A 113867-nucleotide genomic window follows, 5' to 3' on the forward strand; every position below is an offset into this window, starting at 1 on the left:
CTCCAAGTTCCCCGGCACACCGTCGAACTCGTTGCGGAACGCCTCGGCCGACAGACCCGCCCAGTCCTGCACCGCACGATCCGACGCCAACCCCCGCACCCGCCCCAGCGCCTCGCCCACGTCGTCCGAGAACGTCCGCAAGGCGTCGGCGAGTTCACGGACCTCGCCCGGATCACCCGGCGTCGGGTCCGACTCCATTCCCACCGGGCTCCAGTCGGAAGGACGTGCCACGGCCACCCCCGGGGTCGCTGTCGGAAAGGCTTGTCCGACAGCGACAACGACGATCCGCCCGGGACGTCACTCCCCCGGCGGGCGGCGTCAGGTCTCGGTGAGGTGTTGTTCCGCCCAGATCGTCTTGCCCGTGGCCGTCTGGCGCGTGCCCCACTGCTGCGTGAGCTGGGCGACGAGCAGCAGCCCGCGCCCGCCCTCGTCGAAGGTGCGCGCCCGGCGCAGGTGCGGAGCCGTGCTGCTGCTGTCGGAGACCTCGCAGATGAGGGACGACTCGCCCCGGATCAGGCGCAGTTGGATGGGCGGCGCGGCGTGCCGGATGGCGTTGGTGACCAGCTCGCTGACGACCAGCTCCGTGATGAACGCCGCCTCGGGCAGCTCCCAGGCGACGAGCTGGTCGGCCGCCATCTTGCGGGCGCGGGCGACGACCGACGGGTCGGCGGCCAGGTCGATGGTCGCGACGTGCTGCGCGTCCAGGGCGCGCGTCCTGGCGACCAGCAGGGCGGCGTCGTCGGTCTGGCGCTCGGGCAGCAGGCTGTGGATGACCGCGTCGCAGACCGTCTCCAGCGAGTCGGCGGGCCGGGCCAGGACCTCCTGGAGCGTCCGCTGCCCGCTGTCGAACTCGCGGTCGCGCGGCGCGATCAGCCCGTTCGTGGTCAGCGCGATCAGGCTGCCCTCCGGCAGCTCCGTCGTGGCGGACTCGAACGGCAGGCCGCCGACGCCGAGCGGCGGTCCCGGGGTGACGTGCAGGGGGACGGTGCTGCCGTCGGGGCCGACGATCACCGGCGGCGGGTGCCCCGCGCTGGCGACCGTGCAGCTGCGCGACACCGGGTCGTAGACGGCGTACAGGCAGGTGGCGCCGATCTCGCTGACCGTGGAGGGCGCCGGGTCGAGGGCACCGGCCTGCTCGGCGAGGTGGGAGACGAGGTCGTCCAGGTGCGTCAGCAGCTCGTCGGGGGGCAGGTCCACGTCGGCGAGGGTGCGCACCGCGGTCCGCAGGCGGCCCATCGTGGCCGACGCGTGCAGGCCGTGGCCGACCACGTCGCCGATGACGAGCGCGACGCGCGTGCCCGACAGCGGCACGACGTCGAACCAGTCGCCGCCGACGCCCGCGCGGCTGCCCGCCGGGAGGTAGCGGGAGGCGACCTGGACCGCCGAGTGGCCCTGGAGCTTCTGCGGCAGCAGGCTGCGCTGGAGGGCGAGGGCCGTGCCGCGCTCACGGGCGAAGCGGCGCGCGTTGTCCACGCTGACGGCCGCCCGCGCGCACAGCTCCTCGGCGAGCAGCAGGTCGTCGCGCGCGAAGCGTTCGGAGCGGCTGCGCAGGAACAGCGCCGTGCCGAGGACGGTGCCCCGCGCGCGCAGCGGGACCGCCATGGCGGAGTGGATGCCGAACGCCTCGTTGACCGCCTGACGGCGCTCGTCCTCGGCGGCCCAGCGCTCGTAGACGGGGTCGCCCTCGCTGGCCATGACGGCGCGGCCCGTGGCGAGGCAGCGGGCGGTGGTGGAGTCGGCGGGGTAACGGTCCGTCGCGCCGACGGGCACGACGGACTCGGGCGCGCCCTCGTGGACGGACTGCTGGGCGACGCGGCGCAGCGTGAGGCCGTCGGGCGAGGGGGCGGGCGGCTCGCCGCCCGTGGTGATCTCGGGCAGCAGGTCCACGGTGGCGAAGTCGGCGAGTTCGGGAACCATGATGTCGGCCAGTTCCTGGGCCGTGCGGGTGACGTCCAGGGTGCTGCCCAGGCGGTCACCGGCCTCCTTGAGGAGCGCGAGCCTGCGGCGGGCCCTGACCTGGTCGCTGATGTTGGACGCGGCGGCGAAGACGCCGCGCACCTCGCCCGCCGGGTCGCGGATCGGGGAGAGGTCAACGGCCCAGGTGGTGCTCAGCCGGGTCTCGGAGGTGGCGGCGACCAGTTCGACGCGCTGGTACTTGCCCTCGCGCGCCACCTCGCGTGCCGTCTCGACGACGCCGCGCATGGAGTCGGCGGCGCGCTCGTCGGGCGGCATGACGGCGGGGCGGGCGGGCGTGGCGCCGGACGCGTCGGGGCGGAACAGTTCGTCGAGCGTGCGGCCGGTCGTCTCCTCGCGGCGGATGCCCATGCGGCGCAGGGACATGGCGTTGGTCCACTGGATGCGGCCGTCGCTGTCGTAGATGCTCAGCGAGTTGCTCGACTGCTCGAAGGCCCATTCGAGGAGCCCGATGTGCTCGGCGGCGCGCTGCCACAGCGAGACGGTGACGGACCAGCTGAGCGCGCCGTCCGCGTCGGCGGCCGGGGCGGCGACGACGCGGACGGGCACGACGTGGCCGTCCCGGTGCCGCAGACCGAGCCAGCCGTGCCAGCCCGCCCGTTCGTCACGGCAGCGCCTGGCGGCGTCGGCGGCGTCATGGGCGAGCAGCTGCGCGGCCGACCGTCCGATGACGTCGCCCGCCGGGTGGCCGAGCAGCCGCTCGGCGCCCCCGCTCCACGCCCGGACGACACCGTCCGTGTCCACGACCGCCGTGGCCGCCTCGGCCTCGGGGACGACGACACCATCGGGTCGGTCCATCGCGTTTCATCCTTCACACCACGCCCCTGCGGCGCGGACCACCGTGCGCGGGGAATACGCGCATATCCACGGAAACCGTATAACCAGGCGGGCCGATCGCGCCACGTCGCCGCGGGGGCGGGGTGGGTGGGGTCACCAGCGGTCGTGGACCTGGCCCCTGATGCGGCGGTCGTACAGCTCGGTGACGGCGTCGAGGGTCGCGGGCGGCAGCGGGGGCAGCGCGGCGGCCCCGGCGTTGGCCCGTGCCTGCTCGGGCGAGCGGGCGCCGGGGATGACGGTGGACACGCCGGGCTGCTGGATGATCCAGCGCAGCGCGGTCTGCGCCGACGTGGCGCCCGACGGGGCCAGACGGGCGAACTCCGCCGCCGCCTCGACGCCGGTCGCGTAGTCCACGCCGGAGAACGTCTCGCCCTGGTCGAACGCCTCGCCGTTGCGGTTGTACGTGCGGTGGTCGTCCGCGCCGAAGACGGTCTCCGGGGTGTAGCGCCCGGACAGCAGGCCCGACGCGAGCGGCACGCGCGCGATGATCCCGACCCCCGCCTCCACGGCTGCGGGCAGGACCTCTTCGAGGGGCTTCAGGCGGAAGGGGTTCAGGATGATCTGCACGCTGGTGGTGCCGGGCCTGGCGATGGCGGCGAGCGCCTGCGCGCAGGTCTCGACGCTGACGCCGTACCGGGCGGTCCTGCCCTCGGCGACGAGGGTGTCGAGGGCGTCGAAGACGGCGTCCGAGTGGTAGACGGCCGTCGGCGGGCAGTGCAGCTGCACGAGGTCGAGCGTGTCCACGCCGAGGTTCTCGCGGGACCGGTCCGTCCAGGCGCGGAAGTGGTCGAGGTGGTAGTTCTCCGGCTCCTGCGGGAGACGGCGGCCCATCTTCGTGGCGACGAGGAGGTCCGCGTCCGGCCGCTGGGCGCGGTAGCGGGCGATGAGCCGCTCGCTGCGCCCGTCGCCGTACACGTCGGCGGTGTCGAGGAACGTCACCCCCGCCTCGACCGCCGCGTCGAGCACGGCGAGCGCGTCGTCCTCGACGACCTCTCCCCAGTCGGCGCCGAGCTGCCAGGTCCCGAGCCCGAGGACGGACACCTGCTGTCCTGATCTGCTGAATGCACGCTGCTCCACGGGGGCATTCTGGCAGGCGCGCGCAAGGGGGCGGGGCGCGGGGCGCTTTGCGGCGATGTGACCCGCTCGTCCGCGCGGGAGGGGGCGCCCTACGATGGACGCGTCCCCTTATCCCCCGCCCACGCGCCGCGGCCCGCACCGCCTGGCGCGTCGAGCAAGCGCTTTCCGAGGAGTGGCATGTCTGCGCCGTCGCCCACGGCCCGCCCCGCCGACGGCACGGAGCGCGGGGGCGGCCCACCCGGGGGCGCGCGGGCGTACGTGGTGTGGTCGGCCGGGGTGCTGGCGTACGCCATGTCGGTCATGCAGCGGACGTCCCTCGGCGCCACGGGCCTGGACGCGGCGGACCACTTCGACGTCTCCCCCACGGCGCTGTCCACGTTCGTCTTCGTCCAGGTCGTCGTCTATCTGACGATGCAGATACCGGCGGGGCTGATCACCGGGCGGTGGGGCGCGCGGCTGACGGTGGCGGCGGGCGGGCTGATCGCGGGCTGCGGGCAGGCGCTGCTGGCGTTCGCGGGGAACGTGCCGACCGCCGTGCTGGCCCGGGTCGTGGTGGGCGGCGGCGACGCGCTGATCTTCGTGGCCGTGCTGACGCTGCTGCCGCGCTGGTTCCCGGCGCGGCGGGTGCCGCTGATCACGCAGGTCACGATGATCCTGGGCCAGGCGGGGCAGATCCTGTCCACGATGCCGTTCCTGGCGGCGCTGCACGCGTTCGGCTGGTCGAGCACGTTCGCCTCGGCCGCCGCGCTGAGCGTGCTGGCGGGTGCGCTGGCGCTGGCCGTGGTGCGGGACGCGCCGCCGGGGGGCGAGCGGCCCGTGCGGGTGGCGGCCTCGGGCCGGGAGATCCTGGGGCAGCTCGGCACGATCTGGCGGCGCCCGGGGACGCGGATGGGTTTCTTCGGCCACATGGTGACGCAGTTCCCGACGACCGTGTTCTCGCTGCTGTGGGGCGTGCCGTACCTGGTGTCGGCGCAGGGCCTGTCGCCGGGGACGGCGAGCGGGCTGCTCACGCTGTTCGTGGTGTGCGCGATGGTGGTCGGGCCGGTGCTCGGGGTGCTGACGGCGCGGCATCCGCACCGCCGTTCGTGGCTGCTGCTGGGGGTGGCGGGCGCCGCCGCGACGCTGTGGACGGTCGTGCTGGCGCTGCCGGGGCCCGCGCCGATGTGGCTGCTGGTGACGCTGGCCGTCGTGCTGTCGGCGGGCGGTCCTGGGTCGGTCGTCGGCTTCGACATCGCGCGGACGTCGAACCCGCCGCAGTCGCTGTCGGTGGCGCAGGCCATGGTGAACCTCGGCGGGTTCTCCGCGTCGCTCGCCGTGCTGTTCCTGATGGGTGTGGTCCTGGACGCGGCGGGCGGCTACACGTTCGACGCGTTCCGGCTGGCGTGGCTGGTGCAGTACCCGTTCTGGGCGATCGCCGTGACGGGCGTGCTGGTGACGCGGCGAGCGGCGCGGCGCGCGTCGGCGGCGGAGCGGGTCGTGGCGTCGGGTGTGCCGGAGCCCACCGTGACGGCCCGCGCCTGAGTGAGGCGGTGCGCGGGCCGTGCGCGTCAGGCGGGGGTGGAGGCGGTTCCTGAGGGACGCGGCTGCGCGGTGCCGGGCTCGGGGCGTACCGCGACGGGCCGTCCCGGGCGGTGCGCCGGGATGAACAGCGCGAGGGCGATGGCGGCGAGCGCGGCGGCTCCCGCGATGGCGAACGCGGTGCGGAAGCCCGCGAGCGAGGGGACCTCGGTGCCCGCGAAGGACGTCGTCATCGAGGCGAGCAGCACGCCCGCGACGGCGCTGGACGAGGAGATGCCGACCGAGCGCATCAGGGCGTTGAGGCCGTTGGCCGCGGCGGTCTCGGTCACGGGGACGGCCGACATGATGAGGGCGGGCATGGCCGCGTAGGCGACGGCGATCCCGGCGCCGATGATGCAGGAGACCAGGACGAGGTGCCAGACCTCGCTCATCAGCGGGATGCCGACGGCGTAGCCGAGCGCGACGCCCCCCACGCCCGTGATCAGGGACGTCTTCGGGCCCCAGCGGGCGGAGAGGCGCGCGGAGACCGGCGAGACGAGCATCATCACGACGCCGCTCGGCGCCATGCACAGCCCGGCCGCGACCATCGACTGCCCGAGCCCGTACCCCGTCTCGGCCGGGAGCTGGAGGATCTGCGGCTGGACGAGCTGCATCGCGTACATCGAGAAGCCGACCAGGACGGACGTCAGGTTGGTGAGGAGGACGCGGGGCTTCGCGGTGGTGCGCAGATCGACCAGCGGGGTGCGGGCCCGCAGCTCGTACGCGCCCCACAGCAGCAGGATGACGGGGGCGGCGGCGAACAGGCCGAGCGTGAGCGGCGCCGACCAACCCCAGTCGCCGCCCTTGGAGATGGCCAGGAGCAGGCAGATGAGCCCGGCGGACAGGCCGATGGCCCCGGGGACGTCGAACCGGCCGCCGCCGCGCACGGGCGACTCGCGGACGAGGACCGTGACGAGCACGAAGGTGATCGCGCCGAGCCCGGCGGAGCCCCAGAAGAGCATGTGCCAGTCGGTGGCCTGGGCGACGGCGGCGGACAGCGGCATGCCCAGGGCGCCGCCGATGCCGAACGACGCGCTCATCAGCGCCATCGCCGATCCCATGCGCTCGGGCGGCAGTTCGTCGCGCATGATGCTGATGCCGAGCGGGATGACGCCCATGGCGCAGCCCTGGAGCGCGCGGCCGACGAGGACGGGGACCAGGGAGTCGCCGAGCGCGCAGATGGCGGAGCCGACGACGAGCAGGGCGAGGCAGGCGAGCAGCACGCGGCGCTTGCCGTACATGTCGCCGAGGCGTCCGGTGACGGGGGTGGCGACGGCGCCCGCGAGCAGCGTCGCGGTGATGACCCAGGAGGCGGCGGACGGCGAGGTGTCGAGCAGCGCGGGCAGGTCGGGTATGAGGGGCACGACCAGGGTCTGCATCACCGCGACGGTGATGCCCGCGGCGGCGAGGGCGCCGATGACGGCGCCCGCCCTGGGCTCCTCCCTCCCCACCGGGTGTGTCGTGGCCGGGGTCGTGTGCGCCATGGGGAGCCTCCGCATCCGTCGGGCCGTGCCGTTCCGTTCCGCGTCCGTACCGGTCACGCCTGTCCGACGGAAATGCATGATACATACACTATGTAAAGCGCATACCAAGGGTAGAATTTCCGCGCAACACCAGGACAACTGTGCGAATCGCGCGCCGTTCCCGCCCCGCGCGCGACCGCCCCGAGACCGGGAGGCAGGTATGCAGGACCTGTCGGAACTCGAACGCGAGCTGATGCTCATCACCCGGACGCAGGCGCTGTGTCCGACGGCGAGCCGCTCGTCGTGGGCGCTGCTCGACCGGTCCGCCTATCTCCTGATGAGCCGCGTCGAGGCGCAGGGCCCGATGTCGATCGGCGAGCTGGCCGAGGCGTTCGGGCTCGACACCTCCACGGTCAACCGGCAGACGGCGGCCATGCTGCGCAGCGGCCTGATCGAGCGCCACCCCGACCCGGCGGGCGGCATGGCCCGCAAGCTCGACCTCACGGCCGAGGGCAGGCGGCGGCTGGTCGCCGACCGGGAGCGGCACCGCGAGGTCCTGGCGGAGTCGCTGGCCGACTGGCCGGAGGAGGACCTTCGGCAGTTCGTCCGGCTGCTGGCCCGGTACAACGCGCGCTGCGAGACGCGGCGCGGCCAGCCGTGGCCGCGCCGGGGACGGCTGCTCGGCGAGCTGGTCCCCGACGCGCGGGAGCGCGCGGAGGACGGCGGCCCGGCCGCGCGGTGACCGCGGCGGGCGTGGGGCCCGCCGGGCCGGTGCGGGGGGCGCGGCCTAGCATGGCCGGAGGGGGCTCCCGTGACGGGTGGGGCCGCCGCGGGAACCGGAGGAAGCACGTGAACGATCGCCCGACGCCCCCCGCCGCACCCGGACGCCGCGCCCCGCACCGAGCGCGCGTCCTGCGCACCGAGCGGCTGACGCCCCACATGATCCGGATCGTGTTCGGCGGCCCGGGACTCGCCGCGTTCGAGGCGGGCGCCTACACCGACCACTACGTCAAGCTGCTCTTCCCGCCGCCGGGCGGCAGCTACCCGGAGCCGTTCGACCTGGGCGTCATCCGCGAGACGCTGCCGCGCGAGGAGTGGCCGCGCAGCCGGACGTACACCGTCCGCGCCTGGGACGCCGACGCGCGCGAGCTGACCGTGGACTTCGTGCACCACGGCGCCAGCGGCCTCGCCGGGCCCTGGGCCGACGCCGCGCGGCCCGGCGACACGCTGTACCTCGTCGGCCCTGGCGGCGCCTACGCGCCCGACCCGGCCGCCGACTGGCACCTGCTCGCCGGGGACGAGAGCGCCCTGCCCGCCATCGCGGCCACGCTCGAACGGCTGCCCGAGGGCGCGACGGCCAAGGTCTTCCTCGAAGTCGCGGGCCCCGACGAGGAGCAGAAGCTGACGACGGCGGCCGACGCCGACGTCGTCTGGGTGCACCGGGACGGGCGCGGCATCGGCGAGGGCCTGGTCGAGGCCGTCACGGCGCTCGCCTTCCCGCCGGGCCGCGCGCAGGTCTTCGTCCACGGCGAGGCGGGCTTCGTGAAGGAGCTGCGGCGGCTGCTGCGCGTCGAACACGGCCTGCCCAAGGACCAGTTGTCGATCTCCGGCTACTGGCGGCGCGGCGCGGACGAGGACGGCTGGCAGTCGTCCAAGGCCGAGTGGAACCGCCAGGTCGAGCGGGAGCAGGAGCAGGGCCGCGGCGACTGACGCTCAGCCGCCCGCGACCGCCATCAGGTAGCCGGGCGGGACGAACCGCACGGTCAGCGGCACGTCGGCGCCGCGCGGGCCCGCGAGCTCCCGCAGCGCCGCGCGGCCGTACATCTTGCGGAAGCTGATCACGCCGTCGTGGACGTGCGCCGCGCCGCCCGTCAGGTAGAGCAGCGGCACGGCCGTGAGGTACGCCGGGTGGCGCCAGCCGTCGATGAGCAGCAGCCGCCGCGCCACCCGCGTGCCCTCGCGCAGCACCCGCACGACGGCGGGCGGCGGCAGGTGGTGCAGGGACAGCGCGAAGACGGCCAGGTCGTACGCGCCGTCGGGCGCATCGACGGCGGTGGCGTCGAGCAGCCGCACGTCGGCGCGCGGGTGGCGGCCGAGGTCGCCCGAGCGCAGCGCGCGGACGACGGCGGGGCTGTTGTCGCTGACCGTGAGCCGTACGGCCGGGTCGGCGGCGAGCAGACGGCGCGCCAGCCCGCCGTGTCCCGCGCCCAGTTCGAGGACGCGCGGCTCCGCGACGCCTCCGGCGTGGGCGAGGGCGAGGGTGCGCCGGGTGAACGTGCGGTGCCCGCCGGTCAGCCGGTGCATGCGGTCCAGGCCGCGCAGCACGCGGGCCTGCCGGTCCGGCCGGTCCTCGCCGTCGATGTACTCGGGGCGGTCCGTCTCGTAGAGCCGGTCGAGGCGTGAGGCGCGCGGGCCGCCGCGCGGCAGGGCGCCGGTCACGGGAGCTGCGGCGGCTGCGTGCCGGTGAGGGAGCCCGCCAGCGCGCACAGCAGGACGATCGCCGGGTAGACGCTGGCGCGGTTGAACAGCACGAGCGACGTCGCGGGCCCCGGGTCGCGCAGCAGCCGTACGGCGGGCCACAGCAGCGCCCACGCCCCCGCGAGCGCGGCGCCGACCGGCGCCACCACGCCGATGGCGGGCGCGCGGGACGCGAGGAGGACGACGCCCGCCGCCGTCGCGACGGCCACGCAGCCCGCGACGACCGCCCCCGCCGCGCGCGGCCCGTGCACGACGGGCACCGTGCGGATGCCGAGCGGCCGGTCGTCCTCGACGTCGGCCCAGTCGTTCGGCACGTTGCGGCCCCCGATCTCCCAGGCCGCCATCCACAGGCAGAACAGGCCGAGCACCGGCCAGTCGGGCGTGGGCGTCGTGACGAACCATCCGGCCGCCGCGCCCGCCGCGACCATCAGGCCGCTGAGCACCGTCTTCCACGGCGAGACGGTCGCCAGCGCGCAGTAGGCGGCCTCCAGGAGCGCGGCGACGGCGAACAGCGCCACGCACACCCAGCTGATCAGCGCCGCCAGGACGAGCGCCGTGCCGCTGAGCAGCGCCACCCAGGCCGCGGCAGCCGCGTACGGCAGCCGGCCCGTGGCAATCGGGTGCCGGTCCCCCGCGCCGTCGATGTCGAACGCCCCGGCCGCGACGAGCCGTTCCGCGCCCCGGCGGTCCACGCGCGCGTCGATCAGGTCGTTCGCCGCGAAGACGGCGAGGTACCCGGCCGTGGCCCCGAGGACGGCGACGCACAGCCGCCCGGGGGCGGGCGGCCCCGCCACCGCGCCCGCGACGACCGCCGCGAGCAGCGGCTGCGCGACGCTCAGGGCGGCCTGGGTCCCGCGGGAGAGCCCGTACAGGGCCCGGACCGACAGGGCGAGGGTGGTCACGCGGTCTCCCCGGGAACGGCGGCGTCCATGATCGCCGCCACGCTAGCGGGCGACCGTGGCGGGCCGGGGCCCAACGGCCGCCGCCGTCCGGGTGATTCGCGCCGCCGCTCGGTGGGCAGGGCGGTTACGGCGGCTCGGTACCGGGCCGCTGACCTGCGGGACGTACGCTCACGCGGGGGGCACGTCCGCCGCTGCCGCCCGCCGTCCGTACGGCCCGCGTGGCCGCCGCGGCCCGGCGGGCGGGAGTCGCCGCCGTGTGCCCGGACGAAAGGAGACACCGAACGTGACGACCCGTTCCGCGCGGCCCCGCGTGGCGATCCTTGGGCTCGGCATGATCGCCGAGGTGCACCGGCGCGCGGCGCTGCTCGCCGGTGCAGACGTGATCGGCCTGCTCGGCCGCGACCACGGGCGCACCCGCGCCACCGCCGACGCCTGGGGCGTGCCCACGGCCTACCGCAGCATCGAGGAGGTCGCCGCGGGCGACGCCGACGTGGTGCACGTCTGCACGCCCAACGCGACGCACGCCCCGTACGCCCTGGCGCTCCTCGCCGCCGGGGGCAAGCACGTCATCTGCGAGAAGCCGCTCGGCGCCGACGTGGCGGAGGCCGAGGCCATGGCGGAGGCGGCGCGCGGCGCCGGGGTGGTGACGGCGGTGCCGTTCGTCTACCGCTACCACCCCGTCGTCCGCGAGATCCGCGCGCGGCGGCTGGCCGGTGAGCTGGGCGCCACCCACGCCGTCCACGGCAGCTACCTCCAGGACTGGCTGCTGTCGCCCGACGCGTCGAGCTGGCGCGTGGACCCGGGGGCGGGCGGGTCGTCCCGCGCGTTCGCCGACATCGGCTCGCACTGGTTCGACCTGGTGGAGTGGGTGAGCGGCGAGCGGGTCACCGAGCTGACCGCGCAGACGCGGATCGCGCTGCCGGAGCGCCCGGCGGGCAGCGTCGCCTCGTTCTCGGGCCCCGCCGGGGCCGACGCGCCGCGCGTGCGCGTGACGACCGAGGACATCGCGATGGTCATGGCCCGCACGGCGGACGGCGTGCCGTTCTCGACGACCATCTCGCAGATCGCGGCCGGGCGGAAGAACCGGCTGTGGTTCGAGCTGGACGGCGCGACGGGCAGCGCCGTGTTCGACCAGGAGAGACCGGAGTCCGCCTGGTTCGGCACCGCGACCGGCGCCGAGATCTTCGTCCGCGACCCGGGCGCGGGCTCGGCGGAGCAGCGGCGGCTGGCGACCCTGCCCGCCGGGCACGCGCAGGGCTACGCGCAGTGCTTCGAGGCGTTCGTCGCCGACGCGTACGCGACGATACGCGGCGAGGAGCGCGAGGGCCTGCCCACCTTCGAGGACGGCCTGCGCGCCGCCCGTCTTACCGAGGCCGTCCTGCGCTCGGCCGCCGCACGGACCTGGACGGAGATCTGACGGCATGAAACTGGGATTCTTCACCGCCTGCCTGCCCGCGTGGCCGCTGGAGCGGATCGCCGCGTTCGCGGCGGAGACGGGCTACCAGGCCCTGGAGGTCGCGGTCTGGCCGCGCACCGGAGGCCGTGACTTCGAGGCGGGGCACCTGCCCGTCGCGTCGTTCACCGGGGCGGACGCCGACGCGACACGGGAGCTGTTCGACCGGCAAGGGCTGGAGCTGAGCGCCCTCGCCTACTACGAGAACAACCTCCACCCCGACCCGGCCCGCCGCGCGGAGATCGCCACGCACCTGCGGCACGCCATCGACACGGCGGCCACCCTCGGCGTGCCCTGGGTCGGCACGTTCATCGGCCGCGACCCGTCGCGGTCGGTGGCCGAGAACCAGCGGGAGGCGGAACGCGTCCTGCCGCCGCTGGTCGAGTACGCGGGCGAGCGCGGCGTCGGCGTCCTCATCGAGAACTGCGTGATGGAGGGCTGGCACCCCGACGGCTACCCGGGCAACATCGCCTACTCCCCCGAGCTGTGGGAGTGGATGTTCTCGCTGGGCCTCTACCTCAACTGGGACCCGTCGCACCTGACATGGATCGGCATCGACCCGCTGGAGACGATCCTCCCCTACGCCGACCGCATCGTGCACGCGCAGGCGAAGGACGTGCAGCTGGACGCGCGCGCCCGTGACCGGTTCGGGTTCTTCGGCACCGTGGACAAGGAGGGCGACCCGTGGCGCACCGGCTGGTGGCGCTACCGCATCCCGGGGCGCGGGCAGGTGGACTGGACGCGGGTCGTGGACACGCTGCACGAGGCCGGGTTCGGCGGCGTCCTGTCGGTCGAGCACGAGGACCCGCTGTGGAGCGGCACGGACGAGCGCGTCACCGAAGGGCTGCGCATCGCGCACGGCACGCTGCGCCCGCACATCGGCCCGGCGGACCTCGTGCCGCGCCGCTGACGCGTCCCCGCGCCGCCGCCACCCCCGCGGGCGGCGGCGCGGGACGGGCGGGGCGGGCTACTTGACGCCCGTGGCCTGGTTGTACGCGGCCAGAAGGGCGTCGCGGTAGCCGTCGTACTTGGCGTTCTCGATGTCCTCGTAGCCCTTCTCACGCGGGTTGTCGCTGTCCGGGCGGCCGAGGCGCACGTCGCTCTCGTGCACCCCCGGGCTCGCCAGGTCGGGCAGGGAGTACTCCCCGGCGCCCCGGTAGTCGGCCTCGATGGCGGCGTTGGCGACGATGGTGCGGATCGGCGTGTGGCCGAACTCCAGCGCGTCCCACTTGGCCCGCGACTCCGCCTCCGTCGGGTCGGGCAGCGAGTGCCGCAGCATCTCGGCGAGGCCGAAGGCACCGGCGGAGACGGGCGCGCCGATCCGGCCGTACTCGCCGAGGGTGTTGACGATGCCCGCGGCGGTGGACACGGAGGTGACCAGCGTCGCCTGGCGGCGGGTGCCCGCGGTGGCGTCGGGGATGTGCGTGTCCGCGAGGTGCTTGGCGTGCTCCACGGCTCCGGCGACGGTGCCGAGGCGGGCGAAGGGGGAGGCGTTGTCGCCGTTGCCGTCCGCGTCCTCGGCGAACGCCGCGTAGGCGGTGGCGCCCTGCCAGGCGGCGACGTCGCGGAAGAACTGGTCGTTGACCATCGGGTCGGCCTTGTCCATCAGCTGGAACAGCCCGTTGCGCACGTCGCGGTCCACGTTGAAGCGGCCGTCCTCGTACCAGGTGTCCTGCGAGCTGACCGAGAGGAGGTCCATGTAGCGGATGGCCATGTCGCCGACGGCGGACTGGAGCGCGCCGTGGTGCGCCGCCAGGTCCTCGCTGGTGGGGCCGTTGCCGAGGACGTAGTCCTTGTGGTCAACGGAGGAGACGACGGTCTCGTAGGCGGCCTCGATGAACGGGTGCGCCGCGTCGCTCTTCGGGTCCACGCCCTCGGGGATCGTGGTGCCGGAGCGCACGAGGTCGGCCGCGCCGTCGCTGTCCTGCCAGGTCTGGACGAGCAGCGAGTTGCGGAAGTCATCGTCGAGCAGGAGCCCGGCGGACGCGTCCGCGTTGAGCGAGGCGGCGCTGAGCAGGTCGCTGCTCCCGGTGTTCGGGACGACGTCCCCGAAGCCGCGGAGCAGGCCGTGCTGCTGCGAGGAGCGTTCCTGGATGCCGACGGCGGCGTGCGCGATGTCGGTGGCGAACTGGTCGCCGGGCGTGATCGTCATATGGCCGAGGACGTCGCCGAAGCCGTTGAACCGGCGCAGCTCGTCGGTCAGTTCGTCCGGATCGGTGGGGCCGGTCCCGTTGCCGAAGAGCGCGCCGTCCTCCCACTCGTAGACGAAGCGCTTGACGACGTCGGGCAGTTGCTCGCGCTGCTGTGCGTCGCCGACGTCGAAGCCGCCGACCGCCGGGTTGGTGAGGAGACCGAGGCCGTTGGCGATGTCCATCTTGCCGCCGTTCCAGCCGTCGATCTTGTTGCCGAGGGCGGCGATGTCGTCGGCGTCGAGGCCCGCGAAGAACTCCTCCAGATAGGCGCGTTCCGCGGCGGTGAGGCGGCGGGACGGGTCGCCCGGGTCGTTCGAGTCGCCGTAGATGGCGTCGGTGATGCCGTCGAGCCCCTGGGTGAAGCGCTGGATCATCTCCGGGTCGGGCTCGTCCTTGGCCAGTTCCTTGGCGAGCTGGTCGGCGGCCCACTCCGCCTGGCCCTCGGTCGTCCACAGGTCGAGCGGCCCCGACAGGTCGTAGCCGAGGAGCTGGAGTTCCTGCCCGTAGCCGGTGAGCTTGCTGCGGTAGTCGTCGATCGTGTCGGTCATCTCGGTGTGGGTGGACTTGGCGCTCTCCGCGACGCTCTCCAGGTAGCGCTTGCGGATCTGGCGGCCGACGTCGGCGGCGAGCCCGTCCACGCCCTCCTGCGTGGGCGAGAAGCTCATCGTCTCGCCGTTGTCGAGCGTCACGGTGGCGGCGACCGTGCCGGGGGCGTCGGCGCGCTGCGCGGCGGCGCGCGAGGCGGCGTTGATCAGCTCGATGCTGCGGGAGAGTTCGGCCTGCGCGGCGTCGAAGTTCTCCTGGTAGACGACGTCGAGGCCCTTGGTGTACGTCATGCCGTGGCCGACGGGCGGGCCGCCCGCGCCGTCGATGAGCGTGTTGACCGAGGAGACGGTGTCCAGCGCGAGGTTCATGGCCCGCACGAGCCAGCCGACGACCTCGTCCATGTCCGCGCCGTTGCCCTGGAGGCCGCGTGCCGTGTCGTCGATGCGGCCCGCGCTGTCCACCAGGGGGGTGCCGTTCAGACTGCCGGACTCGGCGCCGTGCTCGGTGGCGGCCTCGGCCAGCGTGCCCGCGTCGTCCGCCTCACCGGCGGCGCGGGCGTAGACCGCCGCGGTGTCCCCCATGCTCTCGGGGTCGATCTCCGAGGAGAACGTGCGGGCCAGCCCCCAGGGCTCGACCCCGGCCTCCGCCTCGACCTCCGGGCGGGTGAAGCTGACGTCAACCATGCCGACCCCCGTTCCTGGCCCTGTCACATACGCACATTCCCGCAAAGGGGCGACATCATGAACACGGCCCCGCCAAAGGTTAAGCAAACGCTTCACCCGCGTATATGTCTACGACGTAACAATTGTTGAGCGGGCGTGCGACGGGCCCTGCGCCGTTGCGCCGTCAACCTTCCTGCGGGCGGACGGGGTTGCCCTGCCAGCGTGCTCCGTCGGGCAGGTGCTCGGCGGCCATCACCAGTGAGAGCGGGGCGACGTGGGTGTCCTCGCCGACGCGGCTGCCCGGCAGGGCGATCCCGTGCGGTCCGAGGACGGCGCCCGGCGCGAGGTCCACCGTGTCCAGGCGCATGACGCGGTCGTGGAACAGGTGCGTCTGCACAACACAGCCGCGTCCGACGACGGCGCCGTCCCCGATGCGAACGAGGTCCGGCTCGGGCAGCCAGTGCGTCTCGCACCACACGCGGCGGCCGATGCGGGCGCCGAGGCCGCGCAGCCACCAGGTCAGCAGCGGCGTCCCCAGGGCGGGGCGGACCAGCCAGGGCACGGCGAGGACTTCGACGAACGTGTCGTACAGCTCGTTGCGCCAGACGAACGGGCTCCACAGCGGATGCCTGCCGGGCACGAAGCGGCCCATCAGCAGCCACTTGGCGGCCGTCGTCAGCGCGCCAGCCAGCAGCCCCGTCACGCACAGGAGCGGGCCGCTGAGCAGCAGCGCGTACAGGGGTCCAGCGGCGTCCCACACGAGCAGCAGCGTGTAGCTGACGCACAGCCGCAGCGTGGCGTCGAGGAGTACGGGGAGCACGCGGCACAGTTCGACGGCCGCGCGGGCGGCCCGCAGCCGGGGGCCGGGGCTGAACGTGCGGGCGGGGTCGGTGCGTTCGGCCGTGCGGCGCAGTGGGATCGGCGGGTTGCCGAGCCAGGAGGACCCGGCGGGGACTTCCGGCGGGGCGTCGGCGAGCACGGCGACGAGGGCGCCGTCACCGATGACGCGGCCGGGCGCGGCATGTCCTGAGTTGCCGATGAACGCCTTGGCGCCGATGCGGGTGACGCCCAGGTGGACGCGGCCACCGCGCAGTTCGTAGGGCGCGGCGAGCACGTGGTCGGCGAGGAACGCGCCGGGGCCGACGCGCAGCAGGGAGGGGAGGGTGACGACGGTGGACAGTTCGGTGTCGCGGCCCACGCGCGCGCCCAGCAGGCGGAACCAGACGGGCGTGAACAGGGAGGCGTACAGGGGGAACAGCGTCTGGCGGCTGACGGTGAGGATGCTGTGCGTCAGCCAGGAGGCCCAGCCCGCCGCGCTGTCCGCCGGGTGGTCGCCTGGCCGTAGCGCGCGGGCGAGGAGCCGGACGGTGAGGGTGACGAGCAGGGCGTGCCCGAGGCTTCCGAGTGCGACGAGGACGGCGGCGCGGGCGGGGAGTGCGGCGAGGCCGCCGACGGGGAGTGCCAGGGCCAGCAGGACGGCCGGGGCGACGGCGCTCCAGGTGAGGAGGGCGAGGAACGCGGGGCTGAGCAGGCGGATCAGCGCCCAGGCGCGGGCGGCGGCGCGCTGGGGGGTGGGGACGAGGGCGGGCGCGTCGTGCGGGGTGGGGCCGCCGGGGTGGGGGGCGGCCGGGGAGCCGGACCAGCGCGCGCCGTCCGGGACGTGTCCGGTGACGCAGGCGCCGGGCAGTGCCTCGGCGTGGGCGCCGAGGTGGGCGCCCGGTTGGAGGACGGCGCGGGCGCCGACGCGGGCGCCTGGGCCGACGTGGACGGTGCCGACGCGGAGGGTGTCGCCGTCGAGCCACCATCCCGTCAGGTCGGCCTCGGGCTCCACGGCGCAGTCCGCGCCGAGGTGCGCGAGGCCGGTGACGGGGGGCAGCGCGTGCAGGGCGGCGCGGGGGCCGACGCGGCAGCCGAGGAGGCGCGCGTACCAGCGGGCGAGGGGGGTGCCGGTGAGGGCGGTGAGGGCGAGGGCGTCCGCGAGCCGTTCGGCGGCCCAGAGGCGGAGGTGACGGTGGCCGCCGCGCGGGTGGGTGCCGGGGGTGAGGCCGTGGCACAGCAGGCGGGCGGAGGCGGCGGCGAGGACGGCGCGGCCGGGGAGGGTGCCGAGGAGGGGCCAGGTGAGGACGAGGAACCACCAGGGGGCGGTGGGGAGGAGGCCGGGGTGTCCGAGGGCGGCGAGGGCGGTGCCCGCGAGGGTGAGGGTGAGGAGCCAGCGGGCGCCGGTGAGGGCGTGGAGGAGGGGTTGGGCGGCGAACTGGACGGTGGCGGTCGCGCGTTCGGCGCGGGAGTGGCGGTGCCGGGGGCGTGGGGGTGCGGGCGGCGCGGCGGGGGGCGTGGGCGTGTCGCGGTCGCCGCCGTCCGGTTCGCCGCCGCCGTCGCCGTCGCCGTCGAGCAGCGCGCGGAGCCCGGCGGGGGTCGGGTGCCGGTAGAGGTCGGCGACGGAGAGCCTGGGGTGGCGGGTGCGCAGGGCCGTGACCAGGCGGGCGGCGGCGACGCTGGTGCCGCCGAGGTCGAAGAAGTTGTCGCCGGGCGCGGGGGTGGCGCCGAGCAGGTCGGTCCACAGGCCGAGGAGCCAGGCGGTCGTGGCGTCGCCCGCCGTGGCCGGGCCTGGGTCGCCGCCGTCCTCGTCCGGCTGCCCGCCGGGCGGGGGCCAGGGCAGGGCGGCGCGGTCGGCCTTGCCGGAGACGCGGGTCGGCAGCGCAGGCAGGACCACCAGCCGGGGCACGAGCGGGGCGGGCAGGCGCTCGCGCAGCAGGCGGCGGGCCAGCGGCAGGTCGATGCCGTGGCCGTCCGCGCCGTCCGTCCCCTGAGGGGTCTCGGGCGCGCCCGGGACGACGTAGCCGACCAGGATGTCCACGCCGCCCGGGGTCCGGCGGACGGCGCTCAGGGCGGTCGTGACGCCCGGCAGGTCGAGGAGGGCGGCGTCGATCTCGCCCAGTTCGACGCGCCGCCCGCCGATCTTCACCTGGTCGTCGGCGCGGCCGATGAACGTCAGGCCCTCCGGGTCCGCGCGGACGAGGTCGCCGGTGCGGTAGGCGCGGGACCAGCCGAGGGCGGGCAGTTCGGCGAAGCGTTCCGCGTCCTTCAGCGGGTCGAGGTAGCGCGCCAGCCCCACGCCGCCGATGACCAGTTCGCCGATGCCGCCCGGCGCGACCGGCAGGCCGCGCGGATCGAGGACGGCCGTCTCCCAGCCGTCGAGCGGCAGCCCGATCCTGACCGGCCCGCCGGGCGTGAGGCGGGCGGCGCAGGTGACGACGGTGGCCTCCGTGGGGCCGTACGTGTTCCACACCTCGCGGCCGTCGCGGGCGAAGCGACGGGCCACCTCGGGCGGGCAGGGCTCGCCGCCGAGGATCAGCAGCCGCACCCCGGCCAGCGCCTCGGGGGGCCACAGGAGGGCGAGCGTCGGCACGGTGGAGACGACGGTGATCCCCCGCCCGGCGAGCCACGGGCCCAGCTCCGCGCCGGAGCGCACCAGCGCGCGGGGGGCCGGGACGAGGCAGGCGCCGTGCCGCCAGGCGAGCCACATCTCCTCGCAGGAGGCGTCGAACGCGACGGACAGCCCGGCCATGACGCGGTCGCCGGGGCCGAGCGGGGCGCCGGGGACGAACAGCCGCGCCTCGGCGTCGGCGAAGGCGGCGGCCGACCGGTGGGTGACCGCGACGCCCTTGGGCGTGCCGGTGGAGCCCGAGGTGAAGATGATCCACGCGTCGTCGCCTGGCCCCGGCGCGCCGCCGCGCCCGGTGGCGGGGACGCCGGGGCGGCGGGTGAGGCGGTGGCCGTCGCCGACGACGGTGTGGACGGCGGCCTCGCGCCATACCAGCGCGGCGCGCTCCGGAGGGTCGTCCGCGTCCACCGGGACGTACGCGGCACCGGCGCCGAGGATGCCGAGGACGGCGGTGTAGAGGCCGGAGGTGCCCGAGGCGGCGTGGACGCCGACGCGGTCGCCCGGGCCGATGCCCGCGGCGCGCAGGCGGGTGGCGAGGCGGTGGGCCTCGTCGGTGAGGCCGCGGTAGGTGAGGGGCGGCGTCGCGCCGTCGTCCAGGGCGAGCGCGTCGGGCCAGGCCGTGGCGGTGGCGCGCAGGATGTCGAGCAGGGTCCGGGGCGGTGGGGCGGGGGCGGACGGGTGGTGCGGGGCGCTTGGCGGGGCGAGGGACGTTCCGGCGCCCGGGACGTCGTGGGGGATCGGCTGCGCTGACTCGACTGACACGGTCTGCCTTTCGGCCGCCGGGCGGACGCCTGCCCGTACGGCGGGGGTGCCGTACGGGCAGGCGTGAGCGGCGGTTTTCACGGTGCGGGGATGAGCGGGGACACGATAGGGAGCGATTCTTTGAATTCCCTGAGAATGTGTCGGACCGAAAATCCGCTTTCCGTATTCATCCTCTCGGCGGCGGCGCCCGTGGCGGGCACGGGGGCGCCCCGCCGACGGCCCACCGCACCGCCCCGGCCTCGCGTACTTCCCGCCCCGGCGCCTCAACTGTGCGGCAGGACCGGCGCGTTCACCTCGCCGCACGCCCGCGCGGCCGTAGGGGCGCGGAAGCGCGGGACGCGGCGCCCGGCCGAAAATCGCATTCTCTTTCGAGTAAATTCACGGGGATTGTCGTGCGGCGAAAGTATTTTCCCACCCTGTCGGGCCGCACCCGTTCCGGTCCACGCCCCCGCGGCGCTCAGGGGGCCAGGACGTCCAGTTCCCGCAGCGCGCCCTCGGTGATCTCCCGCATCAGCCGCTCCGCGCCCGCCGCGTCACCGGTCCTCACGGCCTCGGCCACCCGGACGTGCAGCGTGACGGCCGCCGGGTCGGGGTCGTCGAACATGACGCCGTGCCGCGTCCTGGCGGTCAGCACCTCGGCCACCACGCCGTCGAGGCGCGCGAACAGCTCGTTGCCCGACGCGCGCAGGACCGCCCGGTGGAACGCGATGTCGTGCGCCAGGTAGGCGTCGAGACGCCCGCCGCGCGAGGTCGCCACCATGTCCATGGCCCGCTCCGTGACCTCGGCGCACTGCCCGGGGTCCGCCGCCCGCGCGGCGAGCCCGGCGGCCACCGGCTCGACGGCCGAGCGCAGCGTCGTGAGCGAGCGCAGCTGGTGCGGCCGGTCCGCGCCCGCCATGCGCCAGCGGATGACCTGCGGGGCGAGGACGTCCCACTCCTCCCGGGGCAGCACCCGCACCCCGAGCCGCCGCCTGGACTCGACGAGGCGCAGGGACTCCAGCACCCGCACGGCCTCGCGGACCACCGTGCGCGACACGCCGAAGCGTTCCGCCAGCGCGTCGGTCCGCAGGACGGACCCCGGCGGGTGCTCGCCGCCGGTGAGGGCGGGGCCGAGCGTCGCGAGGAGCCTGGCGTGCAGTCCTGCTCGCTGCTGGTCCATGACCCTCCTGTCGGGATCGGGCGGTCATGGCCCATTATGTATGACGTATTCGCCGTGCTGACCGAAGACGTCGTACCCGACGGGGTGGCACGGACGGTCCCGCGGACGTGAGAGGAGACAGCGCGGTGAACGATGCGCACGGCGTCACGGTCGTCGTCATGGGGGTGTCGGGTTCCGGCAAGTCCACGGTCGGCGAGCTGCTGGCGCGGCGGCTCGGCGTCCCCTACGCGGACGCGGACGCCTTCCACTCCCCCGCCAACATCGCCAAGATGTCCGCCGGGACACCCCTCACCGACGACGACCGGTGGCCCTGGCTGGACGCCATCGGCGCCTGGGCCGCGGGGCACGCCGGGCGGGGCGGCGGCGTCGTCACCTGCTCGGCGCTCAAGCGCGCCTACCGCGACCGGCTGCGCGCCGCCGATCCTGGGCTGTTCTTCGTCCATCTCGACGGGTCACGCGAGCTGATCGGCTCCCGGATGGCCGCGCGCACGGGCCACTTCATGCCGGGCGCCCTGCTCGACTCGCAGTTCGCCGCGCTCGAACCGCTCCAGGACGACGAGCGGGGCGCGCGCGTGGGCGTCGGCGCGGACGCGGAGCACCTCGCGGACCTGGCCGCCGCGGCCGTCCGCCGCGGCGGGCCTCCCGCCTGACCCGGCGGCCGGTCAACTCCTCCTCGCGGCAGCCCCCTTGATCGACGGGCCGATCGGGCGCACCATCGGCGGGCACCTCCCGATGTCAACGCCAGGCGCCGCGCCGACCCGCGGCCGGCGCGCGCCGTGCCACGCGAGGAGTCCCCCCATGCCGCATCCCGACGACGCGATGGCGGTCACGACGGCCGCCGAGCCGATCACCTCCGCCGGTCACGGCCAACTGGCCGTCGCCGTCCTGGCGGGCATAGCCGTGCTCGTCCTGCTGATCACCCGCTGGAAACTGCACGCGTTCCTCTCCCTCACCCTCGGATCCCTGGTGCTCGGCGCCGCGGCGGGCGCGCCGCTCGACCGGGTCATCGACAGCTTCGGCGCCGGGCTCGGCAGCACGGTGGCGGGCGTCGGCGTCCTCATCGCGCTCGGCGCGATCCTCGGCAAGCTGCTGGCCGACTCGGGCGGCGCCGACCAGATCGTGGACACGGTCCTGGCGCGCGCGACCCCACGCCGCATGCCCTGGGCGATGCTGCTGATCGCGAGCATCATCGGCCTGCCGCTCTTCTTCGAGGTCGGGATCGTGCTGCTGATCCCGGTCGTCCTGCTGGTCGCGAAGCGCGGCGGCCACTCCCTCGTCCGCATCGGGCTCCCGGCGCTGTCGGGCCTGTCGGTGATGCACGGCCTGGTGCCGCCGCACCCGGGGCCGCTCGTCGCGATCGACGCGGTGGACGCGGACCTGGGCCTCACCCTGGCGCTCGGCGTGCTGGTGGCCGTGCCGACGGCCGTCGTCGCCGGTCCGGTGCTCGGCCGCTACGCGGCGCGCTGGGTGGACGTGACGCCGCCCGAGGGCCTGGTGCCCGAACGCCCCTCGGACGCGCTGGACCGGCGGCCCGGCTTCGGCGCCACCGTCGCGACCGTGCTGCTGCCCGTCGTCCTGATGCTGGCCAAGGCGCTGGTGGACATCGTGGTGGACGACCCGGACGACACCGTGCAGCGGGTGGCCGACATCGTCGGCGATCCGATGATCGCCCTGCTGGCGGCCGTGCTGCTCGGCCTGTTCACGCTCGGCGGCGCGGCCGGGCTGAACCGTGACGGGCTGGCCCGCACGGTGGAGCGCGCGCTGGGGCCGATCGCGGGCATCCTGCTGATCGTCGGCGCGGGCGGCGGCTTCAAGCAGGTCCTGATCGACGCCGGGGTCGGCGACATGATCCTGGAGATCTCCGAGGACTGGAACGTCTCGGCGCTGCTGCTCGGCTGGCTGATCGCGGTCGGCATCCGGCTGGCCACCGGGTCGGCGACGGTGGCGACCATCTCGGCCGCCGGACTGGTCGCGCCGCTGGCCGCCGACATGAGCGGCACGCACGTGGCGCTGCTGGTGCTGGCGATCGGGGCGGGCTCGCTGTTCCTGAGCCATGTGAACGACGCCGGGTTCTGGCTGGTCAAGGAGTACTTCGGCATGACGGTCGGCCAGACGCTGCGGACGTGGTCGCTGATGGAGACGGTCATCTCCGTGACGGCCCTGCTGTGGGTGCTGTTGCTGTCGTTGATCATCTGATCGGCAGCCCAACAGTCTTCCGTCATGATTTTGCGCGCTCAACAATGATTCTTGCGCGCACTCCATAGACTTCCCGCGCCAACACTTCTAGCCTCTGAAGCCGGGGCCCACCGGTTCCGGTCGGCGACCTCCCGGGCCGACCGGCCCCGGGGCCGGGCCCCGCCCGCGCCCCTGGCGGGCCGAGGCCACGCCGAGTCCCAGGCCCGCCAGGTCCGCCCGCGCACGCCGCCCCCGCGCGGCCCGTACGCCGCTCGCGCGCCGTCACGCTGTTGCCACCCTGTGTGATCAGTTCTACGGTCGTCTTGTCCGTTGATCGACAGGGCGCACCGGAAGAGGACCGCCGTGAGCCGAACCGTCATCCGGGGCGGGCTGGTCGTCACCGCCGCCGACGAACTGGCCGCCGACGTCCTGATCGAGGACGGACGCGTCGCCGCCCTCGCCGCCCGGGGCGGCGCCGAGGCCGCGAGCTGGACCGCCGGGACGGTCCTGGACGCCACCGGGCGCTACGTGCTCCCCGGCGGCGTGGACGTCCACACGCACATGGAGATGCCGTTCGGCGGCACCCGCGCCTCCGACACCTTCGCCTCCGGCACGGCCGCCGCCGCCTGGGGCGGCACCACGACGATCGTGGACTTCGCCGTCCAGGAGCGCGGCGGCACGCTGCGCGACGGGCTGGACGCCTGGCACGCGAAGGCCGCCGGGCAGTGCGCCGTGGACTACGGCTTCCACATGATCGTCTCCGACGTCCGCGACGACGTGCTGCGTGAGATGGCCGCGCTCACCGCCGAGGGCGTTCCCTCGTTCAAGCTATTCATGGCCTACCCCGGCGTGTTCTACAGCGACGACGGGCAGATCCTCCGCGCTATGCAGACTGCGGAGAGGTGCGGCGCGACGGTCATGGTGCACGCCGAGAACGGCATCGCCATCGACGTGCTCGCCGCGCAGGCCCTCGCCGCCGGGCGGCGCGACCCACGCCACCACGGCGAGGTGCGCCGGGCGCTGCTGGAGGCCGAGGCGACGCACCGGGCCGTCCAGCTGGCACGCGTCGCGGGCGGACCGCCGCTGTACGTCGTGCACGTCTCGGCGCGCGAGGCCGTCGCCGAGATCGCGCGGGCGCGCGACGAGGGCCTGCCGGTCTTCGCCGAGACCTGCCCGCAGTACCTCTTCCTCACCGACGAGCGGATGGCCGCCCCCGGCTTCGAGGGCGCCAAGTACGTGTGCAGCACGCCGCTGCGCTCCCGCGACCACCAGGACGCCCTGTGGCGCGGCCTGCGCACCGACGACCTCCAGGTCGTCTCGACCGACCACTGCCCGTTCTGCTTCGCGGGCCAGAAGGAGCTGGGGCGCGGCGACTTCACCCGCATCCCCAACGGCCTCCCCGGCGTCGAGCACCGCATGGACCTCCTGCACCAGGCCGTCGTGGAGGGCCGCCTCACCCGCCGTCGCTGGATCGAGCTGGCGTGCGCGGCGCCCGCGCGGATGTTCGGCCTCTACGGGCGCAAGGGCACGCTCGCCCCGGGCGCCGACGCCGACGTCGTCCTCTACGACCCGGGCGCCACGCAGACGCTGTCCGCCGCGACGCACCACATGGACGTGGACTACTCGGCGTACGAGGGGACGCGCGTCACCGGCCGGGTCGTCACCGTCCTGTCGCGCGGGGAGCCCGTCGTCCTCGACCGCCGCTTCGTCGGACGCGCCGGGCACGGCCGGTTCGTGCCGCGCGGGACCTGCCAGTCCGTGACCTGAACCGGGCCCCGCCGGGTCCGTGAACATGAGGGAGAAGCGCATGGAGTTCGGACTCGTCCTCCAGACCGACCCACCCGCCGCCGACGTCGTCGCGCTGATGCGGCGCGCCGAGGAGGCGGGCTTCCGACACGGCTGGACCTTCGACTCCGCCGTCCTGTGGCAGGAGCCGTTCGTCATCCACAGCCAGATCCTCGCCAGGACGGAACGGATGCGCGTCGGCCCGATGGTCACCCACCCCGGCACGCGCGCCCTGGAGGTGACGGCCTCCACCTTCGCGACGCTCAACGAGATGTTCGGGCCGCGCACGGTCTGCGGCATCGGGCGCGGCGACTCGGCGGTGCGCGTGACGGGCGGCGCGCCCTGCACGCTGGCCGCGCTCGGCGACGCCATCGACGTCATCCGCGACCTGGCCGAGGGACGCGAGGCGCTGGTGCGCGGCGTGCCGGTGCGGCTGCCGTGGGTGCGGGACGGCGCGCTGCCGGTGTGGATGGCGGCGTACGGGCCGAAGGCGCTCGCCCTCGCCGGGCAGCGGGCGGACGGCTTCATCCTCCAGCTCGCCGACCCGTTCCTCACCGAGTGGATGGTGCGGGCGTTCCGCGACGCGGCGCGCGCGGCGGGCCGCGACCCGGACGCGCTGACGATCTGCGTCGCGGCCCCCGCGTACGTCACGGCCGACGACTCCCCGGCCGCGCTCGCGCACGCGCGGGAGCAGTGCCGGTGGTTCGGCGGCATGGTCGGCAACCACGTCGCCGACCTGGTGCGCCGCTACGGCCCGGACTCCGGCCTCGTCCCCGGCGAGCTGACCGCCTACGTCGAGCGGCGCGCGGGCTACGACTACGCGCACCACGGGCGCTCGGGCCACCCCGACGCGGCCTTCGTGCCCGACGGGATCGTGGACCGCTTCTGCGTGCTCGGCCCGCCGGAGGCCCACGTCGCGCGCATGCGGCGGCTGCGCGACCTGGGCGTGGACCAGTTCGCGGTGTACGCGATGCACGACGCGAAGGAGGCGACGATCGACGCGTACGGCGCGCACGTCATCCCCGCGCTGGACGCCGGGCAGCTCTCGTCACGAGTCGTATGAAAAGCGTATGCTCCCGCGCATGTTCACCACCCGCCCCACCCTGCAAGGCACCTTCGGCATGGCCTCCAGCACGCACTGGCTCGCCTCCCAGTCCGCCATGGCCGAACTGGAGCGCGGCGGCAACGCGTTCGACGCGGCCGTCGCCGCCGCGTTCGTCCTCCATGTCGTCGAGCCGCACCTCAACGGCCCGGCGGGGGACGCGCCGATCATCCTCGCCCCGGCGGGCGGGCCGGTGCGCGTGCTGTGCGGGCAGGGCCCGGCCCCTGCCGGGGCCACGATCGGGCACTACCGGGGCCTCGGCCTCGACCTGGTGCCGGGCACGGGCCCGCTCGCGGCGGTGATCCCCGGCGCGTTCGACGCGTGGATGGTGCTGCTGCGCGACCACGGGACGCGGGAGCTGGCGGACGTCCTCGACTACGCGATCGGCTACGCGGAGCGCGGCCACCCCGTCGTGGAACGCGTCGGGCTGACCGTGGCAGCCGTCCAGGACCTGTTCACCACCGAGTGGACCTCGTCCGCCGAGGTCTACCTCACGGAAGGACGCCCCCCGGCGGGCGGCGAGATGCTGCGCAACCCTGTGCTCGCCGCGACCTGGCGGCGCCTCCTCGCGGAGGCAGGGGCGTCAGGCGGCGGCCGGGAGGCCACCATCGACGCGGCCCGCCGCATATGGCGCGAGGGCTTCATCGGCGAGGCGATCGCGGCCCACGCCGCCCGCCCCGCCATGGACTCCTCGGGCGAACGGCACGCGGGCGTCCTCACCGGCGACGACCTGGCGGGCTGGTCGGCCGCGTACGAGGAGCCGCTGACGTACGAGTGGCGCGGCTGGACGCTGGCCAAGGCCGGGCCATGGAGCCAGGGCCCCACGCTGCCGCAGCAGCTCGCCCTGCTCGACGGCGGCATCGACGCGGACACCTACGGCACCCCCGAGTACGTCCACACGCTCGTCGAGGGCAGCAAGCTCGCGATGGCCGACCGCGAGGCGTGGTACGGCGACACGGGCGACGTGCCCATGGACGACCTGCTCTCGCCCGCGTACAACGCCGCGCGGCGCGCCCTCGTCGGCGAGCGCGCCTCGCACGAGCTGCGGCCGGGCGGCCCGGGCGGGCGCACGCCCAGGCTCGCCGCGTGGGCCAGGGACGCCGGGACGGCCGCCGTGCCCGCGCAGGCGGCGGGCGCGGGCGAGCCGACGGTCGCGCACTCGGGCGAGACGCGCGGCGACACGTGCCACGTGGACGTCGTGGACCGCTGGGGCAACATGGTCAGCGCCACGCCCAGCGGCGGCTGGCTCCAGTCCAGCCCCGTCGTCCCCGGCCTCGGCTTCCCCCTCGGCACGCGCCTCCAGATGACCTGGCTCGAAGAGGGCCTGCCGTCGTCCCTCGTCCCCGGGCGGCGCCCCCGCACGACGCTGAGCCCGTCGCTCGCGCTGCGCGGCGGGGAGGCCGTGCTCGCGTTCGGCACACCGGGCGGCGACCAGCAGGACCAGTGGCAGACCCACTTCTTCCTGGCCGTGGCGCTGCGCCCCGAGGTCAGGGGCGGGCTCGACCTCCAGGGCGCCATCGACGCGCCGAACTGGCACCAGGACGCGTTCCCCAGCTCGTTCTACCCGCGCGGGACGGCGCTCGGCAGCGTCACCGTCGAGTCGCGGATCGGCGAGGAGACCATCGCCGACCTGCGCCGGCGCGGGCACGACGTGACGGTGGCGGGGCCCTGGACGGAGGGACGGCTGTGCGTCGTCGGGCGCGACCCGGAGACGGGCGTGCTGTCGTCGGCGGCGAACCCGCGCGGCATGCAGGGGTACGCCGTCGGCCGCTGACCCCGCCCACCCCGTGTTCGAATCGGATTCGAGCGGCGGGCAAAGCCGGACCAGACCTGTTGGAAAACCCGTTGTAGCCGCGGCGAAACACAATCGGTACCACGGCACCGATTCAGTTGCCGTATGGGCGATCTCCCCTTGGCGCGACGCGAGTACGCGGTACGGCTGGCCGACTTCACGGCAGGACTGCGGGCGGTGACGGACGTTCTCGATCCGTCGGCGGGCTGGTTCGCCGCCTTCGGGCGGCGGGCGGCCGTGGACCTCGGCGACTGGCTGGAGGGCCGCACCCTCCCGCCCTGGGACGCCGTCGCCGATCTCCTCCAGGACCTCGCCGTCCTGCGGGGGCCGCTGGAGTCGGAGCGGGCGGGCCGGGCGCTGCGCGGCCTGTACGAGGCGGCCGTCCGCGTCGAGGACGCGGCCCCGGACGGCCGCGAGGCCCTGGAGGAACGCGCGGCCGAGCTGGACCGCGCGGAGCGGCGCGTCCGTCTGCGGCAGCGGCAGCTGGCCGTCGCGGAGGAGGAGGCGCTGCGCGCCGGACACGCCGGGGACGCGGAGCGGTACGCGGCGCTGCGGCTGTGGTCGCAGGACGACGAGGAACGCGTCGTCGCACGCCGGGCCGAGGTGCGGGCGCGGCTGGCGGCGCTGGGCGGGCCCGCGGGAAGCACCGCGACCGGCACCGGCTTCCGTCCGCCGCTGCCCCTCCCCGCACCGGCGGACGCCCCCGAGCCCGCCCGCAAGGCGCGCCGCGCGCGGGGCGGGGCGCGGTTCGCCGGGGTCCAGCCGGAGCCCGGCGCGGCGGGCGCGGCGCCGACGCCCCCGCCGCCCGCGCGCGGCGCCCGCGCCATACCCGACCCGGCCCCGGCCCCCGCAGCCGCTCCCGTCGCGCCGGTCCAGGCCACGGGCGACGACACCCCCGCCGCGACCCCACTGCCCGGCGGCTCGCGCTTCGCGGGCGCGCTGCGCGAGTCGCGCGCGGAGCGGAAGGCCAGGGCCGAGCGGCTGACGGCGGAGGAACGGCGCGCGGCCCTCGCGGCGGCCGGGCAGCTGCACCGGCTGCGTGAGGACGGTCACAGCGGCGCGGCGCACGTCCTGCTGTCCGAGGCGGCGCAGGGGCCCGCCGGGCGACTGCCCGTCCTCGCGGCCGAGCTGGAACGGCTCGGGATGGCCTCGGACGTCGCGACGCTGCTGTGGGAGGCGGCCTCCCTCCCGCCGGGCCCGCTGGCCGCCGCCGCCGAGGCGCTGGCCGCCGCCGGGCGGGAGGCGGACTGCGGCCGGCTCCTGCGGCAGGGCGCCGCCAGGCCCGCGCCCGAGGCGGGGTCGATCGCGGCCGAGCTGTGGTCGGCGGGACGGGCGGGCGAGGCGGTGACGCTGCTGTCCGCGCTGGTGCGGGCGCGGCCCGCCGAGGAGGCGGCGCGGGCCGCCGAGGGCGCGCCCGACGTCGTCGTGCCGCTGCTGCTCGACGCGGCGCGCAGCGTCTCGCCGCACCACCACTACGCCGTGAACAGCGAGCTGCGGCGCGCGGGCGTCGCGTAGCGGTGGCCGGGTGCCACGGCGTGCGGCCGGTCGTGTTTCGATGGAGGCATGATCGATGAACAGCTGGTGGCGGACGTGGAGGAGGCCGTAAGGGCGGCGGCGGAGGCGGAGATCATGCCGCGCTGGCGGCGGCTCGCGGACGACGAGGTGATGACGAAGAGCGGGCCGCACGACCTGGTGACCGTCGCGGACCGGGCGGCCGAACAGCGGCTGACCCGTGACCTGACGGCCCTGCTGCCGGGGTCGGTGGTGGTCGGCGAGGAGTCCTTCGCGGACGACCCGTCGGTGTACGCCGCGCTGGCGGGGGACGCGCCGGTGTGGATCGTCGATCCGGTGGACGGGACACGGCAGTTCGTGCGCGGCGAGACGGGCTTCGGCACGCTCGTGGCGCTCGCGCTGCGGGGCGAGTTGCTGGCGTCGTGGACGCTGGCGCCCGCGCTGGGGCGGCTGGCGTACGCGCGGCGCGGCGAGGGCGCCTGGCTCGACGGGGAGCGGCTGACGGCGGGCTCACCCGCGGCGGGCAAGGTCCTGGACATCGCGTGTTCGCACCCCGACTTCACGACGCCCGAGCAGAAGCTGGCGCTGAGGGCGCTGTGGACGGACGGCCTCGCGCCCCGGGCGTGCGGGGCGGCGGGGCTTGAGTACCTGGCCGTGGCCTCGGGGGAGGTGGACGGGCTGGCGTTCTCGTGGGAGCTGGCCTGGGACCACGCGGCCGGGCTCCTGCTGGTCGCGGAGGCGGGCGGCGTGCACCGGACGCTGGACGGCGGGCCGTTCCGGCTGGCGGGCGGGAACGCGCTGCCGTTCGCCGTCGCCCGCGACGCGGCGACGCTCGACCGCCTCAGCGCCCTCCTCGGCACGGCCCCCGCCGCCGACCAACCGTCCCCCGCCTGACGGGCGGGGGCACGGCCCCCGCCCCCTACCGGCACCCGATGCGCGCGCGGTCGGCCTCCACGAGGGGGGTGATCAGCTCACGCACCAAGGCGGCGGACTCCTCGTCGTCCTCCGGGAAGAGGGTCTCCAGCGTGATCGCGTGCGTGCCGACATTCTCCTGGTACCCGGTCTCGGCACCCGTGTTGTCACACGTCCCCCTGGCAACCGCGGCATGCGGCCACACCACGGTCTCATATTCTCCGGGAATTTCCTCGCCGTCGCTCATTTCGTACTCGTGGGGGCCCAAGAGATAATTACTCGGGTCACTGTCATCAGCCGCACGGACTCTCACATAGAGGGCCACCTCCCCATCCACCGAGACCGCGCAGGAATACCACCAGACCGAACTGAATTCGTCCCCGGTGATCTCCAGAACCTCCCCCGGGGGAAGCAGATCACTGAACAGTTCCTGGTCAACGGGAAGTGAACACAAAGTCTCCGGGAGAGCATACTCACGCTCGGCCGAATCTGCTCCGGAAGAACAGGAAACACCGGAGAACACCACGAGGACGGCAGCGGAAACACCCGCCCACCTACCTTTTCGGAACGCTTTGACGAGCATACCGCCATCACCCATTCTTCATGGCATGTTCAGGAGAATACGGATATCGGTGGCGCCGACCGAGAAACCGGTCGCCGTCGCCCGTCTCACGGTGTCCGACCATGTGGACACATCGCCTCCAGGAAACTCCTGGGCAGATGCCGCCATCCGGAAAGTGGCGGCGGCGGCGTCTTCCGCCCTGCCGCTTCCGACATTCTGTTGCGAGTAGGCCTCATATGTGGTCGTTCCCGAAGTGTTCTGCTCCTCGGACCGAGAGTATTCAGCTATCAGGTCCTCTGCGACCCAACTCGCAACGGTCCCTCCATAGGGAATCAATCCCGCCGCGTCCCCGATGAGACGATTCGCCCATTCGGTACGCTGCGCCAGCGACGCGTTGAACTCCGCATCCGCCGCCAATCCTTGATCGAGAACAGCGTCAGCCCGCGCGGATCCCAGAATTCCGGCGATCTGCCCGTTCGCATGCGCCGAGTTCTCCACGTCATCGAGGGATCCGCCCGCTCCCAGGAGGGAATCCATCGCGACCGCCCCATAGGTTTCCTGACCGACGACGAGGCTGCCGTAGGCATCCGGGTCTCGTCCCAGCAGAAAGAGAAAGGCCCCCACATCTCTGTCGTCCAGCGTCGCTCGGTATTCGGGCAAGGGCGCGTTCTCCAGGTAAGCCATGGACGCCTGGATGTCCGGCATGTACTCCGCGCCGATGCGGCCCAGGCTGCCGGTGAGGGCCGCGTGGTGGTCCACGCGGGTCGTGCCGTCGGGGTCGAACTCGCCGCCGTAGTACGAGACGACGCGTTCGAACAGGTCGGTCCGCTCCGGGCTGCGTTCCGTCGGGGTCGTCGGGTCGTCCCAGGCATGGCCGAGGGTCGCCGCCTCCATCGCGTGGCCGAGGCTGGCGTACCCGGCGCCCTCCGTCGCCGCGGACGCGTGCGCGGCGGGCCAGTCGCGTTGCTCGACGAAGTACTCCCAGTTCCCGGTGTCGCCCAGGTACGTGAGCGCCGCGTCCGGGTTGTGGCCCAGGGCCTCCATCAGGCCGGTGGCCGGGTCGAGGCCGACGTCGGCCGGGTCCCCGCCGTAGACGAGGCGCACGGGGTACTCGCTGTTCCAGTGGCCCGTGCCGTTCTCCCCCTCCCAGCGGCGCAGTTCGTCCCCGTAGCGGATCAGGAGGTCGTCGTCCCATTCGCCGTGGTGCATGAGGCTGCTGATGACCTGGAAGCCGTGCGGGCTGTCGGGCAGCGCCGGGTCGAGCGGCTGGTCGCGCAGCGCCATCAGCTCCGCCTCCCAGGCGATCATCTCCCGGCTCTCGCTGTGCGTCGCGAGGCCGAGGACGGTGCCGAGGCCCGCCTGGATGGCGGCCATCTGGGCGTACTCGTCGTCGGGGACGCCCCCGGCAGAGGCCGCGCCGGTGAGCCCGGCCCAGAAGTCGGCGATGCCCTCGGCGCCGACGCCAGTGGCGAGGCGTTCGGCGAACGCCGGGTCGTCGCCGTGGCGGCGCAGCAGCTGGGCGATCCGCTCGCGCTCCTCCGCCGTGAGGTCGGCCGGGGGCCCGGAGAGCGCGCCGGTGAGCCATGCGGCGTCCTCGAACGCCTGGGCCGCCTCGTCGAGCGAGTCGTAGGTGACCCCGGCGAACGCGTCCGGGTCCGTGCCGCAGGCGTCGCGCAGGGCCTGGGCGATGACGTCGTCGGCCTCGTTCGCGCGGCGCACGACGGCGTCGATCTGCGCCTGGACCTCCTCAGCCCGCGCCCGTCCGGCCTCCCGCGCCGCCTCCTCCTGGACCGACACCTCGCCGCCGGGGGTCGCCAGCCCGAGCGGATTGACGTGCACCCCCTGCGAGGCCGCCGACTCCACGATGTCGCTGAGTTCGCCGTGCAGCGCCCTGAGCCGTGCGTGGGCGTCGCGCGCCAGTTCCCTGAGCGTCACGGCCTGCCGCTGCGCGGCCAGGAACTCCTCGTAGTACGTCTCGATGATCGGCAGCGTGACCGCCGCGTTCTGCCCCTCCCACACCGCGGAACGCGCCTGGCCGACCATGCTCTCCGCGGTCTCGCGCGACTCGTCCAGCCGCAGGACCCGCTCGTCCCACCCGTCGGTGACCTGCCCGAGCAGGTCGAGCCGCGCGTTGTACAGGCCCCGGAAGGTGATCTCCCCCGCCCCCATGCCGTGCTCCCCCCTCTTCTCCCTACAGCCCGGTGATGCCCGAGTTCAGGCGCAGTCCCTCGGCGATGGCCTCCTCCAGCTGGACGCCGACCCGCGCCGAGACGCCCAGGTGCTCGGCGACGCGCTGCAACCCGTCGCGCAGCGCGCGCTCCTGGGTCGTCCAGCGGTGGACCACGTCGGCGAGCGCCGCGCCCGTCGCGAAGCCGTCCGCCGCCAGGACGCGCCCCGCCGCGGCCGAGGAGTCCTCGGCCGCACCGCCCATGAGCAGCAGTTCCGCGGTCAGGTCGGCCGCCGCCGTGCCGATGCCCTCCAGCTCCGCGCTGTCCATGGCCTGGTCGCCGAAGTTCCTGGCCGGGTCCCGGTAGCCGTCGTCGGTCATGTCCGCCCCCTCCTGTCCGGCGCCGCCGACCCCCCGACGGCGCTCACAGTATGACGCACAGTCAGCAGAAGTGGCCTGATGTTGTCGAACCGTCACACGAACTCCGCCACGTGGCGGTGCGGCGGGGGCGGGGGACGGGGGGTGGGGAGCGCGGGGCAGGCGTATCCTCATGGGTCCTGTTCGCGGTGAGGGGAGCGTGGCGTGCCGACGATGCGTGACGTGGTCGTGGTGGGTGCCGGGCCGAACGGTCTCACCGCGGCGGTGGAGCTGGCACGGCGCGGGATGTCCGTGGAGCTGTTCGAGGCGCACGACACCGTGGGCGGCGGCGCCAGGACCGAGGAGCTGACGCTGCCGGGGTTCCGCCACGACCCCTGTTCCGCCGCGCACCCGATGGGCGCGGGCTCGCCCGCGTTCAACCGCATGCCGCTGGGCCGTTACGGTCTCGAGTGGCTGCACGCGGACCTCGCGATGGCGCACCCGTTCCCCGACGGCACGGCCGCGGTCCTGACGCGATCGGTCGGGGACACGGCGGCCTCGCTCGGGCCGCGTGACGCGGGCGCGTACCGGCGGCTGGTGGCGCCGTTCGCCGGGAAGTGGGACACGCTCGCCGAGGACTTCCTGCGCGTCCCGTGGGACGCCGTGCCGCGCGACCCGGTGACGCTCGCCAGGTTCGGTCTGATCGGCCTCCTGCCCGCCGCCGCGCTGGTCAGGCGCTTCCGTGACGACCGCGCGCGGGCGCTGTTCACCGGCCTCGCGGCGCACGCGATCGCCCCCACGGGCACCCCGCTCACGGGCGGCATGGCGACGGTCTTCGCCCTCGCGGCCCACGCGCACGGCTGGCCGGTGGCGCGCGGCGGCTCGCAGTCCATCTCCGACGCGCTGGCCGCGTACCTCCTGGACCTGGGCGGCACGGTCCACACCGGCGTCGAGGTGCGGCGGCTGGACGAGCTGCCGCCCGCCCGCGCGTACGTCTTCGACACCTCCCCGACCGCGCTGGCGCGCATCGCGGGCCTCGGCCACGCGTACGCGGGCTACCGGTACGGCCCCTCCGTCTTCAAGATCGACTACGCGCTGGACGGCCCCGTGCCGTGGACGGCGCCCGAGGCGCGGCGGGCCGCGACCGTGCACGTGGGCGCGTCGAGCGCGGAGATCGGCGCGGCGCTGCGTGCCGCCGCGACGACGGACCGGGCGCCCGAGCGGCCGTTCCTCATCACGACGCAGCCGTCCCTGGTCGATCCGGGCCGCGCCCCGGCGGGGAAGCACGTGTTCTGGGCGTACGGGCACGTGCCGGGCGGCTGGGAAGGCGACCTCACCGAGGCGATCGAGCGGCAGGTGGAGCGCTTCGCGCCGGGGTTCAGGGACCTGGTGCTGGCGCGCGCGGTGGCAGGCCCGGCCGAGTTGGCGAGGCGGAACGCGAACTACGTCGGCGGCGACATCGCGACCGGCGCGTTCCGGGGGCTCCAGACGATGTTCAGGCCGCGCGTGACGTTCAACCCGTACGCGACGCCGCATCCGGCCGTGTTCCTGTGCTCGTCGGCGTCGTGGCCCGGCCCGGGCGTGCACGGCATGTCGGGCCACAACGCGGCGAAGGCCGTCTGGCGCCGCCTCGGGCTGAGCAACCGGCGGCGCTGAGCGCGGCGGCCCGCCCGTGACCTGCGCACACCTGTCCGGATAAGGTCGGTCGCGCTGCAAACGCTTTCCCCACACGAACCGGACCACAGGGGCGACCATGACGGACACGGAGACCGGCGCCGTACGCGTGCTGATCGCGGCCGACAAGTTCAAGGGCTCGCTGACCGCCGCCGAGGTGGCCGCGCGCGTGACGGCCGGTGTCCTCGCCGCGCGCCCGGCCGCGACCGTGACGGCACTGCCCGTCGCGGACGGCGGCGACGGGACGGTGGCGGCGGCCGTGGCGGGCGGCTTCGAGGCGCGCGAGGCGGAGGTGACCGACCCGCTGGGGCTGCCGGTGCGCGCGACGTTCGCGCTGCGCGGTGACGTCGCGGTGGTCGAGATGGCGCAGGCGTCGGGCCTGGCGCTGCTGCCGCGCTACGCGCTCGCACCGATGACGGCGACGACGTACGGCACCGGCGAGCTGATCGCCGCCGCGCTGGACGCGGGGGCGCGCCGCATCGTCCTCGGTGTCGGCGGCTCGGCGACGACGGACGGCGGCGTCGGCATGCTGACGGCGCTCGGCGCCCGCTTCCTGGACGAGGACGGCGACCCGGTGCCGCACGGCGGCGGCCCGCTGCGCGAGCTGGTGACGGCCGACCTGTCCGGCCTCGACCCGCGCCTCGCGGACACGACGGTCGTGCTGGCCAGCGACGTGGACAACCCCCTGACGGGCCCGCAGGGCGCGGCGGCGGTCTACGGGCCGCAGAAGGGCGCCGATCCGGTGGAGGTGGAGCTGCTGGACTCGGCGCTCGGCACGCTCGTGAAGGTGCTGGAGCGCGCCGAGGGCCCGCGCGCCACCGAGTTGGCACGCTCCCCCGGCGCGGGCGCGGCGGGCGGCGTGGGCTACGGGGCGCTGATCGGTCTCGGCGCGTCGTTCCGGCCAGGCATCGAGGTGCTGCTCGACGTGCTGGGCTTCGAGGCCGCGCTGGCGCAGGCCGACGTCGTGATCACGGGCGAGGGGTCCCTCGACCGGCAGACGCTGCACGGCAAGGCCCCCGCCGGGGTCGCCGCCGCCGCGCGCGCGGCGGGCAGGCGCGTGCTGGCGGTGTGCGGGCGGCTCGCGCTCGACGACGCCGCCCTCGCGGGCGCGGGCATCGAGGCGGCCTACCCACTGACGGCCCTGGAGCCGGACACGGAGCGCTGCATGGTCGAGGCCGGGCCGCTGCTGGAGAAGGCCGCCCAACTGCTGGCCGCGGAACGGCTCTGACGGCGGCGGGACCGGGCCGACCGCCCGGCCTCCCGGTGATCCCCGCCACAATTCCGCCACCCATACCCCGGGCCCCCCGCACGCGCGGGGGGCCCGCCGTCATGTCAACGTGCCGTGCAACATCACTTCCTGACGCTCCCTCACGCGATCGCCCGCCCCGACGCGTCCGCCGCGCCTCCCGGGACGCGGCGGAACCCGCCGTCCGGCACACGTACAGTCTGCCGTTATGAAAATCATTAGCAATAAGGGCCGGGGGCTCGCCGCCCTGCTCGCCCTCGGGGGACTGGCCGGATGCGGCGGCGGTGGCGGCCCCGCCGCGCCGTCCACGGAGGAGGCGGCGGCCTCCGTCTCCAGCTGCGGCCTCGACCTGGAGGTGGGCGCTCCTCCCCGGCGCGCGATAGCGCTGGAGCAGAACGCGACCGAGATCATGCTCAGCCTCGGCCTGGCCGACCACATGATCGGCACCTCCTACCAGACCGACCCCGTCATGCCCTCCCTGGCGGACCAGTACGCGCAGGTCCCCGTGCTGGCGGCGCAGTACGCGAACCACGAGGCGACGCTCGCCGAGGAGCCCGACTTCCTCTACTCCACCCTGTCCTCCGCCTACGCCGACCAGGCGGCGGGCGGGCGCGCCGACTGGGCGGCGCTCGGCGTGCCCGCCTACCTCGGCGCGTTCGACTGCGAGGACCAGGACCTCGTGCCGGGCACGGTGGAGTTCGACACGCTCTTCGACGAGATCGAGGACGTGGCGGACGTCTTCGACGTCGAGGAGCGGGGCGCCCGCCTCGTGGACGGCCTGCGGCAGCGGCTCGACGACGCGGTGGCGGACGCCCCGCAGGACACCGGCGCGCGCCTGATGTGGTACTACTCCGGCACCTCGACGCCCTACATCGCCGGGCAGGGCGGCCTGCCCTCCACCGCGAGCCGACTCCTCGGCGTGGACAACGCGTTCGACGACGTACGGCAGAAGTGGCCGGAGGGCAGCTGGGAGGAGATCGCCGAGCGCGACCCCGACGTCATCGTCCTGGCCGACCTGACGCGCGGCGGCGACGGCGACAGCGCCGAGGCGAAGAAGCGCTTCCTGCGGACGAACCCGGTCACCTCGCAGCTCGGCGCCGTGCGCAACGACCGTTTCCTCGTGGTCCCCGGCTCCGCGATGGACCCCTCGGTCCGCAGCGTCGAGCTGGTGGAGGCCGTGAGCGAGGGGCTGCGGGAGCTGTACGGCTGACCCCCGCACGACCCGCGCCGCTCCCACCTCCCCCTGCCGCACGCCCCGGAGACACCGTGAACGACACCCCATCCCTGCCGCCACGCGACCTGCTCGCCCGCTGGGACGACCAGCAGGCCGCCTACGTCGCCCACCGCGACCTGCGCTTCGACGCCATGTTCGACGTGCTCGACCTGCACCTGCCCCCCGACTTCCACGCACTCGACCTGGCCTGCGGTCCCGGCTCGCTCGCCGACCGCGCCCTGCGCAGGTTCCCGCACGCCTCCTTCACCGCCGTCGATCACGACCCCCTGCTACTGCACGTGGCCCGCGGCGTGCTGGCCGACCATGGGGACCGCGCGAGCGTCCTCGACACCGACCTCGTCCGTGACGACTGGTCGGCGCCGCTGGCGGGCCGGACGTTCGACGCCGTGCTGTCCTCGACCGCGCTGCACTGGCTCTCCCCCACCGACCTGCTGCGCGTCTACACCCGGCTCGCCGAGCTGCTCGCACCGGGCGCCGTCCTCCTCAACGCCGACCACCTCCGCTTCGGCCCCGACCAGGAGACCCTGCGGTCGCTGTCGGCCGAGCACGACACACGGGTCCAGCGGGCCGCCTTCGCCGCCGGCGCCGACACCTGGGACGACTGGTTCGCCCTGGCGGCCGGGCAGCCGGGGATGGGCCCGGTGGCCGCGGAGCGGGAGCGCCGGTTCGCCGGGCGCCCTCCCCAGCCGCCCGCGCCGCTCCACTTCCACCTGTCGGCCCTGCGTACGGCGGGCTTCGGCGAGGTCGGCACGGTGTGGCAGTACCTCGACGACCACGTCGTCCTCGCCCGGCGATGACGCGGCCCGTCCTCGCCGCGCGCGCCCCGCTCGTGCTGACGGCGGGCGGGGCGGCGCTCACGCTGTCCCTGCTGGTTGCGGCCGGGACCGGCAGCGCCGACATACCGCCCCTCGGGGTGGCGCGCACCGTGGGCGCCCACCTCGGCGGCCCGTGGGAGACGCTGCCCCCGCTGCGTGACAGCATCGTCTGGGACCTGCGGCTGCCCCGCGTCCTGCTCGCCGCCTTGACCGGGGCCGGGCTCGCCGTGTGCGGGGCCGTGCTCCAGGCGACGACGCGCAACCCGCTCGCCGACCCGTACCTCCTCGGCGTCTCCTCCGGTGCCTCGACCGGGGCCGTCTGCGTCCTCGTGCTGGGTATCGGCTCCGGCGTCGGCTCCCTCGCCCTGCCGGTGGGGGCCTTCGCCGGGGCGCTGACGGCGTTCGCCTGCGTGCTCCTGCTGCTGGGACGCACCCTCGGCTCGGCGACCCGCGTCGTGCTGGCCGGTGTCATGGTCTCCCAGCTGTTCGGCGCGCTGACGAGCCTCGTCGTCGTGCTGGCGGGCGACGCCGACCGCACCAGGGCGGTGACGTTCTGGCTCCTCGGGTCGCTCGCCTCCGCCGACTGGACGCTGGTGGGCGTCTGCGCGGTCGGCACGGCCGCCGGGCTTGCGCTGCTCCAGCTCCACGCCGGGCAGTTGGACGCGCTGGCCTTCGGGCGGGAGACCGCCGCGGCCGTGGGCTTCGAGGTGCGCCGCTCGGAGCCCGTGCTGTACGTGGTCACCGCCGTCGTCACCGGCTGCCTGGTCGCCGCGGGCGGCGCCATCGGCTTCGTCGGCCTGCTGGTGCCGCACGCGGCCAGGGCGCTGGTGGGCGGGCGCCACACGGTCCTGCTCCCGGCGGCGGCGCTGCTGGGCGCGACGTTCCTCGTCTGGGCCGACACGGCGGCCAGGACCGTCCTCGCCCCCCAGGAGATGCCGGTGGGCGTCCTGACCGCGCTCATCGGCGTGCCCGCGTTCGCCGTGCTGCTGCGCCGCAGAACCGGTGCGCCGTGAGCGCGGGACCGGCACGGCACGAGGCGCGGGAGCTGCACTGGCACGCCGGGCGTCTGCGCGTCCTCGGCGGGATCACGCTCGCCCTGCCGCCCGGCCGGTTCACCGGGCTCGTCGGCCCGAACGGATCGGGGAAGTCCACGTTGCTGCGGCTGCTCGCCGGGCTGCGCGCGCCCTCGGCGGGACACGCGCTGCTGGACGGCGAGGACGTGGCGGCGACGGGACGCCGCGCCGTGGCGCGCAGGCTGGCCTTCGTCGCCCAGGACGTCGCGACCGACGTGGACATGACGGTACGGGAGGTGGTGACGCTCGGCCGTGCCCCCCACCGCGGGCGGACGGCGGCCCCGGCCCCGCGGGACCGGGAGGCGGTGGAGCTGGCGATGGCCCGCACGGGGGTGTCCTGGCTCGCCGACCGGTCGTGGCCCACGCTCTCCGGCGGGGAGCGGCAGCGCGTGAACGTGGCGAGGGCGCTCGCCCAGGAACCGGCCGGGCTCCTGCTGGACGAGCCCACCAACCACCTGGACGTCCGGCACCGGCTCGACCTGCTGGGGATGCTCTCGGCATCGGGCGTCACGGTCGTCGCGGCCCTCCACGAACTGGAGCTGGCCGCGCGCTACTGCGACCACCTGGTGCTGCTCGACGGCGGCCGGGTGGTCGCGTCGGGCAGCCCGGCGCAGGTGCTCACCTCCCGCACCCTGCGCGAGGTGTACCAGGTCCGCGCCACCGTGCGTGAAGGCCCGGACGGACGCCCCGACCTACGGCTCGACCCGCTCGACCCGCCCGGCGGCGGCGCGGCGCGGGAGGGAGGTCAGACGTCGGCCTCGGAGACGACGTAGATCCGCGGCCGTTCCTCGCGCGTCAGGTCCACCACGACCGCCACCTCGGGCTCCTCGGGGGACTGCTGCACGGTGACCCCCGCGTACGTCCGTGACGGGTCGTCGAACGACCAGCCGACCGTGTCGGCCTCCGCGTCGGGGATGGTGATCCGGCCGGGGACGAGATCGGCCGGTTCCGCCCCCAACTCGTGCAGGAAGCCGCTCAGTTGGTCGGGAGAGCAGCGGAACTCGGTGTAGAACGTGCTGCTCTCCCAGGCGTTCGTCTCGTAGTAGCCGACGTACGCGGCGCCGCCGGGGATCGGCACGTCGTAGATGCGCCGCTGCACCTTGCTCGGCCACTCGTAGATCAGCGCGCGCGCCGACGCCGTGCGGGCCTTGTCCTCGCCGCTGTCGCGGCTCTGGTAGGCGGACAGCGCCAGGTAGCCCGCCGGGACGGCGATCAGCAGCGCCACGAGGACCGCCACGAGCCAGCGGTGGCGCGGGCGGTGCGGCGGGCGCTGGGCCGGTGCGGCGGACGGCGGCGGCGTCGTGGTGGTCGTCATCAGCGGTTGGTCCGTCCCCGGGGTGGCAGGCGCAGGTCGAACGTGGTCCTGTGGACGCGCTCGGCGCGGCGTCGGTTGGCGCGGCGGAAGCGGCGGGCGACGAGGCGCGCGAGGTCGGCGGCGCCGACCATCCCGGCGTCGGTGCCCAGCTCTGCGCGGACGATGGTGGCCTCGGGCCGGTAGCCGCGGCCGGTGAGCTGGCGGCGGAACGCCTCCCTGGCCGGGCCGATCAGCAGGTCGTCGGCCTCGCTGACGCCGCCGCCGACGACGAAGCGCGCCGGGTCCAGGGCGGCGGCCAGGTTGGCGATGCCGACGCCGAGCCAGCGGCCGACGTCCTCCAGCAGCTCGACGCACATCGCGTCGCCGCCGCGCGCCAGTTCGCTGATGAGCGGCCCGGTGATGTCGCCGATGTCGCCGCCGACGCGGTCGAGGATGTGGTGGGCGACGGGCGAGTCGGCGGCGGCCAGTTCACGGGCCTCCCTGACGAGCGCGTTGCCCGAGCTGTACTGCTCCCAGCAGCCGCGGTTGCCGCACGGGCAGCGGTGGCCGCCCGGCACGACCTGCATGTGGCCGAACTCGCCCGCGACGCCGTACGCGCCCCGCTTGACCTTGCCGCCCTCCAGTATGGCGCCGCCGATCCCGGTGCCGAGCGTGATCATCACGAGGTGGTCGGCGCCCCGCCCGGCGCCGAAGCGCCACTCGCCCCAGACGGCGGTGTTGGCGTCGTTGTCCACCATGATGGGCACGGCGAGGCGGGCCGCCAGCGCGTCGCGCAGCGGCTCGTTGCGCCAGGCCAGGTGGGGGGCGAACAGGACGGTGGAGCGGTCCGTGTCCACCCATCCGGCCGCGCCGATGCCGACGGCGTGCACGTCGTGCCGGTCGGACAGGTCGAGGACGAGTTCGGCGATGGTGTCCTCGACGACCTTGGGGCTCTTGGACTTGTCGGGCGTCTCGGTGCGTACCCGCTCCAGGACCGTGCCGTCCGGGTCCACGACCCCGGCCATGACCTTCGTGCCGCCGATGTCGATGCCGACGGTCGGCACGCGGGGGGCGGACAGGTGTGAGCGCCGCTCGCGCGTGGCGGCGGCGCTGCGCACCGTCGCCCGGACCGTACGGCGGTTGACTCGCTCACGGTAGGTACTCATCGGCTCGATTCTGCCCTACCCCGGGGCGGGCCGGGCGGCTGCCCACCGGCTGACACGGCGGCGCGGCGGCTTCCGGCCGATGATGACGGCGGATCATGTCAGGGGAGGAAGGAAACGCCGTGCTGGGGGAAGAGGAGTACCGGGCGCTGAGCGCCCGCGCGATCGCGGCGGCCGTGGGGGCGCGTGAGCTGTCGGCCGCCGAGGTGACGGAGGCCGCGCTGCGGGCGATCGACCGGTGGGACGGCGGGCTGCGGGCCTGCGCCGCCGTCTGGCCGGGACGGGCGCGGACGCGGGCCGCGGCGATCGACCGGGTGGTGCGCGGCGGGGCGCGGCTGCCGCTGGCGGGCGTGCCGGTCGTGGTGAAGGCGCCGGAGGGCCGTACGTCGTTCCAGTCGCGGCGTCTGGCGGCGGCGGGCTGCGTGGTGGTGGCGGCCGGGTCGGTCCCGGCGGGGCGCACGTACCGGACGTGGGGGGCGACGGGGCGCGGGCCGACGCGTAACCCGTGGCTGCCCGACCGCTCCCCCGGCGGCTCGTCGGCGGGCTCGGCCGTGGCGGTCGCGGCGGGCATGGTGCCGCTGGCCACCGGCAGCGACGGCGCGGGGTCGCTGCGCATCCCCGCCGCCTGGTGCGGGGTCCACGGCCTGAAGCCGACGAGCGGGCGGCTGCCCGCGCGTGACCGCGCCGGGCTGACCCTGGGCGGGCCGCTGACGCGCGACCCCGCCGACGCCGCCGCCTGGCTGCGTGCCGTGACGGGCCACGACCCGGACGCCGCCGCGCCGCCAGGACGGCCGCCGCGCGTCGTGTGGTCGGCGACGCTCGGCTTCGCACGGACGGAGCCGGAGGTGGCGCGGGTGGCGCGGGAGGCGCTGTCCGCGCTGGTGGCGGACGCGGGGCTCGTGCCCGTGGACCGGCCGGTGCGGCTGGCCGATCCGGAGGCGGCGTGGCGGGCGCTGCGCGTGCCGGGCGGGGAGGGGGACGCGGCGGCGCGGGCGCTGAACGACGCGCGGCTCGCGGACGTGTTCGCGGGCGCCGACCTGCTGGCGACGCCGACGACGCCCCACCCGCCGCACGGCCACGACGGTCCTGGCGCGCGGATGACGACGGCGCTGACCTGGGCGTTCAACCTCAGCGGCCATCCGGCGGCGAGCGTGCCCGCCGGGACGACGGCGGCGGGCGAGCCGGTCGGGTTGCAGCTCGTCGCGCGGCACGGCGCGGAGGCGCTGCTGCTGGCGGTGGCCGCCGCGCGGGGCGCCGTCCGGCCGGTCGGGGGCTGACGCGCGTTCAGCCGGGCGCCGTGCGGCGCGGCGGCCGGGCGGCGGGCTCGCGCGTCCCGTCGTGGCCGACGAGCAGGGAGCGCGGGAACGACGGGCCCCGGGGCGGGCGCGGCGCCGCGGCGAGGTCGTGCAGGAGCGCGGCGCTGTCGTCGTCCGCCGGGTAGTAGGACTCGACGGAGATCTCCTCCAGGGTGATGTCCTGCGGGGTCCCGAACGTCGTCACGGTGGAGAACAGCCGCAGCTCGCGGTCCCCGAGGCGGAAGATCATCGAGGTCGCCACCTCGGGCTCCTGCCGGGGGAAGGGGCCGCCGGGGGCGTCGGGCGCGTCGCCGGGGAAGTACGCGTCGAGGAGGGCGACGGTCTCCTGGTCCCCCGACCTGGCGGCCTGGCGCACCAGCCGGGCGCGCAGGTACGCGCGGACCTCGGGCAGGTTGACCATCAGCGGCGCGAGGCCGCGCGGGTCCAAGCCGAGCCGCACCATGTTGACCGGGGCGCGCAGCAGCGCGGGATCGACACCGGTGACGAGGCGTTCGACCGGCGCGTTGACCAGGACGATGTTCCAGCTCCGGTCCACGACGACCGCCGGGTAGGGCTCGTGCGCGCGCAGGACGCGTGCCACGGCGGCGCGGACGGCCGCCATGTCCGGCTCGTCGAGCGGGCGCTCGCGGTAGCGGGGCGCGAAGCCCGCCGCGACCAGCAGCCGGTTGCGGTGCCGCAGCGGCACGTCCAGGTGGGTCGCGAGCCGCAGCACCATGTCGGCGCTCGGCCGGGACCTGCCCGTCTCGACCAGGCTGACGTGGCGCGGCGACACGTCGGCCGCGAGCGCCAGGTCGAGCTGGCTGAGCCGCCGGCTGTGCCGCCACGCGCGCAGCATGCCGCCCACCGTCGTCTCCACGGCCCCGACCCTAGCCGCGCCGCCCGACCAGGTCCATGAACTGCGGTTTCATCGACACCGCCGGGGCCGCGCGGCCACACTCCCCGGCATGAGCAACGATCCCAAGACCCTCGTCCTCACCTGCCTGGAGCTGTACGGCAAGGGTGACCTGGACGCCGTCGCGCCCCTGATGCGCGAGGACTACACCGACCACGGACTGCCGTTCCAGACCTCGACGCGCGACGCATGGCTCGCGGTGGCGCGGGAGCTGCCGCTCACCTCGCTGCGGATGGACATCCGCCTGTGCGTGGCGGAGGGCGACCACGTGACGCTGTTCTCGCGGCGCTGGCTGCCCGGCGGGGAGCTGGACATCGCGGTGGCCGACGTCTTCAGGGTCAAGGACGGCCTGATCGCCGAGCGCTGGGAGGTGGTGGAACCGGTCCTGGCGGACGGCCCTGAGCCGCTGGCGGCCCTGTGAGCGGGGCCGCCAGGACCGGGGCGTTCACCAGCGCACCGGCAGGGTGGACGGCCCGTGGAACAGCGTGCCGGTGCGCCAGCCGCCCGGCTCGCCGTCGAGCGTGAGACCGGGGGCACGCGCCAGCAGCGTGCGGACGGCCGCCCTGGCCTCCAGGCGGGCGAGCGGGGCGCCGAGGCAGTAGTGGATGCCGTGCCCGAAGGCGAGGTGCCCGCCCGTCTCGCGGCGGACGTCGAAGCGGTCGCCCTCCGGGTAGCGCGCCGGGTCGCGGTCGGCGTCGGCGATCGTGGCGAGGACGGCGTCGCCCGTCTCCACCCGGGTCCCGGCCAGCTCGAACGGCACGGTCGCGAAGCGCATGGTGGCGACGGGCACGGGGGCGTCGTAGCGGAGCATCTCCTCGACGGCGCCCTCCACGAGGGACGGGTCGGCGCGCAGCGCGTCGGCCTGCTCGGGGTGGCGCAGCAGGGCGAGGACGCCGTTGCTGACCAGGTTGACCGTCGTCTCGTGCCCGGCGACGAGCAACAGCCATGCCATGCCGACGAGTTCGGCGGCCGAGAGGCGGTCGCCGTCCTCGTCGGCGGTGTGCAGGAGGGCGCTCATCAGGTCGTCGCCCGGCCGCGCGCGCTTGGCGGCGAGGAGCGTGTCGATGTACGCGGTCATGGCGTCGCGCGTCGCGCGCTTCTCCTCGATCGGCCGGACGCTGAACAGGCGCGCCGTCCAGTCGCGGAACGTCTCGCGGTCCAGGAACGGGACGCCGAGCAGTTCGCAGATGACGGTGATGGGCAGCGGGAACGCCAGGCTGTCCACGAGGTCGGCGCGGCGGTCGGGCGCGGCGAGCATGGCGTCAAGGAGCGTGTCGGTGATCTCCTGCACGCGCGGCGCCATCGCGGCGACCCGGCGGGGGGTGAACTCCCGCACGACCAGGCGCCGCAGCCGGGTGTGGTCCGGCGGGTCGAACAGCAACATGTGCGGGGCGGGCGACAGTTCGAGCGGCGGGTCGCCTGGCTCGCGTGACGGGAAGACCTTGCTCAGCCGCGGGTCGGCGAGGACGGCGCGCGTCTCGTCGTAGCCGACGACGAGCCATGCCTCGTTGCCCTCGGCGGTGCGCACGCGGTGGACGGGGCCGCGCTCGCGCAGTGTGGCGTAGAAGGGGTAGGGGTCGCGGAGGAATCGTTCCCCCAGCAGGCCCAGATCGATGACGGCCTCGGTGGTCATGCTGCACCCTCTGCCTCGGTTCTGATCCCGGCCCATGCTGGTCGGCGGCCCGCCGGGGGGTCAACGGGGGCTTTTCGGCCAAAGAGGGCGGCGCCGGGACCGTGTGGGGGGAGACGGTCCCGGCGCCTGTGGGGGGACGGGGCAGGGGCTCAGCAGGAGTGGTCCACGAGGTCGAACGACGCGTAGTGGTCGGCGGTGTAGTAGTCCTCCTCGTACTCCTCGCCGGTGACGATCCGCCGGGCGCCGCGGGTGCTGCTGCCCGGGGTCTCGACGGTGTACTCCGCGTAGTACCCGGTGGGTTGGGGCGGCAGGAGCCCTTCGCGGTTGTGGAAGGTGCCGCCGTCCTGCGGGTACGGGTAGGGGCCGCCGCGGGCGATGAGGTCGAGGGTGTCGTGGGCCTGGGAGGGCAGGTCCGTCCAGCAGATGTCGCCGACGTCGGCCGCCGTCCACCCGGCGGTCGCGGCCGTCGTGGCGGGGACAGGTGCGGGTGTGGCCGTGGCGCTGGTCTGTCCGGTGAGCAGGAAGGTCGAGAGCAGGGCGCCGAGGGCGCCGATCCGTACGCCTCTGGCGCGAAGGTTCATGCCCATGCCACCAGGATGACGCGCGTAGCGCGGGGCGCGTCAACGGCGCCAGGCCGATGTTCCCGAGGAGTTCACACCCGCGGGCGCGGCCCACACCATCCCCGCACGGTGCCCGCGCGATCCGCCGCCGACCGCCGCGAACGTCAGGTTTGTCCCGGCGCCGCCGGACTCCACGTCAGGTCGGCGTGACGGGCCGCCAGCCGGGCGGCCCCGGCCGGGGTCGGGCTGCCGTGCAGCCGCAGCCGGGCGATCCCGCCGTCCGGGAGGACGTCGAGGCGGGCGTGCGTCGCGGGCGGCGCGGGCGCGGGGAGCGGCAGCCGGTGCGGCGTGTCGGGGAGCAGCGCCGTCGGCGGCAGGACCTGGTGCCAGGTGTCCGGTTCGGGCCCGTCGGCGTCGCGGACGGACAGGGCGGCCCAGCCGGGCGCGTTGCCCTTGTACGTGCCGGTGTCGATCTCGACGGCGCGGACGACGGCCTGCGCCGCGAGGCGGTAGCCGAGCCAGTCGTTGCCCGGCTCGCGGCGGCGGCGCGTCTCCCAGCCCTCGTCCATGGCGCGCGCCCTGCCGGGGTGGGTGGTGTGGACGGGCGGCGAGTAGAAGCGGTCGGACGCGTCCTCGGCGAGGCCGCCGTGTTCGAGCGCGACGAGGTCGAAGGTGCCGAGGGCGGCGAGCCAGGCGGGGTCGGGCACGGGCTCGCCGTACGCGCGCAGCCGGGCGATCCCGCCGTCCGGGTACTGGCTGAGCCGCAGGTGCGTGACGCGGCGCGGGCGCGCGGTGACGGTGAACGCGTTGGCCGCGTGGCCGCCGACCGGTGTGCGCGGCACCAGTTCGGTCCAGCTCGCCGGGTCGTCGGGGGTGTCGGTCGCCTCGACGCGCACCGCCGCCGGGTGGTTGCCGCGGAAGTGGGCGGTGTCCACGACGAGTCCGCGCACCAGCCCCGGCGCGCCGAGGCGGACGAGGGCCCAGTCGTGGTCGTCGTCGGCGGGGAGCTGCGTGGTGGGGCCGGTGCCGCGGCGGCGGCGCGTCTCCCAGCCGTCCATGATCTTGCCCTTGTGGCCGAAGGCGAGGGGGTCGAAGCGGGCGGGGCCTGGGAGGAGCAGGTTCTCGCGTTCGGCGAAGAACTCGTCGCTGGCGGCCACCACCGAGCCGCCGAGCCTGCGGTCGGCGAGGTCGGGCAGCACGGTGAACGGGAGCGCGGCAGGGGCGGGCGCGCGGTAGTCGGCGTACGGGTCGCCGCCGCCGTACGGGGCCGCCTGGCCGGTGAAGCGGACGGGGTCCGCGCCGGGGGTCTCGGTGCTCACGCCGGTGTCCTCTCGATCAGGCCGCCGAGCGGCCCCGTGGTCCTGCCGCGTTCGGCGACGAGCCGTCCGCGCAGCCAGGTGGCGGTGACGACGCCGTCCAGCGTCCGGCCCGCGTAGGCGGTGACGGGGTTGCGGTGGTGGAGCGCCGCCGGATCGACGGTGAAGCGTTCCTCGGGCGCGAGGACGGCGAAGTCCGCGTCGTGGCCGGGGGCGATGGCGCCCTTGCGTCCGGCGAGCCCGGCCAGCGCGGCGGGGGCCGTGGCCATCCAGCGGGCGACGTCGGCGAGGCCGTGGCCACGTGCGCGGGCGGCGGTCCAGACGGCGGGCAGGCCGAGTTGGAGCGAGGAGATGCCGCCCCAGGCGGCGCCGAAGTCGGGCACCTTCAGGTCGGGGGTGCACGGGGAGTGGTCGGAGACGATGCAGTCGAGCGTGCCGTCGGCGAGCGCGGCCCACAGGGCGTCCTGGTTGGCGGCCTCCCTGATGGGCGGGCAGCACTTGAACTCGGTCGCGCCGTCGGGGACCTCCTCGGCCGTCAGCGTCAGGAAGTGCGGGCACGTCTCGGCCGTGACGCGGACGCCGGAGGCGCGGGCGGCGGCGAGCAGCGGCAGGACGCGGGCCGAGGAGAGGTGCAGCACGTGGACGCGCGCGTCCAGGCCAGCCGCCAGGTCCACGAGCCGGGCGACGGCGTCGTACTCCGCGGCGTGCGGGCGGGAGGCGAGGAAGTCGGCGTAGCGGCGGCTGCCGTCGGGCGCGGGCGCGGCGTCGAGCCTGGCGGGGTCCTCGGCGTGGACGATGAGCAGCGCGCCGAGCGCCGCCGTCTCCGTCATCGTCCGCGCGAGGTCGCCGGGCGACAGCTCGGGGAACTCCTCGACGCCCGAGGGCGACAGGAAGCACTTGAAGCCGAAGACCCCCGCGGCGTGCAGCGGCCCGAGATCGGCCGTGTTGTCGGGCAGGGCGCCGCCCCAGAAGCCGACGTCCGTGTGCACCCGGCCGCGCGCGGCGGCGCGCTTCACGGCGAGGTGGGCGGGCGTGGTGGTGGGCGGCACGCTGTTGAGCGGCATGTCGAGGACGGTCGTGACGCCCCCGGCCACCGCCGCGCGGGTCGCGGTCGCGAACCCCTCCCACGCGCTGCGGCCCGGGTCGTTGATGTGGACGTGCGTGTCCACGAGGCCGGGCAGCAGCGCCGCGTCGCCGTGGTCCACGAGGTGGACGCCGGGCGGCGGCGTGCTGTCGTGGGGCAGGACGGCGGTGATCCGCCCGTCCGTCACCGCGACGCAGGCGGCGCGCACCCCCTCGGGCGTGACCACGCGCCGGGCGCGCAGCAGCAGGTCCGGCTGGCCTGCCGGTTCGGCGGGACGGGACAACAGGGGCTCCCTTCACCACACGGCGCGCGGCGGCGTACGGGGGCGGTCAACTGTTTGTTGAAGCGCTCGTCGGAGCGATCCTCCGGGGGCGGGGGCGCCGCGTCAAGGGCGGGTAGGCTGCGCCACGTCCGCTCCTACCGAATGAGGTACGCGACGTGCCGCCCACCGACGTGCGCAGGCCCTCCGCCACCGGCGGGGTGCAATCACTCGAACGCGCCTTCGCCCTGCTGGAGCACATGGCCGACGCGGGGGGCGAGACGGGGCTCAGCGAGCTGGCCACGAGCAGCGGTCTTCCGCTGCCGACGATCCACCGCCTGATGCGCACGCTGGTCGCCTGCGGGTACGTCCGTCAGCAGCACAACCGCCGCTACGCGCTCGGGCCGCGCCTCATCCGCCTGGGCGAGAGCGCCGCGCGCCCCCTCGCCACCTGGGCCAGGCCGCATCTGGCGCGGCTCGTGGACGAGACGGGCGAGACGGCGAACATGGCGCTGCTCGACGGCGACGACGTGGTCTACGTCGCACAGGTGCCGTCGCGGCACTCCATGCGCATGTTCACCGAGGTGGGCCGCCGGGTCAGGCCGCACGCGACGGGGGTCGGCAAGGCGCTGCTCGCCGGGCTGCCCGACGACGAGGTGCGCGCGCTGCTGGCCCGCACCGGCATGCCCGCCGCGACCGAGCGGACGATAACGACGCCCGACGCGTTCGTGGCCGCGCTGGGGGAGGTCCGCGCCGACGGCTTCGCGCTGGACGACAACGAGCAGGAGATAGGGGTGCGCTGCGTCGCCGTGCTCGTCCCCGGCTCGCCGACGCCCGCCGCCATCTCCGTCTCGGGCCCTGCCGGACGCGTGACCGACGAGGCCACCGCCAGGATGGCGCCGCTGCTGCGCGAGGTCGCGCGCGAACTGGCCGCCGCGCTGGCGGGCACACCCCGGCAGGGCTGAGCCCGCGCCGCCCCGCGCCCGGGGCCCCCTGCGCCTACGCTGGCCGCATGACCGGGAACGGGACCGTGATCGCCGGACTGCTGCTCGCCGCGGGCGGCGGGCGACGGCTCGGCGGGCGGCCGAAGGCCCTGCTCTCCCTCGACGGCCACCTGTTCGTGGAACGGGCGGCTGCCGCGCTACGGGCGGCGGGCTGCTCCCCCGTGCACGTGGTGCTGGGCGCGGCGGCGGACGAGGTCGTGCGGCGGGCCGGTCTGACGGGCTGTGCCGTCGTCCGTAATCCCGGCTGGGCCGAGGGGATGGGCTCCTCGCTGCGCGCAGGTCTCGCCTCGCTGCCGCCGGGGACGGACGCCGCGCTGGTGGCGCTCGTGGACCAACCGCGCATCGGCGCCGCGGCGATGGCCAGGGTGCTGGCGGCCCACGGCTCGGCGCGGACCCTGGCCGCCGCCACGTACGGGGGGCGGCGCGGGCATCCGGTGCTCCTCGGGGCCGCGCACTTCGACGGCGTGGCCGCGTCCGCGCGCGGCGACCGGGGCGCCCGCGCCTATCTGGCCGAACGGGACGCCGAAGTCGTCCGCGTGGAGTGCGGCGACATCGCCGCGCCCGACGACGTCGATGAGCCGGAGGACCTCATTGATCTTCCGTCATGAGGAAACTAACATCCATTCACCGTCTGCCCCGAAGGAGTGACCGACCCATGTCAGCCGTCACCGTCGAAGCACCGAGGAAGGCGCCCCGGCAAGGCGACGTCCTCACCGAAGAGGCACTGGACTTCCTCGCCGCGCTGCACCGCAGGTTCACCCCGCGCCGTGACGAGCTGCTTGCGCTGCGGAAGGCGCGGCGCGCGGAGATCGCGCGGACCGGCGCGCTCGACTTCCTGCCGACCGCCCGGGTCCGCGACGACGAGTGGCGCGTCGCCCCCGCGCCGCCCGCCCTCCAGGACCGGCGCGTCGAGATCACCGGGCCGACCGACCGGAAGATGACGGTGAACGCCCTCAACTCGGGCGCCCGCGTCTGGCTCGCCGACTTCGAGGACGCCTCGTCCCCCACCTGGGAGAACGTCATCGGCGGGCAGGCCAACCTGAACGACGCCTTCACCCGGCGCATCGACTTCACCGACGACCGCGGCAAGCGGTACGCGCTGAAGCCGGACGAGGAGCTGGCCACCGTCGTCACGCGCCCGCGCGGCTGGCACCTGGACGAGCGGCACCTCACCGTCGAGGGCCGCCCGATCCCCGGCGCGCTGGTGGACTTCGGCCTCTTCTTCTTCCACAACGCGGCGCGCCTCGCCGCGGCGGGCAGGGGCCCCTACTTCTACCTCCCCAAGCTGGAGTCCCACCTGGAGGCCCGGCTGTGGAACGACGTGTTCGTGTTCGCGCAGGAGGAGGTGGGCATCCCCTTCGGCACGGTGCGCGCCACCGTCCTCATCGAGACGATCACCGCCGCGTTCGAGATGGACGAGATCCTCTACGAACTGCGCGACCACGCCTCGGGGTTGAACGCGGGCCGCTGGGACTACCTGTTCTCGCTCATCAAGAACTTCCGTGACGCCGGCCCCCGGTTCGTCCTCCCGGACCGGGCCGCCATCACGATGACCGCCCCGTTCATGCGCGCCTACACCGAGCTGCTCGTCGCCACCTGCCACCGGCGCGGCGCGCACGCGATCGGCGGCATGGCGGCGTTCATCCCCTCGAAGGACCCGAAGGTGAACGCCGAGGCGTTCGCCAAGGTGCGGGCCGACAAGGACCGCGAGGCGCAGGACGGGTTCGACGGCTCGTGGGTCGCCCACCCCGGCCTGGTGCCGGTGGCGCGCGAGGCGTTCGACGCCGTCCTCGGCGACCGGCCGCACCAGAAGGACCGGCTGCGCGAGGACGTCAGGGTCACGGCCGACCAGCTCCTCGCCGTGGACGCCCTCGACGCCTCCCCCACCTGCGACGGGCTGTGCAACGCCCTCCAGGTCGGCACGCGCTACCTGCGGTCCTGGCTGGACGGCCGGGGCGCGGTCGCCGTCTTCGACCTGATGGAGGACGTCGCCACGGCGGAGATCTCCCGCTCGCAGATCTGGCAGTGGATCGACGCGGGCGTGACCCTCGACAACGGCGAGCGCGTCACGCGCGAGTACGTCCGGCAGGTCGCCGCCGACCAGATGGTGAAGATGCGCGACGAGGTCGGCGAGGACGCGTTCGTGGGCCACGGCTGGGAGGAGGCGTACGAACTGCTGCTGCGCATCGCGCTCGACGAGGAGTACGTGGACTTCCTGACGCTGCCCGCCTACGAACTGCTCGACTGAGCACGCGCCCTCCCGCCCGGTCCGGCACTCCCCCGCGGATGCCGGACCGGACAGGGCCCGGCTGCACGGCCGTTCTCGCCGGGCACGGGAACACCCGCCCGCGGGGCCCGGCCGACAGGGCGCGGAGGGCACGTACGCACGGGGCCCCTCCAAGCACTGCCGTGCACCGCCGGGCGCGACCTGGGCGCGCCCCGCGGTTCCCCCCTTGCACGCCCCACGCTAGGCCCCGGCACCACCGCCCGCCACCGTGCACGGTGCCCAACGCCCCGCCCTCACGGTGCACGGCGCCCAGGCCGTCCCGCGCAGGTCACCCGGCGTCGATCGCCAGGGCGTGCACGAGGTCGTGGACCCCCGAGCCGGTGCCGAGCAGGTCGCGTCCGACGAGCTGTTCCACCGTCCGCAGCCGCGCCCGCACGGTGTTCCGGCTGCTGCCGAGGCGGGACGCGGCCCGCTGCGCGTCGGCGTTCTCCTCGATCCAGGCCCGCGCGGTGGTGAGCAGTTCGGGACGCCCCGGCGGACGCAGGGGCGCCAGCAGGGCGCGGGCCCAGGCGACGGCGGGCGGCGTGGCCAGGAGTTGGGCGAGCGTGGGCGCCGGACGGTCGGGGCCCTGCGCGGCGCCCGACGGCGTGAGCGCGAGCGCGAGGGCCAGCGCGGCGCGCGACCTGACGTCGCGCAGGCCGAGCCCGAGGGCCGCTTCCACCGGGCGCAGCCGCGCCGTGACCGTGTTCCGGCTCAGCCCGGCGAGCCGGGCGGCGCCCACGCGCGAGAAGGACAGGACGAGGCGCAGGAGTTCGACGGTCGCCGCGGGCACGTCCGCCAGCGGCCTGAGCAGTCCCTCGGCCCAGGCGCGCGCCGCCGCCCGCGGCAGCAGCGTCTCCAGCGGCGAGGGACCGGCGAACTCGGCCGTGCGGTCACGGGCGGCGCGGGCCATCGCCAGCGCGTTCCTCGCCTCCTCGTACGCCACGGCGGTCGCGCCCTGCGGGTGCGGCGCGCTGATGCCCAGGGCGTAGCGGGCGTTCTCCGCGACGAGCCCGCGCAACAGGCCGCCCAGGTCGGCCGGGGCGTCGGCCCCGGGGCCGCCCGACCGGCCGGGGCCCGCGGGCACCAGGCAGATCAGATGGTCGTCGTAGACCGGGCAGCGCACCATGAGGCCCCGGCCGTGGTACCCGGCCCGGTCCTCGTGACGGCTCGCCAGGCGCTCCCGGTGGTCAGGGGGGCAGCGCAGCAGGTGGACGCGGACGAGGTCGGACCCCAGGAGGGCGGGCACGTTCCCGGTGGTCATCCGCCTGGCCAGCTCGGGACGGCCCGCCATCAGCGCCATGAAGACCGCGACCCGCAGCTCCCCCGCCTTCCGCCGGTAGGCGTCCGCGGCCTCCTCGGCGCGGGACGCGCCGCGCAGCAGGGCCAGGAGGCTCGCCGTGTGCGAGGCGAGGGCACGGGCCGGGGAGGGGAGCGCGGCGGTGTGCAGCAGCGCGAGCACGGGACGCGGCGGGACGGCGCCGACCGCCTCCAGCGTCAGGCGGCCCTCGCGCGTCTCGTGGACGGCGGCGGCCGTCCCGCCGTCGCGCAGGCGGCGCAGGAGCGGGCGGAGTCCGTCCAGCGCCCCGTGGGGGAACCCGGTGGTGGCGGCCTCCACGCCCCCCGACTCGCCGACGAGGGCCGCCTCCGCGCCGATCCGCCGTGCCAGCCAGGCGACCAGCTCGGCCGGAACGGGCCAGGCGCCACCGGCCGTCCGCCGTCCGAGGGTGCGCAGCAGGTCGTCGAGCTCCGTCTCGGCCGCCAATGCGGCGCCTCCTCCCACCCGGTGTCCGCCGCCTGCGTCCAGGCTAAGCGGAACCGGCGGCCCACGGCCCGGGCGGAACGGCCGGGGCGCGTGCGCCGTCAGGCGGAGCGGCCACGGCCCCTGGGCGGGCGGCGGATCTTGACGGCGCGCATGTCGGTCACGGCGATGCGCCGGGCCGTGTAGCGGTACCCGTACGCGTCGAGCGCCGCGAGGGCCCGCAGCGTCGCCTCGTCGTCCCCGTCCTCCGGCTCCTCGGCCGGTACCTCGCAGCGGAAGCTGAACACCGCGACGCTGCTGTCGAAGGTGAACGCACCGGCCTCGGTGTACGCCGGGCCGACCGGGACGCCCTCCCCCGCGCGCAGCGCCGCGCGCTGCGCGTCCGTCAGGCCGTCGAACGTGCCCCTGATCGTCACTCGGAACACCGCGTGTTCCCTCTCTGCTCGTGTGCGTGGGCCGCCCCCGGGGCCCCTGGCCCGTGCGGGCGGCGGACAGTGGACCACGCGCGCGCCCGCCGATCAATCGATATACGGGGACGAGGAGATGCCGGTTGCGCGGGGCATGCCATGTTTCCGGATAAGAGAAACACCAGCGCTAAAACACCGTCACGAACGGGATTTCTCAAAAAAGCCTCAAGAGGTTGCCGGAGCATACGCGGCGGGGGATAGGGTGTGACCACCGTCGCGCTTCGGTTTCGGCCGGGCGAACGGTGTCCCCCTGAATACGGAACGTATCCTGCCCGGTGAATTCACCGGGCGCGGCGACTCCCCTGCCGTTGCGGTACGTTCCGCCCCGGCCTGCTCCGGCGGTGGATTCCACCGCCGGAGCAGGCGTCAGCAGGCCGGGGAATTCACTGTTCAGGCGGACGTGGCCCAGTCCTTCAACGCCTTCGCACTGGAGAAGTCCGCGACATTTCTGTCCAGCGGATCGCTGGTGTATTGATGAATACGCCACTTGGCCTGGATACGCGGTTCTCCCGCCGTACGGTAATCGGCAATCCACAGGCCGTCGCCGGCCTGGGACGTACGGTCACGGTTCAGCCAGAAGTCGCGATTGCAGTAGAGAAGCACCCGGTGACGGGGGCGCAGTCGCTTGACCTCGGCGAGGAAGGCGTCCTTGTCGGCATTGCTGGCAGAGGTGCCCTCGGGCGTGGTCTCCCAGTCCACGGCGAGGAGGTCGCCGTCCTTCGCGGCGCAGTGCTCGACGAAGTACGCGGCCTGCGACGCGATGTTGCCCGGCCACAGGAAGTGGTAGAAGCCGACGACGCAGCCCGCGTCCCGCGCCTTGTCGGCCTGTTCTCGCTGCTCGGGACTGACGTAGGACCGCCCCTCGGTCGCCTTGACGACGACGAAGGCGAGGCCGTCCGTGCTGAAGGAGCTGTTGTGGGCAGAGACATCGACACCATGGAGCATGGGGGGTTCCTCCACTTACCGTAGCCGCTCGCATACTTATGGTACGCAAATGGGTGAATGGGACACCTCCCCCCGGCCGGAGCCCGTCGAGTTCAGGCCATGGTGGTCGGCCGCCGCCCGTGGCGGCGGTCGGCGCCGCACGGCGCGGGGACCGGCCGGGCGGGGCCGGGCGGCACCCCACGCGCACCTCGCGGCGGACGCCAAACCATCAGGACCGGTGACGCGCCGGGCGTGAGGTCACCGTGATTCAGGCCGATTCCCGGCCGTCCCCGCGGCGCGCATGCCGGCGAGCGCGGACGCGAGGAGCCGGTCCGCCTGGTCACGCGTGCCCTCCCCCACGGCCCACGCCACGGCGCTCACGAGCGTGAACACGTCGCGCTCGGTGACGTCCGCCCGCAGTTCACCGGCCGCCCTGGTGCGCGCCACCAGCTGCCCCGCCGCGCCGAGCAGCGCGTGACAGGCGGCGTACAGCTCGGACGTCTCGTCCTCAAGTGCCCGCAGGCAGGCGGCGGACAGGCCCCGGTAGCGCGTCGCGTGGTCCACCGCCGCGTCGATCCAGCGGCGCAGCCCCTCGAACGGCTCGGTACCCGCGGCGAGTTCGGCGGCGCGCCCGGCGAGCGCGTCCATCCGCTCCCGCAGCAGCGCCTCCAGCAGCGCCTGGCGGGTGGGGAAGTGCCCGTAGAGCGTGCCGTTGGCGACACCGGCGGCGCGGGCGATCTCCTCCAGGGACGCGTCGGTGCCGCGCGCGGCGAACGCGGCGTCGGCCGCGGCGAGGAGACGTTCCTGGTTGCGGCGCGCGTCGGCGCGCATCCGGCGCGGGCGCGGCTGCTCGGCGACCACCATGGGAAACCCACCTTGCGAAGTCGAGACTGTCTCAGTATTTTTCTCGGGACAGTCTCATCTTAACTGCGACGCGAGGTGTCCCATGCCCGAGACAGCACCCCACGACGGACCGGTCCTGGTCACGGGCGCCACCGGACGCCAGGGCGGCGCGACCGCCGCCCACCTCCTGCGCGGCGGCAGGCCGGTGCGCGCCCTCGTCCGCGACCAGGCCGCGCCCGCCGCCCGCGCCCTGGCCGCCGCGGGCGCCGAGCTGCGCACCGGGGACCTGGACGACGCGGCCTCCCTCGCCGCCGCTGCCGAGGGCGCGGGCGGCGTCTTCGCCGTCACCCCGGACGACCCCGACCCGGAGCGCGAGGCCGCCAGGGGCGTGCGGCTCGTGGACGCCGCCGCGGAGGCGGGGGTGGGCCATGTCGTGTTCACCTCGGTCGGCGGCGCGGACCGCGACAGCGGCTTCCCCTACTGGGCGGCCAAGTGGCGCGTCGAGCGGCACCTCGCCGCCTCGGGGCTGCGCGCCACCGTGCTGCGGCCGGTGCGCTTCATGGAGAACCACACGATCCCCGGCCTGCCGATCGGCGGGATCACCGGCGACGCGCTCGTGCACTTCTTCCACCCGCAGGCCCCCGTGCAGCTGATCGCGGCCGACGACATCGGCGCGTTCGCCGCCCTCGCGTTCGCCGACCCGGAGCGCTACGCCGGGCTGGCGCTGGAGCTGGCAGGCGACGAGATGACGTCGCCGCAGGCCGCCGCCCTGATCGGCCGTGCCCTCGGCCGCGACCTCACCTACCGGCAGGTCACCCCGGACGGGACGACCCCGGGCGCCGCGGGCGCCGCGGACGCGATCGCGGCGGTGTCGCGCCGCACGACCGGCATCTGGCGGGCCGACATCCCGGCGCTGCGCGCCCTGCACCCCGGCCTGATGGACCTCCCCACCTGGCTGGAGCGTGGCGGGGCGGCCCGCGTCGCGGCGCTGTTCACGGACTGACGCCCGCCCTGGGGAGGGCACGCGCCGTCACAGCGTCCCGTCGCGCACCACGCCCTCCATGATCAGCCGCACCGTGCGCACGAGCCCCGTCATGGTCCGCCTGGCCTGCGGCGTGTCCGCGTACGCCGTGTTGACGTACAAGCCCGCGTCGTTGCGGTGGAACCACAGGAAGACGCCGTTGCTGCGCTCGGCCCAGACGTGCCCGTGCGCCTTCCGCGCCGCGTGCAGCGCCGCGCCCGGCGTCTTCCTGAAGTCGAGGAACGAGAAGAAGTTGACGGCGAACGGCCAGCTCCTGGACCGGGGACGGTCCGGCGTCAGCAGCTCGGGCAGCCGCACGAACGGCACGTTGACGCTCTTCAGCATGACGGCCAGCGCCGACCCCACCGAGGAGACCGTCGCCGCGAAGTCCGTCGCGCCCGCCACGGAGAACTCGACCGGCAGCGTGTTCACGTACCAGCCCATGCTGTGCGCGTAGACGTGCCGGTTGCGGCGGCTGACCGGCAGCAGGCCCCGGTACGTGCCGGGCCCGCCCTCCCGGTGCAGGCCGACCGCCAGCGCCGTGAGCACCCCGGCGGGCAGGCTGCCCTCGGCGGCGCGGCAGCGGGCCTCGAAGACGTCGGGTTTCTCGCCGGTCAGCAGCGCGTGCGTCTCGTTGACGACCGGGTACAGCGCGCCGGGCTCGACGCCGAGGTCCAGCGGGAACCGGGGGAATATGCCGCCGTTCCGCTCCATGAACCCCTTCCAGTAGTCGAGACGGGCGTCGTCCTGGCCGAGCGACCGCCCGCGCCTGCGGTCCTGTTCGGCGAAGTCGAGGTAGCTGCCCGTCTCCGGCAGGGCGACCTCGCGTCCCCTGGACAGCGCCTCGTACGCCGTCGCGATGTCCTCGATGACGAGGGCCGTCGAGACGCCGTCGGTCACCAGGTGGTCGCACGCGAAGTACACCGTCGTGGACCGCGCGCGCTCCACCGCGCCCATCACGAACCAGGGGCCGCGCAGCGTGTCCGTGCCCTGGAGGAAGCGGTGGACGTACGCCCCGACCGCGGCGTGCGAGGTGAACGGGCCGACGTCCACCAGGTCGAGCTTGATCTCCTCCGGGTCGAGGACCTCGACGCCGAGCGCGTCCCCCTCCGCGCGGAACACGCAGCGCAGCACGTCGTGACGGCGCACGAAGTGGAGCAGCGCGGCCCCGAGCGCCTCGCGGTCCAGCGACCCCTGGATCTCGAACGACCCGCCGACCGACGAGGGACAGGGCACGTTCTCGCGGTCCATGACGCGCGCGACGGCGAAGTGGTCCTCCTGGATGTACGAGGCGGCCGGGCGCGGGCGGGCGGGCCCGGCGGACCCGCGCGTCGCGGTGATCACCTTCCACTCCATGGCGTGCCCGGGTGCGATCTCCAGGTCTTCGACGGGAATCTGAAGCACTTCGGCCTTTCGTGCCGTCTGCCGTGGGCCGCCGCCCGATGCGGGCTGCGGCCGGACGCGGGCGGCTGTCGGTTGCGGGTTGCCAAGTGGGCCAGTGGGCCGGCGGGCCGGTGGCCGGGACGCCGCGGCCGGGCCGGAGACCGCGGCCTCGCGCACCGGCCGCCGCCTCCGTCACCGCGCCCACTCATCCGGGCTAACGAGCGGCCCCGTGCGCGGTGACGGGCCGGGCCGGGCCGCGCCGCGCGGCACCGGCCGCGTGCGCCCGCCCGGTTCGCCCCATCGGGTGATCTTCTCGGCCGGGCGCCGTCCGGTCGGCGGTGGCGCGCCACCCTGGTCGCACGTGCCAGGCCCGTCCGGCGCGTCCCCGCCGCCCCGAAAGGCCACAGGTCCCCCATGCCTCCCTCCGCACCGCCGCCCAGGAGCGGCGCCTGCCCCTTCCCCGTCAGCCAGGGCCCCACGCTCAACCCCGCGTTCGCCACGCTGCGGCAGGGCCCGTTGCCGCGCGTGCGGCTGCCGCACGGCGGCGACGCCTGGCTCGTCACCGGGTACGACGACGTGCGGACCGTCCTGTCCGACGCGCGGTTCAGCATCTCGGCGCCGCAGGACGGCGAGCAGCCGCGGATGCGCAGCGGCGCCAGGGCCGTCAGCGGGCTGTTCGCCCTCGACCCGCCGGAGCACTCACGGCTGCGCTCGGTGGTCGGGCGGAACTTCACGCCGCGCCGCGTCGAGCTGCTCCGGCCGAGGATCGCGGAGCTGACGGCGGCCTGCCTGGAGCGGATGGAGGCGGCGGGGCCACCGGCCGACCTCGTCGCCTCGCTCGCCACGCCGGTGCCGACCGGGGTCGTCTGCACGATGATGGGCGTGCCCGAGGAGGACCACGGTCTGTTCGAGGGCTGGGCGCGGCTCATCCTGTCCCACGACGCGCGGCCGGAGGAACTGGCCCGCAGGTTCGAGGACTTCAGCGCCTATCTGCGCGAGATGGTCGCCCGGCGGCGCAAGGAGCCGACCGACGACATCATCGGCACCATGGTCCTGGCCTGCGACGAGGAGCGGCGCATCTCGGAGCCCGAGCTGTACGCCGTCGCCGCCGACCTGCTCAGCGCCGGTTTCGTGAGCACGTCCGACGCGCTCACGGCCCTCGTCCACGGGCTGCTGTCCGGTCCACGGCGGTACACGCGGCTGGTGGAGCGGCCCGAGCTGATCCCGGGCGCGGTCGAGGAGATCGTCCGGCACATGCCGCTGCTGTCGTCCTTCACCTTCCCCCGGTACGCCACCGAGGACGTCGATCTCGGCGGCGTGCGCGTGCGCGCGGGCGAGCCCGTCGTGCCGGTGGTCACGGCGGCCAACCACGACCCGGCGGTCTTCGAGAACCCGGACGTGATCGACCTGGAGCGCGTCGGGCCGCCGCACCTGTCCTTCGGGCACGGCCCGCACTACTGCATCGGCGCGCAGCTCGCCAGGTTCGAACTGCGTCTGATGCTGGAGGCGTTGGTGCGCCGCTTCCCGCGCCTGGCGCTCGCGGTGCCGCAGGACCGGCTCGTCTGGCGCTCCGGGCATCTGCTGAACGGCCTTGAGGAGCTGCCGGTCACCTGGTGACGCCCCGGGGCGGGGCCGGGCGCGTGCGTCCGGCCCCGGCCCGTCAGTGCTCCCAGGGCCAGGCGGCGGAGCGCCCGGCCTCCAGCAGCGGGACGGCGCGGAACGCGTGGTCCGTGAGGCCGCCGAAGGTGTGGCGGTTCCGGCCGCCGGAGGGCGCGTGGCCCGCGTAGTAGCCGACGAGGTTCCACGTGTACAGCGGCACGCGCTCCGGCACGACGTCGCCCGGGTCGCTCCGGCGCCCGTACCCCGTCTGCTCGTCCGTGACGATCAGCACGCGGTCGTGCCCCCGGTAGTGGAGGCGCACGGCCTCGGCCGTCTCGGTGCCGCCCAGCGCGCCGAAGCGCTCCAGCACCGGCAGGGCGGACTCGCCCCGCGTCAGGTCGATGCGGTGGCTCGTCGTGCCGAAGGCGACGAGGTCGGCGTCGGCCGCGCGCTGCGCCACGGTCGTGCCGAAGACGGCGGCGGCGTCCGCGTAGGTCAGCCCGGTCTTCTCCGACATCGCGTGGAACATCGAGCCCGACCGGTCCACGAGCACCAGCGTGCGGCCCGGCAGCGCCGGGACACGTGCCGTCGCGTGCCCGAGGGCGCGCTCCAGCGGCCATGCCCAGCGCAGCGAGCGTGCCTCGCGGTGCGCCGCGAGGAAGCGGAACGGGAACTGCCGCGAGGCGGCGACCTCCTCGGGGTCGGCGAGCCGGGCGGCGACCGCCTCGGCGGCCTTGTCGCCGACGCCCGTCGCGTCGAAGTTCCGGAGGTTGCGCAGCAGCGCCATGTAGCCCATCGACGGGATGACGGCCTCCCAGGCCGCCGCGTCCATCGGGCCCTGGAGCCAGCCCGCGAGCGCCTCCCACGTCATACCGGCGCGCCGCAGCGTCTCCGCGGCGCCCTCGCTGTGGACCAGCAGGCGCCGCTGACGCACCGGGTGGGCCATCAGTTCGGCGCGGGCCCGCAGCATGGTGAGGCGCGCCGGGATCTCCTGGTCGCGGCCGTGCCTGCGGTCGATGGCGTGCCGGAACAGGTCGCCCTGCCACGGGCGTTCGGGGTCGGGGGCCGGGTGCGTCAGCTCCAGGACGTCGCCGAAGCGGAAGCCCCTGAGGGCCGTGTCGTACTTCAGCAGCGAGCGCTCGGTCCACAGCGCGCGCACGGCGTCGGCGATGCCGCGCTTGACCGGCTTGGGGACGGCGCGCCCGTACCGCGCGGTCCACAGGGCCAGCAGCTCGCCGGGCTCGTCGGCGCGCCGGAGCACCGAGGCGACGGCCTGCCGCGTGTGGCCGTGGGCGCCCGCCTGGAGGCGTGCGTGGGCGAACTCGGCGGCGCCGACGAGCGCGGCCGTCCGCATGTTCGCGTCGCCGCGCAGCCAGCCGAGCAGCCCGGCGGTCCACGCGGGGTCATCGACGGCGGCCTGCCGCAGGAGCGTGGTGTAGCGGTCGTCGCGGGTCGCCCGGTCCTCGTAGAACGTCTCCTGGCCGACCAGGTTCGCGACCGCCAGCAGGAACAGCTCCGACCTCGCGTCCCGCCGGTGTCCGCTGCCGCCCTCGTACGTGGAGGTACGGGCGCCGGTGGAGGTGACGGGCGAGGTGGGTGCCGTGCGGGCGGTGCGGACATTGAAGCGGGCCATGAGGATTCCCTGCGGTTGACGGGAGGGGAGGGAGGGACGCCAGGGGTCGTCACGGACCGCCCGCACCGGCGGGAACCGGTGGGGCGGCGTCCTCCTCCATGCCTCCCGAGATCAGGTCGGCGGCGGGGAGAAAAGGAAGTATCCGCCACCCGCGCACCGGGAGGGGCGCGTGGAGTACTGGTGCGGTGCCCGGAGTTCACAAGGGCGACGGCACAAGGTGCTCTGTCCCTTGAGCTACGCCGGGGCGAAACCCGGCGGTGGGACTCGAACCCACACCACCCGATCCGATGTCGAAGTATCCGTCGCGTTCGCACCCGGACACCGCAGGCTTATCGTACCGGTCTACGGAGGAGCCTCATGTGATTAAAAGGCTGCGCGGACAGCCGGGGCGGGTGGACAAGTGACCCGGAAGCAGGCGGACATGGATCCGCGCTGCACGGAGTCGTCGGCCGGGGGGATCCGGCTCAACCGCGTGGTACAGGGCTCGACGCGGAGATCAGGACCACACCCCGCGTGCCGATGACGTGGACGCGCGATTCGACCTTCGTCCATCCGCAGGAGGCCGCCCACGCGCTCGCCTCCTCGGCCGACTCGGGCAACAGCACGTCGGGAGCCACATGCCGTGAGAAGAGCGCCGAAGGACGGAAGTGCGTGGCCAGGGGCAGGGTGAAACCCACCCTGCCCCCGGGACGCAGGGCGCGTCGCCAATCGGCCGTCGCCCGACGCCCGAGGAAGTGCAGCGAGGACGCACAGAGCACCACGTCGAGGGAGTGGTCCTCGGTCGGCAGCGGCACGGCATCGGCAACGCGCCAGTCGATCGCCCCGTCGCAGTCCAGGCTCTCGGCCCGGCCCCTGCCCACCGCGACCATCCCAGGAGACAGATCGACGGCCAGGACGGGGCGGGCGGTGGCCCGGCGACACTGCGCGAGTTGCAGGGCAACGGCACCGGCTCCGCACGCCACATCGGCGACCGCGTCGTCAACGCCGGGCGCCACCTGGGCGATCAGGGCCCGCGCGATCTCCTCGTGGTGGCTGTGGTCGTAGCTACCGGCCAGATCATCGAAAACCCCGGCCGACCCTGTGCTTCGCGTCATCGTCCGAGGCTACGTGCCGAGCGGTCGCGTGCCGGTCACGGGGGCGGCCGTTCTTCTCGCCAGGGACGGCCTCGCCGCACCCATGACGGCCCGCCTGTCCGCGCGGGCGCGGCGGAGCGATGAGTTCCGGCGGGGACGGCCGTCTGTGTCCGTGACGCCGCACCGGGAGCGGAACGGCCGGGCCGGGGCGGGCATCGGACCACTGGTGCGGGGAGGGGATGGGCGGGGTCATCGGCGGGATCGTGGAGTCGTGTGAGGGATCCTGCTCGGCCGCACCACGTCCGGGGAGTTCACGCCCGCCTGGGTCCAACCCGCACCGTGCAGGACGACGACGGCGCGCCGTTCGTGAACGACACGCCCGAGTACGTCGTCTCCTGGAGGCCGGAGAAGCCGGAGTGGAAGAACTCCACCTCGTCGTCCACCCGTCGGCTCTCGGCAGCCCCGGCGCGGCCCGCCGAGGGCTGAGCCGCCCGCGCCCGTCAGGCCGTGACCAGCACCGGGTGCCGGACGACGGCGTCGAACAGGTAGCCCTGGTCGTTGAACGGCGTCGTGTCCGGCTGACGGGTGCCCGTGCTGTCCGTGGCGCGGGCGAGCAGGGTGGCCGCGCCGGGCGTGCGCGGCTTCCAGGGCAGCGACCAGCGCACCCAGCTGTCGCGGCGCGGCACGTCGTGCAGCCGCGCGTGGTGCCAGCGCCGCCCGCCGTCCGTGCTGACCTCGACGGAGCGGACGGTGCCCGCGCCCGACCAGGAGCGCCCGGTGAGGTGGTGGGTGCGCCCGGCGGCGAACGGCGCGTCCCACGGCAGCTCGAACGCGCTCTTCAGCGTCTGCCGGGTCAGCGGCGCGCTGCCGCCCTCCGGGTGTCCAGGGCCGAACAGGCGGTACAGGTCGGTGTTCCACGGCGAGTACAGCGGCTCGGCCGAGACCTCGATGTCGCCGACCCACTTGATCGAGGCGATGCCGATCCAGGACGGCACCAGCACGCGGACCGGCGCGCCGTGGTCGGGGGGCAGCGGGCGGCCGTTCATCTCGTGGACGAGCAGCACGTCGTCCAGCGCCTTGGCGATCGGCAGCGGGCGGCGTACGTGGCCCATCGGCGTGCCGTCGGACGCGGTCGCCTCGGCGTCGAGGCCGCGCGGCTGGACGTCCACGGCGTGCCGGGTGAGCCCGGCGTGGCGCAGGACGTGGGAGAGCCGGACGCCGCGCCAGCGGGCGACGCCGATCGCGCCGAGCGTCCAGGCGGTGCCTGACGCGGTCTGCCCCTGCTGGCTGGCGTAGAAGCTGCGGCCGTTGCCCGCGCACTCGACGAAGGCGGTGTGCGTCGTGGACGGCAGGGACTTCAGGTCGCGCAGGCTGAACTCGGCGCCGTCGCCGCGCAGTCCGCTCCCCCACAGCCGCAGGCGCCAGGAGTCGGCGTCCAGTTCGGGGGTGGTGGTGTGGTTGCGGACGAAGAACAGCTCGTTCGGCGTGTGGAAGCCGGTGCCGCGCAGGCCGGACCAGCGGCTCTCGGCGTTGGTGCCCCGGATGACGAAGTGCTCGTCGGGCAGCGCCTTGACGATCCCGGGGACGGTCGGTCCCGCGTGGGCGGTGCCGGTGGTCTGCGCGCCCACGGCGCCGATCACCCCGGCTGCGGTGAGGAGCCTCAGCATGCCGCGCCGTGAGATGCCGTCGGCGCGCGCGGCGCCGTCGAGCCACTGGCGCATCCGGCGGCGGTCGTAGTCCCGTTCGTCGGTCGTCATGCGGAAGATCCTCGCGCGGCGCCGCCGGGGGCACCATTGCGGCGCATTGCGGGGGCGTGAAATATCGCCCCGGGTCGGCCCCGGGCCGCGATCTCGGCGGTGAGCGGAGTGGCGATGTCTACGAGGGCCGCAGCGCCGACGCGGTGGGACGCCTGACGGATGAAGAGGGCTCCCGGCCGACTCACCTGGTCGGTCTCCGTCGCCTGCCGACGGGAGCATCGGGACGACCCGTGGGCTTCACCGCGACTACGGCGTGCCACCCGGCAGACGAAGCGCCGCTTCGATCCCCTCGTTCCGCAACGGCACGTAGTGGCCGTCGATGATCCGGCCACCCGCGAAGATCCTCATGAACTCGGCCGATGTCTCCGCGTCGAGCACGGAAGGGTCCGCCTCAAGTGCCCGATTGAGACTGTCCACGATCTGCGGAGCGGTGAGTTTCTCCCATGCGCTCCTCCACTCCGCGCAACCGCCGTCGTCCTCGATGCGGGCATCGGCCAGTGCCCTTACCTGATCGGCGATGAACGCCGAGGCCAGCAGAAGCGCGACAAGACGCCGCTGGGCTTCCGCGCTCCCCATGACCGTTCCGTGCTCTTCGAGCGCGGCATCGACCTCGCCGGAGAACGCCGCGGCATCGGGACAGTACACGGCGGCCATCGCTGCGGTGGCGGCTCGGCCGCGCGCCTCACTCTTCTCGGACCCCTTCTTCCTCTTCAGACCGAAGTCGCTCAGCCGGCTCCTGAGGTGTGGTGCGGTCTTGACGCCGACGTACGTCACGATGGCTCCCAGCGCCATGCCCATGGCCACCTTGAGCAGCGCTGACGACGGATCTCGCTCGCCTTCCTCGGGAATGGGACGAAGCCTGACCTGCGTCGTGAGCCTGTTCGTCTCGTCGTCGAAGACGAGTGGACTGCTCTCACCGGGAACCGAGGACCGCGCACAATGCGTTCCGGCAGGACGCCCCACCGCCATCACATCCCAGATCGTCCCGGGCAGGTCATCGGAAGCCATGACCGGACTGTACGTGCAACCACCGCCCGTCCGCGGATCGTTGCGGCGATCGGTCCGGCTGCTCCTGTGCACAGGGAGCCCGGGCCGGTACGTCAGCGCCCGGCCGCGTCGGCGAGGCGGCGTGCCTGGAGGCGGGCGGAGCGGGCGATCGTCTCCTCGTCGGCGGTGAGCAGCCGCCCGTCCTGCACGACGGGCACGCCGCCGACCAAGGAGAGCGAGACGGGCGCCGGGGGGCCGAGGACGAGCGCGGCGACCGGGTCGGCGATCGTCGAGTGCCCGAGGCCGTCGAGCCGCCACAGCACGAGGTCGGCGAGCTTGCCCGCTTCCAGCGACCCCAGCTCCGCGTCCCGGCCGAGGACGCGGGCGCCGCCGAGCGTGCCGAGGCGCAGGGCCTGGCGGGCGGTGAGGGCGCGTTCGCGGTGCGGGCCGAGGCGGGCCACGAGCAGGGCGCCGCGCAGCTCGGTGTGCAGCTCGCCGGTCTCGTTGGACGCGGTGCCGTCCACGCCGAGGCCGACGGGGATCCCGGCGGCCAGCATGTCGGGCACGCGGGCGATCCCGGCGGCGAGGCGGGCGTTGCTCGACGGGCAGTGGGCGACGCCGGTGCCGGTGCGGGCGAAGGCGGCGAGGTCGTCGTCCGTCATGTGCACGCAGTGCGCCATCCACACGTCGTCGCCGAGCCAGCCGGTGGACTCGAAGTAGGCGGTCGGGCCTATGCCGAACAGTTCGTGGCAGAACGCCTCCTCCTCGACCGTCTCGGAGCCGTGCGTGTGCAGCCGTACGCCGAGGCGCCGCGCCAGCGTGGCCGATTCGCGCAGCAGCTCGGTCGAGACGGAGAACGGCGAGCAGGGCGCGACGGCGATCCGCAGCATGGCGTCGGGCGCGGGGTCGTGGTGGGCGCGGACGGCCTCCTCGGTGGCGCGCAGGGCGTCCTCCGTCGTCTCGACGGCGAAGTCGGGCGGCAGGCCGCCGTCGGAGACGCCCCGGTCCATCGAGCCGCGCGCCGCCGTGAAGCGGACGCCCGTCTCGCGGGCGGCGCGGATCTCGGCGCCGAGGAGGTCGCCCGCGCCCCGGGGGAAGATGTAGTGGTGGTCCATGGCGGTGGTGACGCCGCCCCTGGCCATCATGGCGAGGGACGCCTGCGCGGCGGCGTGCACCATGTCCTCGTCGATGCGCGACCACAGCGGGTAGAGCGTCACGAGCCAGTCGAAGAGGTTGGCGTCCTGGGCGAGGCCGCGCGTGAGCCACTGGTAGAAGTGGTGGTGCGTGTTGACGAGGCCGGGCGTGACGAGATGGCCCGAGGCGTCGATGCGGCTGGTCACGCCGGTCAGACCGGCGGGCGCGGGCCCGGGGCCCACGGCCTCGATCCGCCCGTCCGCGAGGACGAGGTGCCCCTGCGCGTACTCGGTGCCCGCCGCGTCCACGGTCGCGACGGCGCAGTGCTCGATGACGGTCCGCTCACCCATGGGGCGACTCCTGGCGTGCGGTCAGATCGACGGGGATGCGGGCGTCGGCGCCCTCGCGCAGCACCGTGGCCTCGATGAGGCCGTAGGGCCGGTCGGCCGCGAAGTACACGGCGCCGTCCGGGCCCTCGTTGTCCATGCCGAACGGGGACAGATCGACGGCGAAGTGGTGCTTGTTCGGCAGCGACAGCCGGATCTCCGCTATCTCGGGCCGCTCGTCGATGACGCGGGAGCCCATGGCGTACAGCGTCTGCTGGAGGGAGTACGAGTAGGTCCCGGCGAAGGCGTCGAGCAGGTGCCGCACGGCGTCGGCGTGCTCCGCGTCCCAGTCGCGCGCCCGGTCGGGCGCGCCGGTGTCCGCCTGCCGCCAGACGGCGGTGACGTCGGTGGCGAGCACGCGGTCCGCCGTCTCGGGGAGCGTCGTCCAGCGGTCCTTGACGTAGCCGCCGAACTCGGAGTCGGTGGTGTTCATGACCGTGACGCCGGTGAGCCCGCTCAGCACCTCCCACGCCGCGCCGTCGTACGTCACCTGGGCCGTGCGGACGCCACGCCCCGCGCGGGTGAACGAGTGGGCCGCCTCGCCCGGCACCGGGATGCGGTCCCACGCGTACTCCGCGACGCGGACGCGCGCGCGGTGGACGGCGGGCTGCGAGCCGACGAAGTGCCCGGCCAGCAGCCCGGCGAACGCCTCGGGCGAGCTGATGCCGTGCTCGCGCGCGAAGGCGAAGACGGTGTTCTTGGTGGTGTCGGTCGTGAGCACCCCCGCGTTGGAGCCGTGGAGGTGGACGGCGCTCATGTCGCCGGAGAGGGCGACCGAGACGTTGAGGTCCCGCACATGGTGGACGGGCCCGTCGCGCGTGACGCGGACGACGCGCGTCTCGGCCTTGCCGTACTGGTTCTGCCCGAGCGTGGGCGGCATGGTCAGCTCCCTCGGTAGACGGAGTGGCCGTACGGGCTGAGCAGCAGCGGCACGTGGTGGTGCTCGCCCGGTACGACGCGGAAGGTGACGGTGGCCTCGGGGAAGAACGGCGTGTCCACGGCGAACGTGAGCCGCGCCGTGTCCGCCGCGCCCGGCAGGTCGGGGAGCCCGCCGCAGCGTCCGTCCGCGTCGGTGCGGGCGGTGGCGTGCGGCGTCCAGGGGCCTTCCCGGCCGAGGCGTACGGCCAGGGTGACGGGCACGCCGGACGCCGGGCGGCCCAGGCCGGTGTCGAGGACGTGCGTGGAGACCGTCGCCGTGGACTCGGCGAGACGGGTGAGGCGCAGCGCGTTGATCCGGCCCAGCTCGGTGCGGGTGACGGCCCGTTCCGCGGCCGGGTCGTTGCCGAGGCGGGCGCGGAGCGCGTCGCGCAGCTGCACGGCCGTCAGGCCGGTGGCGCGGATCAGGAAGACGTGGCCGAACCGTTCCTGGTACGCGAGGTTCAGCTCCGTCATCTCGGCGCGCAGGGCGGCGTCGGCGTCCGCCATGCCGCGCTGCTCGCGGGCCGAGGCGGGGTCGGCGGGGTCGGGGCGGCCGATGCGGGGGTGCCCGGCGACGGCGGCGTCGAGGCCGTCGCCCGACAGGGCGGCCACGGCGGCGTCGTTCACGGCGAGCAGCGCCGCCGTGTCGGCGTACGGGCGCGCCGCGAGGAGCCGGTCGGCCCAGTCGGGCGCGGCGCACAGGCGGCGCAGGACCGGGCGGACGGCGCGGTCCTCCGCGCCGTTGAGCCAGGCGAGGCCGGGGGGCGGCGTGTGCGGCGGACGGGACGTCATGGCACAACAGCTAAGCCGGGTCACACCCCGGCGTCAACATTATGTTGAACGGTTCAGGTAGTTGTAGACGGTGAAGCGGGAGACGCCCAGGGCCTCCGCGACGGTCTCGACGCCGTGCCGCATCGCGAACGCGCCGCGCGCCTCCAGGGACCGCACCAGCTGCTGTTTGACGCCCCTGTCCAGCTCGGACAGGGGCATGCCGTGGCGGCGGCGCAGGTCGGCGAGGATGTGGTCGAGCGACTCGGAGAGCTGGGGCAGCCGCACGGCGGCGGCGACGGCGCCATCCCAGCGGAGGAGGACGTCGTCCTCACCGGCCTCCGCCGGGTCGATCAGCCGCCCGCCGATGGCGTCGAGCAGGGGCGCGAGGGCGGCCGTGAACCGCGTCGCGGCGGGCGAGGGGCCGGGTGGCGGGGTGTCACCTCCCGCGTCACCCGCCGCGTCACCCGGGGTGCCGTCAGTCCGCCCGGCCATGCCGCTCCCCCTCCTCCCGTGTGGCCAGCGTGCTGAGCTGGAGCGACACACGGGTCGCGCCCGCCGCGAGGGCGCGGCGCAGCACGGTGTCCACGGCCGCGAGCACCGCGTCGGACGGCCCCTCGGCGCTGGTGCCGAACGGCCCGACGTCCACCGCGTCGAGCGGCGCCCCGGCCACCGCCTCGCGGGTCACCAGGGCGTGCTGCGGCAGCTCGTCCAGATCGAACGGCTCGGTCGTGAATTCGATTCTGAGGCGCACGGGGCCAACCTAGACCGTGCACCGCCCGGCGGGGCCGGGGCGGTGGTCAGTGAAGTCCCGGCGGCGGCCATGCCGGGGACGGGGACTCGCGGCGCTGCGCGAAGCCGTACGGCAGCTGCGCGGCGCGCGAGACGCCGAACATCTCCAGCGCCTCCCGGAGCGCGGCCACGCCTCTGGCCAGCGCGCTGACCGAGCCGACCGCGGCGACGATCAGCAGCAGCGACTCGCGCAGCGCGCCCGGTTCGAGCGTCCCGGCGGCGGCCAGCGCGTCGAGGGCGCCCAGTTCGCGTTCGGCGATCTCCCGGTCGGCGAGCGGGGCCGGATAGCGGTCGAGGTCCGCGCACAATCGCCGGACGGCCGACTGGAGGCCCGCGATCCGCGGGTCGGTACCGGCGGCGCTGCCACGCTGCGCACCGGTCAGCGCCATACGGGCCGTCTCAGCTTCTCCTGCCGCCACTCAGCCCCTCCCTGCCATGTCATCCGTCATCGCTCGCCCCCGCCATGCGCCCGCACATGCGCGGGCGACCGGCGGGCCGGACAAGGAAAGTAAATATCACTGTCCGCGCACCACGCCATACGGAGGGCGAGGTTCCATGTCACATTCCGGTGAAAGAAAGCCCGAAAAGGCTCGACGCGGAGTCACCGCCCGGTGGACGGGCGGAGGGCCGGGCGGCGGGGCTGACCGGTGGCCCGCCGATCGGGAAGACTGGGGGAACACCGCCGGAAGTACCGTCCCTGGAGCGTCAGATGGCCAGAAGCGTGCTCGTGCGCTGCCCGGACTGCCACCGGGAGCACACCTATGTGCCGCCCGAATTCCCCTGCGTCTGCGGAGCGCCCGTCACGGTCGCCGTGCTCACTTCGGGTGTCGCCCCCGCGATTTCCGTACGTCACCGATCCTGGTCAGGGTCGTGGACGGAAGTTGACTGCGAACGGTGCGGGCACGCGGGGCAGTGGCCGCAGCCCGAGTTCTGCTGCCCCTGCGGGGCGACCGTGCGCCTCACGCGGGACGGTGCGCCGCAGGACGGGGCCGCGCCCGCGGTGGCGGGCGGCGCCGCGCGGCGGCCCCCGTTCGGCCCGGTCGCGATCGAGACCGCGTACGACGGGGTCACCTGCGCGTCCGAGTATCTCGGCTGGCTGGGTTTCTGGGGTGTGCGCGGCGCGGTGCCGAGGCCGCCCTCCGGGCTCGATCTGCGCGGCCCCGCGGTCGTCGGCGTGGTGGACCAGGGCACGGAACAGACCGGCGTGCGCCGCGTGGAGACGCTGTGGCTGCACGCGGCGTCGGTGAACGCGCTGGCCGTGGCCTTCTCGGTCGCCGGGTTCGACGCGGAGGCGCGGCTGCGCGCCGAGGGGCTGCGGCTGCCGCTGTTCGCGCTCGAACTGGCCGGTACGCCACGCCCGGTGAACCGCGCCGCCGAACTGTTGCTCGAAGAGGGGGCGCCCGGCCAGATGTAGACGGCCGGTCGTCGGCGGGCGCCGCGTCACTCCCAGCGCAGCCCGTGCCTTGCCTGCGGATGGTGGAACGCGAGCAGCGCCGCGCCCTCCTCGTCGAGGGCCGCGCGCTCGGCGGCGGTCGGCTCGTCGAGCGGGGTGAGCACGAGCGTCACGTCCGTGGCGGCGCGGTCGGTGTCGAAGCGCCAGATGCCGCGGACGAAGCCGTCCGCCAGCCAGACGGGCAGGGCGCGGTTGCCCAGCCAGGTGCGCGACTTGGCCTCGGCCGAGATGACGCGGGTGCGGTCCGCGTGCCCGAGGAACACGTTGTCGTACTCGGGCAGGAAGCGCACCGGCGCCGGGACGTCGGCGTCGGGACGGGGCGCGTCCGGCAGGTCGAACAGCTCGACGCCGTTCTCGTCCCGCAGGACGACCAGTTCGTCCCGCAGCCGTGTGAAGGCGGCGCGCAGGCCGGTCAGTCCCGACCAGTTCTGCGCGTCCTTGACCGAGGCGGGGCCGAAGGCGGCCAGGTAGCGGCGGACGACGGCCTCGGGCGCCGCGTCCTGGCTGTCGAGGGCGAGCGGCGCGCCGAGCCAGTGCTCGGCCGTGGTGTGCCGTATCGCGCCGCCCTGCCGCCACAGGCCGCGCGGCGGCACCTGCACGAGCGGCAGCCAGGCGCGGGCGGCCTGGCCGAGCGCCCTCGGGTCGTCCAGCGACGCCTCGGCGGCCAGCGCGGCGCCCAACTCGGCGAACGTCAGCGGGGACTCCTCCACCAGCTTCCTGGCCAGCCCGCCGAGGCGCTCGTGGTCCAGGGCGCGCAGGTGCTGTGCCGCCGCGCCGCGGAAGACCGCGTCCGTGGCGGGCTGGAAGAAGGGCCGCAGGACGAGGCAGTCGTCCGCCGTGACGGTGTGGATGGTGGAGCGCTGGAGCGCGATGCGGACGAACTCGCGGGCGGCGAAGCGCCGGGAGAAGTCCTCCGCGTCGAAACCGGCGAGCCGCGACCACAGCGCCGTGTAGTGGTTGCCCGGCACCTGCGTCTGGAGGCCGACGAGGTGCCGCACCGCCTGCCGCGCGTCCACCGGGGAGCGTGCGAGGAGGAACTGCCGGTCAAGCAGCGCGCGGTTGAGGGCGCGCCGGGTCAGCACCCTGGGTGACGTCATGGCCACAGCTTACGGGCCCGGCCGCCGGGTGGATCGGCAGGTCCGTGCCGGTGAGGAACCCGCCGGAGCCGCCGCGGCGCAGTGCGACGATCTCCGCGGCGATCGACAGCGCCGTCTCCTGCGGCGTCCTGGCGCCGAGGTCGAGCCCGAGGGGCGAGCGCAGCCGCGCGAGCCGCGCCTCCGTGACCCCGGCCTCGCGCAGCCGCCGCAGCCGGTCGTCGTGGGTGCGGCGCGAGCCCATCGCGCCGACGTAGGCGAACGGGCGGGCGAGGGCGCGCGTGAGCAGGGGGATGTCGAACTTCGGGTCGTGGGTGAGGACGCAGACGGCGGTGCGGCGGTCGAGGGTCTGGCCGTCGAGGTAGCGGTGCGGCCAGTCGGTGACGACCTCGGCCGCGTCCGGGAAGCGGGCGCGCGTCGTGAACACGGGCCGGGCGTCGCAGACGGTGACGCGGTGGCCGAGGAACGTCCCGGCCGTCGCCAGGGCCGCGGCGAAGTCGCCGGCGCCGAACAGCAGGAGGCGGGGCGGGGGCACGCTCGCCTCGACGAGCAGGGTGAGCTGCGCGGCGCCGCAGCGCGTGCCGTCGGCGGCGACCCGTACGGTGCCGGTGCGGCCGGTGTCCAGGAGCGCGGCGGCCTCGGCGGCGGCCGTGCGGTCGAGGGCGGCGCCCCCGCCGAGGCCGCCGAGCGGGGCGGCGTCCGGGCGGACGAGCAGGGCGCCGGAGAGCGCGGGCGGCCCGTCGGCGACGCGCACCAGCGCGGCCGTCCGGCCCTGCGCCGCCGCGTCCAGCGCGGCGGCGAGCACCGGGCGGGCCGGGGCGTCGGCGCGGACCGGCGTGACCAGCACCTCGACGCTGCCGCCGCAGGTGAGCCCGACGGCGAACGCGTCCGCGTCGGCGTACCCGAAGCGCGCGCGCCGCGGCTCGCCCGTCTCCAGCGCCTCGCGGCACAGTTCGTAGACGGCGCCCTCCACGCAGCCGCCCGAGACGCTGCCGACGACCGTGCCGTCCGCCGCGACGGCGAGGGCGGCTCCGGGGTCGCGCGGGGCGCTGCCGTCCACGGCCGTGACGGTGGCGACGGCGAAGGCACGGCCCTCGGCCGTCCAGCGGCGCAGGGGATCGGCGAGGTCGAGCATGGTGCGTTCCTCCTGCCGGTCAGGCCCGGCCGACGAGGTGTTCCGGCCTGACCGGCACCCGGGTGAGGGGGCGTCCGGTGGCCTGTCTGAGGGCGGCGACGATCGCGGGGGTGCTGGAGAGGGTGGACGGCTCGCCGACGCCGCGCAGCCCGTACGGGGCGTGGGGATCGGCCAGTTCGAGGACGTCCACGGGCATGGCGGGGGTGTCGAGGACGGTCGGGATGAGGTAGTCGGTGAAGGACGGGTTGCGCTGCCGCCCGTCGGGGCCGACGACGATCTCCTCCATCACGGCCAGGCCGAGGCCCTGCGTGCTGCCGCCCTGGATCTGCCCGACGACGGACAGCGGGTTGAGCGCGCGGCCGACGTCCTGGGCGGCGGCCAGCTCGACCACCTTGACCAGGCCGAGCTCGGTGTCCACGTCCACGACGGCCCGGTGCGCGCACAGGGCGTACTGGACGTGGCCGAGGCCCTGGCCCGTGTGCGGGTCGAACGGCTGGGTGGGCCGGTGGCGGAACTCCGTCTCGCGCTCCACCGGGCCCTCGTCCAGCACGTCCGCCAAGGCGCCCACGGCCGTGCCGTCACCGGTGACGACCAGGCCGTCCGCGAGCCGCAGCTCCCCGGCGGGCCAGCCGTGCCTGGCGCGCCCGCGGCGCAGCACTTCGTCGCGCACGGCGGCGCAGGCGGCCCGTACGGCGCCGCCGGTCATGTACGTCTGCCGGGACGCGGAGGTCGAACCGGCCGAGCCGACCGTGGTGTCGGGCGGCAGCAGCGCGACGCGGGGGACGCCCAGCTCCGTGCGGGCGATCTGCGCCTGGACGGTGACGCCGCCCTGGCCGACCTCGGCGGCGGCCGTGTGCACCGTGGCGACCGGCTCGCCGCCCGCCAGGGCCAGGCCGACGCGGGCCGTCGCGTAGTCGTCGAAGCCCTCGGAGAAGCCGATGTTCTTGATGCCGATGGCGTAGCCGACGCCGCGCACGACGCCCTCGCCGTGCGTGGTGTTGGACAGCCCGCCGGGCAGGGCGCGCAGGTCGGGTGCGTCGGCCGGGCCCGTGTCCCAGGGGCGCTCGGGCGGCAGGGGGCGTTCCTTGACGAGGCGCAGCAGCTCGGCGGCGGGCGCCGGGGAGTCGATGGGCTGGCCGGTGGGCATCACGTCGCCCTGGGCGACGGCGTTGCGCCGCCGCAGCTCGACCGGGTCCATGCCGAGGGCGGCGGCGAGCTTGTCCATCTGCGACTCGTAGGCGAAGCACGCCTGGACGGCGCCGAAGCCGCGCATGGCGCCGCAGGGCGGGTTGTTGGTGTAGAGCGCGAGGGCCTCGATGTCCGCGTTCGGAACGCGATAGGGGCCCAGGGCGAGCGAGGCGGCGTTGCCGACGACGGCCGGGGAGGAGGACGCGTACGCGCCGCCGTCCAGGACGATGCGGGCGCGCACGTGGACGAGGATGCCGTCGCGCGTGGCGCCGTGCTCGTAGTGGAGCCGGGCGGGATGGCGGTGCACGTGGCCGAAGAACGACTCCTCGCGCGAGTAGACCATCTTGACGGGCCGTCCGGTGCGCATCGCGAGCAGGCAGGCGTGGGCCTGCATCGACAGGTCCTCGCGGGCGCCGAACGCGCCGCCGACCCCGGCCAGCGTGAGCCGTACCTTCTCGGGCGGCAGGCCGAGGATCGGCGCGAGCTGCTGCCGGTCCACGTGCAGCCACTGCGTGGCGACGTAGAGGTCCACGCCGCCGTCCTCGGCGGGCACGGCGAGCCCGGACTCGGGGCCGAGGGGGGCCTGGTCCTGGGTGCCGGTCTCGTAGTCGCCGGTGACGACGACGTCGGCGGTGGGCGCGGCGGCCCGCGCGTCGCCGTGCAGCACGGGCTGGCGGTGCAGGACGTTGGGGTGCGGGACGTGCGCGGCGTAGTGGTCCGTGCGGCCGGGGTGGAGGACGGGGGCGCCGGGGGCCGTGGCGCTGGCCTCGTCGTGCACGACGGGCAGTTCCTCGTACGCCACGCGGATGCGGGCGGCGGCGCGGCGGGCGGTCTCGGGGTGGTCTGCGGCGACGAGGGCGACGGCCTCGCCCTGGTAGCGGACGCGGTCGGCGGCCAGGACGGGCTGGTCGGAGAGTTCGAGACCGTAGTGGGTGGCGGCGGTCAGGTCGGCGTGGGTGAGGACGGCCGTCACGCCGGGGACGGTCAGCGCCTCGGCGATGTCGATGCCGAGGATGCGGGCGTGGGCGTGGGGGCTGCGCAGCGTGTGGCCCCAGAGCATGTCCTCGTGCCACAGGTCGGACGAGTAGGCGAACGCGCCGGTGACCTTCAGCGTGCCGTCGGGGCGGGGCGTCGAGGCGCCGATACGGCCGTCGGCGGGGGCGGCGTGCTGGGTGAGCCGGGGCGTGCCGGTGACGGGGGCGGTCACCGGGGGGCCGTCCCGTCGGCGCGGGCGGCGGCGAGGCGGACGGCGTCGAGGATCTTCTCGTAGCCCGTGCAGCGGCACAGGTTGCCCGACAGGGCCTCGCGGATGTCGCCGTCGGTCGGGTTGCTGTGGGACGCGAGCAGGTCGTCGGCCACCATCAGAAGCCCCGGGGTGCAGAAGCCGCACTGGACGGCGCCCGCGTCCAGGAAGGCGCGCTGGACGGGCGCCAGGGTGCCGTCCGCCTCCGCCAGGCCCTCGACGGTCGTGACGTCGGCGCCCTCGGCCTGTCCAGCGGCAACGAGGCAGGCGCAGACGAGGTCGCCGTCCAGCCGGACGGTGCAGGAGCCGCACTCGCCCTGCTCGCACGCGTTCTTCGCGCCGGGCAGGCCGAGCCGTTCGCGCAGCACGTACAGCAGGCTCTCGCCCTCCCACACGTCGTCGGCGGTGCGGGGGCGCCCGTTCACGGTCAGGTTCACGCGCACGGCGGTTCTCCTCCGGTGATGGCGGCGTCGTTGCTGGTGCGGTAGGCGTTCCACGTCCGGTGCAGCGTGCGGCGGGCGAGCACCGCGACGGCGTGCTCACGGTAGGCGGCGCTACCCCGTACGTCGTCGATCGGCGCGCACGCGGCGGCGGCCAACTCGCCGAAGCGCGTCGCGGCGGACGGCGGCAGCGGGGCGCCGCTGCTCCAGTGCCCGCCCTCTTCGAGGAGCCCGCAGAGGAACGCCTCGGCGCGCGGGGCGCGCACCGGCGTGGGGGCAGCGGAACCGATGCCGGTGCGGACGGTCCTCGTGTGCGGGTGCAGGGCCAGCGCGAAGGCGCAGACGGCGATGACCATCGCGTTGCGCGTGCCGACCTTCGCGAACTGCTGCGGGCCGCGCGCGGCGTCGATGTGGACGGCGCGGATCAGCTCGTCGGGCGCGAGCGCGTTGCGCTTGGGGCCGAGGTAGAAGTCGTCGATGGGGATGTGGCGCGTGCCGCGCACGGAGACCGCCTCGACGGTGGCCCCGGCGGCGAGGAGCGCGGGGTGGGCGTCCCCGGCGGGGGAGGCCGTGCCCAGGTTGCCGCCGACGCTGCCGCGCGTGCGGATCTGCGGGGAGCCGACCGTGCGCGAGGCGAGGGCGAGGCCGGGCAGTTCGGTGGACAGGCGCGCGATCACGTCGCGGTAGGGGACGGCGGCGCCGAGGCGTACGGTCCGCGCCGTCGTCTCCCAGGTGCGCAGCGCCGCGATCCGGCCGAGGTCGAGGAGGTGGCCGGGGCGGCGGCGGTCGAGGTTCAGCTCGACCATCACGTCGGTACCGCCCGCGAGGGGCACGGCGTCGGGGTGGGCGGCCTTGGCGGCGAGCGCCTCCGGCCAGTCGGCCGGACGCAGGTACTCCATCGGCGGGCTCCCGGGGGCTGGCGGACCGTGCGGTGACCGGGGGGAGGTGCGGACGCCCGGCCGTCCGGCCTCCAGTACAGCGCGGAACGGGCCCGGCGGGCAGTCACCGAAGCGCCGAAGCGCCCGGCGGGTCGGCGGCCTCCTCTTGTAGGTTTGCACGAAGGCACGGGGGCGACCGGCGGGGATCATGCCGGGCAAATCACTCGTTCGGGTGGGGGCGGTTCATGCTGCTGCGCACGCTGCTGGAAGACGGATCGCTGGGGCTGCGGCTCCTCAGCGGCGAGGACGGCCTCGACCGGCGGGTGCGGGGCGTCATGACGACGGACCTGCGCGACCCCGGCCGCTACCTACGCGGCGGCGAGCTGGTCCTGACCGGCCTGGCGTGGTGGCGCGGGCCCGAGGACGCCGAGCCGTTCGTCCGCGTGCTGGTGCGGGCGGGTGTGGCCGCGCTGGCGGCGGGCGACGCCGAGTTCGGCTCGGTGCCGGGCGAGCTGACGGCCGCGTGCGCGCGGCTGGGGCTGCCGCTGCTCGCGGTGGCGGAGGAGGTCGGCTTCACCGAGATCACGGAGTACGTGGTGCGCAGCGGGTCGGGGGACGGCGCGCGCCTGCTCGACGCCGTGCTCGACCGGCACCGGCGGCTGACGGCGGCGGGCGGCGGGCCGCGCGCCGTCCTCGACCTGCTGGCCTCGGACCACGGCCTGCCCGCCTGGCTGCTGACGGCCACCGGCGGGCACGTGGCGGGGCCCGCGCACCACCGGGCGCCGCCCGGCGACGTCGCCGCCGCCCTGGCGCGTCACCGCCTCGACGCCGTGCGGGCCGGGCGGCCGGGCCCGTGGGAGACGCGCGTGGACGGCGTGCCGTGGACCGTCCTGCCCGTGGGCGGCGCGGAAGGCGGCGGCCAGGGCGGTCCTGGCGTACGGGAGACGCTGCTGTCAGGACGGCTGCTCGCGGCGCGGACGGACGGCGGCGACGACGACGGGGCGGCGCAGCGGCGTCTGCTCGCGCGCATCGCCCACGCCCTCGCGGCGGAGCAGGACAGGCACGAGGCGGCCCGCGCCGTCGGCCGCCGCCTCGCCGGGGAGACCGTGGACCTCGTCACGGGCGGCGCGCCGCCCGCCGAGGTCGCGGCGCGGCTGCGGATGGCCGCGCCGCCGGAGGGCCGGGACGCCGCCGGGCCGCTGTGGCAGGTCGTGGTGGCGCGGCTGGAGTGGGCGGACGCCGCGCCGGGCGCGGGCCGGGCGGCGCGAGCCGTCCTGGAGGACCTGCTGCCGGGAACGGCGGCCGTGACGCACGGCGAGGTCGGGCGCGAGGACGCGGACGAGGCGGTCGCGCTCGTGCCGGTGCAGGAGGCGGGGCCGCTGCGCGCCGGGGAACTGCCGGGGCCGGGGGCGCGGGAGGTGCTGTCCGCCGGGCTCGGGGACGACGGGCGGCTGACGTTCGGGGTGAGCCGCGCCGTGCCGTCGGCCGAGGGACTGCGGGGCGCGCTGGAGGAGGCCAGGCACGCGCGGCGGGTCGCGGCGGCCCGGCAGGACGCGGTGGCGGCGGCGGGCCACGAGGAACTGGCCTCGCACGTGCTGCTGCTGCCCTTCGTGCCGGACGAGGTGCGGCGCGCGTTCACGGCGCGGCTGCTCGAACCGCTGCGCGCGTACGACAGGGAGCACCGGGCGGATCTGATGCGGACGCTGGAGGCGTTCCTGGAGTCGGACGGCTCGTGGACGCGCTGCGCGGCGCGGCTGCACGTCCACGTGAACACGTTGCGTTACCGCGTGCGGCGGATCGAGCGGCTGACCGGGCGGGAACTGACGCGTCTGGAGGACACGGTGGACTTCTTCCTGGCACTGCGGCTCCGGTAGTGCTGCACTGCGGGCAGCCGGCAGGACCGGAACCGTGACCGTGGAGGACAGCGACGTGCCCGTGGCGTTCACCGAAGACACCAGAACACTCCTCGACGGGAAGAACTTCGCCACCGTCGCGACGCTCAACCCTGACGGCTCCCCGCAGACGTCCGTGGTGTGGATCGCCCGGGACGGCGACGCGGTGCTCTTCTCCACGACCGCCGAGCGGCGCAAGGCGCGCAACCTCGCGCGCGACCCCCGGGTCAGCATGTCGGTCTTCGACCTCGCGGACCCCTACCGGTCCGTCGCCATCAGCGGGACCGCCGAGCTGGTCGAGGACCGGACGAAGGAGCTGCCGGGGCGCCTGTCCCGGCACTACCTGGGCGAGGACGCCCCGGCCGACCCCGAGGGCGTGACGCGGCTGATCGTTCGGATCGTCCCGGAGCGCGTCACCGGATTCGCCGGCTGAGCCGCCCGGCGCGCCGTGTCGGGCGGCGGCGCGCGCGGGCGTCCGTGGCGACTTGTGAACAAATTCACGCAGCCCTCTTGGCCATGGAGCCCGGCTCGTGCTGAGATGCAGTCACATCGCGTAGACATCTCGGCCCGACGAAGCGCTGGAGGAGCATGTGACGGAGACCGCCGTACCCCTTTCCGTGAGGTCGGCGAGCGGGGACCCGCTCGACGGCGCGGTATGGCGACTGCGGTCACGGGGCTGTTGGGAGGACGCGGCGGCTCTGCTGGAACCCCGGGCGGCGGGCGAGCCGCGGGCGGCGCTCGCGCGCGCGGAACTGCGCGTGGAGCGCTGCATGTTCACCTCCGAGGGCTGGGGCAGGGCCGAGGAGGCGCTGCGGGCGGCCGAGTCGCTGGCCCACACGGACGCGGAGCGCGGCGCGGCGGCCTGCGAGCGCGGCTACCTCGCGTTCGCCTCCACGCTGCTCGGCGTGCGCGACCGGGCCGACGAGGCGCGAGCCGCGCTCGGACGGGCGGCGGCGCTGCTGGCGCCGGGCGCGCCGGGGCGTGCGCTGCTGGACTTCAGGCGCGGCCTCATGGCGGAGCACGTGAGCGGCAACCCGCAGGCGGCCGAGGCGGGCTACCGCAGGGCGCACAACGACGCGCTGGGCCGGGGGGACGCGCTGCTCAGCTCGTACACCTGGCAGCGGCTGGGGGCGCTCGCGGTCCTGAACGGGGACGTGGCCGAGGCCAGGCACGGGTTCACCGAGTCGCTGCGGCTGCGGGAGGAGACCGGCTATCTGGTCGGGGTCGCGCCCGCGCTGGTGGCGCTGGCCGAGGTCGAGCCGGAGCAGGAGGCCCTGCGGCTGCGGGGCGAGGCGGCGCGGCTGTTCCGCCTGCTCGGCGGCGTGCCGCGCTGGCTGGGGCCGAAGCTCGCCGAGCAGCCCGCGGACGGCTGAGGCCGCGCGTCACCGGGCCCGGCCGGTCAGTCGGCCGTCGCGGGCCCGGCGAGGTGGTCGCGCGCGAGACGTTCCGCGGTGACCAGGTCGCCCGCGCCCAGGGCGTCGAGCAACGCGCTGTGGATCAGCGCGTCGGCCACTAACTCCGCCGGTCCAGGCCGCGCCCCGTGCGCCGCCGGGGCCTGGGACTTGCGGTGCAGGTCCTCCGCGACGGCGACCAGGTGCCGGTTGCCGGTCAGCGCGAGCAGCGAGCGGTGGAAGCGGCGGTCGGCCTCGGCGTACGCGGCCCGGTCCCCGACCCGGGCGGCGGAGACCGTGGCCTCGGCGAGGGGACGCAGCTCCGACCAGCGCTCGGACGGGAGCGTACGGGCCAGCCGCAGCAGCGCCGGGATCTCCAGGGCCGCGCGGACCTCGGCCAGTTCGGCGGCGTCGCGGGGGCTGCGGCCCGCGACGCGGAACCCACGGTTCGGCACGGTCTCGACGACGCCCTCGCTGACGAGCTGCTGCATCGCCTCGCGCACGGGGGTGGCCGAGACGCCGTAGCGCTCCGCGAGCGTCGGCGCGGAGTAGGTGCCGCCCGGCTCCAGCTCGCCGGTGGCCAGCGCGTCGCGCAGCGCGGCGAGGACCTGGGCGCGTACGGAGTGGCGCTCGGGGAGGGTACGCGGGCGCACGGGGAGCGGCGGGCGGGCGGCCTGGGGCGGGGCGGGGGCGGGTGCGCCCGGGGCCTGCTCCTCGCGGGTGAGGTCCATTCGTCCGCTCCGTCCCCTCCTGCCCGTGATTTGACGGGGTGGCCAAACCCTAGGCGGAGTTGGCCCCTCGGCAAACCCCGGCAAACGTCAGGTAAGGTAAGGCTTACCTGCACAAGATCACGGAATCGGTGGCACCATGACCGTCCCCGCCCTGGCCACGACGTCGCCGCTGCGGCCCGCGTACGACCGCGTCACGGAGGCTCTGCCTCTGTTTCGCATCAGCGAGGGACCCCAGGCGCCCGCCTCGGGACCCGGCTGGGTACGGGCCGACGCGCTGGCGGCCGGAGGCGCGGAGCTGGACGCGTTCTGCGCCTGGGACGCCGAACAGATCGCGCGGGACTACGGCCAGGAGGGACGGCCCGACGTCGTCGCGGCGTTCGCGCTGCACCGGTACGCGTGGCCCGCGGCCGTCCTGTTCACCGTGCCGTACTTCCTGCTGCGGCGGGTGCCGTGGCTGGCGCCCGAGGACGTGTCCTTCCACCGGGCCGACTACCGGATGAGCGTACGGACGGACGCGTTCAGCTGCCTGCCGGACGACCCGGCGGCCGACGACCCCAGGGCCCGCGTCGTGCCGGACGAGGAGGCGCTGCGCGCCGCGCTGCGGCAGGCCGCCGCCGACCACCTGGGCCCCGTGCTCGGCGCCTTCGGGCCGCGCATGCGGCGGGGGAAGCGTGCGCTGTGGGGCATGGCGACGGACGAACTCGTCGAGTCGCTCTGGTACTTCGGCAACCGCTTCGAGGAGGAGGAGCGCGCCATGACGGAGGCCGGGCTCCTGCTGCCCGGCTCCACGGCGCCGTTCTCCGGAGGCGCGGCGTTCCGCGAGCTGACCGGCCCGTCCGGCGAACGGCTGACCACGCGGGACCGCGCGAGCTGCTGCATGTTCTACACGGTGCGGCCCGACGACACGTGCGTCACCTGCCCGCGCACCTGCGACAGCGAGCGCGTGGCGCGCCTGGCCGCAAGCTGATAACAGATTGCTCAGGCGGCCACGCCGGTTTCGGCAGGTTGGCACTCGTTAGGGGGTTTCGCCCCGGAATCCGGCTGACGCGTGCTCAGGTAGCATCCACAGTTCTTCAGTACAGCCACGTCTCCGGGCCATCATTCCGATTCCGCCGGACGACCATGGTCACCACGAATCCAGCACAGGTCGCGCGCACTCGGCGCGCCTGGCGAGGGGCAGTTGCATGACACTGACGGACATAGACATCAGCTGGGCGGTGGCGGGAGCCGTACTGCTCGGCGGCATGCTGCTTGCGGTGGTCCTGCTCACGCGCGGTCGCAAGCCCTCTGGTGAGCACGCCGACAGCGGCGATTCCTGGGAGCGCCTCGAAGCGGCCAGGCGACGCCGGGAACGTATCTACGCGGGCGCCTCGTACACCCTGCTGTTCTGCTGCGCGGGTGTCGCGGCGGCGCTGTCGTTCCAGGGGCTCGTCGGCTTCGGCCGGGAGAACCTGGACCTGTCGGGCGGCTGGGAGTACCTGGTGCCCTTCGGGCTCGACGGCGCCGCGATGTTCTGCGCGGTGATCGCGGTCCGCGAGGCCAGCCACGGCGACTCGTCGATGGGGTCCCGCATGCTGGTCTGGCTGTTCGCGGGCGCCGCCGCCTGGTTCAACTGGGTGCACGCGCCGCGTGGCGGCGGGCACGAGGGCGCGCCGCACTTCTTCGCGGCGATGTCGCTGTCGGCCGCCGTGCTGTTCGACCGGGCGCTCAAGCAGACGCGCCGGGCGGCGCTGCGGGAGCAGGGCCTCGTGCCGCGTCCGCTGCCGCAGATCCGCTTCGTCCGCTGGCTGCGGGCACCACGTGAGACGTACGGCGCCTGGTCGCTGATGCTGCTGGAGGGCGTGCGCTCGCTGGACGAGGCCGTCGAGGAGGTCCGCGAGGAGCGCCGCACCAAGGAGGGCGAGCGTGACCGGCGCCGTGAGCACCGGCAGTTGGAGCGGGCGCGGCTGAAGGCGATCAGCCGTCAGCACCGGATGTTCGGGCGGGGGCGCGAGCGCGTCGAGGTGGCGGCGGTGGCGCCGTCCGAGCCCGCCGCGCTGGAGGCGGGGAGCGCCGGGCAGGCGCGTGCGGCGCTTGACGCGTCACCCGCCCTGTCGTCGCCGCTGGCCGAGGACGGGCGACTGGACTCGCTGGAGGAGAAACTCGCCAGGATCGAGCGGCAGTTCGGCTGACCGCCCCACTGATCGCGGCAGTGCACGGCCCGTCGGCGCCCAGGCGTCCGGCGGGCCGGCCGCGTTTCCGGGCGGATGACGCGTCAGGCGGGCGGCGGCACCGGCTGTTCGTCCGCTGACGCGACCTCCGCCGAGGGGTCCCCCGCCGACCGCGCGTACTCCGGCGGCAGGGCGACGCCGGAGTGGGCGTGGAGCAGGGCGAGGTCGCGCCGGTCCTTGGCGGTCGGCTCGTAGCCCGTGTGGGCGCGCATCTGGGTGGCGGCGTCGGCGCAGCGGACCTCCCGGCCGCCGATACGCCCGGTGCCCGGCGACCCGTAGGTGAAGCGGCTGCCGTCGGGGAGGATCTGCTCCGCCCCGGTCCCGGGGGTGTCCACGACCGGGTGCAGATCGACGGAACGGCCGGTGCCGTCCGCCAGGGCGAGCGCGGTGGGGAGCCAGTCCCGCAGGACGGTGGTGAACCCGGCGGCGGCGAGCGTGTCGCGGACCGTCGGAAGGCGGTCGAGGGGGACGACGAGATCCACGTCGGCGTGCTCCCGCGTGCTGCGGCCCAGCAGCGCGTCGATGCCCCAGCCGCCGTCCACCCAGGCGGGGACGTCCGCCTCGGCGAGCAGGTCGAGGACCGCCAGGACGTCGTTCTCACGCATCATGGGCGGGACCCTATCCGGCGCCGGGCCCGCCGAGCCCGCCCCGCCGGGCGGGCCTGGGCGGCTCAGGCGAGGGTGAGCTGTGCGGGCAGGACGCCTTCGAGGCCGAGCAGCAGCCGCTTCCGGTCGAGGCCGCCCGCGTAGCCGGTGAGGGAGCCGTCGGCGCCGATGACGCGGTGACAGGGGCAGATGACGGAGAGCGGGTTGGCCCCGATGGCGCCGCCGACCGCACGGACGGCGGTGCGCGGCAGCCCGGCCATCTCCGTCAGCTCGCCGTAGGTGACCGTCGCTCCGTACTCGATACGGTGCAGGGCCGTCCAGACGCGGCGGCGGAAGTCGCTCCCGACGGGCTCAAGTACGAGGTCGAAGGTGGTGCGCTCACCGGCGAAGTAGGCGTCGAACTGCCGGGTGGCGTCGGGGAAGGCGGTGTCGTCGCGCCGCCAGTCCGCCTGGACGGTCGCGCCGCCCTTCTGGCGGGGGACGGAGACCGAGGCCAGGACGCCGGGCCGGGGGCCGGCGATCAGCAGGTCGCCGAGGGGGCTCGGGTGCAGGGTGTACAGCATCAGTGGTTCTCCCGGGTGGTCGCTGTCCAGAGGTGGTGCACGGCGTAGGAACGCCAGGGGCGCCAGGCGTCGGCGGCGGCCGGGGCCGAGCCGACGAGCGCGAGGCCGTGGCGCAGGCCCGCGTCGCCCGTGAGGAAGACGTCGGGGTCGCCGAGGGCCCGCATCCGTATGTATCCGGCGGTCCAGGGCCCGATGCCACGCAGGGCGAGCAGGTCGCGTTCGGCGGCGTCCCGGTCGGCTCCAGGGCCGAGAACCACCGTGCCGTCGGCCAGGGCCGTGGCGAGGGTGCGGATCGTCGCGCGGCGGGACTCCGGCATGCCCAGCTCGCCGAGCGGCGCGTCCGCCAGGGTCTCGGCGGCCGGGAAGGTGTGGGTCAGGGCGCCGTCGGGCGCGGGGAGCGGTTTGCCGTAGGCGGCGACCAGGGTGCCACCCAGGGCGCGGGCGGAGGCGACGGTGACCTGCTGGCCGAGGACGGCGCGGACGGCGAGTTCGGCCGGGTCTGCGGTGCCGGGCGAGCGCAGCCCAGGGCGCGCCGCGACGAGCGGGGCGAGCGCGGGATCGGCGCCCAGCCGCTCCGCGACGGCGAACGGGTCGGCGTCGAGGTCGAAGAGCAGCCTGACCCGCTGGACGGCCGTGGTCAGGTCGCGGGGATCGGACAGGTGCAGGCGGCAGGGCAGCCAGCGGGCGCCCCGGGCGGCGGGCGCCTCGCCGACCTCGGCGACGCCCGTGCCGTGCGGGAGGGCGAGGGAGCGCCGGTACGTACGGGCGCCCGGGGTACCGGTCATCTCCTCGATGCCGGTGAGGGTGCGCAGGCCCAGGAAGTCGAAGACCTGGCGCGCGTCGTAGGGGCCCCGGTGGGCGAGGCGCAGCGGGATGCCCCCGGTGCCGGGGCCGGGCGTGACGGGTTCGCGGGGCGCGGCGGCGCGCAGTGCGGTCGGCGTGAGCGCGTAGGTGGTGCGGACGGTGTCGTTGAACTGCCGCACGCTGGCGAAGCCGGACGCGAAGGCGATCTCCGTGACCGGCATCCCGGTGGTCTGGAGGAGGATGCGCGCCGTGTGGGCGCGCTGCGCGCGGGCGAGGGCGACGGGTCCCGCGCCCAGTTCCTCGGTGAGCTGCCGCTGCACCTGGCGCGCGCTGTAGCCGAGGCGCCGGGCGAGCCCGGCCACGCCCTCACGGTCCACGACACCGTCGGCGATCAGCCGCATGGCGCGGCCCACGGTGTCGGCCCGCGCGTTCCACTCGGCGGAGCCGGGCACGGTGTCGGGGCGGCACCGGCGGCAGGCCCGGAACCCGGCGGCCTGCGCGGCGGCGGCGGACGGATGGAAGCGCACGTTGTGCCGCTTGGGGGTGGTCGCCGGGCAGCTCGGGCGGCAGTAGATGCCGGTGGTCACGACGGCCGTGAAGAACACGCCGTCGAACCGCTCGTCGCGGCTGCGCACCGCCTCGTAGCGGCTGTCGTCGTCCCCTGCTCGTTCGTTCACCACGCTCCCAGTGTGCGCTCCCCCGCAGGGCCCGACTGGCGGGAATCGGACATGCAGGTCCTGCGAGGTCCTGCGAGGTCGGCGGGCCGTTCAGCTGTCCACGGGCTGCCAGCGCGGACCGTCCTGGCCGGGCACCACGCGGCCGAACACGACGTCCGCGAAGTGTCCGCCGTAGCCGAGGGTGCCGGGCTCGGACAGTTCCCTGACGAGGTCACGGCGGCTGCGCACCCCCGCCTCGCGGTCGATGTCCGGGGCGGCGGACCACTCGGGGTGGGATATCTGCGCCGGGGAGTGCAGGGCGTCGCCGAACGCTATGAGACGTCGGCCCCCGCCCTCGATGACGTACGAGGCGTGGCCCGACGTGTGTCCCGGTCTGAGCTGCAGGCGGACGCCGGGGAAGATCTCCTCGCCGTCCGGGACCGTGCGGACAGACGGCTCCAGTGCGGCCAGGACGTCGGGCCCCGGCCCCTCGGCACCCGCGAGCGCGCGCTCCCGCCACTCGGGCTCGGAGAAGAGGTAGGGCGCGTGCGCGAGGAGCGGGCGGTCGGCCCCCGGCGGCGTGTGCCAGGCCCAGCCGACATGGTCGATGTGCAGATGGGTGAACGCGACGGCCTCGACGGCGGCCGGTGATAGGCCCACGGCGGCGAGGCTGGCGGGCAGGTCGCCGCCGCGCAGCGCCCCGACGCGGGCACCGGCCCGCGCGGGCGCCGCGACGGGCCCGACCCCGGCGTCGATCAGGAGGGCGCGCCCGTCCCGCTCGACCAGGAGTCCGCCGATGCTCGCGACGAGATACCCGGAGGCGTCCAGATGGTCGGCGCGGGCGCGCCAGTCGGCCGCCGTGCTCCCGGACAGCCAGCCGGGGACCGACAGCTGGACGACGCCGTCGGGCAGGTGGGTGACGGTGGTCTCCCCCAGCCGGAGCGACCTTCTCGATGCGGGCCTGCGAAGCCGTTCCGTACTCATGGACAGGACTCTATGCATCAAGCCTGAAAGATTCAAGCTTGATCCGTCTTCTCGCGCACCTTTCCAGCTTGAATCACCCGGGAGAGTTACGATGCCCTCATGACGACCCCGCCGGAGCCAGGGACCGTGGCCGAACGCGAGCTGTGCGGCCTCGTGAACACGCTCGCCCGGCAGTTGGACGACCACGTCCGCGCGCGGGCCGCCACCCTCGACCTCACCGGCCCCCAGGCGACCGCCCTGCGCGAGCTGGACGGCCCGATGACCATGAAACAGCTCGCAGCCCGGATGGGCTGCGAGCCGTCGAACGCGACCTTCGTCGTGGACCGCCTGGAGCGCCGCGGCCTGATCGAGCGGCGCCCGCACCCCACCGACCGGCGCGCCAGGGAACTGCACCTGACGGCCCCCGGCGGCGCGCTGCGCGCACGCCTCGTGGACCTGCTCACGCAGCACTCACCGGTGGCCGCCCTGACCGGGCAGGAGCAGGCCGCCCTGCGGTTGCTGCTGGAGCGGGCCGTCGGCCGGGATCAGCGCTGAGCCATCCTGGCGGGGAACCCGCCGGTGGCCACCGGCCCCCAGCGGACCGGCGTGACACGGATGAGCGACTTGCCCTGGCGCGCCATCGCCGTCCGGTACTCGGCCCAGTCGGGGTGCTCCCCCGCGATGTTCCGGTAGTACTCGACCAGCGGCTCGATGGCCTCGGGCACGTCCAGCACCTCGGCCGTGCCGTCGATCTGCACCCACGGGCCGTCCCACTCGTCCGACAGCACGACGACGCTGACCTCGGGGCGCCGCCGCGCGTTCACGGTCTTGGCGCGGTCGGGATAGGTGGCGATGACGAGGCGCCCGGCGTCGTCCACGCCGCAGGTCAGGGGGGACGCCTGGGGCCCGCCGTCCGTGCGGTGGGTGATGAGGAGGGCACGGTGCCTGGGGCGCACGAAGTCAAGCAGGCGCGCCAGGTCCACGGCTGTGTTCGTCGCGATCGAAGGACTCATGGCGCAGCACCCTACGCGCCTTCGCGGCGTCTGACCCCGGTGCCCCACCCCCCGCCCCGCCGGGCGGCGCGACGGCGCGGCGCCGGGACCGTGCGAGGTCCGGGCGCCGCGCCGCGAGCGGGGTCAGGCCGCGACCGCCACCGCCGGTGAGGCGGCCGGGGCGAGGGCCAGATCGAGCACCTGGCGGACGTCCGTGACCGGGTGGACGTCGAGCTTCGCCAGGATCTCGGCGGGCACGTCGTCCAGGTCCGGCTCGTTCCGCTTCGGGATGATCACCGTCGTCGCACCCGCCCGGTGCGCGGCCAGCAACTTCTGCTTCAGGCCGCCGATGGGCAGGACCCGCCCGGTCAGCGAGACCTCGCCGGTCATCGCCACCTCGGGCCGCACCTGCCGTCCGCTGAGCAGCGACGCCAGGGCGGTCGTCATGGTGATGCCCGCGCTCGGCCCGTCCTTCGGCACCGCGCCCGCCGGGATGTGCAGGTGGACGCCGCGCTCCTTCAGGTCGCCGACCGGCAGCTCCAGCTCCGCCCCGCGCGAGCGCAGGTAGGACAGGGCGATGGCGGCCGACTCCTTCATGACGTCGCCCAGCTGCCCCGTCAGGGTCAGCCCGGCGCCGCCGGTCTCCGGATCGGCGAGCGACGCCTCGATGAACAGGACGTCACCGCCCGCCCCGGTGACCGCGAGCCCCGTCGCGACGCCGGGGACGGCCGTACGCCGCTCCGCCGGCTCCTGCGCCGACTCGGGCGTGTGGTGCGGCCTGCCGATCAGCCCGGCCAGCGCACCGGTCGTCACGGTGTACGGCAGCTCCTGCTCCCCCAGCTCCGCGCGCGCCGCGACCTTCCGCAGCAGCCGGGCGACCAGCCGCTCCAGGTTCCGCACGCCCGCCTCACGGGTGTACTCGCCCGCCAGCTTCCGCAGCACGCCGTCCTCGACGGTGACCTCGCCGCCGGTCAGACCGGCGCGCTCCAGCTGCCGGGGCAGCAGGTGGTCCCGGGCGATGACGACCTTCTCGTCCTCGGTGTAGCCGTCGAGCCGCACCAGCTCCATCCGGTCGAGCAGCGGCTCGGGGATGGCCTCCAGGACGTTCGCCGTGGCCAAGAACACCACGTCGGACAGGTCGAGGTCCACTTCGAGGTAGTGGTCGCGGAAGGTGTGGTTCTGCGCGGGGTCGAGCACTTCGAGCAGCGCGGCGGCGGGGTCGCCGCGGTAGTCGCTGCCGACCTTGTCGATCTCGTCCAGCAGGACGACCGGGTTCATCGAACCTGCCTCCCTGACGGCCCGGACGATGCGGCCGGGCAGCGCGCCGACGTACGTACGCCGGTGGCCGCGGATCTCCGCCTCGTCCCGCACGCCGCCGAGCGCGACGCGGACGAACTTCCGGCCCATCGCGCGGGCGACGCTCTCGCCGAGCGACGTCTTGCCGACGCCCGGCGGGCCGACGAGTGCGAGCACCGCGCCGCCCCTCCGTCCGCCGATGACGCCGAGGCCCCGGTCACCGCGCCGCTTGCGCACGGCCAGGTACTCGGTGATGCGCGCCTTCACGTCGTCGAGACCGGCGTGGTCGGCGTCCAGCACCTCCTTGGCGCCCGCGATGTCGTACGCGTCCTCGGTGCGGACCTGCCAGGGCAGCTCAAGGACGGTGTCCAGCCAGGTGCGTATCCAGCCGCCCTCAGGACTGGCGTCCGAGGAGCGCTCCAGCTTGTCCAGCTCCTTGAGCGCGGCCTCGCGGACGTGCTCCGGCAGGTCGGCGGCCTCGACGCGGGCGCGGTAGTCGTCGCCCTCGTCCGCGGCGTCGCCGTTCAGCTCGGACAGCTCCTTGCGCACGGCTTCCAGCTGCCTGCGCAGCAGGAACTCGCGCTGCTGCTTGTCCACGCCGTCCTGGACGTCCTTGGCGATCGTCTCGGCGACGTCCTCCTCGGCGAGGTGGTCGCTCAGCAGCTTGGTGGCCAGGCGCAGCCGCTCCACCGGGTCGGTGGAGCGCAGCAGCGCGAGGCGCTGCTCGACGGTGAGGAACGGGGAGTAGCCGGCGTTGTCCGCCAGCGCGCCCGGGTCCTCGATCTGGGCGACGCGGTCCACGACCTGCCAGGCCCCGCGCTTGCGCAGCCAGGACGTCGTGAGCGCCTTGTACTCCTTGACCAGCTCGGCGACGGCACCGGGCAGCGGGCTCGGCGCCGCCTCGGCGACGGGCGTGCCCTCCACCCACAGCGCGGCGCCTGGCCCGGTCGTGCCCGCGCCGATACGGACGCGGCGCAGGCCGCGCACCAGCGCGCCCGGGTCACCGTCGGCAAGCCGTCCGACCTGCTCCACACGGCCCAGCACACCGATGTCCGCGTACGCGCCGCCGACACGCGGCACCAGCAGCACACGGGGCTTCTCCCCCCGCGGCGCGGCGGCCTGGGCGGCCTCCACGGCGGCGCGCACCTCGGATTCCGACAACTCAAGCGGCACGACCATCCCTGGCAGCACCACCTCGTCATCCAGCGGCAGCACGGGCAGGGTGAGTGCGTCGAACGACGAAGTCATGAACTCTCCCTAGTCAGGCTAATTGAGCTATGCAGGCTCAATGCTTCGGTGGCCCTAGATGTTCCCGCACCCGGCGATGTTCGCTCTGGGCGATCGGGCGCTCGCGGAACGGCCACATGCCCCCGGTCAGGAGAACACCGCGGGCCCCTCCGCCCTTCCCGCCCGCCCCCGCGCACGCGAAAGCCCCCGGTCACGACCGCGACCGGGGGCAGGGGGCAGGGGGCAGGAAAGGGGCCGTCTACAGCTCGCGCAGCACCCGCACGAGGAACGCCTCCGTCGCCGTCGGCGGCTCGGCCTCCACCACGAGGCGGTTCATCATGTGCCGGTACAGCTCGATGTCGGCGGGCTTGTCGGGGTACACCCCGCCCGTCAGCTGCTCCAGGTACACCACGTCGGGCAGCTCGCCGCCCGGCGGGCGCAGCACCGTGACCGGCCCGCCGACGGCCGGGTGCCCGCCCGCGGAGAACGGCATCACCTGGATCGTCACGTGCGGCAGCCGCGCGCTCTCGATCAGGTGCTCAAGCTGCGCCCGCATCAGCGCCACGCCGCACATCGGCCGCCGCAGGGCCGCCTCGTCGATGACGACCCACAGGTGCGGCGGACGGCCGCGCTCCAGCAGCCTGCGGCGCTCCATCCGGAGCTGGAGGCGCCGCTCGGTGCGCTCCTCCTCCGCGTCGGGCCCGAGCCGCAGCACGGCACGCGCGTAGCCCTCCGTCTGGAGGAGCCCGGGGATGAACTGCAACTCGTAGGCGCGGATGACCATGGCGGCCTGTTCGAGCCCGAGGTAGACGTTCAGCCAGCTCGGCACGACGTCGTGGTAGACATGCCACCAGCCCGGCACGTTGCTCTGCCGCGCGAGGGCGAGGAGGGTGGCGCGCTCGGCCTCGTCGGTCACGCCGTACAGCGTGAGCAGGTCCTCGACGTCGCGCGGCTTGAAGCCGGTGCGGCCCATCTCCAGCCTGCTGATCTTGGAGTGCGAGGCGCGGATACGGCGCCCGGCCTCCAGTCCTGTGATGCCGCGCTCCTCGCGCAGGCGCCGCAGCCTGGCCCCGAGGATCATGCGGGGTACGGTCGGTCCGGTCCGCTGCTGGTTCGGGGAGCGGACGAGGTCGCGCTCGCCGATGGCCTCTTCCTGGCGCGTCGCGCCCATGTCTGCTCCCATCGCAGTAGCGGCGAACGGCCAACTGTACTAAAGGCACCGCTCCTGGAGAGGTAGTGGTGTCACGGTTTTCGTCCACCGCCCCACCCGCCAACTGCCGTGCGCGGCGCGGTGATGATGACGCGTGACGTCCGGCGGCCTACGGTGGCGGCATGACCTCCAGCACCCATGCGGTGACGAACCAGCCCCCGCCCCTGGCCGGATACGACGTCTTCGCACAGGACGCCGCCCTGGCGGAGGGAGTTGCCCGGTACGCGGAGCCGGGCGCGGCCGAGGAGCTGGCGGACGGTCTCGGCGCGCTCGGTCGGCTCGCGGGCTCGGCGGAGGCGCAGGAGTGGGGCACGCAGGCGAACGCGTCGCCGCCCGTGCTGCGCACCCACGACCGGTACGGGCACCGCGTGGACGAGGTGGAGTTCCACCCGGCGTGGCACCGGCTGCTGGAACGGGCGGTCGGCGCGGGCCTGACCGACGCGTGGTCGGGGCCGAGCCCTCAACTGCGGCGCACCGCGGGGTTCCTGGTCTGGACGCAGGTCGAGGCGGGCCACCTGTGCCCCGTCTCCATGACGCACGCCGCCGTGCCCGCACTGCGGGCGGAGCCGGAGCTGTCCCGTACGTGGGCGCCGCTGCTGACGGCGCACGTGTACGAGCCGGGGCTGCGTCCGGTGGCGGAGAAGGCGGGCGCGCTCGCCGGGATGGGCATGACGGAGAAGCAGGGCGGCTCCGACGTGCGGGCGAACACGACGCGCGCCGAGCCGCTGTCCGAGCCGGGCGCGTACGCGCTCACCGGCCACAAGTGGTTCTGCTCCGCGCCGATGTCGGACGCGTTCCTCGTGCTGGCGCAGGCGCCGGGCGGGCTGACGTGCTTCCTGCTGCCCCGGGTGCTGCCGGACGGGAGCCGCAACGCGTTCAGGCTCCAGCGGCTGAAGGACAAGCTGGGCGACCGCTCCAACGCCTCGTCCGAGGTGGAGTTCGACGGCTCGACGCTCGCGTGGCGCGTGGGCGAGGAGGGCAGGGGGGTGCCGACGATCATCGAGATGGTCGCGGCGACCCGGCTCGACTGCGTGACGGGCTCCGCCGGGGTCATGCGGCAGGCGGTGGCGCAGGCGCTGCACCACACCGCGCACCGTTCGGCGTTCGGCGCGCCGCTGGCGGAGCAGCCGCTGATGCGGAACGTACTGGCGGACCTGGCGCTTGAGTCGGAGGCGGCGACGGCCCTGGCGCTGCGGATGGCGGCGGCGTACGACGGGGCGGCGGCGGGCAGCGCGCAGGAGCGGCATCTGCTGCGGCTGGCGCTGCCCGCCGCCAAGTACTGGGTGACGAAGCGCTGTACGCCGGTGGTGGCCGAGGCGCTGGAGTGCCTGGGCGGGAACGGGTACGTCGAGGAGTCGGGGATGCCCCGGCTGCTGCGGCAGTCGCCGCTCAACTCGATCTGGGAGGGCTCGGGGAACGTGCAGGCGCTCGACGTGCTGCGGGCGCTGCGCCGCGAGCCCGGCGCGCTGAACGCCTATCTGACGGAGGTCGGCCTCGCCGCGGGCGCGGACCACCGGCTGGACGCGGCGATCAAGGACGTGCTGACCGAACTGTCCGACCTGGACGGCATCGAGGCGCGGGCGCGCCGTCTGGTGGAGCGGCTGGCGCGGGTGCTCCAGGGCGCGCTGCTGGTACGGCACGCGCCGTCGGCGGTGGCGGACGCCTTCTGCGCGGCACGGCTGGGGGGCGAGGGCGGCGCCGCGTTCGGCACGCTGCCGGGGGGCGTGGACACGGCGGCGCTCGTGGACCGGGCGCTCCCCCGGGTCGGGTAACGTGGCGGGCACGGCGCCGGTCAGGCGCCTTCGCGCGGCCACGGAATCGGCACTCCGGGCGCGACCAAGGGTGACCGACCCTTCACCGGTCTCACGAGGTGAGACAGGGCCGTCCGCATGCCGGGCACCGGTGGACTCGGGCGTAACACCGTGCCACGCTGCCGTCATGTCTGAAGCTGGTACGCCCCTGGTGAGTCGGCGCCATGTCGATCTCGGACGCATGTCCAGCGCCATCTGTCCGGCGGACTGAGCCGCAGCCCCCGCCGTTCCCCGCGTTCCGCCCGTTTCACGCATTCCTCGCACGCCCCGACTCTGTCCCGGTGCCCGCACAGCCGCGGGCCGCCTCGGGCCGGAGCCGCCCTGCTGCCTGTAGAAAGACACCGACGCGAACATGTCCGACAGCGCGAAGAAGCCCACCGCCCCGACCCGCCGCAAGCCAGGACGCCACCGCGGCGAGGGCCAGTGGGCGGCGGGACACCTCACCCCGCTGAACGGGAACGAGCAGTTCAAGAAGGACGACGACGGCCTCAACGTGCGCACGCGCATCGAGACCGTCTACGCCCAGCGGGGCTTCGACGCGATCGACCCCAACGACCTGCGCGGGCGCATGCGCTGGTGGGGCCTGTACACGCAGCGCCGTCCCGGGATCGACGGCGGCAAGACCGCCATCCTCGAACCCGAGGAGCTGGACGACGAGTTCTTCATGCTGCGCGTGCGGATCGACGGCGGGCGGCTCACCACGGCGCAGCTGCGCGTCATCGGCGAGATCTCGCAGGAGTTCGCGCGCGGCACCGCCGACATCACGGACCGGCAGAACATCCAGTACCACTGGATCCGCATCGAGGACATGCCGGAGATCTGGCGGCGCCTCGAAGGCGTGGGCCTGTCCACCACCGAGGCGTGCGGCGACACCCCGCGCGTCATCCTCGGCTCGCCGGTCGCCGGGATCGCCGCGGACGAGATCATCGACGGCACGCCCGCGATCGACGCGATCATGCGCCGCGTCGTCGGCAACAAGGCGTACTCCAACCTGCCGCGCAAGTTCAAGACGGCGATCTCCGGCTCGCCGCACCTGGACGTGGCGCACGAGATCAACGACATCGCGTTCGTCGGCGTCAACCACCCCGAGCACGGCCCGGGGTTCGACGTGTGGGTCGGCGGCGGCCTGTCCACGAACCCGCGCATCGGCGTACGGCTGGGCGCCTGGGTGCCGCTCGACGAGGTCGCGGACGTCCACGAGGCCGTCATCGGCCTGTACCGCGACTACGGCTACCGCCGCCTGCGGACGCGGGCGCGCATCAAGTTCCTGATCGCCGACTGGGGCGTCGAGAAGTTCCGGCAGGTCCTTGAGGACGAGTACCTGCTGCGCCGCATGATCGACGGCCCCGCCCCCGAACAGCCCGTGCACGCCTGGCGCGACCACGTCGGCGTCCACCGGCAGCGCGACGGCCTCCACTACGTCGGCTTCGCGCCGCGCGTCGGCCGGGTGGACGGCGCGACGCTGGCGAAGATCGCCGACCTCGCCGAGGCGCACGGCTCGGGCCGCGTCCGCACCACCGTGCAGCAGAAGATGATCGTCCTGGACGTGCCCGAGGAGCGGACGGCCTCGCTCGCCGAGGGCCTGGCCGCGCTCGGCCTGACGACGACCCCCTCGGTGTTCCGGCGCGGCACGATGGCCTGCACCGGCATCGAGTTCTGCAAGCTGGCGATCGTCGAGACCAAGGCGCGGGCCGCCTGGCTCATCGAGGAGATGGAGCGCAGGCTCCCCGAGTTCGACGAGCCGCTGACCATCAACGTCAACGGCTGCCCCAACTCGTGCGCGCGCATCCAGGTCGCGGACATCGGTCTCAAGGGGCAGCTGGTCCTGGACGACGACGGCCGCCAGGTCGAGGGCTTCCAGGTGCACCTGGGCGGCTCGCTCGGCCTGGAACCGGGCTTCGGCCGCAAGGTCCGCGGCCTCAAGGTGACCTCCGAGGGCCTGGCCGACTACGTGGAACGCGTCCTGCGCGCCTACCTCGCCGGGCGCGAGCCGGACGAGCGGTTCGCCACCTGGGTGACGCGCGCCGACGAGGGGGTCCTCGCATGAGCGAGCGCGCCGCCCCGTTCTACTGCCCCTACTGCGGCGACGAGGACCTGCGCCCCAGCGAGGAGGGCCACGGCGCGTGGGAGTGCGCCGCGTGCAACCGGGCGTTCCGCCTCTCGTTCCTCGGCCTGCTGGCGAAGGGGCTCACCCGCCCCGCCAAGGACGGCGGCGGCGGGACGGACTGACCCGCACGGGGCCGCCGGTCAGCACCGGCCAGGAAGCCGAGAGAGCCGAGAGAGGGGACAGGATGAGCATCGCCACCACCACGCACCCGCGGCACGCCGACGACCTGCGGCTGCTCGCCGAACGCGCGGGCCGCGAGCTGGAGGACGCGCCCGCGCTGGACGTCCTGCGCTGGGCGGGCGAGACGTTCGGCGCGCGCCTGTGCGTCACCGCGTCGATGGCGGACGCCGTCGTGGCGCACCTGGCGTCCCGCGCCCGCCCCGGCATCGACGTCGTGTTCCTCGACACCGGCTACCACTTCCCCGAGACCCTCGGCACGCGCGACGCGGTGGCGGCCGTCATGGACGTCAACGTCATCTCGTTGACGCCGCGCCGGAGCGTCGCCGAGCAGGACGCGGAGCACGGCCCGGCGCTCCACGACCGCGACCCCGACCTGTGCTGCGCCCTGCGGAAGGTGAAGCCGCTGGAGGAGGGCCTGCGCGGCTACGACGCGTGGGCCACCGGGCTGCGCCGCGACGAGTCCCCTTCCCGCGCCGACACGCCCGTCGTGAGCTGGGACGAACGGCGCGGAAAGGTGAAAATTGCCCCGATAGCCCGGTGGACGGAGGACGACGTGGACGCCTACGTGGCCGAGCACGGCGTCCTCACCAACCCGCTGCTCCAGGACGGCTACACGTCCGTCGGCTGCGCCCCCTGCACCCGGCGGACGCTCGACGGGGAGGACGCGCGGGCCGGGCGCTGGGCCGGGCTCGCCAAGACCGAGTGCGGGCTGCACGGATGAGGCACGCGACCACCTGCCCCACCACCGACCGACAGCGAGGAAGCGGGAGATGAGCGAGAACGCCCAGGGCGCCACCATCTGGCTCACCGGTCTGCCCAGCGCGGGCAAGACCACCATCGCCCGCGCGCTGGCCGCGCGCCTCGGCGCCGCCGGACGGCGCGTCGAGGTGCTGGACGGCGACGAGATCCGCGAGTTCCTGTCCGCGGGCCTCGGGTTCACGCGCGAGGACCGGCACGTCAACGTGCAGCGCATCGGCTTCGTCGCCGAACTGCTGTCCTCGCACGGGGTCCTGACGCTGGTGCCGGTCATCGCGCCGTACGCCGACAGCCGCGAGGCCGTCCGCAAGCGCCACCAGGCCGCCGGGACCGGCTATGTCGAGGTGCACGTCGCGACGCCGGTCGAGGTCTGCTCCGAGCGGGACGTGAAGGGCCTGTACGCACGCCAGGCCGCCGGTGAACTGACCGGCCTCACCGGCGTGGACGACCCGTACGAGGCGCCCGCAGAACCCGACCTGCGCATCGAGACGCACGAGCGGACCGTGGACGAGTCGGCCGCCGCCCTGCACGCACTGCTGGTCTCCAGGGGGCTGCTGTGACGGACGGAAGCGACGGAAGCACGAGGAAGGGGAGCGGCGTGACGTCGGCCGTGGAAGGCGGTGGCGGCCCGTACGCGCTGCCGCACCTGGACGTGCTGGAGTCGGAGGCGGTGCACGTCTTCCGCGAGGTCGCGGGGGAGTTCGAGCGCCCGGTGATCCTCTTCTCCGGCGGCAAGGACTCCATCGTCATGCTGCACCTGGCGCTGAAGGCGTTCGCGCCCGCGCCGCTGCCGTTCGCGCTGCTGCACGTGGACACGGGGCACAACTTCCCCGAGGTCATCGCCTACCGCGACCGCGTCGTGGCGCAGCACGGCCTGCGGCTGCACGTGGCGCTCGTCCAGGACTTCATCGACAGCGGCCAGTTGCGGGAGCGGCCCGACGGGACGCGCAACCCGCTCCAGACCGTGCCGCTGCTCGACGCCATCGAGCGGAACCGTTTCGACGCCGTGTTCGGCGGCGGGCGGCGCGACGAGGAGAAGGCGCGCGCCAAGGAGCGGGTGTTCTCGCTGCGCGACGAGTTCGGCGGCTGGGACCCGCGCCGCCAGCGCCCCGAGCTGTGGCAGCTCTACAACGGCCGCCACGCGCCGGGCGAGCACGTCCGCGTCTTCCCGCTGTCCAACTGGACCGAGCTGGACGTGTGGCAGTACATCGCGCGGGAGAAGATCGACATCCCGGAGATCTACTACGCGCACGAGCGCGACGTGTTCGCGCGCTCCGGCATGTGGCTGGCGCCCGGCGGCTGGGGCGGCCCTGGCGACGGCGAGACGCTGGCCCGCCGCGTCGTGCGCTACCGCACCGTGGGCGACATGTCCTGCACGGGCGCGGTCGAGTCGGACGCGGCGACGATCGAGCAGATCATCACGGAGATCGCCGCCTCGCGCCTGACGGAGCGGGGCGCGACCCGGGCCGACGACAAGCTGTCGGAGGCCGCCATGGAGGACCGCAAGCGCGAGGGGTACTTCTGACCATGACAGGTGAGACGACCGGCGCCGCCGCCGGCCTCGACGCCGCGTCCCTGCTGCGCTTCGCCACCGCGGGCTCGGTGGACGACGGCAAGTCCACGCTCGTGGGACGGCTGCTGCACGACTCGAAGTCGGTGCTCGCCGACCAGCTGGAGGCCGTCGAGCAGGCGTCCCGCAACCGCGGCGCGGAGTCCGTGGACCTCGCGCTGCTGACGGACGGGCTGCGCGCCGAGCGCGAGCAGGGCATCACGATCGACGTGGCCTACCGCTACTTCGCCACGCCGCGCCGCCGCTTCATCCTGGCGGACACGCCGGGGCACGTGCAGTACACGCGGAACATGGTGACCGGCGCGTCCACCGCCGAGCTGGCCGTCATCCTGGTGGACGCGCGCAGCGGCGTGGTCGAGCAGACCCGCAGGCACGCCGCCGTCGCCGCGCTGCTGCGCGTGCCGCACGTCGTGCTGGCCGTGAACAAGATGGACCTCGTGGACTACGCGGAGCCCGCCTTCGCGGCGATCGCCGGGGAGTTCGCGGCCTACGCGGCGTCCCTCGGCATCCCCGAGGTGACGGCCATCCCGATCTCGGCGCTGGCCGGGGACAACGTGGTGACCCCGTCGGCGACGATGGACTGGTACGGCGGCCCCACGGTGCTCGAACACCTGGAGACCGTGCCGGTCACCCGTGACCCGTCGGGCGACCCGGCGCGCTTCCCCGTGCAGTACGTGATCCGCCCGCAGACGGCCGAGCACCCCGACTTCCGCGGCTACGCGGGACAGATCGCCTCGGGCGTGCTGCGCGTCGGCGAGCGCGTCGTCGTCCAGCCGTCGGGGCTGACCAGCACGATCGAGCGGATCGACGCGCTGGGCCAGTCCGTGGACGTCGCCTGGGCGCCGCAGTCGGTGACGCTGACGCTGGCCGACGACCTCGACATCTCGCGCGGCGACCTGCTGGCCCCGGTCGAGGGCGCGCTCACGCCGAGCCAGGACGTCACCGCGACGGTGTGCCATCTGCACGACCGGCCGCTGGTGCCGGGCGCGCGGGTGCTGCTCAAGCACGCGACGCGCACGGTGAAGGCCGTCGTGAAGGAGATCCCCTCGCGGCTGACGCTGGACGACCTGTCCCAGCATCAGGACCCGGGGGCGCTGGCCGCGAACGACATCGGCCGCGTCGTGATCCGCACGGCCGAGCCGCTGGCGCTGGACGCGTACGCCGCGTCGCGCTCCACCGGCTCCTTCCTCCTGATCGACCCGGCGGACGGCGCGACGCTGACCGCAGGGATGTCCGGCGAGGCGTTCGCCGGTGGCACGACCGGTACGTCCGCGCCCGTGGCGGCGGACGACGACGGGAACGGGTGGGACTTCTGACATGAGCGGGCTGGCGGGGGACGCCTTCTCGACGTTCGCCAAGGAAGGCGGACGCATAGGCAGCGGAGTGCTCGGCAGCGGCCAGGGCGGCAAGGGGCCCTGTGCGCGCTGAGGTGACCCTGTCGCCTCACCGCCATCCCGCACGGCCCCCCGCACGCTTCCCGCTCATCGAGAGGACCTCTTCCACCGTGACCGCTGTTCGCGCACGCCTGTCCAGACCCGCCCGCCGTCTCTTCTCGGCCGCCCTGGCCGTCCCGCTGCTGGCGCTCGCCGCCTGCGGCTACGGCTCCGACTCCGAGGACGACGGCGCCGACGACGCCCCGTCGAGCAGCGAGAGTGCCGAGGGCCCCTCACTGTCCGCAGACGAGGTGACGATCGGCTACTTCGCCAACATCACGCACGCCCCCGCCGTCATCGGCCTCCAGGAGGGCGACGGCCTCATCCGCCAGGAACTGGGCGGCACCGAGATCGGCACGCAGATCTTCAACGCCGGCCCCTCGGCCATCGAGGCGCTGAACGCCGGTGAGGTGGACGTCACCTTCATCGGCCCGAACCCGGCCATCAACGGCTGGGCCCAGTCCGGCGGCGAGAGCCTGCGCATCGTCGCGGGCGCGGCGTCGGGCGGCGCCTCGCTGGTCGTGAACCCGGAGACCGTCAGCAGCATCGACGACCTGGCGGGCGCGCGCATCGCCACCCCGCAGCTCGGCAACACGCAGGACGTCGCGCTCCTCAACTACCTGTCGGAGGAGGGCTACGAGGTCGATCCCGAGTCGGGCGAGGGCGACGTCTCGGTGCTGCGCATCGCGAACTCGGAGATCCCGGCCGCGTTCGACGGCGGCGACATCGACGGCGCCTGGGTGCCCGAGCCGACGGCGGCGAACCTCGTCAGCCGCGGCGCCGAGACCCTGCTCGACGAGGGCGAGCTGTGGGAGAACGGCCAGTACGTCGTCACCCATGTGATCGCCGCCCAGGGCTTCCTTGAGGAGCACCCCGACGTGGTCGAGGCCATCGTCCGCGGCCTGGTGCGCACCAACGCCTGGATCGGCGAGAACCCGGAGGAGGCCAAGACCTCCTTCAACGCGGCGCTCGCCGAGCTGCCCGGCGGCAGCGAACTGCCCGCCGACGTCCTCGACCCGGCGTTCGACCACGTCGAGTTCCTGAACGACCCGCTGGCCTCGACGCTCCAGGTCGGCGCCGAGAACGCGGTGAACGCGGGGCTGCTCGAAGAGACGGACCTGAGCGGCATCTACGACCTCTCGATCCTGAACGGCGTGCTGGCCGAGGAGGGCCAGCCCGAGGTGGACGACGCCGGGCTGGGCGTCGAGGACTGACGCGCCAGGACCGCCCGCACCCGACGCCCACCCCCTGGAGGTGAACCCGATGGCCCTCGCCCTCGACACGCCGGACGGCGGCAGCGGCACCGCCGCGACCGCGTCCGCCGTCCGGCTGGACCACGTCTCGAAGTCCTTCGGCCGACCCGGCCGTCAGCAGCTGGTCCTGGACGACATCTCGCTCGATGTCGCCCCCGGCGAGTTCGTCACCCTCATCGGTGCCTCGGGCTGCGGGAAGTCCACCCTGCTCAACCTGGTCGCGGGCCTCGACGCGGCGTCCGCCGGGACCATCACGGTCCCCGGCGGGCGCCCGGCCCTGATGTTCCAGGAGCACGCCCTGTTCCCCTGGCTGACCGCCGGGCGGAACATCGAACTGGCCCTGCGGCTGCGCGGCCTGCCCAAGGCGGAACGCCGCCCCGAGGCGGAGCGGCTGCTGTCGCTCGTGCGGCTCCAGGGCTCGTACGACAAGCGGGTCCACGAGCTGTCGGGCGGCATGCGCCAGCGCGTGGCGCTCGCCCGCGCGCTGGCGCAGGACAGCAGGCTGCTGCTGATGGACGAGCCGTTCGCCGCGCTCGACGCCATCACGCGCGACGTGCTGCACGAGGAGCTGACCCGGATCTGGAGCGAGACGGGCGTCTCCGTGCTCTTCGTGACGCACAACGTGCGCGAGGCCGTACGGCTGGCGCAGCGGGTCATCCTGCTGTCGTCCCGGCCGGGCCGCGTCGTGCACGAGTGGCAGGTCGCCATCGACCAGCCGCGCCGTATCGAGGACGCCGAGGTCTCGGCGCTCTCGGTCGCCATCACAGAACGGCTCCGGGAGGAGATCCGCCGCCATGGCCAGCAGTGACCTCACCACCACTCCCCCGTCCTCACCCTCCTCCGACCTCGCGGGGCTCGAAGCGGGGCTCGACGCGCTGGAGACGCCCACCGCGCCCGACCACGAGCCGGGCCGCGTCTGGCGCGTGCTGCTCACGAAGGTCGTGCCGCCGATCGTCGCGATCGCGCTGGTCCTGATCGTCTGGCAGCTCGTGTACCTCGCGGAGGTGCAGCCGCACTACCTGCTGCCTGGCCCGGCCGACGTGTGGGGCGAGGTCAACGAGATGTGGCGCGAGGGGACGCTCCTCGAATACATCTGGACCAGCACCTCGCGCGGCATCCTCGGCTTCCTCGTCGCGGTCGCCGTCGGCACGCCGCTCGGCCTGCTGGTGGCGCGCGTGAAGCTGGTGCGGGCCGCCATCGGCCCGATCCTCACCGGCCTCCAGTCGCTGCCGTCGATCGCCTGGGTCCCGGCCGCGATCATCTGGTTCGGGCTGACGAACGGCACCATCTACGCGGTGGTGCTGCTCGGCGCCGTGCCGTCGATCGCCAACGGCATCGTCGCCGGGGTGGACCAGATCCCGCCGCTGTACCTGCGGGCGGGCCGCATGCTGGGCGCGCGCGGCTTCACCAGCGTGCGGCACGTCCTGCTGCCCGCGGCGCTGCCCGGCTACCTGGCGGGGCTGAAGCAGGGCTGGGCGTTCTCCTGGCGCTCCCTGATGGCGGCCGAACTCATCGTGCACTCGCCGGATCTGGGCACCGGCCTCGGCCAGCTGATGGAGAACTACCGCACGCTCCAGAACATGTCGGGCGTGCTGGCGACGATCATCCTCATCCTGATCGTCGGCGTGGCCATCGACCTGCTGATCTTCTCCCCGCTGGAACGGCGCGTGCTGCGCGGGCGCGGGCTGCTGGCCAGGGCGTCGTGACGCTGCTCGTCGTCGCGCACGGCAGCCGTGACCCCCGGCACGGGGCGACCGTCACCGCGCTCACCGCGCGGGTGCGGTCCCTCGCGCCGGGGCTCACGGTGGCCACCGGCTTCCTCGACTTCACGCGCCCTGACGTCGAGGAGGCCCTGACCCGGCTGTACGCGGACGGCGAGCGGGACGTCGTCGCCGTCCCGCTGCTGCTGCGCCGCGCGTACCACGCGCGGGCCGACGTCCCTGCGGTGCTGTCCTGCGTCCTGCGCGGGCTGCCGGGGCTGGCCGTGCGGCAGGCGGACGTCCTCGGGCCCGACCCGCTGCTGTACGACGCGCTCGACCGGCGCCTCGCCGAGGCGGGCGCGGGGGCGGACGCGGCGCAGCGGGCGGAGACCGGCGTCGTCCTGGCGTCGGCGGGCTCGTCGGACCCGGGCACACCGGCCGCGTTCGCACGGCTGGCGGAGGAGTGGCGGCGCGCCTCGGGCTGGGCTGCGGTGCTGCCCGCCTACGCGGCGACGCCGCGGCCGACGGCGGCGCAGGCCGTACGGGAGCTGCGCGCGGCGGGCGTACGGCGGGTGGCGCTGGCGCCGTACATGATCGCGCCTGGCAGGCTGTCGGACCGCGTCATGGCGGGCGCGCGCGAGGCGGGCGCCGACGTGACGGCGCCGGTGCTCGGCGCCGCGCCTGAACTGGCACGGATCGTGCTCGACCGCTACCGCACGGTGCGCGCGACGGAGCGGGTACAGCTCAAGTTCACTCCTGCGTAAGGAAGTTGGAGGATTCTTACCTCTCTTCCACAGGAGGTACACCTTGTCGTCCCGCCCCCTGACGGCCGCCCTGGCCGTCCTCATGGCCGTCTGCACGCTCACCGCGTGCGGCGGCCGGGAACTTCCGTCCCCGGTGCTCGGCACGCAGGACCGCGCGGAGGGCAGGAACCGCACGGCGCAGCCGCCCGCGCAGGCCGTCCCGCTGGCCGAGGTGACGGACACCACCGAGGTCCTGGCGCGGGTACGCCGGGCCTCAGGGGCGCTCTCCTCCATGCGCGTGGAGACGGAGATGCGGGTCGAAGGGATGCCGGAGAGCGTGACGGTGAGCGTCCACGGCGGACGGGACGGCGCCTGCGTCGCGCGCTTCACGCGGGAACCGGCGGGGTCCTTCGAGGTGCTGCGCACCCCGGACGACGCGGCGTGGGTGCGGATGGACGCGGCCACGCTGGACGAGGCCGGGGCGCCGCCCTCCTTCGTCGGCAAGTGGCTTCCCGTGCGGGCGGACCATGACACGGCGGTGGCGCTGTGCGACATGACGGCCGCGGAGCCGCTCGTCGCGGTACCCCCGGCGTCGGCGGTGGAGACCGTCGTGCCGTCCGGGGACGGCTCCTCCGTCGAGTTCACCTGGCGGTACACCGACGAGGGTGTCGAGGGCGTCACCCGTGCCCGGATCGCCGCCGACGGCACCGACCGTCTCCTGGAGGCCGAGACGACAGGGGACCTGCCCCTCGGGACGATGCGGTATCTGGCGCGGTGGAGCGCGTTCGACGAACCGGTGCCCGTGACCGTCCCCGACCCCGGGTCCGTCGTGGACCCGGACGCCGTGGGACCTTGGATCGGGCCGCTGCCCGTCCCCGGTGGGCTGCTTCCGGCCGATCAGGCCGGGCCGCCCCGCTGACAGGCGGGGGCCGCCGGTGGTATCGATGGGGATGATCACAGGCGGCACCGCACCTCGCCCGCGCCGGCACCGGCCGCGCACCGCGTGCCCCGGTCCCCGGTCGGAGGTGGCGTGAACGTGCCAGAGGCGCTGGTCGGCGCCCATGTCTCCCGTATCACCCTGGACGAACGGGTGCGGCTCGCGCTGACCGGCCACGCCGCGCGCGGCCGGACGCGGCTGGAGGCCGAACTGTCCATCGCGGCGGGCTTCGAGGTCGGCGACCCGGTGGACGGCTTCCGGCGCCTGGCGCCGGGCAGCCGGGTGCTGCTGACGCCGGTGCTCGACCTGTTCGCCAAGACGGTGAGCCGCGTGACGATCGACGGCCGCGGCGCGCTGGACGTCCGGTTCGACGACGGGACGTGCCTGGCCGTCGCGCCGCACCCGTCCGTCGAGTCCTGGCGGCTGACCGGCACGGGCTTCGGCCCGGTGTCGGCGCGGACGTGACACAGGCGTCGGCGGCGCCCCGCACCCCCGGGCGGTGGGGGGCGGGACGCCGCCGACGCGGCATGCGGCTCGCGGCGGATCAGGCGGCGGGCACGTACTTGTAGCCCACGCGCCGCACCGTCACGATGCGGTCCCGGTAGGCGGTGCCGAGCTTGCGGCGCAGCCTGGCGATGTGGACATCGACCGTCCGCTGGTCGCCCACGGGGCCGTAGCCCCAGATCATCGCGACGAGCTGCTCCCGGCTGTACACCCGGTGCGGGTGCTTCACCAGATGCGCGATCAGCTCGAACTCCAGGTAGGTCAGGGGGACATGGCGCCCGTCCACGGTGACCGTGCGCTCGTCGGCGTCCACCGCGATGCCACCGGTGCGCTGCGGCACGGGCGCCGGGGCGGGGGCCGCCGTGGGCACCGAGGCGGCGAACAGCTCGCCGAGCCGGTCGGGCGCGGTGCCCGCCGGTGCGAGCACCAGGTAGCCGACCAGCGGCACCGTCGTGTCGCCGCCGACCGTCAGGGCGGGGCTCTGCGGCAGGACGGTGACGGTGACGTCGGAGAGCGCGGCCAGATCGGGAACGGTGGTGAGGTCGGGCAGGGCGGTGAGGTGCCGCATGATCGGCTCTCTTCCTCTGGTCGAATCAGGCTGCTTCGTTGCGCGCGGCCTGACCTTCTTCGGTCGTGCCGCTGCGGTGCGCGAGCGTGCGGATGGCGCATTCCCGACCGGCGCCCTGACCCCCGAATGCGTTCCGCGCGGCACGGCTCACGACACAGGGCGGACCTGTGCGGGAACGATGCCGGGAAGCGCGGGATTCTCCGGGGGAGGACGGAGAGGAGTCAGCGTGCGGGCGCCAGGGGCGCCGGAGGGGCCGTGCTCGGTTCAGCGACCGATGGCACAGATCGCGCTGGCCTGCCGCCTGAGATCGACGTGCAGCCGCGCCACGAGAACGTCAGCTTGACTCACGTTAACCGAGAATGCCAGCAGTTGAGTTGGCCGTCAAGACGCGGCCGGATCGTCTCGGATGCCGGACGACCGCCGTCCACCAGGAGAACACGGGCCCGTATTCCCGGGCTTCTCCCGGCACGTTGATCAGTCCCCGGACACGGCTTGACCACTCACCGGGACACGCGGTAGATCTTGCGCCATGCCGACCAGCAAGCGCCTGCACTCCAGGTGGCACGTGGACCTCGTCCGTGTCGCCAGCGCGCTGTGTCGTCGCGACCGCAGCCCCGGCTCCCGCTGAGGGCACCACCCCGGTCGCGCCCGCGGGCGCGGCGCGCCCCTCCCGGCGCTCCCCTCCACCCCCCGCAGTTACGACACACCGAACGAGGCACCATGACCGCGCCCAGCCCCGCCGTGCTCACGCCTACCCAACTCGCCTCCACCGCCCGGGAGTTCGCCGCAAGGACCGAGCTGTGGCGGCCCGCCACCCGTTTCACCGCCGACCGCCGCTGGTACCAACGCCTTGAGCGCGCCGACGACTTCGAGGTGTGGCTCCTGACCTGGCTGCCCGGCCAGGGCACCGAGATCCACAACCACGGCGGCTCGTCCGGCGCCTTCACCGTCGTCGAAGGGACGCTCACCGAGCGGTCGTTCGGCGACGAGCCGGTCCCCCGCACCCTGGACACCGGGCAGCTGCGCTCCTTCGGCCCCACCTACGTCCACGAGGTCACCAACAACGGCGACATCCCGGCCGTCAGCATCCACGCCTACGGCCCGGCGCTCACCGTCCAGTCGTTCTTCGCCTGGGACGGCGCGCTGCGCCTGCTGCGCACCGAGGCGGTGGACGACTGATGGCGACGCCGGAGCCCGGCATCGACGCCTACCTCGAAGCGGTACGCGCCCCCCTCGACCGGCCGGGGCCGCAGGAGGCGCGGGACGCCGTCGCCGCGGGCGCCGTCCTGGTGGACACGCGCCCGGAGTTCCAGCGCGCGGCGAGCGGCACGGTGCCCGGCGCGCTCGTCATCGAGCGCAACCACCTGGAGTGGCGCCTCGACCCGTCGAGCGGCGCGTCCGTGCCGGAGGCGACGGACCCCGACGTCCGGTGGATCGTCTTCTGCGACGAGGGGTACGCGTCCTCGCTGGCCGCCGCGTCACTGCGCGCGATCGGCCTGTCCCGGGCGACGGACCTGGACGGCGGCTTCCAGGCGTGGCGCCGCGCCGGGCTGCCCGTCACCCCTCCGTAGTCTCCACGGCGGCCGTCCCCTCGCCGCCGAGCACGGCGGCCTCGGCCTCCGGCGTGACGCCGAGGGACGGCCTGGCCAGGGCGCGCCGGGCCGCGTCGTCCAGCCCGCGCAGCCACGCCCACGTGTCGGCGACGGTCTCGCCGACCGGGCGGCAGCGCAGGCCGGTGGCGAGGGCGCGGCGGGGGTCGGAGCGGTGCAGGGCGTCGTGCAGTTCGCCGGGCGGCGTCCACACCGGCAGCTCGGTCCACGGCGCGATCCCGGCGGCGAGGACCGCGTCGGGCGCGGTCCAGCGCAGGTCGGCGTCCGAGCCGGTCGCCAGGACGCAGGCGTCGAGCAGGCCGCCCATGGTGGTGTGCCCCGGCGGGCTCACCAGGTCGTGGGGGCCCGCCAGTCCGCGCGCGGCGGCGTCGAGCGTCCAGCGCGCCAGGTCGCGGACGTCCACGTACTGGAGCGGCAGGTCACGCGGCCCCGGCGCGAGCACGGGCCCGCCGCGCGCGATGCGCGTGAGCCACCAGGGCAGCCGCCCGACGTCCTCGTACGGGCCGAGCAGCAGCCCGCAGCGCACCAGCAGCGCGCGCCCGGGGAACGCCGCCTCGGCCGCGAGTTCGCCGCCGCGCTTGTCGGCCGGGTAGTCGGTGGCGCCCGCATCGGGCGATCCCGCGACGACCGGCCCGCCCTCGTCCAGCCCGGCAGCGATGGGCCAGGTGTAGACGGACCGGCTGGAGACGTACGTGTAGTGCCCGGCGCGTCCGGCCAAGGCGCGGGCGGCGTCCCGGACGGCGGTCGGCGCGCCGCTCCAGGTGTCCACGACGAGGTCCCACTCCCCCGCGGTCGGCGCGTGCGGCCCCTCGCCCGTACGGTCGCCGCGCAGCGACGTCACGCCGGGCGGCGGCGCGTGCCTCCCCCGGTGAAACGCGTCCACGGCCCAGCCGCGCGCCACGGCCGCCTCGGCGACCGCCCGCCCCACGAAGCCCGTGCCACCCATCATCAGCAGTCTCATACGGCCACCATGGCCCGCGCGCCTGGCCCGCCGGAAGCCTTCCCTGCCCTCGGCAGAGCCCGCCGCGCCCCGCGCCCGGCCGCTCGTTAGGGTGCGGGTATGCCGGAACAGGGAGCCAGGACGCCCGGCGCGGACGCCACCGCGCTCCCGACGGACACCGGGCTGCTGCTGCGCCCCTGGGCCCCCGGCGACCGCGCCGCGGTCCGTGACGCGTTCGCGGGCCCGCTGATGCACCGCCAGTTCGGCGCGCCCCTGCCACCGGACGGCGCCGTGGACGACGCCGCCGCCGCGCACTGGCTGGCGACGCGTGCGGCGGAACGGGCCGCCGGGCTCGCGTACTCCTTCGCCGTCACGGAGGGCGGCGCGCTGGTGGGCTGCGCGGCGGTCGGGTCAGTGAACCGCGCGCACGACTCGGGCTGGGTCTCCTACTGGACGGTGCCCGCCGCACGCGGCCGGGGCGTGGCGGGCGCGGCGCTGCGGGCCCTGTCCGGCTGGTGCTTCACGGGCCTTCTGCTGTACCGGCTGGAGCTGGGGCACCGGCTGGACAACCCGGCGTCGTGCCACGTCGCCCGCGCCGCCGGGTTCACGCCCGAGGGCGTCCAGCGCGCCAAGCTGCGGTACGGCGGCACACGCCACGACGTCGAGTTGCACGCGCGCCTCGCCGACGACTGAACGGGCCCCCGCCGCGTCAGGACACCGGCCGCGACTCCTCCCACGCCCACTCGAACTCCTCGCGGTACGTCTCGAACAGCGTCAGCTCCCCGTCGGACGCCGGGTGGTCACGCCTTATCACCTCGCGCCCGGCCCGCCGCAGCACGAGCGCCGGGGTCTCCATGCCCCGGCTGCGCCGCAGGTACGACTGGACGACGGCGACACCGCCGGGGCCGTCCGCGTCCACGAAGTAGGCGCTGAAACGCGGCGTGTCGTCGAAGACGTGGATCTCGAACGCCTCGGGGTCACGCACCCGGGCGCGCACCCGGCGCACGTGCAGGATGCTCGTCTCCACCGCACGCCCCAGCTCGCCCCGCTTCAGCCCCAGCTCACGCTCGCGGCGCCGCATCGCGCTCCCGGCCGGGTTGAGGAACAGCAGCCGCACGCGGCAGCCCGACTCGGCGAGCCGCACCAGGCGGCGGCCCGGGTAGTTCTGCACGAGCATGCCGAGGCCTATGCCGACCGCGTCCAGCCGCCGCGCCCCGCCGAACAGGTCCTCGGCCGGGAGCTGCCGCTGGAGCCGCACGCGGTCCGGGTGGACGCCCGCGACGTCCGTGAACCGGTCGCCGACCAGCCGCTCGACCGCGTCCTCGGGCAGCCGCCCGGGGGTGGGCGCGCCGGAGTCGAGCAGCCGCAGCAGCCGCGCGCAGCCGCGCTCCGCCTGGTCGAGGACCGCGCGGCTCATCCCCCGGTTGCGGCTGACGGCGCTGCGCGCGACCTCCAGCTCGTCGAGCGTCAGCTCCAGCTCGCGGCGGTTGTCCAAATACGGCGCGAAGCAGGGCCAGTGCTGCACCATGAGTTCACGCAGCTGAGGGAGCGTCAGGAAGGCGAGCACCGTGTCATCGGCAGGATCGAGCAGATGCCCCTTGCGGCGGCTGACCTCCCGCAGGGCCGCCGCGCGCTGCACCCACTCCTGGCCGGTCGGCCCGGCGGCGGCGACCTCCCACTCCGCGCCGTGCACCGGCTCGTACACCGGCCGCAGCACGGCGGTCACGACGGAGCGCAGCCGCTGCTCGACCAGGTTGAGCCAGACGTACGCCCGTCCGGCGCGCTCGACGCGGGTGCGTACCTCGGACCAGTCCTCGGACGTCCAGCCCAGATCCGCGCCGATCTCCACAGGACGCGGGACGGGGACCGCGCCCGGGTGTGCCTGGACGGTCTCCTCCCCGTTCCCCGAGGGCAGTTCCAGCCCCGAAGAGCTCACCGCCTGCACCGCCTTCCGCCCCACTGTTGGATCAAGGAAGCCTACTGCGGCGCGCGGCGGCCGTGCAGCTCGCACGGGGATCACCCGCGCTTGGGTGGGCGGCGCCGTGGGCAGAGGCACCTCATGACAGCGCGCCGGCCGCCCACGGCCACGTACCGGGTGCAGCTCACGCCCGACTTCCCGTTCGCCGCTGCGGAGGAGACCGTGCCGTACGCGGCGTCCCTCGGGGTGTCGCACCTGCACCTGTCGCCGGTGCTTGAGGCCGTGCCGGGATCGCAGCACGGCTACGACGTGACGGACCACCGGCGGGTGCGGGCCGAGCTGGGGGGCGAGGAGGGCCTGCGGTCGCTGGCGGCGACCGCGCGCCGTCACGGTCTCGGGCTCGTGCTGGACATCGTGCCCAACCACATGGCGGTCCCGGCACGCACGGACCTGAACGCGCCGCTGTGGGACGTCCTGCGGAACGGGCCCGGCGCGGCGTCCGCGGACTGGTTCGACATCGACTGGGCGGCGGGCGGCGGGCGCGTGCTGCTGCCGGTGCTGGGCGGGCCGCTGGGCGGCGAACTGGGCGCGCTGACCGTCGAGGACGGGACGCTGCACTACTGGGACCACCGCTTCCCGCTGCGTCCCGGCACCGAGCACCTGCCGCTGGCCGAGCTGTTGGACGCCCAGCACTACCGCCTGGTGTGGTGGCGGCTGGGGCGGACCGAGCTGAACTACCGGCGCTTCTTCGCGATCTCGGAGCTGATCGGCGTGCGCGTCGAGGTGCCCGAGGTGTTCGAGGCGTCGCACGCGACGCTGCTGCGGCTGGTGGACGAGGGCCTGGTGGACGGGCTGCGCGTCGATCATCCGGACGGGCTCGCCGACCCCGGCACCTACCTGCGGACCCTGCGGGTGCGCACGGGCGGCGTGTGGACCGTCGTGGAGAAGATCCTGGGCGCGGGCGAGCAGTTGCCCGCGACCTGGCCGATCGACGGGACGACGGGCTACGACGCGCGGCGCTACATCGACGCGGTGTTCACCGACGGGGACGGCGCGGAGCGGCTGGCCGACGCCTACCGGGCGTTCACGGGCGCGCCGCCCGACCTGGGCGGCGCGTGGGGGCCGACGCTGCGGCGGGCGGCGTACCGGATGCTCACGCACGAGCTGGCGGCCGAGACGAACCGCCTGGCGCGGGTGGCCGAGGCGGTGTGCAGGACGCTGCCTGACGTGCGGCTGCGGGACCACGCGCCGTGGGCGCTGCGGACGGCGCTCGTCGAGGTGCTGGTGCGGCTGCCGGTGTACCGGCCGTACGTGGCGGCCGGGGTCCCGGCGTCGCCGGTGGACGAGGCGATGCTCGCGTCGGCGGCCGACGGGGCGCGCGCGGCGTTCGCCGTCGCGGGCGAGGCGGCGGCGGTGGACACGGTGCGTGACCTGGCGCTCGGCCGCTACGGGGAGGCGGGCGACGAGTTCCGCGTGCGGTTCGCGCAGGTGGCCTCCGCGCTGCGGGCGAAGTCGGCGGAGGACACTGCGGGTTACCGGTACGCGCCGCTGCTGTCGGCGGCCGAGGTGGGCGGCGAGCCGGACACCCCGGCGCTGCCGCCGGTCGCGTTCCACGCGTTCTGCCTGCGGCTCCAGCGCGACTGGCCGCTGAGCGGGACCCTGCTGTCCACGCACGACACGAAGCGCAGTGGGGACGTGCGGGCCGCGCTCGCCGCGCTGTCCGAGGTGCCCGAGGGCTGGTCGGAACTCGTCGTGCGGCTCACGGAGGAGACGGCGCGCGGTGGCGTGCGTGCCCCGGACCCGCATGTGGCCTGGACCGCCTGGCAGACGGCGTACGCCCTCGCGGGCGCGGACGACCCGGACGGGGAGCGGCTGTCGGCTGCGCTGCTCAAGACCGTGCGGGAGGCGGCGCTGCACACGACGTGGACGGAGCCCGACGAGGCGTACGAGGCGGCGGTCGGGCGGTTCCTGCGCGCGGGGCCGGGCGGCGCCGCGGGCGCCGAACTCGGCGTGTTCGCCGAGGCGATGGCGCCGCTGGTGCGCGCGAACGTGCTGGGGACGGCGCTGGTGCACCTGACGATGCCGGGCGTCCCTGACGTCTACCGCGGCTCGGAGACGCGGTTCGTGGCGTTGGTGGATCCGGACAACAGGCGGTCGGCGGCACTGCCCGTCGCGCGGCTCGCGGCGCTGGACGCGGAGGGCGGGGCGCCCGCCGGGCGCGTGCCCGAGGGCGGCTCGGTCGGGCTGGCGGACGAGAAGCTGCGGCTGACGGCGACGGCGCTGCGGCTGCGGCGTGGCCACCCCGAGTGGTTCGGGGAGCAGGGGGGTTACCGGTCGCTGACGGGTGAGGGCGAGGCGGCGGAGCACTGCCTGGCGTTCGTGCGGGCGGAGCGCGTGGTGACCGCGGTGACCCGGCTGTCGGCCCGCCTCGCGACGGCGGGCGGTTGGAACGGGACCGTGCTGCCGCTGCCGCCGGGCGACTGGCGTGACCTGCTGACGGGGCGCCGGGCGACGGGCAGGACGCCGCTCGCGGAGCTGTTCGCCGGGGCGCCCGTGGCGCTGCTCGTGCGGGAGGACTGACCGCGAGGGGGACCGTTCGCACGTATCCCGGTCACTCGTGCCGGTGACACCGCGCCGGGGTTCCGGGGCGGCGGCGGACCGCTGCGGAACGATCACCTCAGCCCGGCGGCGTACAACACGCCAGGCGCACAAGCCCATCCGCAGGAGGAACACCATGCGTATCCGTACCGCGCTCGCGACCGGCGTGCTGGCCGCCACCTTCGTCGTCGGCGGCGCCGGGGGCGCCCTCGCCCACGGCGCGGGGTCGAAGGCCGCCGAGAAGTCCGCCGAGGTGAGCGGCAAGGGCTGGCTCCGCGGCTGCGAGATCCACGCCGGTATCTACCACGACAACCCCTACTACGGCGAGAGCTGCTTCGGCGGCGGCTTCGAGTTCGCCGCGAAGAAGGAAGCCAAGAAGGAAGCGGCCTGGCGGCGCTGAACGGCCCCCACGCGCGCGTCATCCCCACCGGCGGGTCCTCACGGACCCGCCGGTTTCGCGTGCTCGAGAACCGGATGCACGTTCATCTGCACCGGACCCTCACTGATCGCAACCTTATGGGTATAAGATAACGAACAGCAGGTGGATCTCTCCGGGGGAGTGCACGAGGGGCGGGCTCGACCGCGACAGCGGGCCGGACATACTGGGGCCATGCATCTGTCCGAGCCCCGTGACAGGACGGTTCTCCGCGAGATCACAGGCAACGGCCCTACTGTGAAGCGGGAAGCACTGTGACGAAACTCTCCGTCGATGACCGCATCGGCCACCACATCAAGCGGACGGAACAGCACCTGATCGCGGCGAAGCACGCGGCCGTGCAGGCGTTCGGTCTGACCGTGCCGCAGTACACCGTGCTGCTGGTCCTGTCCACGGAACCGGGCCTGACCGGCGCGGGTCTCGCCCGCCGCTGCCTGGTCACGCCGCAGACCATGTCCGCCGTGCTCGGCACGATGGAGCGCGAGGGGCTGGTCGAACGGCTGCCGCACCCGACGCACCACCACGTGCTGGAGACGCGGCTCACCGCGCTCGGCAGGACCAGGCTGCGCAAGGCGGACAAGGCGGCGGTCGCCGTCGAGCAGCGGCTGAGCGACCTGTTCACGCCCGAGGAGATCACGTCGTTCCTTGAGTACCTGGACCGCTGTTCCCACGCGCTGGAGAGCTGACGCCGGGCCCGCGGGCCCGGCCGGGGGTAAAGCCGTGGGAAAACCGAGGGAAAATCCGGGAAAAGGCGCACGGCGCACGGCGGGGCTCCAGGACCCGCCCCGCTGACGGGTCGTCAGCCGCCGTGACCCGTGGGGCCGCCGCGCCGCCGGGAACGACGCGGCGCCGGTCCCGCGGCTGGCGGGACCGGCGCCGGAACGTGCCGACAGCGGTGTGTCAGTGCAGCGCCAGGGCCCGGATCTGGCCGCCGAAGCCGCCGCGGTGCTTGGGCGCGCCGACGACCAGCAGGGCGCCGCGGTCGGGCGCGGTGTCGAGGGCGGCGATGCTCTCGATGCCGTACTTGCCCGCGGGCAGCAGGATCTGGTGCGCGACGGGCGAGGTGCCGCCGCCGTCGAGGCTGTTGGTGTCCACGGCGACGCCGACGATGTTGCGCTCCTCCACCAGGAACGCCGCCGCCTCCTCCGTGATGCAGGGGAAGCGGAAGACGCCGTCCGCGCCCTGGTTGTTGTACGCGCCCGGCTGGTTGACGCGGCGCCACCAGCCGGAGTCCATCGCCACGACGGAGCGCGCGGGCAGCCGCCCGTAGCGGCTCTCGTAGCGCCGGATGTCACGCACGGTCAGCCCGGTCTCCGGGTCGCGGGCCGCGCGGTCGGCGATCCTGATGACGGCCAGCGGGGCGACCAGCCACTCCACGGGCAGCTGCTCGACGGTGAGACCGCCGTCGTGGAAGTGGCCGGGCGGGTCGATGTGCGTGCCGGAGTGCTCGTCGATCTTCAGTTCGAGGACGTTGAAGCCGTCCACCTCGATGGAGCGCGTCTGGTGGAACTCCGGCTGCGGCACGAGCGGCCAGAAGACCGGGAAGTCCTCGCCCAGTTCATGCGTCAGGTCGGCGATCCGCGGGTTGCGCGACAGCGCGGACGTCACGCTCTCCGCGCTGGCGACACCGCTCATCGCCGCGGTCGCGGCGATACCGGCGCCGCTGGCCGCCGAGAGGCGGAAGA

General features: G+C 74.9%; 106 protein-coding genes (1 of these 106 running past the window's edge). 54 read left to right on the plus strand and 52 right to left on the minus strand.

The features are described 5' to 3' along the window. The 3 genes from IF27_RS20345 to IF27_RS20355 all read right to left on the minus strand — a co-directional run. The coding region (locus IF27_RS20345) for a WXG100 family type VII secretion target (protein ID WP_476713128.1) at positions 1 to 198 on the minus strand (198 nt) is incomplete at its 3' end. A gap of 120 nt (positions 199 to 318) precedes the next feature. After that, positions 319 to 2772 carry an ATP-binding SpoIIE family protein phosphatase gene (locus IF27_RS20350; protein ID WP_052851122.1) on the minus strand — a complete coding sequence of 818 codons (2454 nt, stop codon included), beginning with the start codon at positions 2770 to 2772 and terminating at the stop codon, positions 319 to 321. 132 nt (positions 2773 to 2904) lie between these two features. Beyond that, complete coding sequence (locus tag IF27_RS20355; protein WP_052851123.1) at positions 2905 to 3888, minus strand: aldo/keto reductase; 984 nt, start codon at positions 3886 to 3888, stop codon at positions 2905 to 2907. Between the two features lie 177 nt (positions 3889 to 4065). Between IF27_RS20355 and IF27_RS20360 the strand changes: the two genes are divergently transcribed. Next, positions 4066 to 5409: an MFS transporter gene (locus IF27_RS20360; RefSeq protein ID WP_110946083.1), complete on the plus strand. Its 1344-nt coding sequence runs from the start codon at positions 4066 to 4068 to the stop codon at positions 5407 to 5409. A gap of 26 nt (positions 5410 to 5435) precedes the next feature. On the opposite strand, the gene IF27_RS20365 is transcribed toward IF27_RS20360, so the two are convergent. After that, on the minus strand, positions 5436 to 6929 hold the full coding sequence (locus tag IF27_RS20365) for an MFS transporter (RefSeq protein WP_052851124.1): 1494 nt from the start codon (positions 6927 to 6929) through the stop codon (positions 5436 to 5438). Positions 6930 to 7128: 199 nt separating this feature from the next. On the opposite strand from IF27_RS20365, the gene IF27_RS20370 reads away from it, so the two are divergent. Together IF27_RS20370 and IF27_RS20375 are read left to right on the plus strand one after the other, a co-directional pair. Further along, positions 7129 to 7650: a MarR family winged helix-turn-helix transcriptional regulator gene (locus IF27_RS20370; protein ID WP_110946085.1), complete on the plus strand. Its 522-nt coding sequence runs from the start codon at positions 7129 to 7131 to the stop codon at positions 7648 to 7650. 107 nt (positions 7651 to 7757) lie between these two features. Next, positions 7758 to 8618 (plus strand): siderophore-interacting protein, encoded by an 861-nt coding sequence (locus IF27_RS20375; protein WP_052851126.1) that lies wholly within the window; start codon positions 7758 to 7760, stop codon positions 8616 to 8618. A gap of 3 nt (positions 8619 to 8621) precedes the next feature. Here the strand turns inward: IF27_RS20375 and IF27_RS20380 are convergent, their stop codons facing one another. Next, positions 8622 to 9347 carry a class I SAM-dependent methyltransferase gene (locus IF27_RS20380; protein ID WP_223291130.1) on the minus strand — a complete coding sequence of 242 codons (726 nt, stop codon included), beginning with the start codon at positions 9345 to 9347 and terminating at the stop codon, positions 8622 to 8624. Continuing rightward, a complete protein-coding gene (locus tag IF27_RS20385; RefSeq protein ID WP_223291131.1) occupies positions 9344 to 10288 on the minus strand; it encodes a UbiA prenyltransferase family protein in 945 nt (314 codons plus the stop codon). Before IF27_RS20385 ends, IF27_RS20380 begins: the two co-directional genes overlap by 4 nt. Positions 10289 to 10571: 283 nt before the next feature. On the opposite strand from IF27_RS20385, the gene IF27_RS20390 reads away from it, so the two are divergent. Both IF27_RS20390 and IF27_RS20395 read left to right on the plus strand, forming a co-directional pair. Then, the gene (locus IF27_RS20390) at positions 10572 to 11705 is read left to right on the plus strand and encodes a Gfo/Idh/MocA family protein (RefSeq protein WP_223291132.1); all 1134 of its coding nucleotides are present in this window, start codon (positions 10572 to 10574) and stop codon (positions 11703 to 11705) included. Between the two features lie 4 nt (positions 11706 to 11709). Then, positions 11710 to 12651 (plus strand): sugar phosphate isomerase/epimerase family protein, encoded by a 942-nt coding sequence (locus IF27_RS20395; RefSeq protein ID WP_052851128.1) that lies wholly within the window; start codon positions 11710 to 11712, stop codon positions 12649 to 12651. 57 nt (positions 12652 to 12708) lie between these two features. Here IF27_RS20395 and IF27_RS20400 read toward each other — a convergent pair whose 3' ends face one another. The 3 genes from IF27_RS20400 to IF27_RS20410 form a co-directional block, all read right to left on the minus strand. Next, positions 12709 to 15162, minus strand: coding sequence for a hypothetical protein (locus IF27_RS20400; protein WP_052851130.1), 2454 nt, complete (start codon positions 15160 to 15162; stop codon positions 12709 to 12711). A gap of 163 nt (positions 15163 to 15325) precedes the next feature. After that, positions 15326 to 19348: a Pls/PosA family non-ribosomal peptide synthetase gene (locus IF27_RS20405; RefSeq protein ID WP_223291133.1), complete on the minus strand. Its 4023-nt coding sequence runs from the start codon at positions 19346 to 19348 to the stop codon at positions 15326 to 15328. 457 nt (positions 19349 to 19805) lie between these two features. Beyond that, complete coding sequence (locus tag IF27_RS20410; RefSeq protein WP_052851132.1) at positions 19806 to 20507, minus strand: FadR/GntR family transcriptional regulator; 702 nt, start codon at positions 20505 to 20507, stop codon at positions 19806 to 19808. Positions 20508 to 20665: 158 nt separating this feature from the next. Between IF27_RS20410 and IF27_RS20415 the strand changes: the two genes are divergently transcribed. The 7 genes from IF27_RS20415 to IF27_RS20445 all read left to right on the plus strand — a co-directional run bounded on the left by IF27_RS20415 (position 20666) and on the right by IF27_RS20445 (position 29767). After that, positions 20666 to 21157, plus strand: a complete 492-nt coding sequence (locus IF27_RS20415) for a gluconokinase (protein WP_052851424.1) — start codon at positions 20666 to 20668, stop codon at positions 21155 to 21157. Positions 21158 to 21305: 148 nt separating this feature from the next. Continuing rightward, the gene (locus IF27_RS20420) at positions 21306 to 22703 is read left to right on the plus strand and encodes a GntT/GntP/DsdX family permease (RefSeq protein ID WP_052851135.1); all 1398 of its coding nucleotides are present in this window, start codon (positions 21306 to 21308) and stop codon (positions 22701 to 22703) included. A 342-nt stretch (positions 22704 to 23045) separates the two neighbouring features. Continuing rightward, positions 23046 to 24449, plus strand: a complete 1404-nt coding sequence (gene hydA, locus IF27_RS20425) for a dihydropyrimidinase (RefSeq protein ID WP_052851137.1) — start codon at positions 23046 to 23048, stop codon at positions 24447 to 24449. A gap of 40 nt (positions 24450 to 24489) precedes the next feature. Next, on the plus strand, positions 24490 to 25530 hold the full coding sequence (locus IF27_RS20430; RefSeq protein WP_052851138.1) for a TIGR03842 family LLM class F420-dependent oxidoreductase: 1041 nt from the start codon (positions 24490 to 24492) through the stop codon (positions 25528 to 25530). A 19-nt stretch (positions 25531 to 25549) separates the two neighbouring features. Continuing rightward, complete coding sequence (locus IF27_RS20435; RefSeq protein ID WP_052851425.1) at positions 25550 to 27343, plus strand: gamma-glutamyltransferase family protein; 1794 nt, start codon at positions 25550 to 25552, stop codon at positions 27341 to 27343. 123 nt (positions 27344 to 27466) lie between these two features. Then, the gene (locus IF27_RS20440; protein WP_052851139.1) at positions 27467 to 28876 is read left to right on the plus strand and encodes a hypothetical protein; all 1410 of its coding nucleotides are present in this window, start codon (positions 27467 to 27469) and stop codon (positions 28874 to 28876) included. A 48-nt stretch (positions 28877 to 28924) separates the two neighbouring features. Further along, the gene (locus tag IF27_RS20445) at positions 28925 to 29767 is read left to right on the plus strand and encodes an inositol monophosphatase family protein (protein ID WP_052851140.1); all 843 of its coding nucleotides are present in this window, start codon (positions 28925 to 28927) and stop codon (positions 29765 to 29767) included. 25 nt (positions 29768 to 29792) lie between these two features. On the opposite strand, the gene IF27_RS20450 is transcribed toward IF27_RS20445, so the two are convergent. The 3 genes from IF27_RS20450 to IF27_RS20460 are packed head-to-tail and all read right to left on the minus strand — an operon-like array spanning position 29793 to position 32895. After that, entirely contained in the window at positions 29793 to 30368 is a 576-nt protein-coding gene (locus IF27_RS20450; protein WP_190233050.1) for a hypothetical protein, read from the minus strand. Between the two features lie 18 nt (positions 30369 to 30386). Continuing rightward, positions 30387 to 32516, minus strand: a complete 2130-nt coding sequence (locus IF27_RS20455; protein ID WP_052851142.1) for a hypothetical protein — start codon at positions 32514 to 32516, stop codon at positions 30387 to 30389. A gap of 22 nt (positions 32517 to 32538) precedes the next feature. Next, a complete protein-coding gene (locus tag IF27_RS20460; RefSeq protein WP_052851143.1) occupies positions 32539 to 32895 on the minus strand; it encodes a hypothetical protein in 357 nt (118 codons plus the stop codon). Positions 32896 to 33105: 210 nt separating this feature from the next. Between IF27_RS20460 and IF27_RS20465 the strand changes: the two genes are divergently transcribed. From IF27_RS20465 to IF27_RS20490, 6 genes are all read left to right on the plus strand, one after another. Next, positions 33106 to 34527: a phytoene desaturase family protein gene (locus IF27_RS20465; RefSeq protein ID WP_052851426.1), complete on the plus strand. Its 1422-nt coding sequence runs from the start codon at positions 33106 to 33108 to the stop codon at positions 34525 to 34527. 97 nt (positions 34528 to 34624) lie between these two features. Further along, a complete protein-coding gene (locus IF27_RS20470) occupies positions 34625 to 35773 on the plus strand; it encodes a glycerate kinase (RefSeq protein WP_052851144.1) in 1149 nt (382 codons plus the stop codon). 226 nt (positions 35774 to 35999) lie between these two features. Then, a complete protein-coding gene (locus IF27_RS20475) occupies positions 36000 to 37001 on the plus strand; it encodes an ABC transporter substrate-binding protein (protein ID WP_052851145.1) in 1002 nt (333 codons plus the stop codon). A 56-nt stretch (positions 37002 to 37057) separates the two neighbouring features. Continuing rightward, positions 37058 to 37822, plus strand: a complete 765-nt coding sequence (locus IF27_RS20480; RefSeq protein WP_223291134.1) for a class I SAM-dependent methyltransferase — start codon at positions 37058 to 37060, stop codon at positions 37820 to 37822. Further along, complete coding sequence (locus IF27_RS20485) at positions 37819 to 38853, plus strand: FecCD family ABC transporter permease (RefSeq protein WP_052851146.1); 1035 nt, start codon at positions 37819 to 37821, stop codon at positions 38851 to 38853. The genes IF27_RS20480 and IF27_RS20485 overlap by 4 nt, the downstream gene beginning before the upstream one ends. Beyond that, positions 38850 to 39686, plus strand: a complete 837-nt coding sequence (locus IF27_RS20490; RefSeq protein WP_052851147.1) for an ABC transporter ATP-binding protein — start codon at positions 38850 to 38852, stop codon at positions 39684 to 39686. Before IF27_RS20485 ends, IF27_RS20490 begins: the two co-directional genes overlap by 4 nt. On the opposite strand, the gene IF27_RS20495 is transcribed toward IF27_RS20490, so the two are convergent. Then, positions 39659 to 40228: a hypothetical protein gene (locus IF27_RS20495; RefSeq protein ID WP_052851148.1), complete on the minus strand. Its 570-nt coding sequence runs from the start codon at positions 40226 to 40228 to the stop codon at positions 39659 to 39661. The two genes, IF27_RS20490 and IF27_RS20495, sit on opposite strands and share 28 nt — an antisense overlap. Next, positions 40228 to 41373, minus strand: coding sequence for an ROK family glucokinase (locus IF27_RS20500; protein WP_052851149.1), 1146 nt, complete (start codon positions 41371 to 41373; stop codon positions 40228 to 40230). Before IF27_RS20500 ends, IF27_RS20495 begins: the two co-directional genes overlap by 1 nt. 119 nt (positions 41374 to 41492) lie before the next feature. Here IF27_RS20500 and IF27_RS20505 point away from each other — a divergent pair, with 119 nt between their 5' ends. After that, positions 41493 to 42647, plus strand: coding sequence for an amidase family protein (locus IF27_RS20505; protein ID WP_223291135.1), 1155 nt, complete (start codon positions 41493 to 41495; stop codon positions 42645 to 42647). Positions 42648 to 42654: 7 nt separating this feature from the next. On the opposite strand, the gene IF27_RS20510 is transcribed toward IF27_RS20505, so the two are convergent. Then, complete coding sequence (locus tag IF27_RS20510) at positions 42655 to 43521, minus strand: helix-turn-helix domain-containing protein (protein WP_110946087.1); 867 nt, start codon at positions 43519 to 43521, stop codon at positions 42655 to 42657. A gap of 109 nt (positions 43522 to 43630) precedes the next feature. Here IF27_RS20510 and IF27_RS20515 point away from each other — a divergent pair, with 109 nt between their 5' ends. After that, entirely contained in the window at positions 43631 to 43999 is a 369-nt protein-coding gene (locus IF27_RS20515) for a nuclear transport factor 2 family protein (protein WP_052851151.1), read from the plus strand. 24 nt (positions 44000 to 44023) lie between these two features. On the opposite strand, the gene IF27_RS20520 is transcribed toward IF27_RS20515, so the two are convergent. From IF27_RS20520 to allB, 4 genes are all read right to left on the minus strand, one after another. Continuing rightward, positions 44024 to 45211, minus strand: coding sequence for a cytochrome P450 family protein (locus IF27_RS20520; RefSeq protein ID WP_052851152.1), 1188 nt, complete (start codon positions 45209 to 45211; stop codon positions 44024 to 44026). A gap of 149 nt (positions 45212 to 45360) precedes the next feature. Next, positions 45361 to 45792, minus strand: coding sequence for a guanyl-specific ribonuclease (locus IF27_RS20525; RefSeq protein ID WP_052851428.1), 432 nt, complete (start codon positions 45790 to 45792; stop codon positions 45361 to 45363). 143 nt (positions 45793 to 45935) lie between these two features. Continuing rightward, complete coding sequence (alc, locus tag IF27_RS20530) at positions 45936 to 47090, minus strand: allantoicase (protein WP_052851153.1); 1155 nt, start codon at positions 47088 to 47090, stop codon at positions 45936 to 45938. After that, entirely contained in the window at positions 47087 to 48454 is a 1368-nt protein-coding gene (gene allB, locus IF27_RS20535; RefSeq protein ID WP_052851154.1) for an allantoinase AllB, read from the minus strand. Before allB ends, alc begins: the two co-directional genes overlap by 4 nt. Positions 48455 to 48609: 155 nt before the next feature. Between allB and IF27_RS20540 the strand changes: the two genes are divergently transcribed. Genes IF27_RS20540 through aceB form a run of 3 tightly spaced genes read left to right on the plus strand, consistent with a single transcriptional unit; the run spans position 48610 to position 51682 of the window. After that, positions 48610 to 49395: an IclR family transcriptional regulator gene (locus IF27_RS20540; protein ID WP_052851155.1), complete on the plus strand. Its 786-nt coding sequence runs from the start codon at positions 48610 to 48612 to the stop codon at positions 49393 to 49395. A gap of 47 nt (positions 49396 to 49442) precedes the next feature. Beyond that, positions 49443 to 50042 (plus strand): nucleotidyltransferase family protein, encoded by a 600-nt coding sequence (locus IF27_RS20545; RefSeq protein WP_052851156.1) that lies wholly within the window; start codon positions 49443 to 49445, stop codon positions 50040 to 50042. 47 nt (positions 50043 to 50089) lie between these two features. Then, positions 50090 to 51682: a malate synthase A gene (aceB, locus tag IF27_RS20550; RefSeq protein ID WP_052851157.1), complete on the plus strand. Its 1593-nt coding sequence runs from the start codon at positions 50090 to 50092 to the stop codon at positions 51680 to 51682. A gap of 307 nt (positions 51683 to 51989) precedes the next feature. Here aceB and IF27_RS20555 read toward each other — a convergent pair whose 3' ends face one another. The 4 genes from IF27_RS20555 to IF27_RS20570 all read right to left on the minus strand — a co-directional run bounded on the left by IF27_RS20555 (position 51990) and on the right by IF27_RS20570 (position 55717). Continuing rightward, entirely contained in the window at positions 51990 to 53465 is a 1476-nt protein-coding gene (locus IF27_RS20555; RefSeq protein WP_223291136.1) for a helix-turn-helix domain-containing protein, read from the minus strand. Between the two features lie 98 nt (positions 53466 to 53563). Continuing rightward, positions 53564 to 53887, minus strand: a complete 324-nt coding sequence (locus IF27_RS20560; RefSeq protein WP_052851158.1) for a DUF6204 family protein — start codon at positions 53885 to 53887, stop codon at positions 53564 to 53566. A gap of 432 nt (positions 53888 to 54319) precedes the next feature. Beyond that, complete coding sequence (locus IF27_RS20565) at positions 54320 to 54874, minus strand: glycoside hydrolase family 25 protein (RefSeq protein WP_052851159.1); 555 nt, start codon at positions 54872 to 54874, stop codon at positions 54320 to 54322. 237 nt (positions 54875 to 55111) lie between these two features. Beyond that, the gene (locus IF27_RS20570) at positions 55112 to 55717 is read right to left on the minus strand and encodes a TetR/AcrR family transcriptional regulator (RefSeq protein ID WP_052851160.1); all 606 of its coding nucleotides are present in this window, start codon (positions 55715 to 55717) and stop codon (positions 55112 to 55114) included. Between the two features lie 82 nt (positions 55718 to 55799). Here IF27_RS20570 and IF27_RS20575 point away from each other — a divergent pair, with 82 nt between their 5' ends. Continuing rightward, positions 55800 to 56699 (plus strand): NmrA family NAD(P)-binding protein, encoded by a 900-nt coding sequence (locus tag IF27_RS20575; RefSeq protein WP_052851161.1) that lies wholly within the window; start codon positions 55800 to 55802, stop codon positions 56697 to 56699. Positions 56700 to 56726: 27 nt separating this feature from the next. Here IF27_RS20575 and IF27_RS20580 read toward each other — a convergent pair whose 3' ends face one another. Beyond that, positions 56727 to 58121: a condensation domain-containing protein gene (locus tag IF27_RS20580; protein WP_052851162.1), complete on the minus strand. Its 1395-nt coding sequence runs from the start codon at positions 58119 to 58121 to the stop codon at positions 56727 to 56729. Between the two features lie 393 nt (positions 58122 to 58514). On the opposite strand from IF27_RS20580, the gene IF27_RS20585 reads away from it, so the two are divergent. Further along, positions 58515 to 59717: a cytochrome P450 gene (locus tag IF27_RS20585; protein ID WP_052851163.1), complete on the plus strand. Its 1203-nt coding sequence runs from the start codon at positions 58515 to 58517 to the stop codon at positions 59715 to 59717. A 43-nt stretch (positions 59718 to 59760) separates the two neighbouring features. Here IF27_RS20585 and IF27_RS20590 read toward each other — a convergent pair whose 3' ends face one another. Then, a complete protein-coding gene (locus IF27_RS20590) occupies positions 59761 to 61332 on the minus strand; it encodes a TROVE domain-containing protein (protein WP_052851164.1) in 1572 nt (523 codons plus the stop codon). A gap of 464 nt (positions 61333 to 61796) precedes the next feature. Further along, entirely contained in the window at positions 61797 to 62426 is a 630-nt protein-coding gene (locus IF27_RS20595) for a class I SAM-dependent methyltransferase (protein WP_052851165.1), read from the minus strand. 318 nt (positions 62427 to 62744) lie between these two features. Here IF27_RS20595 and IF27_RS31205 point away from each other — a divergent pair, with 318 nt between their 5' ends. Further along, positions 62745 to 62891: a hypothetical protein gene (locus tag IF27_RS31205; protein WP_190233051.1), complete on the plus strand. Its 147-nt coding sequence runs from the start codon at positions 62745 to 62747 to the stop codon at positions 62889 to 62891. 14 nt (positions 62892 to 62905) lie between these two features. Here IF27_RS31205 and IF27_RS20600 read toward each other — a convergent pair whose 3' ends face one another. The 8 genes from IF27_RS20600 to IF27_RS20635 all read right to left on the minus strand — a co-directional run bounded on the left by IF27_RS20600 (position 62906) and on the right by IF27_RS20635 (position 69566). Then, positions 62906 to 64162, minus strand: a complete 1257-nt coding sequence (locus IF27_RS20600) for a sulfite oxidase (protein WP_052851166.1) — start codon at positions 64160 to 64162, stop codon at positions 62906 to 62908. 246 nt (positions 64163 to 64408) lie between these two features. Further along, on the minus strand, positions 64409 to 65170 hold the full coding sequence (locus IF27_RS20605; protein ID WP_190233052.1) for a hypothetical protein: 762 nt from the start codon (positions 65168 to 65170) through the stop codon (positions 64409 to 64411). A gap of 92 nt (positions 65171 to 65262) precedes the next feature. Then, the gene (locus IF27_RS20610; protein ID WP_052851168.1) at positions 65263 to 66633 is read right to left on the minus strand and encodes an 8-oxoguanine deaminase; all 1371 of its coding nucleotides are present in this window, start codon (positions 66631 to 66633) and stop codon (positions 65263 to 65265) included. Further along, a complete protein-coding gene (gene pucL, locus IF27_RS20615) occupies positions 66626 to 67549 on the minus strand; it encodes a factor-independent urate hydroxylase (RefSeq protein WP_052851169.1) in 924 nt (307 codons plus the stop codon). Before pucL ends, IF27_RS20610 begins: the two co-directional genes overlap by 8 nt. 2 nt (positions 67550 to 67551) lie before the next feature. Beyond that, a complete protein-coding gene (uraD, locus tag IF27_RS30445) occupies positions 67552 to 68379 on the minus strand; it encodes a 2-oxo-4-hydroxy-4-carboxy-5-ureidoimidazoline decarboxylase (protein ID WP_110946090.1) in 828 nt (275 codons plus the stop codon). Positions 68380 to 68418: 39 nt separating this feature from the next. Then, positions 68419 to 68850: a helix-turn-helix domain-containing protein gene (locus IF27_RS20625; RefSeq protein ID WP_110946091.1), complete on the minus strand. Its 432-nt coding sequence runs from the start codon at positions 68848 to 68850 to the stop codon at positions 68419 to 68421. Then, complete coding sequence (locus IF27_RS20630; RefSeq protein ID WP_052851170.1) at positions 68834 to 69109, minus strand: YkoF family thiamine-binding protein; 276 nt, start codon at positions 69107 to 69109, stop codon at positions 68834 to 68836. The genes IF27_RS20625 and IF27_RS20630 overlap by 17 nt, the downstream gene beginning before the upstream one ends. A 46-nt stretch (positions 69110 to 69155) precedes the next feature. Next, the gene (locus tag IF27_RS20635; RefSeq protein WP_338058215.1) at positions 69156 to 69566 is read right to left on the minus strand and encodes a DUF5955 family protein; all 411 of its coding nucleotides are present in this window, start codon (positions 69564 to 69566) and stop codon (positions 69156 to 69158) included. 533 nt (positions 69567 to 70099) lie between these two features. Here IF27_RS20635 and IF27_RS20640 point away from each other — a divergent pair. Beyond that, on the plus strand, positions 70100 to 70561 hold the full coding sequence (locus tag IF27_RS20640; RefSeq protein ID WP_338058216.1) for a hypothetical protein: 462 nt from the start codon (positions 70100 to 70102) through the stop codon (positions 70559 to 70561). A gap of 26 nt (positions 70562 to 70587) precedes the next feature. On the opposite strand, the gene IF27_RS20645 is transcribed toward IF27_RS20640, so the two are convergent. The 5 genes from IF27_RS20645 to IF27_RS20665 are packed head-to-tail and all read right to left on the minus strand — an operon-like array spanning position 70588 to position 76599. Then, positions 70588 to 71697 carry a winged helix DNA-binding domain-containing protein gene (locus tag IF27_RS20645; RefSeq protein WP_052851430.1) on the minus strand — a complete coding sequence of 370 codons (1110 nt, stop codon included), beginning with the start codon at positions 71695 to 71697 and terminating at the stop codon, positions 70588 to 70590. Then, complete coding sequence (locus IF27_RS20650; protein WP_052851172.1) at positions 71645 to 72829, minus strand: XdhC family protein; 1185 nt, start codon at positions 72827 to 72829, stop codon at positions 71645 to 71647. The genes IF27_RS20645 and IF27_RS20650 overlap by 53 nt, the downstream gene beginning before the upstream one ends. Before the next feature lie 19 nt (positions 72830 to 72848). Then, positions 72849 to 75224 (minus strand): xanthine dehydrogenase subunit D, encoded by a 2376-nt coding sequence (gene pucD, locus IF27_RS20655; RefSeq protein WP_052851173.1) that lies wholly within the window; start codon positions 75222 to 75224, stop codon positions 72849 to 72851. Next, positions 75221 to 75703 carry a (2Fe-2S)-binding protein gene (locus IF27_RS20660; RefSeq protein WP_052851174.1) on the minus strand — a complete coding sequence of 161 codons (483 nt, stop codon included), beginning with the start codon at positions 75701 to 75703 and terminating at the stop codon, positions 75221 to 75223. Before IF27_RS20660 ends, pucD begins: the two co-directional genes overlap by 4 nt. Further along, entirely contained in the window at positions 75694 to 76599 is a 906-nt protein-coding gene (locus IF27_RS20665; protein WP_052851175.1) for an FAD binding domain-containing protein, read from the minus strand. Before IF27_RS20665 ends, IF27_RS20660 begins: the two co-directional genes overlap by 10 nt. Before the next feature lie 224 nt (positions 76600 to 76823). Between IF27_RS20665 and IF27_RS20670 the strand changes: the two genes are divergently transcribed. From IF27_RS20670 to IF27_RS20680, 3 genes are all read left to right on the plus strand, one after another. After that, positions 76824 to 78452, plus strand: coding sequence for a PucR family transcriptional regulator (locus IF27_RS20670; protein WP_052851176.1), 1629 nt, complete (start codon positions 76824 to 76826; stop codon positions 78450 to 78452). A gap of 34 nt (positions 78453 to 78486) precedes the next feature. Further along, a complete protein-coding gene (locus IF27_RS20675) occupies positions 78487 to 78903 on the plus strand; it encodes a PPOX class F420-dependent oxidoreductase (RefSeq protein ID WP_223291137.1) in 417 nt (138 codons plus the stop codon). A 157-nt stretch (positions 78904 to 79060) separates the two neighbouring features. Further along, positions 79061 to 79843, plus strand: coding sequence for a hypothetical protein (locus IF27_RS20680; RefSeq protein WP_052851177.1), 783 nt, complete (start codon positions 79061 to 79063; stop codon positions 79841 to 79843). A gap of 26 nt (positions 79844 to 79869) precedes the next feature. Here IF27_RS20680 and IF27_RS20685 read toward each other — a convergent pair whose 3' ends face one another. After that, entirely contained in the window at positions 79870 to 80592 is a 723-nt protein-coding gene (locus tag IF27_RS20685) for a GntR family transcriptional regulator (RefSeq protein WP_110946093.1), read from the minus strand. Between the two features lie 136 nt (positions 80593 to 80728). On the opposite strand from IF27_RS20685, the gene IF27_RS20690 reads away from it, so the two are divergent. Beyond that, complete coding sequence (locus IF27_RS20690) at positions 80729 to 81559, plus strand: (2Fe-2S)-binding protein (protein WP_052851178.1); 831 nt, start codon at positions 80729 to 80731, stop codon at positions 81557 to 81559. Positions 81560 to 81776: 217 nt separating this feature from the next. Then, on the plus strand, positions 81777 to 82763 hold the full coding sequence (locus IF27_RS20695; RefSeq protein ID WP_052851179.1) for a DUF2637 domain-containing protein: 987 nt from the start codon (positions 81777 to 81779) through the stop codon (positions 82761 to 82763). An 83-nt stretch (positions 82764 to 82846) separates the two neighbouring features. Here IF27_RS20695 and IF27_RS20700 read toward each other — a convergent pair whose 3' ends face one another. The 4 genes from IF27_RS20700 to IF27_RS20715 form a co-directional block, all read right to left on the minus strand. Next, a complete protein-coding gene (locus tag IF27_RS20700) occupies positions 82847 to 83410 on the minus strand; it encodes a nucleotidyltransferase domain-containing protein (RefSeq protein WP_052851180.1) in 564 nt (187 codons plus the stop codon). Between the two features lie 62 nt (positions 83411 to 83472). After that, on the minus strand, positions 83473 to 83970 hold the full coding sequence (locus IF27_RS20705; protein ID WP_052851181.1) for a methylated-DNA--[protein]-cysteine S-methyltransferase: 498 nt from the start codon (positions 83968 to 83970) through the stop codon (positions 83473 to 83475). Further along, positions 83970 to 85454: an AlkA N-terminal domain-containing protein gene (locus tag IF27_RS20710; protein ID WP_275935583.1), complete on the minus strand. Its 1485-nt coding sequence runs from the start codon at positions 85452 to 85454 to the stop codon at positions 83970 to 83972. The genes IF27_RS20705 and IF27_RS20710 overlap by 1 nt, the downstream gene beginning before the upstream one ends. Before the next feature lie 87 nt (positions 85455 to 85541). Then, positions 85542 to 86414, minus strand: a complete 873-nt coding sequence (locus tag IF27_RS20715) for an MBL fold metallo-hydrolase (protein WP_052851182.1) — start codon at positions 86412 to 86414, stop codon at positions 85542 to 85544. A gap of 99 nt (positions 86415 to 86513) precedes the next feature. Here IF27_RS20715 and IF27_RS20720 point away from each other — a divergent pair, with 99 nt between their 5' ends. Then, positions 86514 to 86948: a MarR family winged helix-turn-helix transcriptional regulator gene (locus tag IF27_RS20720; RefSeq protein WP_052851183.1), complete on the plus strand. Its 435-nt coding sequence runs from the start codon at positions 86514 to 86516 to the stop codon at positions 86946 to 86948. Here IF27_RS20720 and IF27_RS20725 read toward each other — a convergent pair. The 3 genes from IF27_RS20725 to IF27_RS20735 all read right to left on the minus strand — a co-directional run bounded on the left by IF27_RS20725 (position 86939) and on the right by IF27_RS20735 (position 91079). Further along, a complete protein-coding gene (locus tag IF27_RS20725) occupies positions 86939 to 87406 on the minus strand; it encodes a PPOX class F420-dependent oxidoreductase (protein WP_052851184.1) in 468 nt (155 codons plus the stop codon). The two genes, IF27_RS20720 and IF27_RS20725, sit on opposite strands and share 10 nt — an antisense overlap. Positions 87407 to 87529: 123 nt before the next feature. After that, entirely contained in the window at positions 87530 to 89929 is a 2400-nt protein-coding gene (lon, locus tag IF27_RS20730; RefSeq protein ID WP_052851185.1) for an endopeptidase La, read from the minus strand. 238 nt (positions 89930 to 90167) lie between these two features. Continuing rightward, a complete protein-coding gene (locus IF27_RS20735) occupies positions 90168 to 91079 on the minus strand; it encodes a helix-turn-helix domain-containing protein (protein WP_052851186.1) in 912 nt (303 codons plus the stop codon). A gap of 161 nt (positions 91080 to 91240) precedes the next feature. Between IF27_RS20735 and IF27_RS20740 the strand changes: the two genes are divergently transcribed. The 14 genes from IF27_RS20740 to IF27_RS20800 all read left to right on the plus strand — a co-directional run bounded on the left by IF27_RS20740 (position 91241) and on the right by IF27_RS20800 (position 104073). Next, a complete protein-coding gene (locus IF27_RS20740) occupies positions 91241 to 92890 on the plus strand; it encodes an acyl-CoA dehydrogenase family protein (protein WP_052851187.1) in 1650 nt (549 codons plus the stop codon). Positions 92891 to 93056: 166 nt separating this feature from the next. Beyond that, a complete protein-coding gene (locus IF27_RS32075) occupies positions 93057 to 93140 on the plus strand; it encodes a putative leader peptide (RefSeq protein WP_420822038.1) in 84 nt (27 codons plus the stop codon). A gap of 141 nt (positions 93141 to 93281) precedes the next feature. Then, positions 93282 to 94976 carry a nitrite/sulfite reductase gene (locus IF27_RS20745; RefSeq protein WP_052851188.1) on the plus strand — a complete coding sequence of 565 codons (1695 nt, stop codon included), beginning with the start codon at positions 93282 to 93284 and terminating at the stop codon, positions 94974 to 94976. Then, on the plus strand, positions 94973 to 95158 hold the full coding sequence (locus tag IF27_RS20750) for a hypothetical protein (protein WP_052851189.1): 186 nt from the start codon (positions 94973 to 94975) through the stop codon (positions 95156 to 95158). The genes IF27_RS20745 and IF27_RS20750 overlap by 4 nt, the downstream gene beginning before the upstream one ends. 62 nt (positions 95159 to 95220) lie before the next feature. Then, a complete protein-coding gene (locus IF27_RS20755; protein ID WP_052851190.1) occupies positions 95221 to 95937 on the plus strand; it encodes a phosphoadenylyl-sulfate reductase in 717 nt (238 codons plus the stop codon). Positions 95938 to 95950: 13 nt separating this feature from the next. Further along, positions 95951 to 96532 (plus strand): adenylyl-sulfate kinase, encoded by a 582-nt coding sequence (gene cysC, locus IF27_RS20760; RefSeq protein WP_223291150.1) that lies wholly within the window; start codon positions 95951 to 95953, stop codon positions 96530 to 96532. 38 nt (positions 96533 to 96570) lie between these two features. Further along, complete coding sequence (gene cysD / locus IF27_RS20765) at positions 96571 to 97497, plus strand: sulfate adenylyltransferase subunit CysD (RefSeq protein WP_052851192.1); 927 nt, start codon at positions 96571 to 96573, stop codon at positions 97495 to 97497. A 2-nt stretch (positions 97498 to 97499) separates the two neighbouring features. After that, positions 97500 to 98858 carry a sulfate adenylyltransferase subunit 1 gene (locus tag IF27_RS20770; protein WP_052851193.1) on the plus strand — a complete coding sequence of 453 codons (1359 nt, stop codon included), beginning with the start codon at positions 97500 to 97502 and terminating at the stop codon, positions 98856 to 98858. A gap of 188 nt (positions 98859 to 99046) precedes the next feature. Then, the gene (locus IF27_RS20775) at positions 99047 to 100189 is read left to right on the plus strand and encodes an ABC transporter substrate-binding protein (RefSeq protein ID WP_052851194.1); all 1143 of its coding nucleotides are present in this window, start codon (positions 99047 to 99049) and stop codon (positions 100187 to 100189) included. Positions 100190 to 100238: 49 nt separating this feature from the next. Next, the gene (locus tag IF27_RS20780; protein ID WP_052851195.1) at positions 100239 to 101036 is read left to right on the plus strand and encodes an ABC transporter ATP-binding protein; all 798 of its coding nucleotides are present in this window, start codon (positions 100239 to 100241) and stop codon (positions 101034 to 101036) included. Further along, positions 101023 to 101934: an ABC transporter permease gene (locus tag IF27_RS20785; RefSeq protein ID WP_052851196.1), complete on the plus strand. Its 912-nt coding sequence runs from the start codon at positions 101023 to 101025 to the stop codon at positions 101932 to 101934. The genes IF27_RS20780 and IF27_RS20785 overlap by 14 nt, the downstream gene beginning before the upstream one ends. Then, complete coding sequence (locus IF27_RS20790) at positions 101931 to 102692, plus strand: sirohydrochlorin chelatase (protein ID WP_052851197.1); 762 nt, start codon at positions 101931 to 101933, stop codon at positions 102690 to 102692. The genes IF27_RS20785 and IF27_RS20790 overlap by 4 nt, the downstream gene beginning before the upstream one ends. Positions 102693 to 102735: 43 nt before the next feature. Next, positions 102736 to 103590, plus strand: coding sequence for a hypothetical protein (locus IF27_RS20795; protein ID WP_052851198.1), 855 nt, complete (start codon positions 102736 to 102738; stop codon positions 103588 to 103590). Positions 103591 to 103701: 111 nt separating this feature from the next. Next, a complete protein-coding gene (locus IF27_RS20800; RefSeq protein WP_052851199.1) occupies positions 103702 to 104073 on the plus strand; it encodes a DUF6188 family protein in 372 nt (123 codons plus the stop codon). A gap of 79 nt (positions 104074 to 104152) precedes the next feature. Here IF27_RS20800 and IF27_RS20805 read toward each other — a convergent pair whose 3' ends face one another. Both IF27_RS20805 and IF27_RS32080 read right to left on the minus strand, forming a co-directional pair. Then, positions 104153 to 104680, minus strand: a complete 528-nt coding sequence (locus IF27_RS20805; RefSeq protein WP_110946096.1) for a winged helix-turn-helix domain-containing protein — start codon at positions 104678 to 104680, stop codon at positions 104153 to 104155. Positions 104681 to 104944: 264 nt separating this feature from the next. Then, positions 104945 to 105028 carry a putative leader peptide gene (locus tag IF27_RS32080; protein ID WP_420822039.1) on the minus strand — a complete coding sequence of 28 codons (84 nt, stop codon included), beginning with the start codon at positions 105026 to 105028 and terminating at the stop codon, positions 104945 to 104947. 181 nt (positions 105029 to 105209) lie between these two features. Between IF27_RS32080 and IF27_RS31965 the strand changes: the two genes are divergently transcribed. From IF27_RS31965 to IF27_RS20815, 3 genes are all read left to right on the plus strand, one after another. Then, the gene (locus tag IF27_RS31965; RefSeq protein ID WP_338058217.1) at positions 105210 to 105308 is read left to right on the plus strand and encodes a putative leader peptide; all 99 of its coding nucleotides are present in this window, start codon (positions 105210 to 105212) and stop codon (positions 105306 to 105308) included. A gap of 92 nt (positions 105309 to 105400) precedes the next feature. Then, positions 105401 to 105859: a cysteine dioxygenase gene (locus tag IF27_RS20810; protein WP_052851201.1), complete on the plus strand. Its 459-nt coding sequence runs from the start codon at positions 105401 to 105403 to the stop codon at positions 105857 to 105859. Next, entirely contained in the window at positions 105859 to 106251 is a 393-nt protein-coding gene (locus IF27_RS20815; RefSeq protein ID WP_052851202.1) for a rhodanese-like domain-containing protein, read from the plus strand. Before IF27_RS20810 ends, IF27_RS20815 begins: the two co-directional genes overlap by 1 nt. On the opposite strand, the gene IF27_RS20820 is transcribed toward IF27_RS20815, so the two are convergent. Then, the gene (locus IF27_RS20820) at positions 106238 to 107251 is read right to left on the minus strand and encodes an NAD-dependent epimerase/dehydratase family protein (RefSeq protein WP_052851203.1); all 1014 of its coding nucleotides are present in this window, start codon (positions 107249 to 107251) and stop codon (positions 106238 to 106240) included. The two genes, IF27_RS20815 and IF27_RS20820, sit on opposite strands and share 14 nt — an antisense overlap. A 99-nt stretch (positions 107252 to 107350) precedes the next feature. Here IF27_RS20820 and IF27_RS20825 point away from each other — a divergent pair, with 99 nt between their 5' ends. Then, the gene (locus tag IF27_RS20825) at positions 107351 to 107923 is read left to right on the plus strand and encodes a GNAT family N-acetyltransferase (RefSeq protein ID WP_052851204.1); all 573 of its coding nucleotides are present in this window, start codon (positions 107351 to 107353) and stop codon (positions 107921 to 107923) included. Positions 107924 to 107939: 16 nt separating this feature from the next. Here the strand turns inward: IF27_RS20825 and IF27_RS20830 are convergent, their stop codons facing one another. Beyond that, positions 107940 to 109166: an SAV2148 family HEPN domain-containing protein gene (locus tag IF27_RS20830; RefSeq protein ID WP_052851434.1), complete on the minus strand. Its 1227-nt coding sequence runs from the start codon at positions 109164 to 109166 to the stop codon at positions 107940 to 107942. Positions 109167 to 109289: 123 nt separating this feature from the next. Here IF27_RS20830 and treY point away from each other — a divergent pair, with 123 nt between their 5' ends. The 3 genes from treY (at position 109290) to IF27_RS20845 (ending at position 112868) form a co-directional block, all read left to right on the plus strand. Further along, positions 109290 to 111728, plus strand: coding sequence for a malto-oligosyltrehalose synthase (gene treY, locus IF27_RS20835; protein WP_052851205.1), 2439 nt, complete (start codon positions 109290 to 109292; stop codon positions 111726 to 111728). Between the two features lie 154 nt (positions 111729 to 111882). After that, on the plus strand, positions 111883 to 112146 hold the full coding sequence (locus IF27_RS20840) for a hypothetical protein (RefSeq protein ID WP_052851206.1): 264 nt from the start codon (positions 111883 to 111885) through the stop codon (positions 112144 to 112146). A gap of 290 nt (positions 112147 to 112436) precedes the next feature. Then, complete coding sequence (locus IF27_RS20845) at positions 112437 to 112868, plus strand: MarR family winged helix-turn-helix transcriptional regulator (protein WP_052851207.1); 432 nt, start codon at positions 112437 to 112439, stop codon at positions 112866 to 112868. 214 nt (positions 112869 to 113082) lie between these two features. On the opposite strand, the gene IF27_RS20850 is transcribed toward IF27_RS20845, so the two are convergent. Continuing rightward, positions 113083 to 113867: the 3' portion of a cyclase family protein gene (locus IF27_RS20850; RefSeq protein WP_190233053.1), read on the minus strand. The gene runs 205 nt beyond the window's last position; 785 of the gene's 990 nt are visible here — the last part of the coding sequence; the start codon falls outside the window, past its right edge — the gene reads right to left on this strand; its stop codon occupies positions 113083 to 113085.

Origin of the sequence: Streptomyces avicenniae (genome assembly GCF_000719135.1) — a bacterium.
Taxonomy (GTDB): Bacteria; Actinomycetota; Actinomycetes; order Streptomycetales; family Streptomycetaceae; genus Streptomyces; species Streptomyces avicenniae.

Coding starts and splice junctions, on each gene's coding strand:
- IF27_RS20350 (WP_052851122.1), bottom strand. CDS start 2,772: ATGGACCGACCCGATGGTGTCGTCGTCCCCGAGGCCGAGGCGGCCACG.
- IF27_RS20360 (WP_110946083.1), top strand. CDS start 4,066: ATGTCTGCGCCGTCGCCCACGGCCCGCCCCGCCGACGGCACGGAGCGC.
- IF27_RS20365 (WP_052851124.1), bottom strand. CDS start 6,929: ATGGCGCACACGACCCCGGCCACGACACACCCGGTGGGGAGGGAGGAG.
- IF27_RS20370 (WP_110946085.1), top strand. CDS start 7,129: ATGCAGGACCTGTCGGAACTCGAACGCGAGCTGATGCTCATCACCCGG.
- IF27_RS20395 (WP_052851128.1), top strand. CDS start 11,710: ATGAAACTGGGATTCTTCACCGCCTGCCTGCCCGCGTGGCCGCTGGAG.
- IF27_RS20400 (WP_052851130.1), bottom strand. CDS start 15,162: ATGGTTGACGTCAGCTTCACCCGCCCGGAGGTCGAGGCGGAGGCCGGG.
- IF27_RS20410 (WP_052851132.1), bottom strand. CDS start 20,507: ATGGACCAGCAGCGAGCAGGACTGCACGCCAGGCTCCTCGCGACGCTC.
- IF27_RS20415 (WP_052851424.1), top strand. CDS start 20,666: ATGGGGGTGTCGGGTTCCGGCAAGTCCACGGTCGGCGAGCTGCTGGCG.
- IF27_RS20420 (WP_052851135.1), top strand. CDS start 21,306: ATGCCGCATCCCGACGACGCGATGGCGGTCACGACGGCCGCCGAGCCG.
- IF27_RS20430 (WP_052851138.1), top strand. CDS start 24,490: ATGGAGTTCGGACTCGTCCTCCAGACCGACCCACCCGCCGCCGACGTC.
- IF27_RS20435 (WP_052851425.1), top strand. CDS start 25,550: ATGTTCACCACCCGCCCCACCCTGCAAGGCACCTTCGGCATGGCCTCC.
- IF27_RS20440 (WP_052851139.1), top strand. CDS start 27,467: ATGGGCGATCTCCCCTTGGCGCGACGCGAGTACGCGGTACGGCTGGCC.
- IF27_RS20445 (WP_052851140.1), top strand. CDS start 28,925: ATGATCGATGAACAGCTGGTGGCGGACGTGGAGGAGGCCGTAAGGGCG.
- IF27_RS20450 (WP_190233050.1), bottom strand. CDS start 30,368: ATGCTCGTCAAAGCGTTCCGAAAAGGTAGGTGGGCGGGTGTTTCCGCT.
- IF27_RS20455 (WP_052851142.1), bottom strand. CDS start 32,516: ATGGGGGCGGGGGAGATCACCTTCCGGGGCCTGTACAACGCGCGGCTC.
- IF27_RS20460 (WP_052851143.1), bottom strand. CDS start 32,895: ATGACCGACGACGGCTACCGGGACCCGGCCAGGAACTTCGGCGACCAG.
- IF27_RS20465 (WP_052851426.1), top strand. CDS start 33,106: ATGCGTGACGTGGTCGTGGTGGGTGCCGGGCCGAACGGTCTCACCGCG.
- IF27_RS20470 (WP_052851144.1), top strand. CDS start 34,625: ATGACGGACACGGAGACCGGCGCCGTACGCGTGCTGATCGCGGCCGAC.
- IF27_RS20475 (WP_052851145.1), top strand. CDS start 36,000: ATGAAAATCATTAGCAATAAGGGCCGGGGGCTCGCCGCCCTGCTCGCC.
- IF27_RS20485 (WP_052851146.1), top strand. CDS start 37,819: ATGACGCGGCCCGTCCTCGCCGCGCGCGCCCCGCTCGTGCTGACGGCG.
- IF27_RS20495 (WP_052851148.1), bottom strand. CDS start 40,228: ATGACGACCACCACGACGCCGCCGCCGTCCGCCGCACCGGCCCAGCGC.
- IF27_RS20500 (WP_052851149.1), bottom strand. CDS start 41,373: ATGAGTACCTACCGTGAGCGAGTCAACCGCCGTACGGTCCGGGCGACG.
- IF27_RS20510 (WP_110946087.1), bottom strand. CDS start 43,521: ATGCTGCGCGCGTGGCGGCACAGCCGGCGGCTCAGCCAGCTCGACCTG.
- IF27_RS20515 (WP_052851151.1), top strand. CDS start 43,631: ATGAGCAACGATCCCAAGACCCTCGTCCTCACCTGCCTGGAGCTGTAC.
- IF27_RS20520 (WP_052851152.1), bottom strand. CDS start 45,211: ATGACCACCGAGGCCGTCATCGATCTGGGCCTGCTGGGGGAACGATTC.
- IF27_RS20525 (WP_052851428.1), bottom strand. CDS start 45,792: ATGAACCTTCGCGCCAGAGGCGTACGGATCGGCGCCCTCGGCGCCCTG.
- IF27_RS20545 (WP_052851156.1), top strand. CDS start 49,443: ATGACCGGGAACGGGACCGTGATCGCCGGACTGCTGCTCGCCGCGGGC.
- aceB (WP_052851157.1), top strand. CDS start 50,090: ATGTCAGCCGTCACCGTCGAAGCACCGAGGAAGGCGCCCCGGCAAGGC.
- IF27_RS20565 (WP_052851159.1), bottom strand. CDS start 54,874: ATGCTCCATGGTGTCGATGTCTCTGCCCACAACAGCTCCTTCAGCACG.
- IF27_RS20570 (WP_052851160.1), bottom strand. CDS start 55,717: ATGGTGGTCGCCGAGCAGCCGCGCCCGCGCCGGATGCGCGCCGACGCG.
- IF27_RS20575 (WP_052851161.1), top strand. CDS start 55,800: ATGCCCGAGACAGCACCCCACGACGGACCGGTCCTGGTCACGGGCGCC.
- IF27_RS20585 (WP_052851163.1), top strand. CDS start 58,515: ATGCCTCCCTCCGCACCGCCGCCCAGGAGCGGCGCCTGCCCCTTCCCC.
- IF27_RS20590 (WP_052851164.1), bottom strand. CDS start 61,332: ATGGCCCGCTTCAATGTCCGCACCGCCCGCACGGCACCCACCTCGCCC.
- IF27_RS20595 (WP_052851165.1), bottom strand. CDS start 62,426: ATGACGCGAAGCACAGGGTCGGCCGGGGTTTTCGATGATCTGGCCGGT.
- IF27_RS20600 (WP_052851166.1), bottom strand. CDS start 64,162: ATGACGACCGACGAACGGGACTACGACCGCCGCCGGATGCGCCAGTGG.
- IF27_RS20605 (WP_190233052.1), bottom strand. CDS start 65,170: ATGGCTTCCGATGACCTGCCCGGGACGATCTGGGATGTGATGGCGGTG.
- IF27_RS20610 (WP_052851168.1), bottom strand. CDS start 66,633: ATGGGTGAGCGGACCGTCATCGAGCACTGCGCCGTCGCGACCGTGGAC.
- pucL (WP_052851169.1), bottom strand. CDS start 67,549: ATGCCGCCCACGCTCGGGCAGAACCAGTACGGCAAGGCCGAGACGCGC.
- uraD (WP_110946090.1), bottom strand. CDS start 68,379: ATGACGTCCCGTCCGCCGCACACGCCGCCCCCCGGCCTCGCCTGGCTC.
- IF27_RS20625 (WP_110946091.1), bottom strand. CDS start 68,850: ATGGCCGGGCGGACTGACGGCACCCCGGGTGACGCGGCGGGTGACGCG.
- IF27_RS20645 (WP_052851430.1), bottom strand. CDS start 71,697: ATGACGTCACCCAGGGTGCTGACCCGGCGCGCCCTCAACCGCGCGCTG.
- IF27_RS20650 (WP_052851172.1), bottom strand. CDS start 72,829: ATGCTCGACCTCGCCGATCCCCTGCGCCGCTGGACGGCCGAGGGCCGT.
- IF27_RS20665 (WP_052851175.1), bottom strand. CDS start 76,599: ATGGAGTACCTGCGTCCGGCCGACTGGCCGGAGGCGCTCGCCGCCAAG.
- IF27_RS20670 (WP_052851176.1), top strand. CDS start 76,824: ATGCTGCTGCGCACGCTGCTGGAAGACGGATCGCTGGGGCTGCGGCTC.
- IF27_RS20685 (WP_110946093.1), bottom strand. CDS start 80,592: ATGGACCTCACCCGCGAGGAGCAGGCCCCGGGCGCACCCGCCCCCGCC.
- IF27_RS20690 (WP_052851178.1), top strand. CDS start 80,729: ATGACCGTCCCCGCCCTGGCCACGACGTCGCCGCTGCGGCCCGCGTAC.
- IF27_RS20695 (WP_052851179.1), top strand. CDS start 81,777: ATGACACTGACGGACATAGACATCAGCTGGGCGGTGGCGGGAGCCGTA.
- IF27_RS20700 (WP_052851180.1), bottom strand. CDS start 83,410: ATGATGCGTGAGAACGACGTCCTGGCGGTCCTCGACCTGCTCGCCGAG.
- IF27_RS20705 (WP_052851181.1), bottom strand. CDS start 83,970: ATGCTGTACACCCTGCACCCGAGCCCCCTCGGCGACCTGCTGATCGCC.
- IF27_RS20715 (WP_052851182.1), bottom strand. CDS start 86,414: ATGAGTACGGAACGGCTTCGCAGGCCCGCATCGAGAAGGTCGCTCCGG.
- IF27_RS20720 (WP_052851183.1), top strand. CDS start 86,514: ATGACGACCCCGCCGGAGCCAGGGACCGTGGCCGAACGCGAGCTGTGC.
- IF27_RS20725 (WP_052851184.1), bottom strand. CDS start 87,406: ATGAGTCCTTCGATCGCGACGAACACAGCCGTGGACCTGGCGCGCCTG.
- lon (WP_052851185.1), bottom strand. CDS start 89,929: ATGACTTCGTCGTTCGACGCACTCACCCTGCCCGTGCTGCCGCTGGAT.
- IF27_RS20735 (WP_052851186.1), bottom strand. CDS start 91,079: ATGGGCGCGACGCGCCAGGAAGAGGCCATCGGCGAGCGCGACCTCGTC.
- IF27_RS20740 (WP_052851187.1), top strand. CDS start 91,241: ATGACCTCCAGCACCCATGCGGTGACGAACCAGCCCCCGCCCCTGGCC.
- IF27_RS32075 (WP_420822038.1), top strand. CDS start 93,057: ATGTCTGAAGCTGGTACGCCCCTGGTGAGTCGGCGCCATGTCGATCTC.
- IF27_RS20745 (WP_052851188.1), top strand. CDS start 93,282: ATGTCCGACAGCGCGAAGAAGCCCACCGCCCCGACCCGCCGCAAGCCA.
- IF27_RS20750 (WP_052851189.1), top strand. CDS start 94,973: ATGAGCGAGCGCGCCGCCCCGTTCTACTGCCCCTACTGCGGCGACGAG.
- IF27_RS20755 (WP_052851190.1), top strand. CDS start 95,221: ATGAGCATCGCCACCACCACGCACCCGCGGCACGCCGACGACCTGCGG.
- IF27_RS20770 (WP_052851193.1), top strand. CDS start 97,500: ATGACAGGTGAGACGACCGGCGCCGCCGCCGGCCTCGACGCCGCGTCC.
- IF27_RS20780 (WP_052851195.1), top strand. CDS start 100,239: ATGGCCCTCGCCCTCGACACGCCGGACGGCGGCAGCGGCACCGCCGCG.
- IF27_RS20785 (WP_052851196.1), top strand. CDS start 101,023: ATGGCCAGCAGTGACCTCACCACCACTCCCCCGTCCTCACCCTCCTCC.
- IF27_RS20805 (WP_110946096.1), bottom strand. CDS start 104,680: ATGCGGCACCTCACCGCCCTGCCCGACCTCACCACCGTTCCCGATCTG.
- IF27_RS31965 (WP_338058217.1), top strand. CDS start 105,210: ATGCCGACCAGCAAGCGCCTGCACTCCAGGTGGCACGTGGACCTCGTC.
- IF27_RS20810 (WP_052851201.1), top strand. CDS start 105,401: ATGACCGCGCCCAGCCCCGCCGTGCTCACGCCTACCCAACTCGCCTCC.
- IF27_RS20815 (WP_052851202.1), top strand. CDS start 105,859: ATGGCGACGCCGGAGCCCGGCATCGACGCCTACCTCGAAGCGGTACGC.
- IF27_RS20820 (WP_052851203.1), bottom strand. CDS start 107,251: ATGAGACTGCTGATGATGGGTGGCACGGGCTTCGTGGGGCGGGCGGTC.
- IF27_RS20825 (WP_052851204.1), top strand. CDS start 107,351: ATGCCGGAACAGGGAGCCAGGACGCCCGGCGCGGACGCCACCGCGCTC.
- treY (WP_052851205.1), top strand. CDS start 109,290: ATGACAGCGCGCCGGCCGCCCACGGCCACGTACCGGGTGCAGCTCACG.
- IF27_RS20840 (WP_052851206.1), top strand. CDS start 111,883: ATGCGTATCCGTACCGCGCTCGCGACCGGCGTGCTGGCCGCCACCTTC.